Here is a 115,343-nt window from a genome sequence, read left to right as displayed (position 1 = left end):
TGAAGAAAGAAGCAGAATTTCAGAATGTGCTAAAAATGGGACGAACTCACCTTCAGGATGCTGTACCAATCCTGTTAGGTCAGGAATTCAGCGCTTATTCGGAAGTGGTTAGCAGGGATATTAATAGAATTACGCAGGCAGCAGAGGCAATGCTGACGGTCAATATTGGTGCAACAGCTGTTGGGACAGGACTTAATGCCAAACCCGAGTACATGGAAAAGGCGGTAACACAACTATCTAAACAGCTTGGTGTAAAGCTTCATTCAGCGAAAAATTTAGTGGATGGCACACAAAATACAGATGCTTATACGGCACTTTCAGCGGCATTGAAAGTGTTGGCAATGAATATGTCCAAAATTTGTAATGATTTGCGTTTGATGGTATCCGGACCAATGACAGGCTTTCAGGAAATCATTCTTCCTGCAAAGCAGCCGGGTTCTTCCATTATGCCTGGGAAAGTAAATCCGGTCATGATTGAAGTGGTCAACCAGGTTGCTTTTCAAGTTGCAGGCAATGACCAGTCGATTTGTATGGCATCTGAAGCCGGGCAATTTGAATTAAACGTGATGGGGCCTGTTATTATTTTTAATTTGCTGCAGTCTCTTAAAATAATGGACAATGGCTTAGATGTGTTTACAAGCTATGCAGTAAGCGGTATAGAAGCAAATGTAGAGAGATGCCGTGAGTATGTGGAAGAGAGTTATGGCATTATCACCGCATTGAATCCACATTTAGGATATGAAACAGCTGCCAAGGTAGTTAAGCAGGCAATTGAAACAGGGCTGACTATCAAAGAAATCTGCAAGGCGCACGACCTTTTATCAGAGAAGGAACTGGATACGATTCTGGATCCAAAAGAGATGACAACACCTGGAATTGCCGGGAATGAGTTTCTGATGAAAAAATGAATATCAAAAAGGTAACTGATTTCTTGCTTAAAGAACGCAGTTACCTTTTGATTATCACTTCCTTCCAAAAGAAGCGCTCCTCACTAAATAACTAGTTAGGATTATACCGGTGAGAGTAGTTCACTGTGAAGACCTATCCTTCTAATCGAAAAGCCAATTTCCCCAATTTCACACTATACTTTTTGTTTTTTAGGGAAAAGTGTATAGCTGAAACTTATTACAAAATCGATGATTACAATAAGAGACCAGAGCAGCATAATACGCATTAATGATTCAGTCTGAGCATAATTGTTAATATAGAGAGTGATGATTATTAATATCCCGCCGCCGATGAACAAGGAGAGCAAATGCCGGTACCATCCTTCACGTTCTTTTCTGGCATGCGCTTTCCCGTACTTTATTTTTACCGGCTTATCACCGTTTCCGAATCGATAATTAAAATGGCCGTCTGCCCATTGAATCATCCGGTGGCCAAAGGCTATACTTACACCAATATAAACCGCGGCTATTCCATGTATCGTAGTAGCAACAGCGCCATTTTTTAAATCAATGACCGTTACAATAAGCAATATGAGATCTACAACAGGCGTACAAATCAACAGGAAGGTACCTAGTTTCTTCTTTTTCCATACATATCTGGAACATAATCCAGCTAAAACAAACACCCAAAATCCAATTTCACAAGCTATAATCAGCCAACCAATCAAATGAAACACATCCTTTTTATTAATTTAGTACAACTGTATTAAATTAATAATAGCATGATTGTTTATTTAATACAAGTGTGCTAAAATAAAAATATGCCAAAAAAAGTAGATCATCAAAAACGTAAAATTCAAATTGCAGAAACGACATGGAAAGTTATTGTAGAAGAGGGGATTGAACATGCAACCGTCAGAAAAATAGCGCAAGCTTCAGGTTTATCAGTTGGTGCTGTCAGACATTATTTTGCAACGCAGTCGGAATTGCTGCACTTTTCCATGGAGCTTGTATCTGATCGGGTTATTCAAAGAGCGAAAGCAAGGAAATTTTCAAAAGACAGGGATCCGTTAGAGCTTGTGACAGAGGGTGTAAGTGAAGTACTGCCTGTCGATGAAGAACGAAAAATAGAAATGGAGGTATGGTTAGCTTTTTCAGCAAAAGTTCTGGTCGATAAAACACTTCGGGAGCTAAGTGATAAAGTCTATGGTGACATGCATGAAGGATTTAAAAATGTTGTTCACGCATTGCAATTATTAGATATAGCAAAAGATGGACTTGACCTAGAGATGGAGGTTAACAGGCTTCATGCTATCGTCGATGGGATGGCGATGCATCACTTATTAAATCCAGAGCAGTTTACACATGAAGAAATGATGGAGACTTTAAAGTATCATCTTCATTCTCTTTTAAAGTAGTCTAAAGGCATCTAGCAGAAAGAAAAGTTACTCAACTTTTCTTTCTGCTAGATTAGTTGTGTACTATTTTTATACTCTTAATTACTTTACAGATAAACGTATACGAAATATTCAGGTTTACATAATAATTAATATAATGTATTCTTGTGAATATAAAATAAAAAAATTCATAAAATCAATAAAATGATTTTTTATAACAAACATCCTGCTCTTTTGAGAAAGGAAGGAAGGCATGATCCATGTAAACCAGTTATATTTTACTTACCCGGCAAACAAGGATGAAACCATTAAAGGAATGTGTTTTAAAATAGAAGAAGGGGAAGTATTTGGTTTTCTAGGTCCCTCAGGTGCAGGGAAAAGTACGGCGCAAAAAATATTAATTGGAATTCTTAAGGGGTATTCAGGAAGTGTAAAGGTGATGGGAAAAGAAATTAGGAATGTTAGAAAGGATTACTACGAGAAAATTGGCGTGTCATTTGAATTACCGAATTTATACAATAAATTTACTGCAATAGAAAATTTGAAATTTTTTAGTTCTTTCTACACCGGAGCAAAAGAGGACCCGAAACGGCTGTTAGAAATGGTTGGGCTGGAACAGGATGCCCAAACAAGAGTCTCCAATTATTCAAAGGGCATGAAAATGAGGTTGAACTTCGTGCGTTCCCTATTGAATAAACCAGAACTGATCTTCCTCGATGAACCTACATCAGGACTTGATCCAGTCAATATGGAAAAGATAAAAGATATTATATTAAAGAAAAAAGCGGAAGGAAAAACTATTTTTTTAACTACCCATAATATGAATGTTGCTGAAGAAATTTGTGATCGGGTTGCTTTTGTCGTGGACGGTCAAATTAATATCATTGACTCTCCTCGTGATTTGAAATTGCGGTATGGTCAGAAAAAACTGCAGGTGGAATACAGAGAAAATAATCAAATGAAGTCATCTATTTTTTCGATGGAAGGACTGGGAGATAATACAGATTTCTTAAATATGATCAAGTTCAAAGATATTGAAAGAATGCACACACAAGAGGCCAAACTGCAGGATATATTCATCAAAGTGACAGGGAGGACAATTACATGAGACTTTTATCTGCTTTGAAGTTTGATATGCTTTCTCTCTATCGGTATCGTATCGTTCATGCTTATCTCCTACTCACCATTTTTTATATTTTCTTACTTCATATGATGCCAGAATCAGGATCTGCTACAGCAAGTATTTTAGTAATATTTACAGACCCTGTTGTCCTTGGATTCTATTTTATAGGAGGAATCATTCTCTTAGAAAAGTCCCAAAATACGTTTGATAGTCTATTTGTAACTCCCTTTCGTATGGAAGAGTATATCATAAGCAAAGTGGGTTCACTGACTTTGCTAACCGTGGTAGTCTGTCTTAGTATTATCATTTTAACGACTGGATTTAAAATAAATATAGGCACCATTTTATTGGGAGCATTTTTAAGCGCTATCTTTTTTACACTTTTCGGATTGACGTTGGCGGTTCGAGCGAAAACACTTAATATGTACTTTATGATTTCTTCTCTCTATTCCATTATATTTTTTCTGCCTATATTAGATTATCTAAACATTTTTCATACATGGCTGTTTTATTTCATCCCTTCCTATGCAACACTTATTTTGATAGAAGGTGGAATGTTAGATATATCGGTTTGGGAGATGATATATGCTGTAGGTATGCTTGTTATTTGGATTGGGATCGCGTATATTTTTGCGAAGCATTCTTTTTATAAATCAATCATCTTACATATTGGAAGTAAAATGAGAACGTTTATCGCTTTTTTTGTGGGAGATATAAAAAATATCACACGTGATTCCATGTTGTTTGGGGCTATGTTAGCACCTGTTGCTTTAGCGTTATTCGTTAAATATTCTATTTCTTCCTTTTCAGAAGACCTTCAGGCAATGTACGCGTTTTCTATAGAACAGCATTTCCCTTTTATCATGAGTTTTGTCATCTTATTACCGCCATTTATGCTTGGAGTCATGGCAGGTTTAATGATTTTAGAAGAAATAGACGATCATATTTTGTCTTATATCGCTGTCACACCGGTGTCAAAGTCTAGCTATTTGTTATATCGGTTATTAGTTCCTATGGTAACCAGTATCATTTTAACAATTTTTGTTATGATATATACAGGTCTTGTTAATTTCACGATGAGCCTATTGCCTGTAGTTCTCCAGGCAGCACTGCTTACGCCGATAATCGCATTGTTTCTGGCAAGCTTTGCAAATAATAAAGTGGAAGGACTGGCTATTGGAAAAGCAGTAGGAATCATTGTAGTTATTCCTGCTCTAACATACTTTGTGGAGTCAAATTGGCTGTTTTTGTTCGGTGTGTTTCCAACATTTTGGATTTCGGAAGCATTCATGAAAAATAATGAAATCGCATTGCTTCATAATATTTACGTATGGATTGGCTTTTGTGTGCAGGGAATATATTTATATGTGTTATTTAAAAAATTTAACCGCAAAGCTACTTAATCCTGCAGTAAAATTGAACTGGATTTTAAAAACAGTAGTGTAGAGAGAAGTGTAGTTATGGAAAAGCTATCCCATTCAAAACTGTTTGATAATATTATCCGATATTTATTGTAAAATAAATAATGCACGATAGATTTGTTTTGTGATATGGATATGCGGTATATTGATTTCTTTCCTGGGATTGGTAGTTTATATTAAAGAAAAAGGTAAGCATGATGTGTATAAAGGAGCGGGGAATCTTGGCGGGAAAATTTAACGAGCAAGAAAAAGAATATATTCGCAGCAAGTTGTTAGAACATGGAAGGCAGCTATTTGGAGATCTAGGCTTAAAAAAGACAAGTATTAGTGATTTAACGAGGCAGGTTAATATCGCACAAGGAAGCTTTTATCTTTTTTATGAATCGAAAGAAGAACTATATTTTGAAATCCTGGAACAGGAAGAAGAATATATTCGCGAGGAATTGCTTCATAAGATACTGCTGAAAGAAAAGGTAACAAGGGAAACCTTCCGTCATTTCTTACAGCAAGCTTTACAATTCTTAGACGAAAGTCCAATTATCAAACAACTGTTTGATAAATCAACGATGGAACAGCTGCTACGCAAACTGCCTTATAAAAAATTAGAAAGTAATCATCAAGGGGATATCGATTTTTTAGTTCCCTATATTGAAAAATGGCAAGCAGATGGGGTTATGAAACAATTAGAACCAGATATTATTGTTAGTATGATTCGTTCTTTGGTTATTTTATCTTTGCAAAAGGAAATGATTGGTGAGAGGAATTATAAAGCGACGATGAATCAATTTATTACAATGATTGCAGAGGACTTAGTTAATGATTAATATTAAATCTCCACTTCTATGAAGGTTATGAATAAATCCAAAACAAGCAATGAAAAGCCTGGAAGTTAATCCAGGTTTTTTAGTATTTTGGAAAATATAGTTACTGCTCAATTAAAAAAGAACAAAAATATAATCATAAGTTTCGAAATTAATTGACAAATAGAGATGTAGGCTATACAATCCATTTTAAAGAAGTATTTTATACGATTGTTTCTCCTGAGTAAGTGAAGCTGGAGCATTTAAAAAAGAGAATAGGAAGCCGAAAGAAAAACTTTGTTTCGATTTTTACGAAAGCAAAGTTAATTTTATACATCTATATGACTGTAAATGCGAAATTGGTCATATAGATATAAGTTGATGAATTATAGAAAGAAAGGGCGTATCAAGGATGGCTAGAGGTTTTTCACAAGAAGAAAAAGAAAAAATCAAAGCAAATTTGTATATGGAATGTGAAAAAAGCTGGGTGAGTAATGGATATAGAAAAACGAATATTGATCAGCTTTGCAGTAAAGTTGGTATTTCTAAAGGTGCATTTTATCTTTTCTTTGATAGTAAAGAAGATCTTTTTGCTGATGTCATGGACAAAGTACAGGATAGGATGATTACGCACATGAATAAAGCGATAGCAAAATTTCCTGATAAAAAAGGATTTATAGAAGGATTTAAACTGTTGTATCAGGAATACGATCAAGGAAATTGGATTAGAACATTATCCGGAGATGATTTTCAGTCATTATTAAATCGCTTGCCTGAGGATCGGCTGATGATTCACAACGCTCAATACACAATGGATAAATTAGGTGAAATCATAGAAAAAAATAATTTAATTTGTAAGGAGCCGTTACCTAAGATAATTGGCATATTATCCACTTTGTTAGCAATCTCTGCGCAAAAGGAGGCGATTGCTTATGATGAGGAGGAAGTGTTGGACTTTTTATTGGAGCATATCATCGACGGTTTATTTGAATAAATGTAAAGAGACACAGAATAAACAAGGAATTCGTTGATTTATGCATATAGAAGCTGAAACGAACTAAAAAGGATAAAGCTTATTTTCAATTAAGGGAGGAATTAGAAAAGATGAAGCGGACATTTGATTTATCCAAGGTGGACCAATTGTCAATATTTTTTGAGAGAGGACAGGGAACAATCGAGCATATTTCAGGCAATAGTATGAAGATTGAATATTATTTTACGAAGGAGGAGCATGCCAAGTCATTTGTTTTTACGGAGGATGTAAAGGAAGGACGGTGTATCCTTCAATTAAAAAGAGCAAATTCTTTGAAGCCTTTTCAATTCTTTAATGGCGTTTATTTTCATATCAGACTTCCGGAAGCTTATGCAGGAAAAGTAGAAATCAAAACAATAACCGGCTCCATCACGGCGCAGGATCTTGCTGTTCCAACGATTTCCTTTAAAACGGAAACGGGAAGTATAGCGATTCAATCTTTAGCTGGTCAGGATATATCGGTTAAAACAACTACTGGGCATATTTCATTGGATAATCTGGAGAGTGAAGGAGAAAACAGTCGCAGTCATATTTCAAGTACTACTGGAAAGGTTACTGTTAATCATAATCGACTATTTCATGTGGAAAATATTAAAACGACAACAGGTAATATTAAATTAGCAATCAACCCCGATCTAACGGATTATTATATCCGCTATAAAACGCGTAAGAAAATCAGCGGAGATAACACAGAAATTGCAGGCAATCCGAAAAATAAGATAACTGTCAAAACTATCACTGGAAATATTACGAGAGTTTAAAAGGGAGATAGATAGAGACAAGTATGTAACAGATTAGCACATTAAATAGAGGAAGTGATTATGGTGCGGAAACAGAGCGCTTTAGCAGAAATCTATCAAAACTGTGTATAGACACAGTCTGAAGCAGGTATCTGACAAAGATTTTTATAAGAGGCTGTAACTGTACTGGATTATTGCATAAACATGTTTGAAATCTAAAAAGGTATAACTGAGAATAATAGAGTAGGTGCTGCTGAATGTTAAAGAATTTTCAAATCAAAATAATGGACCAGAAAGAAGCAATGGAAGTTGCTGACTGTTGGAAATATGATGAGCCGTATGATTTTTATGATATGACTGCTGACCCGGAGGACTATGAAGAAATCATTGATGCCCATCAAAGAACCGATACATTCTATTCCGTGTTAGATAATAAACAGTTAATTGGTTACTTCTGTCTGTTTCCCAAAGATTCCGCTATGAATGAGATTGAACTTGGGCTTGGTATGAAACCGGGAATAACCGGAAAAGGATTTGGGGAACAATTTGTTAAGGAAATATTATCGTACATCGAAAAGCATTTCTCCTTCCAGGTTATATAGCTGTCAGTAGCTGACTTTAATCAAAGAGCAATCAAAGTATATGAACGAGCCGGTTTTAAATATGTTACTGAAAAAATACAAAAAACGAATGGGGGAGAATACCTTTTTATAGTAATGAATAATTTGAAATAAGAGTTATAAATATTGGAAGTGAAGTCATATTGTTCTTTTTTATTACACGGGTGCATGAAAAACATAGTATAGATGAACTGGATTTATATGTAATACAGAAAACGAAAGAAAAATAGAAGAGCATAGGAAGGGATGAAAGTAAATGCACATTAGACCGTATCATGAAAAAGATAAAGAAAGCATAATCAGTTTATCAACTCGCTTTAATGATATCCCATTTATGGACTATAGAAATCGAGAAATTATGGAACAAAAACAATTAGAGCTAGCGAAAAATTCTATCGAGTCCAGTGAATCAGATATTTTTGTGGTTGAACACGATGGAGATTTCTTAGGATACATAGAATTGATTGAAGACAAAGACTATTTTACAAATAATGCTGTAGCGTATATTTCTGCAATTGCAGTAACCAGCTTAGGGGAGGGAAAAGGAGTAGGGAAAATGCTCATGGAAAAAGCAGAAGAGTGGTGTTTAGATAAACAATGTACCCAGCTTATGTTAGATGTGTTCAGGGCAAATGACAATGCGATTAATTTTTATAAGCACTTAGGATATGAAGAAGAAATTGTGAAAATGGTTAAAACGCCCAAATGAAGTTATGAAGGTAAAGTTACCATTGTTATAAGTTAAAATACATGTATTCCTGACAACCTTTAAAAATCGGTAGTAAATTAGAGCAGTTAGAAACTTCCACTATCGGCATTACAGGGGCAGAAGATGATGTTGAGATCATTACGGAATAATCGAGGTTTTTTGAAAAACTGCCTCCTGTTATTTGGTGAATTCAAGTAACAGGAGGTAGTTTCGTTATAAGGGAGTGTAAACTAAACTGCGTAGTAAGAGCCGTACGCTCTCTTACTTACACAGTTTAGTTTACACTCCCTAGAAATCCACAAAAAATATCAAAATGTAGAACACCTTGCTATAATTGATCCATTACCGAAGTTAGACTTTGATTTTAAATATGCTGGTTTTTTTGTTTTTTGTTATAAATTCCTTCTTCCAGCTTATTCTGACGCACCAAGATATCGTAATAATTCCTATCATCAATGCGCGAATACATTAAGTAAAATTGCTGATGGCTTTATAAGCGGTTACGCAGGTAATGATGAAAGGCTTACTGAGCGAATAATGAATGAGTATATTTTATGGGTTTTATTAGAGGTTTATGAACATTTTGAAGTCTTGAATGAAGAAAATGTAAGTTATAAGACTTTACAACAAATGGGAAATAAAGAAATCATAAAGAATAGGCTATCCTTATGTTTAAAACAATTAGAATATTTATGTTTAGATTGACAGCAGGCTGACAGATAAATTTGAAGAGGTAATCAGCTTCTATGCAGGGGGGAAGCTTAACCAAGTATAGAAGCGTCCGAAGAGAAAAGAGGATTTAAAGGCGTTATTTTCAGGCTGTCTCATATAGACTACTACTTAGAATTTATCACACATTAAGATGGCAGCTCTTGCCCAGCACATACAAAAGATAATCTAATGTTTTTATATAGAAAGTAAGGATGAAATGATGCATGTTGGTCATAGACCGATAAAGAAAGAATATGTAAAAAGTAGAGCCGGAAAATGAATACTGGAAAGAAAAAGGCTGTCGCTGTAGAAGATCCAGATGGATGGAGAGTGGTTTTTATGAACCATTCTTATATTTAATAAGGACAGGATGGTAGTTAATGATGATTACTGAATTAAAAAAGTCTGAATTCCATAAATGTAAAAACTTGTTGCATGCACAAGGTCAATTAGAAGCCAAAGCCGTAGTAGAAGGAGTAAATCCAGGTCGTATTTTTGTTGATAATATAGATGCTCCAACATCTGGAGTGATCTGGCTAGGGAATAATGATGGTTTTTTCTTTATTGGAAATGAAAGAAATAAGAAATTCAATAATGAATTAAATCATTTTGTTGATACAGTAATTACACCAGAGGCAAAGAAGGTAGAGCTATCCTGGTTTGAGGGAATTGGAAATCATCATAAATGGGATGATACGATAAAAAGCGTGTTTGCAAATCGTCGTTTAGGCAGCTGGAAACAGAGGGTTTACACATTAGAAAAAAATGATTACAAAAGTAACTTTAACCTTATGATTGAAGAAGGATATGATATTGTCGAAATCAATGAAGAGCTTTTTAAAAATAGGAATAAATCCATTAATAATATTGATTTCTTACACTCCAAAATTGCAGATAACTGGTCTTCAGCAAGCAGCTTCTTTCGCAAAGGAATAGGTTACTGTGTTACATATAAAAATAAAATTGTTAGTATTTGTATTTCGAGTTTTGTCGTTGATAATGTGCACTGTATTGCTATTGAAACATTGGAAGAGCATCAAGGTAAAAAATTAGCACAAAAGATTGCCTTAGCTTATGTAGAAGATTGCATGAGAAATAATTTCATTCCGTATTGGGATTGTATGGAATCTAACAAGCCTTCCATTGCGGTTGCAGAAAGAAATGGATTTAGAATGAAGTTTCATTATTTAGGGTACGATTTTAAGTTGGAGTGATTGTTGCTTCAATCTTTGTAATTTCTTATTCATTATCTGATATAAATTTGCTGCCTGCTTTGTGATAAATAAGTGAAGATAGGTGTGATTCGTATGAGGAAATATTTAGGGATTCTAACTATACCAATATTGCTTATTTTACATATTGGATATATAAATCTTCCATCGAAGGAACAGAAACGGGAGCAATGCCACTGCTGCTAATTGCATTTATACTAATATTTGCTTGTTGGCTCTTCAATTATCGAGGTTTCTGGAGAACATTTTCTTTGATCATATTAATAGCCATTCCGGCTGTTTTTCTTCTTTTTTCGGTAGCTTTGGGGCTTGGTTATTTGTTTCACTAATTCCGGATGTGTATGTATAAATAATTTCCTAAAAAAGGTGATAGATACTCGTCTTGTATCAATATCACCTTTATCATTACCTGAAATCTAATCTTTTTAATTTTCGGATGGAAGCACGAAAATCTACACTTCTAAATGCTAAAATAAAGATGAATGCAAAAAGGATATAGGTCACGCCAACGAGAAAAGAACTTTGCAAGGGGGAAAGCCATTCTGTTAAAAAACCTGCCCCAATCATCGCGATACCCATGGAACTATTCTGAAACATGGATAACGAACCAAATAAAAATCCCCGTTTAGAAGCAGGAAGTATTTTCATCAACACCGTATCAAAGCAGATGTCACTTATTCCTCCTACAAATGTTATAAATATAGCAAGCATTAGAGCTTGCACAAAAAATCCCGATTGGCTGAGTAGTAAATGACCTGTGCCCTCCAGTAAAATCATGAAAACTCCTATTACAATATATTTTCCGCGAATCCACTTAACCATTGTCGAGCTCAAGACAAAGCCCATTCCTAAGGATGCATAAATGGAACCAACTCCCAGATCTCCTTTCTCAAATACTTCTAACGCAATCAGGTTAAATATGACATTGTCTACGCCGTTTGCAAGCGGCATGAGCAGCATAACCATTAAAAATACACGTAATAAAGCAACTTTTATAATTAGAAATCCACTTTCACGCAATGAAGATTCTGCAGCTTTTATTTTTGAACTTTTGGTAATGTTACTTTTTGTTAAACGCCTTATTAAAATCGCTGCTGCCATTAGACAGATTGCATGAAGGGAAAATAAAACGTTCACATTGGTTAAAAAAGCAATGATTCCTCCAAGCATTGATCCGAAAACAAGTGTTATCCCTACGACATTCTGCTCTAACCCATTAACGGAAACCAGGTTTTTCTTTTCGACAATATCCGGAATAAGCGAAAAACGAACGGGTCTATACACAGCCTGCCCGCTGGAGATAATAAATGTACTAAGATATAACAGCCACAGCTGCTCTGTTATTGCTCCCAGTATCGGAAGTAATGCGAACGGTGCTCTCAACAAATCTGTCCAAAATAATAATTTGGCCTGGTGAAAACGATCAGCCAGATAACCGCTGATAGGAGCAAATAGAATGGTGGGTAAGACCAGCAGAGCCATAAGTATTCCTAATGCAATTCCGGATTCTGTTAATAGATAAAGGAGCGCAAAGGAACCGACTTGAGCGAATCTTCCACCAATCCCATTTAAGACAGAGCTCCAGAATACAATTTGATAGTTGGGTTCTTTTTTTAAAACATGAAAAACAAGCAAACTATCTCCTCCAGTAAAATAGATGGATATCTAAATAGATAAATATCTAATTAGTTATTTAAAAAAATAGCCTGATTAAACAGGCCACATATCAACCGGATTAAGTTCATAAATATTATTTTGGCGATACATAAAATGTGCCATCACAAATTCACGCCGAATCGTTGCATAATCTGGATGATATTGTTGAATATGTTCATTGATTTCTTTTTCTGGATACGTTTTTCCGTGCTCTAAACCACGCAGCATATATTCTAAGAGAATCAGCTTTTTCTTTCTTTGAGCAGGCAATGACTTTAATCTTCCTTGATGATCAATGAAATTCTGAATAACCATTGCTTTTTCTTCTTTTGTGATATCAAACTTTCCAAACATTTCATCACTCCCGATTCGAATAATCTCCTGCGCCATTCGTTCCAGTTTATCTTTATTTAAGTAAAAATAAATCGTATTTTTATCACGTCGTTGATAAACCACATCAATTTCTTTTAATTTTGTTAAATGGTGCGAAATGGTTGGCGGTTTCAACCCTAATTTGCCTGCAATTGCTTGACCATGGAGCGGCCCTGATTTCAATAAGCTAATAATGCGTATCCGGGTTTTATCTCCAATGGTTTTGTGAAAATGAACGATTCGATCTAGTTGCATCATTTTGCCTCCTCATCTAATTAGATTATAATCTAATTAGATGGATATGAAAACCCTTTTATCTAAATTAATATTTAGAGGCAGGGCAGTTTTTACCCAAAAAGCATTCGTACTCCCAAAGTATATTGTAATATATATGTAAAAATAAGTTAAATACATCGAATTGGAATTCATTTTATCACATAAATGGATTATACTTGTTAAATAAAGGTAAAAAAGGAATAATATGCCGTGAATAACCGAAGGAGTTAATGAAGTTGGAGAAAAGAAAGAATGGTATTTTTATTTTTTTAGGAATTTGTATTTTAATCGCGGGAGGATTTATTGGCGGCAGTCTCAGTGGTGGGGCAGACAGCATCAATCAGCAGGATGAAGAAACAGATGATTCGTACAGGTTAATTGTGCAAGAGGGGACGCTTTATATGTATGATACGGTCACAGGGCAGGTTTGGAGAAAAACAGATACTCCTGATTCGAAGTGGGAAGAGGATGAATCCTTAATTGACGATTATTGAATCCAATCAAATGAAGGAAGAAGGTAATTCACTATCGACAGACAAAGTAACATAGATAAGAAAAGCAATATATATTTAAACATTTAGTCACCTCAGCTATTCTAAGAAGCAGACCTTCCTTCGAAGCAGCTGTTCTGCTTGAACAGGATATATATATACTTATTCGAAAGGCTACTATACTTGGCAGCATGTATATCGTAATTTTCAAATGTATAATCTAGTATTTCTTCCGCTACAATTTCATCTTCCTCTCTTTCTTCCAAAGAAAAGTTGTTAGAAAATATAGTAATGATTACGATAAAAAGAAGAATTCCTGAAAATATAATTATTTTTTTCTTCATATAAATAATAGCAGAGGGGAAATAGAGTGTCTAAGTCATATTTTCTGATAATATAGTATTAATAGTCTGAGAGGGAGGTAATGTTATGTTAAATGATCCATGGTTTACCGTTCGAAAAATAGATGAAAAAACATATGCCATTAGTGAGCTTGGTCATTGGGAAAAAGTGCATTCATTTTTGCTTATCGGAGACAAAAAAGCAGCTTTAATTGATACTGGCTTAGGTATTGATAATATCAAGCGAATCACAGATCAGCTGACGCCTCTGCCCATTGATGTTATCACGACGCATGTACATTCCGATCATATTGGAAGTCATGGAGAATATGACCGGATATTTGTTCATGAAGCGGAAAGAGATTGGCTTGTTCATGGCATTGTAGGGTTGTCATTAGAACAAATAAGACAAAATACAGCAAGGGATATTACGATTCCTGTGCCAGAAAGCTTTGACCCGAATACATATAAACCCTTCCAGGGTGAGCCAACTGGAATTTTAAAAGACGGTGATAGGGTGGAGCTGGGGAACAGAACATTAATTATCTACCATACTCCCGGCCATTCTCCAGGTCATATTGTGATTTTTGATGAAGAGACCGGATATTTATTTACAGGGGACTTGCTATATGATGAAACTCCAATCTATGCTTTTTATCCGACAACCAATCCGGCAGACTTAGTAAATTCGTTAGAGAGGCTCACGCAAATAAATCATGTCTCCATGATTTATGGAGCGCATAATACATTGGGACTTCTTCCTGAAATTTTAGATGAAGTTAAAAATGCAGTGGAGTATTTACGGAAGCATGATTTTGTGCGATTTGGCACGGGAGTTCATACTTTTCATAGGTTTCGTGTGCAGTTTTAACTTCGAATATCATTAAGAGGGAAGGGAAATTCAATAGCTGAATCAAGGAGTGTAAAAAATGAATGTAACTGAATTTCAACAATGGGTAAATAGTTATTACCAACATAGAGGCTGGTCGGAATTAGATATTTTCATCCGGATCGGTTTTTTAGCAGAGGAAACAGGAGAAGTAGCAAGAGCCATAAGAGCACTGGAGATTGGCAGGGACAGACCGGATGAGATAACGGAATCAATTGCCGAAAATAGAGATGCTTTAGTAGAGGAATTAGGAGATGTACTGGGGAATGTTATCGTTATCGCCAATAAATATAATATCTCTTTGGAGGAAGTATTTCAGTCTCATAAAGAGAAGCTCTTAGAGCGTTATTCTGCGGACGGATAATATCGTATTTTATAAATAAGGAGCTGTCAACATGCAATCAGCGTATACGGAAAACAAGGAACACAATAAAACAATCTTAAAGGAATATGTAGAAATCAATGGTGCAAAGCAAGGGATCATTGTAGAATCTTTAAATCAAAATAAACCATTACTTTTATTCTTGCACGGCGGGCCCGGGTTTCCAGCTTATCCCGTCAATAAAGCACATGGGGTAAACCTGGAGCAATATTTTGATGTGTGTTATTGGGACCAGAGAGGAACTGGAATGTCGTATGATGCGGAGACAGCTAAAAAAGGGGTTATGGTGGAGCAGTTAATTGAAGATACAATTGAGGTAACAAATCATCTAAGAAATAAATACGCACGGGATAAAGTGTTTCTTCTTGGTCACTCCTGGGGCAGCTACCTGGGCAGTCTGGCGGCGCAAAAACGTCCGGATCTTTTTTATGCGTATATTGGAGTGGGGCAGATAGGTTCTCAGCTGGAATCAGAAAAAGAAGCCTATCAATATATTTTAAAAACGGCAAAGGACAGGAAGGATAAACGTGCTGTTAAGCAAATTGAAAATGTGACTTTTGATGAAAAATTTTATGAAAATCGAACTTATGGCGCTATCAGGACTAAATTTACCGAGAAGTATGGCGGGGGCTTTAAAAGAGAGGGTTACTCCAATCTGGAAAGGTTGAAGCACGTTTTTTCGTGTGCGAATTATACATTCAATGAACGAATCAATAGTTTTAAAGGGGCTGTTTTAGGCTGGCAGTCACTGGGGCATGTAATGGCCGCCGCAGATTTAGCAGAGCTTGTTCCCAAGCTTCCGTTGCCTGTCTTTATTCTTCAAGGCCAGCATGATTATCAAACAACCTACACACAAGCGAAACGTTTCTATGATTCCATCGAAGCTCCGTTCAAGAAAATGTATACCTTTGAAAATTCCGCACACACGCCTTTTATTGAAGAACAAGTGCTATTTTATCAAATTATTGAAAATGATATTTTGCCTGTGGTTGAGGAAGAGATCTATTCTATTTAAATCGTGTATTCAAATAAAAATATTAAAAAGCAGGTGGCAGTATGAAATTTAATAATTTTTCAGCAGTGCAAGTAAGGATAGCCAGACCGACAGATAAATTTGATGAAATAATCAGCTTTTACGAAACGGGTGTAGGTTTAACAAAAATAGAAGTATTTGAAGGAGACAGAGGGATTAAGGGAGTTATCTTCGGATTGCCTCATACAGACTATCATTTAGAATTTACATCTCATCAAGACGGAAGCCCATGCCCTGCACCTACGAAAGATAATCTGCTGGTTTTTTATATAGAAAATAAAGATGAAATCATGCATGTCGTAAATCGTTTAGCCCAAATGGGATATAACGAAGTAGAGCCAGAGAATCCCTATTGGAAAGACAAAGGAGTTACCATCGAAGATCCAGATGGCTGGAGAGTCGTTTTTATGAACCGCGCCTATGATTAAAATGAGATGTGTTATTTTTTAGAAAATTAGTAAGCTATCCTACCTTTCATGCTGATGTTAAAATGTAGTAAAAGAGGAGGTAATTATCATGACAGAAAAGAACGGGAAGGAAATTCTTTTAGCAAAGAGCGAACAGAATTTTAAAGCGTTATTTGAAATCATTGAATCTATACCGCCTAGAAAAAGAAGTATGACAATAGAGACAGAAGAAAGAGATAAAAATTTTCGGGATGTATTGATGCATTTATATGAATGGCATGCCATGCTTGAAAGATGGTACAGAGAAGGGATGGATGGAGATACGCCGTTTATGCCGGCACCAGGTTATATGTGGAGAACAATCAAGCCGCTTAATATGCAAATTCGGGAAAACTATCAGGATGTAACGATGAATCAAGCCATAAAAAAATTGAAGTTAAGTCATCATCGGGTAATGAAGTTGATCCAATCTCATACAAATGAAGAAATTATGACGAAGAAATATTATAAATGGACAAAGACCAGTAATTTATATGGATATTTTGCTGCGAATACTTTCAAACATTACATATGGGCAATCTCCAAATGTGAAGCTATTGCAAAGTCGATTAAAGAAGGGGAAAATAGCTTGAATAAAAGAAGAATAATTAGGTAAAGATTTGAGAAGGCATACTGGATATACTTCAGAGGACATGGCTTATACAATAATCAAGAAGAGCGAAATGATTTTCTTAAATAATTAATGTGCACAGCGTACATCACAGCGCTTTATAATGCTGATAACTGGGAGAAATAAAACATCATTTGAAGTAAGCCGAATTTGCGACAGCTCAAATGATGTTTTTTCCCATAAGGCTATAGGATAAATCAACCCAACTTACTCGTATCCATACCAAAGGATTTCTCTAATCCTTTTATTCCTGTATCAGTAACTTTTACAGCACGGCCAGGTAATCTCTCAATCCAGCCTAAATCAAACAATTGAAGTAAAATGGCATTTCCGAGAGATCCTGCCAGGTGATAACGTCTTTCACTCCAGTCCAGACATTTTCGGGCAAAGTGTCTTCGTTTTTGTCGTAAAGCATCCAGATCGATTTTAAAGCTGTTAAAGAATTCTTCTCCAGCCTTCGTTACTATAAAAACGTCTTGATCTTCCGCCACATATTCTTTTTCTACCAAGGCTTCTGTTATTAATACACCAAGCTTACCTGCTAAATGGTCATAACATGTTCTGGCAATTTGAATTTTTTCAGAGCGTGAAAAATCCTTCAACGAATTCACCTGGGCAGACGGAGCAAGAACAGTCAACATTTCGATTGCCTGAGCAACCTCGGCGTTCGCAATTCGAAAATAACGATGCCGGCCATGCTTTTCCACGCGAAGTAAATTTCCTTCTACCAGTTTTGATAAATGACCACTTGCCGTTTGCAAAGATACATTTGCCCTTTTTGCTAATTCGCTTGCAGGAAGTCCATCAAGATCAAGAAGAGCTTCTAACATCGCAGCTCTTGATGAATCAGCCATTAGTTTTGCAACATATGAAAAATCAGGTCTGCTGCCCATTATTATTCCTCCCAAAACATTTATACTTCGATTATAGCCGAAGTATCTGCGTGCTACAATAGGTTATACAATATGACAGGAGGATTATGAAATGAATACAAATGAATTGATTACTCTTAATTTTGAAGAAGTCCGGCGCAGAAGCGAAAAAGTTTGGAGAGCAATCCCAGAAGAATTGCTGCAATGGAGACCTGATGAAAATGCAATCAGCTGCTCTGAAATGATTAGGCATGTATTAGAAGGGGAGTTTCTCTATCATCAAATTATCCTTGGCAGAGGGAGTAGGGCGTTAACCAATATATCTAATCCTTTTGAGGATAGAGTATTTACAACAGTGGATGATGAATTGGAATTTGCTAAGAAGTACCGCAATGAATTTATTAAATATATTAAGACAATACATATAAATGATTTAGAAAATATTGAAATTGACCGTTCAGATGTTGGTTATAAAAGAAAACTGGGCGATATGTTATTGCGGATTGCATATCATGAATCTGTGCATACAGGACAACTGTTAAGTTATATGAGAACAATGGGGGTAGAACGCCCTAATATATGGGATTAATTTTTTTCTTTATTATGATAGATTATAAAAAGCTGTTTTAAGTTAAAATAAATTACCAATCATTTTAAAACCATTCATGTATCTCATCAATAGAGCACGCAATGGTTTTTTTATGAAATTAAACAGTGTACATCGGAAAAGCTTTTCATCAGCTTATCCATATTAACCAAAGCAAAATCCTTTGATGTAAAGAGGGCTTAACTGAATAAAAATGTTACAAAATAAGCGGAATGATTTGTTGTTCTCTTTCAAATATGATATTATGTTCTATTGTTGATTAAAAAGTAAATATTTTGTAAGGAAGTTGGTATAAAATGGAAAGCGAAAATACATTTGAAATTAAAAAATATATTCCGCTTTTCGCGGTATTATTATCCGGTGCTTTTGTCACCATATTGAACCAGACGCTGCTAGGGACTGCACTTCCACCCATCATGAAAGATTTGAATTTAAGTGAGAGTACAGCGCAATGGCTACAGTCGGTTTTTATGCTCGTAAATGGGATAATGATTCCAGTTACGGCTTTTTTAATTGATAAATTCACAACACGTAAATTATTTATGACTGCAATGGGATTGTTCACTATCGGCACGTTTATTGCAGCAATTTCACCAAACTTTTCATTGTTATTGGTTGGGCGGATTTTGCAGGCTTCAGGGGCCGGCATTATGATGCCGCTGATGCAGACGATATTATTCCTGACCTTTCCTGTTCATAGAAGAGGTACAGCAATGGGACTGTTTGGACTAGTTATTGCATTCGCGCCGGCGATTGGCCCGAGTCTCTCAGGCTGGCTCGTGGATCAGTTCCCATGGCGCAGTGTATTCTATGTTGTACTGCCGATTGCTATTTTAGATATGATAGCGGCTTACTTCTTATTGAAAAACGTAACAGAGCTGAAGAAACCGAAATTGGATATTTTATCGGTCATCCTTTCTACAGTCGGCTTCGGTGCAATTCTATACGGTTTCAGTGTCGCCGGCGACGCAGGGTGGCTCAGTCTTCAGGTCATTCTTACGATTGTTATCGGCAGCATTTCTCTCTATTGGTTTATTACCAGACAGTTGAACTTGAAAGAACCGCTTCTTGAATTCCGGGTATTCAAACACAGCACATTCACGTTAGCAACGGCGCTTGGAATGCTGGTCTTCGCTGCGATGATTGGGACAAATGTTATTTTGCCGTTATATATGCAGAATATGGTTGGCTTCTCGGCGCTTGAATCTGGGCTTGTCTTGTTGCCCGGTGCGATTATAATGGGATTCTCCAACCCGATTACCGGTTATCTTTTTGATAGATTCGGAGGAAAATGGCTTGCTCGAGGCGGCTTGTTACTGCTAGCCTTGACAACTTTTGCATTCACGAATTTATCTGCGGATACAAGCTTCAACTATCTGGCAACCATGAATGCCATTCGCATGATTTCGATTGCCATGGTAATGATGCCTATGACAACCATGGCATTGAACCAGCTGCCTAACGAATTGATTCCGCACGGGACAGCAATGAATAATACATTCCGCCAAGTAGCTGGCTCGGTTGGTACAGCAGTGCTTGTAACAATCATGTCCACTGCAGCTATACCAGGTGAGGATATCAATGGTATTATTCATGGTGTGAATGTTTCCTTTATCGTAGCAGCAATTATTGCTATCGTTGGATTTATTCTTTCTTTTAAATTAAAAGAAGAGATAAAACCGGGAAATCGTGTCAGCTAAGGCTCTAATATCAAGCTAAATAAAGTACCAGGCATTGTAACAATTTATCATTGTTAGATGTCTGGTACTTTTTTGATGTAGAACGGGGGAACGAAATTGTGTATTTCATCCCTTAAAGAAGTCTTAGTAAAAGATATGTGTAAATATAGTGGTAAAATAAAGATATATATTAAAAAACTTCAAAGAATGATAACAATGAAATTATCATATAGCAATATAAGACAGTTATTAAGATTTATAAGTGCTTTTTGAAAGTTAATACGATTTGGCGTTAAAAACGTGTTATAGCATATGGAGGGCTCTAACCATTGTGAATAAGAAACAAATAGATTGCGACCTTTATTGCCAATCTGCTTATTGCTGGTCTGCTAATAGCTAGTATTACGGCTATTGTCGTCAATCCAATGTTGATAACACATGGATTATCTAATATTTTAGCAGGCTGGAAACTTATCGAAATACAATTTTTTGATACTGTTTTTATGAATTTTCTTTACTTCGGCGGGTTTCTGTTTCTGTCTTATGTGTTGGGGATGCTGTTTGATTTGTTATACATGTTAATCCTTGAAGCAGCGAAAATAAAGCAGACAAAGGAAGTAATGCTTTTGAGTTATGTGGCTCAATGGTTCCTTAGTGTTTGTTTTTATAAATTTTTTATTGAGTCCTTATTTACGAGGAATAGTGTATCGTGGGAAGGAGCAGCTATTTTATTTTTCTGCTTGTATTTGGCTGCTTTTGTGATTAGTGAAGATTATAAAATTTTTTCCGATAAAAAAAGTTAACGTAATCTTGATTTAAAATCAATTGCAGCAAGGTTCCTATATTTTGGGATTCTCCTTGACGAATTCATTGCTTCCATGTAAAGTAAACTGTGATTATTCGTATAATTCCATATATTCTTATCGAGAAAGGTGGAGGGACTGGCCCGCTGAAGCCTTAGCAGCAGACGTTGATTTGTACTGTGCTAATTCCAGAAGCATTTTTGCTTGAAGATAAAAAGAGATTTTATCATATCGAACCTCTTCTATTTTCGGAAGGGGTTTTTTTAATGGAATATAGAATGAATATAGCAGATAAAGAGGAAGGGGTATTCGATGGCAATATCAGCAGAGACAAAAAATACACGGGCTCCATTCAGAGCAGATCATGTAGGGAGTTTTCTTCGTCCTCAGCGTTTAAAAGAGGCGCGTGCACAAAAGGCAAAAGGGGAAATCAGCTCAGAACAATTGCGTCAAATGGAAGATGAGGAAATTATCAAACTGGTAGAACAGCAGAAAGAAGCAGGACTTCAATCCGTGACGGATGGGGAGTTTCGCCGTGCCTGGTGGCATTTTGATTTTCTGGAAGGCTTAGATGGCGTGGAAGGCTATAGCGCGGAACAAGGCTTGCAATTCACTGGTGTGGAAACGAAAAAAAGAGGCATTAAGGTAACCGGTAAAATTGGTTTTAGTAATCATTATATGATTGAGCATTATAAATTCCTGCATGGTATTGCTGGAGATGCGGTTGCAAAATTTGCGATTCCGAGCCCGAACATGCTCTTTTTCCGGGCGGAGTTTGAAGAAGGAATTTATGAAAATGATGAAGCCATTATTGATGACCTGGTTGCTGCTTATCAAGGGGTGATTCAGGCATTATACGATGAAGGCTGCCGCTACTTACAGCTGGATGATACGTCCTGGGCAACCTTTTTCTCAGAGAAGGGCAGAAATTCGTTGATTGAAAAAGGAAGAAATCCAGAGAAAACAGCTGAATTATGTGCGAGAGCAATCAATGAATCGATTGCGAACAGACCAGATGATATGCTGGTAACAATGCATATTTGCCGGGGAAATTTCCAATCTACCTATATGTCAAGCGGCGGTTACGAGGCGGTGTCAGAAACGATTTTTGGCGGCCTACAGGTGGATGGTCTTTTCCTGGAGTTTGATGATGACCGCTCGGGCGGATTTGAACCCTTGCGTCATGTGAACCGTGATGATTTATTTATTGTGCTGGGTCTTATCACGTCTAAGTTCAGCGAGCTGGAAGATCCGGAAGCTGTTAAAGAAAGAATTACAGAAGCGGCGGGCTATGTACCGTTGAATCAGCTTTGCCTGAGTCCTCAATGCGGGTTTGCTTCTACAGAGGAAGGAAATTTATTGAGTGAGGAACAGCAATGGGAAAAAATCCGGCATGTTGTGCGAATTGCTGAAGATGTGTGGAAATAAGGGATATGAGAAAAAGGAGATTTGGAGAGGTGGGCTTTCCAAATCTCCTTTTTGTCGAACTTTTTTGAATACGTACTATGAATCATTTAGAGAAGATTGTTTTGAATGAAAATACTTTTGAGCTAATAAACCAGTATTGAAAACGGAAGCTAAGGTGATGAACAAAAATAAATTTGCCATTATGTCACTGATTTGATAAGTAAAATTAAAAAGTAAGTAAGTGTTTATGATGAATAATATTGAAACAACTGACGAAAGGATGAATTGATTTTTAAACGATTTGAACAAAAAAACGCTCCTCTCTTTGTCAACCTAATTTAAATCAAGGTTAACATACGGGCGTGAAAAATTATTCAAACAAAGAAAGAAATCATTATAATTTTTTGATATATTAGTAATAACAATAAGAATATTCAGCTGTTTTATCATGGTAAATAAAAGAATTTATACGAATGATAGTACATCGTTTCAAATAAAAGGGAGAATGTAGAATGGAAATTCGCAGTTTACAAAGTTCGGATTATGATGTCCTGATTCCGCAGATAAACGACTGGTGGGGCGGGCGTGATATGGCAGGAATGCTGCCTAAATTATTTTTTCAACATTTTAAGAATACCAGCTTTATCGCAGAAGAAGATGACGAGATAATAGGTTTTTTAATTGGATTTTTATCTCAAGATCAGTCAGATGAAGCATATATTCATTTTGTCGGTGTACACCCGGATTACAGGAAGAAAGACATTGGAAAAACACTTTATGAGAAATTTTTCACCAAAGTTAAAATGGCTGATCGGAAAATCATCCGCTCCATCACTTCTCCCGTAAATAAAACATCGATTGCGTTTCATCAAAAAATGGGCTTTGTGATCGAGCGAGGAGACAAAACAGTAGATGGTGCAGCAGTAAAAGCAAATTATGATGGGTTTGGCAATGATCGCGTTCTGTTTAAGAAAGAGCTGACATAAAAAAGGAGGAAATAAGATGAAAGCGGTTGTGATGAATGAATTTGGCGGATCAGACGTGCTGCAATTCAAAGAAATACCAAAGCCAGAACCTCAACCCGATGAAATTTTAATTAAAGTAATTTATACCAGCGTGAATTATGCTGATATTAAGAACAGAAATGGCAGTAAAGCGAAGGCGAATTTCCCGATGATTTTAGGTTTAGATGCCGCTGGAGCAGTCGAGAAGGTTGGAGCATCTGTAGAAAGTGTCAAGCCTGGTGACCGCGTTATATGCTTTCCAAAAGGGGGCGCCTATGCGGAATATGTCCTGGCCTCGGAGTTACTTACTTTTAAAATTCCAGATGAATTAGATTTTAAAATGGCTGCAGCATGCCCGACTGTCGGATTTTTATCTTATAAGTTAACACATGATTTAGCGCAAATAACTCCAGATGATACGGTTTTAGTCCATTCGTCGGCCGGTGGTGTCGGTTCAACGATTATTCAGATGGTCAAATTGCTCGGGGCCAAACGAATTATTGGTACGGTCAGCAGCCTTGAAAAAAGCAGCGTGCCGCTTGAATTAGGAGCGGATGATGTTTATACATATACGGATTTTGATGAAAAAATAAAAGAAACAACAGATGGTAAAGGTGTAGATATTATTTTTGATTCGCAGGCTGGAGAGATAACAGAAAGAAGTATGAAGGTTTTATCTCATTTTGGCAGGCTGGTTCATTTTGGGAATTCATCAGGCGGCATTGGAAATTTTAATACAAAGGACGTGCATGCGAGCTGCCGGTCTGTACTGGGATTCAGCTTAGGTACCACTAGAAAAGAAAGGCCGGAGACATTGGAAGCCGTATCTCAAAATGTCCTTGAATTGATAAGGAGCGGAAAATTAGAAATAAAAGTCGGTGCAGTGTTTCTTCTTGAAAAAATAGCGGAAGCACATGATTTTATCAGCAGCAGGAAGAGTACCGGGAAAATATTGATTCATGTTTCTGATTGATGGGAATGCGATGAGGAGTAAGAGAAGGAATGAATGTCTTACCTGAAAGAATGTAAAATTAGAAGCTACTATTGACGTCTATTGGAGGAAGCAGGATGATACGAAAACTGACAAAAGAGGATCATGTAAAAGTAATGGAGTTAGTTGAGCCTAAGGCTGCAGAAAATTTGTTTATTATTGGAGACATTGAAGCGTTTGGCTATGACTCAGATATTCAAGATGTCTGGGGAGAATGGAAACAGGAAGATTTAATCGCTGTTCTCCTGCGCTATCGTGAGAATTTCATTATTTACAGTGAAGGGGAGTATGATGTAAAAGGGTTTGCGGAGAGGATTAACGACTATAAACAGCGGTGCAATGTGAGTGGTCTGAAACTGGCTGTCACCCCTTTGCTTAAACACATGGATAAAGTCATTCATGTACATAGAGAAATGTATTATGCAGCTTGTGAAGAATTAAGCTACACAACGACTTTAGAACAAGCTGAGCAGGTAGAATATTTGCAGCCTGTTGATTATGAAGAGAACATCAAAATGCTGGAGTCTATTCCGGAATTTGCAGCAAGTAATATAACTGTTGAATCGAGGGAGCATGCAGAGAAAAATAAGACAGGACGCACCTATTTTATTCGTGATGAGGAAGGGACGATGGTTGCATCTGCATCGACGACCGCTGAAAATTCCCATTCTGCCATGATCGTTGCTGTTTGTACGCGCCCAGGGTATGAGCGTCAAGGCTATGCAACGAAGTGTATGGAGAAATTATGCACTGCATTATTAGCAGAGGGGAAGTCGCTTTGTCTTTTTTATGATAACCCTGCGGCTGGAAGCATTTATAAACGAATGGGCTTTAAAGATATTGGGATGTGGACGATGATTCGTTATGAAGCGGAATAGGTTTTGCGATTTAATCAGAATAGGGGGCTGGTTCATTTGAAGATTATTTCGTTTGAGCAAGAATCCGGTGTATCGATGGATTCAGAGACAACGAAATTTACTGCGCATCGTCTTTTATTTGATGCCGATGATATAAGAATGAGTTATATGTATTTAAGAATAGAGGATAACATTCCTTTCCACGAAGCACAGGCGGATCAGCTTTTCATGATTGTATCTGGAGAAGGCTGGGTCTGCGGCGAGGAGGAGAACAAAATCCCTCTGACTGCCGGTAAAGCAGCATTTTGGGAAAAAGGAGCGCTTCATGCTGCAGGAACAGATTCTCAGATGACTGTTTTATGTGTGGAGGGGAAGCATTTAAACACAGAAAACATGCCTATATTAAAGAATGCTGTAACAGGTTATTAATTGATTATTTTTTCTATATAAAGGAGTATGCATTTTAAATTTCCTATGCACTCCTTTATTTGTTTTGGTGAAGATTTAGACAGGTGCACTTTTCAAACGACAAAAGAGTGATTATTATAATAAAGTAATAGCAATCATACAAAAGTGAGTGGTAAACGTGAATGAAGAGAAACGAATTTTAATTATTGAAGATGATCAGGAAATCAGCAAACTGCTGCAGGTAATTTTAACAAAAATGGGGATGGCGCCAGTTTCTGCTTATTCAGGGACAGAAGGTCTGCTGCAGCTGAAAAGCAATCCATTCGATTTGATTTTATTAGATTTGATGCTGCCGGGGATAAGCGGCGAAGAATTTATTACCCAGGTCAGAGAGGAAAGCGCAATCCCCATTATTGTGATTTCCGCAAAGGTTGGAATAGAGGATAAAGTCCAAGTCTTGAAAATGGGAGCCGATGATTATATAACCAAGCCATTTCACCAGAAAGAAGTAGAAGCCCGTGTAGAGGTTCAGCTGCGAAAATCGATTGGCCAGCCCTCACAAAAAGACGAAAAGGTATGGCGTGGTCTGACTATCTTTCCTGAAAAGCTGTCTGTCACACTAGAGAACAAATCATTGCAGGTAACCAATGCGGAGTTTGATATTTTGTTCTTATTTATGAGTCATCCGGAGCATGCTTTTTCTAAAAGAGAGATTTACGAAAAAATTTGGAAAGGCACGTATGTCGGGGATGATAATACCATTAGTGTCCATATCTCCAATCTGCGCAGAAAAATGGCTGAAGTCACACCTGAAGAGTATATCAGAACCATTTGGGGTGTCGGGTTCATGCTGGTTTGATTCTGTTCTGTCTTTCTTTATGAATTCTTTATGATTTGCTTAAAGGATTTTAATGGCTCTTGCGCTAAACTGGAAACAAGAAAATAGAGTGAAGGAGCCGAGAAAATGAGTGCTGTTATTCAGACGTATACATTAACTAAGAAATTTAAGCAGGAAGAAGTCATTAAACCGCTTGATTTTTCTGTAGGAAAAGGAGAGATTTGTGCCTTAATTGGTAAAAATGGTGCTGGTAAATCGACTATTTTTAAAATGCTTGCAGGGCAGTTAACGCCGACAACGGGAGAAATTTACTTGTTTGGTAAGTCCGGCAAAGAAATGATGCAGGCGAAAAAAAGAATGGGATTTATGATAGAGACGCCGGTCTTTTTCCCGGATTTTACAGCAATTCAAAACCTGGAGTACTTCCGGATTCAAAGGGGAGTTGCGGAAAAGAAGCGGATATATGACGTATTGGAAATTGTCGGGCTGGCCAATCAAAAGAAGAAAAAATTTAGAGAATACTCTATGGGGATGAAGCAGCGGCTGGGAATCGCGCTTTCTCTTTTAAGCAGCCCGGATTGTTTAGTGCTTGATGAACCAATTAATGGTTTAGATGCGGAAGGTATTACGGAAATTCGCAGGTTATTGATCCGGTTAAATCAAGAAAAGCAAATAACCATCTTGATTTCCAGCCATATTTTAACGGAATTGCAGCTGTTGGCAACGCGGTTTGTATTTATCAAAAACGGGGTGATTGTCGAGGATGTAAGCAAGCAGCTTCTGGATGAAAAAAGCAGGAAACAAATCCATTTAAAGGTGGATGACACAGCCAAGACAGCACAGCTATTAGAACGCACTTATGAGGATATCCAATATAAATCCCTTCCTGACCAGGTTATCACGATACAAAACCACATTGAGAAGGCTGGAGAAATAAACCGCCTTTTAATCAAAAATGATGTATTGGTGATGGAATTCCGGCTAGAAGCACTGAATTTAGAGGAATATTTCTTAGGTTTAGTGGAGGGGGGTGGCGAAAAATGATTAACTATTTGAAAAGTGAAAACTACCGTATATTGCATAGGAAAAGCTTATATCTCACTACTGCTATCTTTTTTCTCCTAATTACAGGTGCTGCATTTTGTTTATATTTTTTTAGCAGTGTAGATGCAGATTTCCGTTACGGCACAAGCAGCTTTTTCTATTCGAATGTCATTGGTATGGGGATACAAATAATTATTATCTCTTATTTGTATAATAGCATATTGACTGGTAAGGATATTATGCTGACAAAACAGGCAATTTCTTTCGGTATCTCTCGAAGCGTCATCTTCTGGTCAAAATTGCTTGTGACGCTAGGTTATTTTTTGTTGGTTTGTGCAGCAGGTTTACTTCTGATGATAGGATTAGGGCAGAGTCTTTTTGCGGAGGACCAAGGAGTAGTCAGCAATTTCTTCATTGCAAGCTTTAATATGCTGCCGATTGTGCTCAGCGGTTTTATTTTGATACATGCATTAAAAATGCTGAAAATCGCTGATATATATAATATCATTATTGTCGCAGTTATCTATATTTTTTTCGATGATGTGTTGCGCCTTATTTTCCGTCAGGTGAATGGATTAAATGAGTTATATACATTTGCTCCAGGTGCGTTATTGACGGATAATTTAATGCACTTTATGAATCAATCTGTACAATTGGATTATCGTTATTGGGTGACCGGTGCTGTCATTAGCATCATTGCTTTGTGGATAGGAGCGGGCAGATTTACGAAACAGGATATGGATTAAGGAGGAGGGGTGACAGTGAGCAGCTGGTTGATTATTGTTATATTGAGTATATTATTAGTCGTTTGTATCAGCATGCTGCTGTTACTTTATTGGGATATCAGAAGGATAACCAGTCAGCTCAAAGGCATTAATGAGAACTTTGGCACAAACGAACTAATCCGTACAAATACACACAGCAGAGGTTTGCTCCGGTTTATTGAAAATATCAATCAGTTAATTCATCTATTTAAGCAGGATCAACAGCGTAAGCAAAGGAGAGAAGAAGCATTAAAGCAGGAAATCACCAATCTCTCACATGATTTAAGAACGCCGTTAACATCAATAAAAGGATTTTCTGAATTGATGGCAGATCCCTCTTTGTCGGATGCAGAAAAAAAAGATTTTTTGGCTATTATTCAAAAGAAAATTGATCATTTAACGATGATGGTGGATCAGTTTTATGAGCTTTCCCAAATAGAATCTTCGGACCAGAAATTCAGTATCCAGCAGGTATCTTTGAATCAGCTGGTAGTGGATACGATGCTGCTGTTTTACCATGATTTTGAGAAAAATAAGCTGCAGATAGAAATAGACGAGACGGCTGTACCCCCCATTTTAGCAGATGAAAAAGCAGTCCATCGGATTATCAGTAATATTGTTCAAAATGCGTTACGATATGCGGAAAGTTATTTTACCATCAGGCTGGCAGAAGAAGAGGAATGTGTCAGGCTGGAAGCAGAAAATGATATCACCGTATTGGATGACAAAACGGAACTCCATCGGATTTTTGACCGGTCGTATCGGATGGACAGCAGCAGAGCTGGCGGACAGCTAGGATTAGGCTTACATATTGTCAGGCAATTGGTTATGAAATTAGGTGGTCAGATAGACGCTAAGCTGGAGGATAATAAATTTCAGCTTGTTGTATTATTCAAGAAGTGGTCATAAATCGCATGGAATAAATAATCGCAGGGCGACTAGGGGCAATTCACAGATTTTCATAGAATGATTTCCCGGGTTTTCTTTAAAAAAGTATATAACATGGGTGCTGCCACAGTATTTTGTACTGTGGCATGTTAAATGGGCATTTATACCTTTTTTTCTCTTTCTCTCTAGTCAACCAGTTGTTCTCTCCGTATAATATATGTATAACGTTTACATTAAAAAAGAAGGGAGAGGGAGCTTTATTTTGAAAAATTATATCTTTGGAGCTGGATTCATTATTATTTTATTTTTAGCCGGGTGCTCCGAGCCTGAGGCTGCAGAGGTTTTGGAGGAAATGGAGCAGTTGGAGCAGGATATGACCTCGTTAGACGTGAAGTTTGAAGAAAATATCGAAGGCGAAACGTTATCGGGGAATGGCGTGTTTGACTTTGAAAAGGATATCGATTATTACAACCTGGGGAACTTTGCTCTGTATAGAGACAATAGTGACTTTTTGATGGAAACTGCTGAAGGGGAGGTCATGGAGAGCTTTGCAACAACAACCGCTGATCAGGAGGAACTCGAACATATCTTTAATAATCAATTAGGCAGGATGAAAATGCCATTTGCCTTTTTCGTATCCATAGACCCGGATATTCATAACAAATTTGATATGGAAGCAAGAGATGAAGATTATGTCCTTACATACAATGGGGATGAAACAGATATCGAAGAGTTAGGCAGAGGAATCGCGGAACAAACACTCCGAATTACCGAGGGCTCGGAAAGAGTGGATTTTGACCCCGCCGATTTTGACATTGATAAATTCACACTTGAAATGGTTATTGAAAAAGAGACCCATCATCTGCAGGAAATGGAACAGGAATTTACGTATACGTTTCATGATTTGACGAATGATCAGAATTATTTGTATACATACTCTAATCATAATGATGCTGAACCAATTGAAATTCCGGCAGTCACTGTGACAGCAGAGGATACAGAGCCCGCAGATGCGGAAACAACAGATATAAGCGAGGAAGAGAGGGAAACACTGGAAACAGGAGCATCGGATTATTTGGATGCACTTATTCAGGCGACGGTCTTCCAGGATGCGGAAGCCTCTATCGAGCGTTTGCCAGACACTTATTCGGAAGAAGAGAAAACAACAGAAGCTGAGACACAGCGGGATATGTTCAAGGATATATATATCCAAAACACGGAACGAAATATGCAAGGGACCAATGTGACAGAACAAGAAATTATCGAATTAGCGGATGCTGTGATGTATGCATTGTCTACTGCGGATTATGAGATTGTTGAAGCACAGGCGGAATCGGCAGATAGTATTATGGTTACGGTTTCCATAGAAGGAATCAGTGATACGTCCATTTATCAGGAAGTAGACCAGGAATTGCTTGAGCTTATTGAAAATGGTGACATTACACGTGAAGAAGTTGATTCGAAAACCATCGAGCTGTTGATTGAAAAATATAATGCCATCGATACGCTCCTGCCTCCTGTAGAGCTTACTGTTCATGTGATGCAAAATCCTGATGGCAGCTATGTCGTTATCGCGCAGGATCAATATTTAGCAGGATTTTTTCAATAAAGGATAACGAATGCCTTAGTTGGGGCTGGGACTGCGATTACTCGCCCCATCAAAACCGACTTGGTACCTAAAAATTTTTACTACATTGAAATTCTTCTTCGTTAAAATTTTATGCTTTCCTAACGTGTAAATAAAAGATAAGGCGGCTGGAATAGATACTTTCCAGCCGCCTTATCTTTAATCGATATTATATTCAATCAGGCTTTCTGCAAGAATCCCCAATCGTCTTAATCAATAATATACATTTTTTCAATAATAGCTATAACATCTTCCTCTTCACCAGGCTCAATGGTGACCGTCTCGGTATTTTCAATCATCTCTCGCATATCTTCCTTTACCTCTTCTAAATCAACATCATCCGGACGAGGCATTCCTCCGTACCAGCGATTTCCATATGGAATGTCATATACATTAATGGTACCGTCTCCATTTCCGCTATACGTAATCATGCCATCTGCGATACGGGAACCGGAGACCTGAATCACCTCTTCCGGGTAGCTGATATCATTTTCTTCATCGTTGGGATCAAGCGGGGTGCCGGCTGGAATATGTTCGACGTATAGTTCATCGATATCTTGATTTGGCCCAAGCTGCAGCCAGACGCGGGCATACTCAATTTCTTCGGAAGAATAGTCCGATAATGCCTGATCGTTCCCCGCTTCTTCGTCTTCCGAAGAACTATCGTTACTTTCTTCCTCTTCAACAGAGCTATCTTCCGAAGCATCTGTTTCTGCTTCATCACTTGACTGATCATCAGAGTCATTTTCGGAGGAATCTTCCGATGAGTTATCTGATTCTGAAGGGTCTTCTGATTCCTCTCCATCCGGTAAGTCTTCATCGTCTGCTGTACCCGGTTCTTCAGTAGTTTTATCTGTGGCAGAACCAGAGTTATCTTCATTATTTGTATTGTCTGAACAGGCAATAAGCAAAAAAATGAGAGGCAGCAGAAGACTGTAGCAGGAGAATTTTATATGTTTTTTCATTTTTAGACTTTCCTTCCTTTTGTGTAATTTCAATTCAATAAATAGGTAAGTATGTTAAATTAATCATAAAGTATTCTAGCCGGGTTGTAAAACTTCGATAGTCAAAGTAAATGGACATATAGAATTGTAAAAACTATTGGGAACGGGTTTGGCGACAGGAGCATAAAAAGAAATATTTGCACTAGAAAGAAATACGCAGGATTTTAACCAGGTACGGGCTTTGTTTTGAAGAAAAATACAGTGGCAGCAGAAGCGATAAAAAATGGAATCAGGCTGTGAAGGAATTTTTAAAGAAGATGTTTTCAGGCAGGGAAATGATGAAGATATAAAGCGGACAGGGCTTCTTTGACCCTCGTCTGTTTTTAGTATAATGGATAGCAACAAACATTTCCATATAAATATGAAAAAAGGGAAGCGGTTTTACAACTAGGCAACAAAAAAGCTGAGTCAACTGGTCACTCAGCCCTTTCGTAAAGATGCTACCTTTTTCGTTTGTTTTTCTTATTGTCTAAGTTCAGAAATTCACTATTTTCACTCGCAAACTCTGTATCATTGCCTGTCTTATTGTGTTTATTGCGATTATTTTGCTTTCCTTTATCCTTGTTGCGATTTTTATTTTGCTCAGACATGGGGGCACCTCCTGTAAGTAAATATGGTAATTACAATCACCAATGAAGCTAGTTTAACCATATAACGATAAATTATAAGCGAGCACGAATGATAAACTGCGGTTTTAGGTATCTATTAGAAAAAAAGTGAAATCTATGGCATAATAAGATATCGAACGAATGTTTCTAATATAAAAAAATGATAGCGAAAAACCAGCTGATATGGCTTTTAAGGAAAGGCGATGAATTCGAAATGGGAGTCCGATTAATCTTAGCAGAGAAACCATCTGTCGCAAAAAATATTGCAGATGCATTAAATATAAAATCGAAGAAAGACGGCTATTTTGAAGGGGAGCGCTATGTGATTACCTGGGCATTTGGCCATCTTGTCGAGCTGTATGATGCAAAGGACTATGATGGGAAAATGCGAAGCTGGAAAATGGATAATTTTCCTTTTATCCCTTCTGAATTTAAATATAAAGTGAAAAGCAATCCAAGAAATCGGGCGCAGACAGATGGCGGAGCTGCAAAACAGTTAAAAACGATTCATGCTTTAATGAAGCGGAATGATGTGGACGAAATTATTTCAGCATGTGATTATGACCGGGAAGGACAGCTGATTGCAGACAGTATCATCTATCGGGGCGGGGTGAAGCCAAAGGCAGCTGTATATCGCCTGCTTTTAAATGAATGGACGCAAAATGAAGTACTGCAAGGCCTGGAAAATCTCCAATCAAACGATAGGATGAAGCCGTTGCGCGATGCGGGAATCAGCAGACAATGGGCAGATTGGGTTATCGGTATTAACCTGACATCCGTGGCAACGTTAAAATATCAGCAGGGTAAAAGCAAAGCGTTAAATATAGGCCGGGTGCTACTCCCAACTCTAAAAATAATCTATGACCGCGATCAAGAGATTGAAAATTTTAAGCCAGAGGATTATTTTAAACTGACTGCAACCTTTCAAACGGCGGCTAACCACGAATACGAAGGGACTTATGTCGAAAACAAAGAGGATAAATTTAAGAAAAAAGAGTTATTGGAGCCAATTAACGAAGCGATTCAGAACAAACAAGCCATAATTACCGATAAGCAGGTGGAAAAGAAAAAGGAATTTCCGCCGTTTCTATTCAATTTATCCAATTTGCAAGGGTTTATAACGAATAAGTTCAAGGGATGGACATCTGATAAGGTATTAAAGGTGGCTCAGTCACTTTATGAGAAAAAACTGATTACCTATCCGCGAACTGCGAGTACTGCCTTAGAAGAAAGCCTGGTTGGAAAAACAGCCCATGTCTTAAAGGTGCATTCCGAAGAGCTTCCTTATAAGGATGAAATGAAGTTTATGAAAACAAAGCGTGTCTTTAATAACGCAAAAGTGGAAAGTCACAGCGCAATCATTCCCACTTATATGAAGCCTAAACGGCTCTCGGCAGATGAAGGAATTGTCTACACAGCCATCAAAAACCGCTTTATTATGCAATTTATGCCGATAGCAGAATATGAAGAGACAAAGCTGACTACCAAAATTCTGGATGTGGATTTATCTGGTGTTTTCCATTCAAAAGGGAAGGTACAGCTGGTAGAAGGATGGAAAAAGGTAGAGAATATCCAATCTAAGGATACCCTGCTGCCATCGGTGGAGAAGCAGGAGCGTGTCCAGGTGAGCGATTCTGAGGTCACTTCCCATGTTACCAAGCCGCCGAAGCATCATACTGAAAGAACCTTGCTGCGTGTCATGGAAACATGCGGGAAAAGCTACCAGGAGGATGAAAGCGAGGAGCTGATGGGCAGTATTTTGACCGGTTTTAGTATTGGCACTGCTGCAACAAGAGCTGAAACCATTAAAAAGTTGAAGGATATAGGCTATATTACAACGGAAAGTAAGCATTTGCTTTGTACAGAGCTTGGTAAACGGCTGGTTACCACTTTTCCTGTAAAAGATTTATTTGATTTAGAGTTCACCGGACGTCTTGAAAAAGCCTTATCGGATATTCAAAAAGGAAAAGCGGGCAAGCAGGAATTTCTCCGGCTCGTTTTTCATTTTACATCAGAATCCGTTGAAACAATCAAGCATGGAGAGGACGTTATTATCAATAAGGTAACGCAGACACGGGCAACCAATGAAGTAGTGGGAACCTGTCCGCAGTGCGGAGGCAAGGTAATAGATGGCTATAAAGCCTTTAACTGCAGCAACCGGAAGCAGGGCTGTACATTTGCCATTTGGAAAAATGATAAATATTTAGCTTCGATGCGGAAGAAGCCGACGAAAACCATGGTGAAAAAACTGTTGAAGGATAAGAAAGTCTTTGTGAAAGGTCTGACAAGTAAAAAAGGAAAGAAATTCAATGCTTATTTAAGCTATGAAAAGAATAAAGAAAATGACTACTACAGCTGGAATATGGAGTTTTCAAAGTAGGTTCTTCGAAGTTTTCAAGCTTTTAAAGTGAAAGTAGTGTATACTAAAGAGTAGAGGTAGCATTATTTAATAAACGGAGATTTTAAGAATGATATTTACCATGCTAAATTTTCCTCTAGACAGGATGACAAACATGAAAAAAGTTATCGTAAGTACAAAGGAAAATCTGGATTATGGTACTTTAATATGGATTTACGCAAACAACCGTAAAGTTTATCGCAGCAGTAAAAGCATTGATTCCGAAATGCCGTTCCATCATTACGATTCGCATTATATGGGAATGATGGAAGAACTGTACAGAGATCAGGAAAAACATCCCCTTTTATTTAAACAGATGATTGAGGAATCGAACCGGATTTTTGGCGTTTGCCTGAATAAACGCCGTAATGAGGATGGTTCCAGAGATATGAAGGTTCTTTTCTTTTCAGATTGGGACAGCGTCCAGGACTTTGCTGAAGATACTTATCCAAAGCTTGTAAAAGCAGAAGTAAAGCGAAGGAAAGAAGCCAAACAAAAATGGCTGGAAAGAGGGAAGCTCTTCTCCGAAAAGAAAAAAATGTCACAATAGATGTTACTGCAATGCAGTCTGGCTGCTCCATGAGGTATTTTACTTTATGGGGCAGCTTTTTTATGTGGAGATAGTTGTTAAGAAAGCATAGCACGTTTCATTTTTTTATAATAAAGAAGATTAATAGCGCGATATATAATTAAACAGTATACTGAAAAGTAGAAGTATTATTTAAATTCACTTGATCTTAATGGTTCATTGGATTGCTTAAACAAATAAGAGCAGGGGGGATTTATTTGGAAAGGAAATACAATGATTTAATTGGAGATATGATTAAAGAGAACGATTATAGCTATGAAAAGAATTTGCCGGGAAAGGGAAAACCGCTAACGAAGGATTATATGGAAAAGGATACGTTCCAGCATTTTCAAAAAATAGCGAAGGATGCAGGCTATTTACCGCCATGGTTGAAGCTGCAAAAGGAAATCAGTGTATTTGTGCAGGAAGCTCAAACTGAAAAGGATATTAAGAAAATAAATAAACAAATAAAAATGCATAATCGCATTTGTCCGCCTCCAATGCAAAAGAGCTTTATCAGTTTAACTGATTTGGAAAACGTAAAAAAAGTGTGGTGAATATAAACAACTGGACTTGCAAGATATATCTTACCTTTGCAAGTCCAGTTGTTTTCTGTAGAGTTATTCTACTTTCTTCCCTTTTTTATAAACAATTTTATCCGCTTGGACAGCTTTGATATCCTCCAATGGATTTTCTTCAATAATAATAAAATCAGCAAGCTTGCCTGTCTCAATAGAGCCTGCATAATCATTTATTTTCAACAGTTCTGCTGCATTGATAGAAGCTGATTGTAATGCCTGCAATGGTGTTAAACCAGCATCGACCATCTGTTCAAGCTCTTGAGAGGGCCCTTTCTCAAAGTCATTATAAGCAGTTCCGGAGTCTGTCCCCATTGCGATTTTAATTCCAGCCTTCGCTGCTTTGCCAATACTTTCAATATGTGCTTCTTGAACAGCAAGTGATTTTTTTACCATAAAATCAGGCAGTTTTTCCGGATGTTGATTGATTGCCCAAGGTGCCATTAAGGTTGGAACAAGATAAGTATCATTATCCAGCATCATCTGGATGGCTTCATCATCTAAATAAATCCCATGTTCAATCGAATCTACTCCAGCACGGATGGCGTTTTTGATTCCTTCTGTTCCTTGAGCATGTGCACAGGCAGTATAGCCTTTATGATGTGCCTCGTCCACCGCAGCACGCATTTCCTCGACGCTAAGCTGAACATCATTAGGTGTTTCCCCATCCATACTGACGCCGCCGGTTGCCATGACTTTAATATTTCGTGCTCCATTTTTAATATTGGTGCGGGCATGTTTACGAATCTCATCTACGCCGTCCGACTCCCATCCGAGTTCTACGCCATGCCCGCCTGTCATTACGATGGCAGGACCGGATCCGATAATTCCAGGGGCTGTTATTTTATTTTCTTTTTCTAATTTAGATAACTGTAAATCAATGTTGTCAGAAGAACCAACATCACGTATATACGTAACGCCGTGTTTTAAAAGTTTATTCAGGTTATCAATTGCAATATACGTGTTTACGACGGCTCCCGTCTGAGATGCATTGACCGAAGAAAGGCCGCCGATTTTGAAGAAAGGATCTAAGATAATATGCGTGTGGGCGTTGATTAAGCCGGGCATGACATATTTCCCTTTTAAGTCGATCGTTTCATCTGCGTTTGCTGTTTCTTTGTTGATAAATTGGCCTGCTTCTGTATCTACAGCAAAGTCAATCCCTTCAAAATCCGTATTTTTGCCGGTAAACACCTTGGCATTTTTAAATAAGATGGTTGTCATTCTTGTCTCTCCTCGTGATAGGTTTTTCTAAGGGTGTGTGAAATATTTTAGAATAAAGAACAATATATCATAAAAAGAGAAGAAATTGTGAGAAAAAGTTCTAGTTAAATTGAGGAGATGTTATAAACCTACTATGTGTATTTTGTTTGTAAGGGTTTTCTTTCATGTGACAAGAACAAAAGAGATAATCCATATTGTATATAGAAACAGGGCTACAACGAATCTAGTTCTCTTGCCCCAACACCAGATTTCCGATAAACTGATAATGCCATTACATAAAACGAAATAGTCTCATGGATCAATAGAAAAGGAGGTATAAATGTTTTCTTTGATTAAAAATATGACGATTCGAAAGCGGATTGTCTTTATATTTCTGACTTTATCTACTTTTCTTATTTTATTATTTATTTCTGTGTTTGCTTATTTTGAGATTGGCAATGCCCAGGATACATACAAGCAATTATCCAGACAGACGGCTAATGGACTGGCCTTTATGCCGGCTTTGGAGGAAGCTGTCAGCAGCAGTGACCATGACGAATTACAGGGAATTATTGACCGTGTGCGGCTGCAGGCAGAAAATCCGGTTGTGACCGTAGTTACACGAGACGGAGAATATATTATCCATCCAGATGAAAACCACATCGGTATAACGGAAGAAACAGAGCAATTTGACCAGACGCTGTTATATGGCTCTTATGTGACAGAGTCTGGGGAAGGGGCGCTTGGACCTGCTATTATGACCACTGCACCAATCTATGAAGAGGTGGATGCCAATGGCGGGGAAAGAATTATCGGTGCGGTTACAGTCGAGTATTTGGAAGAATCGATCAACGCTATCATAGTAAGTAAGCTCACAAGATTAGTTATCGTGGCATCCATTGGGATGATTCTTTGCGTTGGCGGAGCGTTGTTTTTAGCCAGAAGTATTCAGGAGGATACGCTGGGCATTGAGCCTGCAGTTATCGCAGAAATGTTCCGTGAGCGGGAGGCCATGTTAAACGCAGTAAAAGAAGGGATTATTGTGATTGATGATAAGCAAGCGATTTCCTTGATTAATCCCTCTGCGAAGGCATTACTAGATTCATCGATGGAGCTCCGGCAGTCGATTCAACTGCTTGGCCTGCCGGAGACGCTTTTCTCTGGAAAGCCGAGCTATGATGAGGAAAAAGTCTACCAAGGGAAAACATTTATTACGAATTGCATTCCTTTATATGAAAATAAACAGATTGTCGGTGCGATTTGCAGTTTTCGAGATAAAACAGATATGAAGCAGCTTCAAGAAACAGTGATGCAGATAGAGGGCTATGCAGATAGCCTGCGTGCCCAGACACATGAATTTAAAAATAAGATGTATGTGCTGTTGGGGTTAATCCAGCTTGAGCAATATGAGGAAGCGTTAAAAGTGATTCAAGAAGAAACCGCTGATAAGCGACAAGCATTCCCAATGTTAAAGAACATTAAAGACCCTGGAGCGCAGGCAATTTTATTAGGGAAACTAGCGAAGGCGGCTGAGAAAAAAATAGCACTTATCATAGAAGAAGCAAGTCATTTGGATAAAACGAAAATAGCTGCTGCAGATATGGCTATCATGCTTGGCAATTTATTAGATAACGCCATGGATGCTGTACTAGAATCGGAGGAACAGAGAATCACCGTGATGGTTACTGATGTTGGAAGTGATATTGTGATAGATATAGAAGATACAGGGCCGGGAATGACGAAAGAACAGACTGGGCAGATTTTTACCAGAGGATATTCCAGCAAAGGGGAAAATAGAGGCTATGGTCTGTTTCATGTCTATGAAGCGGTGAAAAAGTATTGTGGAGAGATGGAAGTGACTTCCCCAGCTGAAGGTGGAACTGTGTTTTCTATCTATTTACCAAAAGGAGAAGAGGTGAAAAAATGAATGTGGTTATTGCAGAAGATGATTATCGGGTAGCTTTATTGCATGAAAAGTATCTGCAGGCTTTTTCAGAGATCACAGTTGTTGGCAGAGCGCTGAATGGCAAAGAACTCAAGGAGCTGATAGAAAAAGAGAAAGTAGATCTGATCATCCTTGATATTTATTTTCCTGATATATTAGGGACAGAATTGCTTCATTACCTGCGAATGCATTCTCCGGATCTGGATATTATTATGGTCTCTGCATCTACAGACCGGCAGCATTTGCAGCTGGCAAAACGTTATGGCGTATACCAGTACTTAATTAAACCAGTGACGGTGGATGATTTTACAAATACGGTAAAACAATATGTAAAGGATCGGATATGGTTTGAAGAAACGGGAGAATTTAAAGCGAACGATACCGATTATTTTTTGACAGGGGGATACCAGCGAAGCATAGAAGAAAAAGGGACAAATATGCCTTTGCCGACAGGGATTGATTCCATTACATTAGAAAAAGTAAAAGCAGCGTTAAGGGAGCATCCAGAAGGGGTAACCATCGATAAGATGTGCCAGCTGGTCGGGATTTCAAGAACAACGGCCAGACGATATTTGGAGCATATCGTATCTGACGAAGAAGCTACTACCATTTTAAATTATGGGGTTATCGGCCGGCCGGAAAGAAGATATATTTTACAGTAAAACCTCAAAACATCCTGGTATCAGGGTGTTTTTTTATTCTCTTTTTTTCACTTAATGGATAAAAAGGACGAAAAGGCATTAAAGAATGTTAAGTGAATAAAATTCGAAATATTGTTTTTCCTCTTTGGGTTTGCAATAATTACCCTATCATTGAAAGCGTTTACTTAATTATTTATTTTGAGAGGTGTTGACATGAAGCGTTTATGCTTATTATTTATTGGCTGTATTCTTCTGGCAGGATGTTCAGAGAATACCAGTGAAGGGAAAGGGACCTTTCCTGAAAAAAACATAGAGATTATTGCTCCGGCAAGTCCGGGCGGCGGATGGGACAGGACAGCGCGTTCTGCACAGCGGGCGATGAATGCGGACGGGACCGTAGAAGAGGATATTACAGTAGTGAACAAGCCTGGAGGCGGCGGGGAAGTAGGCTGGCAATATTTGATGCAGCAGGATGCGCATTTTGCTGCATTAAATTCCAGTCTATTAATTACAGGTCCATTGCTTGGTCAGACAGAATTAACCCATGAAGAATTTACGCCATTAGCCATGTTATCTACGGAATGGCTTGCTGTGGCAGTCCGGGAAGATGCAGGGATTGACAGCGGTACAGAGTTATTGGAGCAGTTGAAGGAAGATCCAAAGTCGCTGGTGATTGGTGTCAGTCCATCTTTAGGAAGCGGGAATCATCTGGCCTTTGTCCAAGCTGTGATTGAATACGGCATTGATCCGACAGAATTACAGTTCCTTGTTTACAGCAGCGGCGGCGATATTATGAATGCATTACTTGGCGGACACATCGATGTCACCAGCAATTCGTTATCTGACCTGTCCGAACAATATTTAGCAGGAGAAGTGGATATATTAGCTGTTACATCGCCAGAAAGACTAGACGCATTTCCGGATATACCAACCTGGAAAGAGCAGGGTATTGATATGGAATTTCCGCATTGGCGCGGAATCATGGGCCCTCCGGGAATGAGTGAGGAGGAAATTGCTTCCTGGGACCTTTATTTGAGTGAAATGGTAGAAACAGAAGAATGGCAAACAGATTTAGAGAATAATAATTTGGAAGAATTCTATATGAACAGTGAAGAAACAAAGGAATTTTTACAAGATCAAAATGAATTTTTTGAAGGTATAGTAGAGGATTCTGGCTTAACGCCTTAGGAGGGAAAATAGGATGCAGGTAGCAATACGGTATGCCATGCCTGTCATGTTTATTATTGGCAGCGTTATCTATGGCACGATGATTATACAATTAGATCCGGCAACATTAGGCAACCCGGATGGACCAAAGTTTTTTCCTTTATTTGTTTGTGCTGGATTGCTGGTATTTTCTATCGCAGATTTAGTCAATGTACGTAAACAAATATATGCGAAGAATAAAGATTTAGAGCTGATTGCCCAGCTGAAATCATTTAAATTAATTGCAATCATTATTGGAATTTGCGTGATATATACGCTTATTTTTGAACATGTCGGTTATTTGATTGCAACGATATTATTTATGGGAGCACTTATGTTTTATTTAAACGGAATGAAGAAATGGCTCTTGAATGTAGTTGTAACACTGGTTGTTTCTGTTTCAACCTGGTATGGCTTCACAGAGCTGCTGCAAATAAGTCTGCCTTAGAGGAGGAGTGCGAGAATGGATGTAAATATTATTTTAGATGGATTATGGACAGCGCTCCAGCCTGCTAATTTGTTATGGCTTTTACTTGGAGCAGTTCTTGGTACAATTGTCGGTATTCTGCCGGGGCTTGGAGCGGCAACAGGAGTGGCAGTGCTTATTCCATTAACGTTTGGAATGGAGCCGGTCAGCGCATTGATTTTAATGGCAGCGATTTACTACGGAGCTTTATTTGGAGGCTCCCGCAGCTCTATTCTGATTAATACGCCGGGAGATGGTTCTTCGATTGCAGCTACGTTTGACGGATACCCGATGACGAAGAAGGGACTGGCAGGGCAGGCGATGTCTATTGCTGCGATGGCTTCGCTGATTGGCGGTGTGATGGCAATCTTCGGATTTATCTTTTTAGCAATACCGCTGGCAAATTTTGCATTAAATTTTGGGCCGGCTGAGTTTTTGCTGTTGTTCCTATTTGCCTTATCTGCTGTGGTGACCTTATCGCAAGGAAATATTATTAAAGGCTTTTTAACCATGTTTTTAGGATTGGGTATCAGTACAATCGGAGTGGATTTGCAATCCGGCGTACACCGCTTCACCTTTGGATTGCCGCATTTAACAGATGGTATTAATTTTATTGTGATTATCATCGGTATTTATGCCATAGGGGAAGTGCTTTATAATTTACTTAAACCGCAATACTCTGGAAAATCAAATGGGCAGGACATCGGGAGCAAGTGGTTTACGAAGGAGCAGTGGAAGCGATCGCTTGCCCCGATTATCCGAAGCGGCCCGATCGGATTCTTCCTCGGTGTACTTCCCGGTTCTGGCGGAACGATTGCTTCTTTGTTATCTTATAGTACAGAAAAACAAATATCCAAAAATAAAGATGAATTCGGCAAGGGTGCTGTAGAAGGACTGGTTGCACCAGAATCCGCAAACAGTGCATCGGCTGTCGGCTCGCTGATTCCGATGCTGACCATGGGGATACCTGGGTCCGGGACAACAGCAGTGATGCTGGGAGCACTTGTTATGATTGGAATCACACCGGGACCTTTGTTATTTGAAAATAGTCCGGATACGATTTGGACGCTGATCAACAGTATGTTTATTGGAAACATTATCTTAGTAATTATTAATATCTTAATGGTCGGTATGCTGGTGAAAATCTTAAAAACACCGCCGAATGTGCTTTATCCGATTGTTCTTATTCTTTCCTTCTTAGGGGCATATACGCTTGGATACAGTACAATTGATTTTTATATTTTAATTATTGCCGGTGTTATTGGGTTGTTGATGCGTATTCTGAATTACCCTGTTGTACCGTTAATTCTTGCTTTGATTGTTGGAGGAGATATGGAGCAAAATTTCCAGAGAGCAATGATTGTTTATGATTCTCCAATGGATATTTTATTTGCTTCTCCGATTGCGATTGTTCTTGCTTTGCTGACTGTTTTATCCCTTTGTTATCCATTGATTGCGAAGGTTTTTAAGAGAAGAAAGGCAGTGAAATAAAATATCATATACAAAAAAGCGAACATCTATTATTAACAAATAGGTGCCGCTTTTTTTGTTTGTAATTCTTTCGCACATTAAAAAGTAATTTCAATTCTATAGAAACAGGCGTTGATCGTTCCTTCGATAACACCCTTGACAAAGAATAAAAGGTGAAGTGTAAAGCACCGCTGTGGCGAACCATTTTGCTTTCCGACGTACAAATGTTTTCGATGGGACGAGTAATCGCAGTCCCAGGACGTACTAGTGCAGACGTTGCAACAACTCTTTTCGATGGGGTGAGTAATCGCAACCCCAGGACGTTGCGATGTTAGTCTGCCTAGGGGCACGCTCTTCAGCTAACTTTTGCCAAGAAGAGCACTTGGCAAAAGTGAATCTTCAGATGGTGCTGATTCCTCAGGAGTCAAAAGTCAAAACGATCCGCCTCTGCTAGCAGGATATTCTATCCGTGAAAAACAACTCACCAAATAGACATTTGATCAGATAGAACATATTTTATATGCTTTTGATAAAATATTTGGGAATATTTTAAAAGAGTAGTACGACCTAATGAAAAAGTATTTAACTCTGCGAACTATTTTGAATTACCATCGGTCTGCCCATATAGCGTGCATTATAGTAAAATACATAACAATAAACTTGTTGCGTTTAAATATATAGAGGGAGCAATAATATATGTCGGCAAGAAAGACATTGCAGAGCTTAGCTAACTTGGAGAAAGCAATCGGAAGACTGGAAGATGCTCTAAATGAAGGTGCAAAGAATAGCTTGTTTATCGATGGAACAATTCAACGTTTTAAGACTGCGTTTGAGCTTTATTGGAAAACGTTAAAACGAATGCTTGAAGAAGAAGGGATTGAAGCAAAATCCCCCAGAGAGACATTAAAACAAGCATATGCAGTAGATTGGATTCAAAATGAACAAGCTTGGCTGCAAATGCTCCGTGATAGAAATGAAACCTCCCATGTATATGATGAAAAGAAGGCAAGAGATATTTATGAAAATATTGCAGGTTATTTCCCTGAAATGAAGGAGACCTTTAAATTTCTAAAAGAAAAGTATAAAGAAGGAGGGAGTGGATTTTACGATGATTGAGCAAAAAATCATAAATCAGTTAACTCATGTTGGTCAACGTATCAATACCATTCATAAAATTATTCTTTTTGGATCAAGAGCTGTTGGGGATTATACACTAAAATCTGATATTGATTTAGCATTTGTTGCTCCAAATATGACGAAGGAAGAATGGGTGGAATTAACATTTGCTTTAGAAGAGGAGTTAGATACATTGCTATTTTTGGATTTGATTTAAGTATGAAGATGCTCCAGAAGAGTTAAAAGAGGAGATTTTGAAAAGCGGAAGGGTGATTTATTCGGAAGGAGCAGTTATTGATAAAAAGACTTCTTAGAAGCAAATACACTTAACTATAGCATAGTTGATTTTTATATTTTAATTATTTTATTGCCTGTGAGATAGATTTATTATTGAATGCAGGAGGAGAAAGGCAGTGAAATAAAGAAGATTTCAACATGTAAACACAGTATCTATGGTGATTTCTACATCGATAGATGCTGTGTTTTTTAACGTATACGAAACATTATTTGTACGGTTATCACAGGTGAAATTGAAATGAATTCTCTTATAAGACTATGGTATACTCAGTTGTAGAAGCATAATCAAGATAATATAATCAAAGCATTTAGCATTATATTTTTGGAGGAAGATAACATGCTGCAAATGAATTCACAAGAGCTATTAAATGAAGAAAATGGTCAAGCCGGCAATTGGATGAGAAGGAATCCGGAGATCATTTATTTAAATGAAACTGTAAAAGCTGCAGCAGCGCTTCTTCATAATTTGGCAGCCGATTTCCTTCCTGTTGTAGGGGAATCTATGAATCCGGTTGGAATCATTACGTCCAAAGCAATCCTGAAAGCGTACCTGGATGGGGAAAACGAAGCGTCGATTGCGAATTATATATCACAGGAGGATTTTTCGATTATTCGAGCCGATGAGTTCATCATCGATTTTTATAAAATGCCGTATACTTACTTTTTTGCAGTTAATGAGAAGCAGCAGCTGACAGGCGTATTAACAAGAAAAGAAATACAGCAATGTTTATCGTTTTATATGAACGAGCTGAGTCAAACCTCTCATACTGCCGAAATTTTGGATGTTATTCTTGAAAGCGCTTATGAAGGGGTTGCTGTTGTTAATCAGGAAGGAATCATTATTGAGTTTAATGAAGCCTACAGCCGTTTTACTGGAATTGATCAGAAGGATGCTGTCGGACGACCAGTACAGGAAATTATTGAGAATACCAATCTGCATCATACAGCCAGAAATGGAATGCCGGAGCGGGGAGTTATCCAATACATCCAAGGGCAGCCGATGGTGGTGCACCGGATACCGATATGGAGAGAAGAAAAGCTGGTGGGCGCAATCGGGATGCTTATTTTTGAAGGCGTAACAGAGCTATATCAAATCTATGATCGGTTTTTGGAAAAAACGATGCAGACAGCTGTAAATAAAGACAGAGTGAAGCAGCCTTTGCAGGAGAACAGAATAGAGCATGCATCGATTGAAAAAATTAAGGGATCCAGTGAACAGATAACGGATGTGAAGCGGATTACCCGAAAAGTTGCCAAAACAGATGCAACCGCTTTAATCACAGGGGAAAGCGGAACTGGGAAAGAAATGTTCGCTAAAAGCATCCATGAGCTGAGTTATTATCAACATGGTCCATTTATCAGTGTCAACTGCGGCGCCATACCGGAGCAGCTTTTTGAGTCTGAAGTATTTGGCTATGCAGATGGTGCCTTTACAGGTGCGAGAAAAGGCGGGAAACCGGGAAAGTTAGCATTAGCTAAAGGAGGGACACTGTTTTTAGATGAGATTGGTGAAATGCCTGAGATGATGCAGACAAAATTATTGCGTGTGCTGCAGGAAAAGGAATTTGAACGGGTAGGAGCAGTTCAAAAAGAAAAGCTGGAGGCAAGAATCGTTGTAGCGACAAATCAGAATTTGTTAGAAATGGTTCGGGAGGGAACCTTTAGAGAGGATTTATATTATCGGATCAACGTTATTGAAATCCCGATACCGCCGTTAAGAGAGCGTCCGAAAGACATCCCGGTACTGATTTCTCATTACTTATCGAGTTTGTGTAAGAAATATGATGTTCCGGATAAAGAAGTAACACCTGAAGCAATGGCTGTTTTTATGAATTATGCCTGGTATGGAAATATCCGAGAGCTGATAAATACAATGGAAAAGTTAGTTATTTTAGTTGAATCCGATACCATCGATGTAGACCATCTTCCAAACTATTTGAAGCGTTTTGACCTGCTGGAGACGCCTTACGTCTTCCAGCGGGAAGTGAAGAATAAAGAAAAAGAAGTTCTGATGAAAGCGCTGGAAGAGAACAGAGGCAACAAATCAAAGGCAGCGAAGGAACTCGGGATGCACCGTACGACATTATATAAAAAAATGAAAAAGCATGGTTTGGATAAATAGTGTAGCAGAATAACTACAACTTTTCAGTGAAGTGTAGCTGTTTAGCTACACTTTTTGTTTTAAAACGCTTACAGCAGCGCTCTAAAAATTTGGCATGATTTTTGCTATTTAAAAAGTGAAAGAAAGAGAGAAGGAGAGATACTTATGGGAGAGAGTAATGTGTTTCGTACACCACAGACTATTCATTATGGAAAAGATGCTTTTAAAAAGATAGGGAAGGAAGCATCGGAAAAAGGGCAGAAGGCGCTGATTATCAGTGACCGTATCATGGAGAAGCTTGGTTATGTCAGCGAGTGCAGAGATATCCTTTTGCAGGGACGGATTGAAAGCGCTGTCTATTTAGGGGTTGAATCAGAGCCGACAGATGTTTATGTTGCTGAGGCATTGGAATTATGTAAAAAAGAAAAATGTGATGTCGTTATTTCCGTAGGTGGAGGCAGCTGTATTGATACGGCCAAGGCAGTAGCTGTCGCTGCAGTAAATGGGATTTATATTGGAGAGTATATGGGTGGAAAGAAACAAATAGAGCAGCAGCCGCTTCCGCATATAGCAGTGCCGACTACAGCCGGAACAGGTTCAGAAGCAACAGATGTTACCGTAATCACTGATACAACGAATGATGTCAAGATGATGATTAAGCAGCCATTACTGATGCCGAATGTAGCGATTGTAGACCCTGTTCTAAGCATATCATCGCCTAAATCCGTTACAGCTGCTACCGGGATTGATGCTTTAAGTCATGCGGTGGAGGCTTATATTTCGAAAAAAGCACAGTCCATGACAGACACGCTGGCTTTATCGGCGATTGAACAAATCGTAAAGAATATAAGAACGGCCTATAACGAAGGAGAGAATGTGGCTGCCCGGGAAGCAATGTCTATTGGATCCATGCAGGCGGGGATGGCTTTTTCCAATGCCTCGGTGTGCTTAGTGCATGGCATGTCCAGACCGATTGGAGCGTTGTTCCATGTACCGCATGGGATTTCTAATGCAATGCTTCTTCCTGCTGTGCTTGATTTCAGCAGAGATGATTGTGTGAATCGATTAGCTGATTTAGCGAAATTTTTTGATGCGGACGCAGATAGGCTTTCTAAAGAGGAAGCTGCAGATCTGACGGTTTATGAAGTAAAAAAACTGTGCTATGAGTTAGATGTTCCTAATTTACAAGGCTGGGGAATCGATCAGAAGAATTTTGAAGCAGCTGTCAGTAAAATGGCGGAAGATGCAATGGCAAGCGGCAGCCCGCAAAATAATCCGAGAGTACCAACAAAAGAAGAGGTAGAGGAGCTTTATCATGTTTGTTTCTCGTATCAGTTTAGCATAGAAAAAACGTCGTAATAGAAGGGATGATATCAAGGGGGATAAATGGGATGGAAATAATCAGTTTTATCGGATTGATAGCTGCGCTTGCTTTGCTCGTCTATCTGACAATGAAGGGAATTCATATTATCGTTGCTGCGCTGATCAGCTCAGTAGTTATAGCTGTTACAGGGGGATTGAATTTAGAAACAGCATTACTGGATAATTATATGACGGGCTTTACAGGGTATTTTGCTTCATGGTTTTTAGTATTTTTATTGGGTGCTATTTTTGGAAAGTTTATGCATGAAACCAAATCAGCGGAAAGTATTGCCCAGTGGATTAAAAAGAAATTCGGCGTCAAACGGGCCGTGTTTGCCGTGGTAGCGGCAGCAGCAGTGATGACATATGGAGGGGTAAGTTTATTTGTAGTTGGCTTTGCGGTCTACCCAATTGCTGTTTCCCTGTTCCGTGCGGCCAATCTGCCGCATCGTTTTATTCCTGCTGCACTTATTTTTGGATCGATTTCGTTTACGATGACTGCACCGGGATCACCGGAAATACAAAATATTATTCCAACAGAATTCTTTGGAACTACACCGACAGCAGGCGGCTGGATTGGAGTTTTATGCTCCCTGCTGATTATGATTGCCGGCGGATTGTACCTTGGATCAATGGTGAAGAAAGCGGTTGCCGGCGGGGAAGAATTTTCTCCTCCAAAATCCGTTCTGGAAAAAGAAAAAGAGGAGGCAGCTGCCGCTGTGGAAGAAAATGAATCACAGGCGCTGCCGAATATTGTGGTTGCTATTTTACCTCTCTTTTTAGTTATTGTTTTACTAAATATATTAGGTCAGTTTATGAACCCGACAACGGCATTATTAATTGCATTAATTGTAGGGATTGCTGTTTCCTGCTTAACGATGTTGAAATTTCTTAAGGAATTTTGGAGTTCAATGGCAGCAGGAACACAAAATGCACTGGTTGCACTGGCAAATACCTGTGCGGTCGTTGGTTTTGGAAGTGTTGCCGCAGAGGTATCGGCATTTGATACCTTGATAACTGGACTTGTTAATCTGCCTGGACCGCCATTATTGGGACTGGCTATTGGGGTAACGGTTATTTGCGGAATTACTGGTTCGGCCTCTGGCGGGTTAGGGATTGCACTGCCTATTCTAGCGCCTATTTATTTGGCGCAAGGAGTAGACCCTGGTGCAATGCATCGTGTTTCTGCGTTAGCATCCGGCGGTCTGGATTCGCTTCCGCATAATGGAGTCGTTGTTACGACGGTAAGAGCTATTTGCGGCGAGACGCACAGCCGGGCATATAAACCCGTTTTCCTTGTTAGTATTATTGTTCCAAGTATCGTATTAGTATTGGCGATTGTGCTTTACAGTCTTATTTAATAAAGAATATTACAGGAGGTTTTTTCATTGACACAGACAACAGTAGAAACATTAAAAAATTATGTAGGCGGAAAATGGATCGAAGCGAAAACAGCAAAAACAGAAGAGGTAGTGAACCCGGCGACAGGAGAAGTGCTTGCTCACGTGCCGTTATCTACTTTAGAGGATATTAATTATGCAATAGAAACAGCTGCAGAGGCATTTGAAACCTGGAAAGAAATTCCGGTACCAAAACGTGCCCGGATTCTATTTAAATACCAGCAGCTTCTTGTTGATAATCATGAGGAACTGGCAAAGCTGATCACTCTTGAAAATGGTAAAAACTTTGCGGAAGCGTATGGAGAAGTACAAAGAGGAATCGAAAATGTAGAATTCGCAACAGGAGCGCCGTCATTGATGATGGGAGAGCAGCTTGCTTCGATTGCAACAGAGTTGGAATCCGGATTATACCGTTATCCAATCGGAGTTATTGGAGGAATCACACCGTTTAATTTTCCAATGATGGTGCCGTGCTGGATGTTTCCGATGGCGATTGCGACTGGAAATACGTTTGTAATGAAGCCTTCTGAACGGACACCGCTGCTTGCCAATCGTTTAGCGGAATTACTGGAAGAAGCTGGTCTCCCGGGCGGTGTGTTCAATATCGTTCACGGCGCACACGATGTCGTAAACGGATTATTAGATCATCCGCAAGTGGCAGGGATTTCATTTGTCGGTTCGCAGCCGGTGGCCGAGTATGTCTACAAACGCGGGACAGATAATTTAAAACGGGTACAGGCTTTGGCAGGCGCAAAGAATCATTCGATTGTTCTGCAGGATGCCAACCTGGATAATGCTACAACACAAATTATGAATGCGGCATTTGGTTCGGCTGGCGAGCGCTGTATGGCAGCTTCTGTAGTAGCAGTAGAGGACAGCGTTGCAGATGAATTTATCAAGCTTTTGACACAAAAAGCCAATGGAATTCAAATTGGTAATGGTTTAGATGAAGGAATTTTCCTTGGACCAGTGATACGTGACAAGCATAAAGAACGTACGTTAAGCTATATTGAAGCTGGACAAGAAGAAGGGGCTAATCTGGTTCGGGATGGCCGAAAAGATGAAGCTGTGAAGGAAAAAGGCTATTTTGTCGGTCCGACCATTTTTGATCAAGTTACTTCGGAAATGAAGATATGGCAGGATGAGATTTTTGCGCCTGTATTATCTATCGCTCGTGTGAAGGATTTAAGTGAAGCAATTGAACTGTCTAATCAATCACGCTTTGCGAATGGAGCATGTATTTTTACCAGAGATGGGGGAAGCGTCCGTCAATTTCGGGAAACCATTCATGCAGGAATGCTTGGTGTGAATATTGGTGTACCGGCGCCAATGGCATTTTTCCCCTTCTCCGGGTGGAAGGATTCGTTTTATGGGGATTTACATGCCAATGGGAAAGACGGGTTACATTTCTATACGAGAAAGAAAGTTATTACGACGAAATGGGTGTAAGGAGAAAGAGAGGTCGCTGTATTTTTGCAGCGGCTTCTTTTTTTTGTTTGTAAGCAAGCTTCTAGTCATCAAATAAGTAAAATAGATTTTATAATTTTTAAAATAGTATATTGCAAAGCTAACTTATCTGATGTATATTATATTCATCAGATAAGTTGAGAGGAGGTATCTTTTTGAGAGGGAATTTTAACACAGTATACGATAAATTAAAAGACGAAATTATGAGCGGAAGTCTTGAGGAAGGCACAAAGTTACTTTCTTTGGCTAAGTTATCTGATAAGTATGATGTTGGCGTGTCTACTGTCAGAGAGGTATTGAGAGCGCTGCAAAGCCAGTCTTTTGTTAAAATCGAGCAAGGAAGAGGCACATTTGTTACATACGATGCAAAAAGAAGCAATGACTCTATATCGAAATCAGAAGTAAGAGATTTAATGGATTTAACCAGTTTTAGAACAATGGTGGAACCTTCTTTTGCTGGAATTGCTGCAGTACAAGCATTTCAATTTGAGATTGATTTAATTGTTGAGTCAGCAAATAAGATGGCGGAGTTAGCTAAAAAAGGAGAAGACACCAAAGAAGAGGATTTAACTTTTCATCTATTAATAGCTAAAGCAACGCATAATGCTTATACGATAAAATTTTATGAGGATTTTCAAGAGCAGTTATCGATGGGAAGAAAACATACCAATGTTCCAGGAATGATTGAAAAGGCAGCACATTATCATTTGATGATAGCGGAAGCAATCAGAACTAGAAATAGCAGTCAGGCAAAGATGTACATGCAGGCGCATATGGAATCAAATGAAGAATTAGCTTTAAATTTGTTATTCTAAATTTCTTAATTTTTAACAACGAGGTGAACTATTTTGAAAAGGGTTACATCATATGGAGACAAAGGATTTAGTGAGTATATAAAAATGGCGTTTCAAAGAAATCTTGGATATGACGAGAATGATTATAATAAGCCTATTATTGGGATATGTAATACGTTTAGTGAAATCAACAGATGTCATGCACATTTAAAACCGATAATTAATTCTATAAAAAATGGAATTTTAATGGCAGGAGGGATTCCTCTTGAATTTCCAACGATTTCTGTTGGAGAAATGTTTACCAGTCCTACTACGATGCTGTATAGAAATCTAGTAGCGATGGACACGGAAGAAATGATAAGTGCACAGCCTATTGATGGTGTTGTTCTTATTGGAGGCTGTGACAAAATGGCCCCAGGACAATTGATGGGAGCTTTTAGTGCCAATAAACCTGCCATTCTATTTACTGGAGGTCCGATGGAAAATGGTGAATATAAAGGGAAGACTCTGGGAGCCTGCAGTGACTGTAGACATTATTGGCAAGAATACAAGGCAGGGACAATCTCGGAGAAAGAATTATCCGAGATAAATGCCCAATTAGCTCCAACAAATGGACATTGTATGGTCATGGGATCAGCGAGTACGATAGCTGCTTGTTCAGAGGCATTAGGCATCATGCTTCCAGGGAGCTCTACTCCTCCAGCTACAGTGAATGAACGATTAAGAATGGCAAAAGAAACAGGAAAAGCTATCGTTAATTTAGTGGAAAAAGATATAAAACCTGCCGATTTTATTACGAAAAATTCATTTGAAAACGCTATCACCACTTTAATGACAGTAGGCGGTTCAACCAATACGGTTATACATTTAATAGCAATAGCTAAAAGACTTGGGATTGATTTAACATTAGATGACTTTGAAAAAATATCGCAAAGAACTCCGATATTAGCTAATTTAAGACCGGCAGGAGAATTCCAAATGCAAGAATTTTATCATGCGGGAGGCGTTTCTGCATTATTAACAGAGTTAAAACAGCTGCTGCATTTAGAAGAATTAACGGTTTCGAATAAAACGCTTGGAGAAAATATTGAAGGTGCAGAAGTAATAGAAGAATATAGAAAGATAATTAAACCATTTCATAAGCCGCTTTATAAAAATGGAGGGATTAAATTATTAAAAGGGAATCTAGTACCTTCCGGGGCAATTATAAAGCCCAAAGCAATAGCAAACCCTAAATTAATGAAGCATACTGGAAAAGCTATCATATTTGATTCCATACAAGAGATGGAGGAGAAAATAAATGATGATAATTTGCAGGTAGATGAAAGCAACGTGTTGGTATTAAGAAATGCCGGACCCGTTGGTGCGCCTGGAATGCCAGAAGCGGGAGGGATCCCTATTCCCAAAAAACTTTTAAAAGAAGGAATCAGGGATATGGTTCGAATTTCAGACTGCCGGATGAGTGGAACGGCTTCCGGTACCGTGGTTCTTCATGCTGCACCTGAAGCCGCTGTTGGAGGGCCGTTAGGTCTTTTGAAAAATGGAGATAAGATACATTTGGATATAGAAAATGGAATTCTTGAAGTACTGGTTTCTGAGGATGAATTACAAAAGAGAAAAGAGTTTTGGAAGCCTCCTGTATTTAAAGAAGGACGAGGCTATCCCCAGTTATACAGAAATCATGTTCTTCAAGCCTCAGAGGGGTGTGATTTTGATTTTTTACTCCCTTAAGCAATAGTAATCTAGTGAATACCCTTGAATAGAGCAGTATATAAAAGAAGGAGGATTAATATTTTATGGAAAGTACTGCGTGGATTATTACGGTAGGAATACTAGCGATGGTAATATTACTTTTTCTGATTATCAGAACAAAGCTTCAAGCCTTTTTAGCCCTGATTATAGCCAGCTTATTTGTAGGGCTAGCTGTTGGCATGCCGCCGCAGGAATTATTGGCACATATCGAAGAGGCGATGGGTGGTACGCTTGGTTTTGTGGCATTAATTATTGGAATTGGAACAATATTCGGGGAAGTATTGAGAGCATCCGGGGCATCTGAAAAATTGGCTTTAACCTTGATGGACAAATTTGGAGAAAAGAATATTGTCTGGGCGCTAGGGGCAAGCGGATTTCTGATTTCTATAGCTGTTTTTATTGATGTTGCTATCGTCATATTGGTTCCGTTAACCTATGCCTTAGTAAGGAAATCAAAAAAATCATTACTTTATTATGGAATTCCTTTAACAGCTGGTCTTAGTGTTACGCATACGTTTATTCCTCCAACACCCGGACCTATTGCAACTGCAAGTATAATCGGTGCTGATTTGGGTTATGTCATTTTATTTGGAGTAATTGCAGGTATCCCAGCCATGATAATTGCCGGACCGCTTTTTGGAAAATTTATATCGAAAAAAATTCATGTAGATGTTCCTGAACATTTTAAAGAATCAGAGGTAAACTATGATCCAGATAAACTGCCGGGATTTGCCGGTGTTGTTATTATGTTGATTGCACCGCTGATTTTAATTTTAGGAAATACTACGGCAGATTTATTATTGGATGAAGGAAATATAGTTAGAGAAATTCTGATGTTTATTGGAAATCCTATCATTGCCTTATTAATTGTAAGTCTTTTAACCATATGGTTATATGGAACAAGGCGAGGTTTTACTAAAGGGGAACTGCAAAAAATAACTACAAGAGCTTTAGAACCGGCAGGGATAATCATTTTGATAACTGGTGCTGGAGGAGTATTTGGACAAACGTTGATAGCTACTGGAATTGGAGACATTCTTGCGGATGCAATGCAGCAAATTAATATGCCGATTATCTTATTCGGATTTATCACTGCAGCATTAATTCGAATAACACAGGGATCAGGAACAGTATCAATGATTACTGCTGCCAGTCTGGTTTCACCTTTAATCCAGCATTTTGATGTCAGTGAACCAATGCTAGGATTGGTGACAATCGCAATTGCTTGTGGAGGGACTGCTTTTTCTCATGTGAATGATTCCGGTTTTTGGATGGCGAATAGATATTTTGGAATGAGTGTAGCCGACACGTTAAAGTCTTGGACAGTTATGAAAACGTTAGTTGGATTAACTGGATTAGCAGTTGTTTTAATATTAAGTTTATTTATAAAGTAAATATAGAGTGCTCCATCGATCTTATGCCTTTTAGAAATATATAAGATGGATGGAGTTTTTATTTATTGCTTTAAATAATAGGAATTCTTTTTTGCCTCTACTTTTCAAAATTTATCAAGAAGAACCGTCCGTAAACCTCCCGCCTCAAAATAAAGCATGAAAATAAATTTATCTTGTTGAATAGTTATCTAAAAACGGAATGAGCTAGAATCTATGCATTTTAAAAAACACTATGAGATACTGTACACAGAAAATTAGAACTATAGTTAGAAGAGGAGAGATAATCATGAAAATACTATTAGTCGGAGCAACTGGCTCCATCGGAGAAGTAGCGTATGAAGAATTAAAGGACGATGCAGAAATCATCCAAGCCAGCCGGAACACTTCAGAATATCCAGTAGATATTACCTCTGAAGCAAGCATTAGAGCGCTTTTTAAAAAGGTGGGCGAGGTAGACGCCATCATTTGCGCAGCAGGCTCGGCTCATTTTGCAACCGTGGATGAACTGACACCTGAACAGAATATGATTGCGGTAAACAGTAAGCAGCTGGGACAGGTGAACTTAGTATTAATTGGTTTACATTATCTGAGAGACAACGGAAGCATTACGCTGACAACGGGTGTTTTGATGGATGATCCATTGAAAACAGCATCCTCATCGGCGATGGCCAATGGCGGTGTATCCGCGTTTGTTAAATCAGCAGCCATTGAAATGCCGCGTGGAATCCGGATTAATCATGTCAGTCCATCGATGCTGGAAAAATCAAAAGAAAAATATGGTAAACTATTCCAAGGATTTGAACCTGTATCTTCCAAACGGATTGGCTTAGCTTATCGAAAGAGCGTTTTTGGTGCGCAGACTGGCCAGGCTTATAAGGTTTATTAAGCAATTTAAAAATTATTGTTTAACTAGACAAATAGAAAGCAGATCAATTTAGCTGTAATTGGTCTGCTTTCGTATGAGCAATAAAAATATGAAAATAAGGACGTCTTTATAATTGAAAAGGTTCTTCATAAAGTTCTTTGGTAATAGAGACAAAAAGCTGCGTAGCATGGGACGGGCTAGTTGGCGTACATAGTCCTATAATTCGATAAGCATCCTCTTTTAATTTGATAATCCGAATACTTTTAGATGTTTTTTCTCTTTGCAGTACTAGCTCCGGTCTAATATTTATTCCGAAATTTGCTTCAACCAGCGCAATAATCGGCAAATCTTCAGATACTTCATATTTAATATTGGGAGATAGATTATATTTTGAAAATAGTCCATTGATTTCATCATCCCAGCTCTTTTTGGGTTTGATAAACGGATAGGAAGACAACTCCTTTACGCTGATTTCGTTTCTGGAATGTAAAGGATGCTGATTGGAAACAATACAAAATAATTCATCTTTTTTTAGCGGTGAAAAGGTTAGACCGCTGTTTTCAATCGGAGTATTAAAACAACAATCCAATTCCCCGGTCAGCACCCTTTTTTCAAGGGATTCATAATCACCTTCATGAATATTCACTTCAATTCCTGGATACTCCTCCTGCATTTTCATAACAATGTCAGGAATCCAATTGCCTGTCACACTGGAAAAAGAACCTACATTCACCGTTCCGGTCTTCAACCCATTCAAATGGCTTGCTTCCTGCATTAACGCCTCATTCATTTTTTCTATCTGCAACGTATACTGATAAATTTTTTCTCCTTCTTTGGTTAAGGTAATTCCATTTCTGTTTCGATTCAATAATTTTAAATTTAAATCAGATTCCAAACTTTTAATCGCGTTACTGAGTCCGGGCTGCGTAAGGTGAAGTTCCTCTGCTGCTTTGCTGATATTTTTCAGCTGAATTACTTTATTAAATATTTCATATCGCTGCAATGTCATGGGCGTGCTCCTTACTATCATTTTTTTGAATGGTAGACATAATGAATATTTATTTTACTTATGCTAATTATCTAAATAAAATGAGAATATGTCAAACAAATTCCAATTAAAGGGGGCATACGATGTCGACGATAAGAACGGTTGAACAGATAAGTAATTTTATAAATGGGGAATGGGTAGAACCCACTTCAGGAAATTATACAGAAGTTTTTAATCCAGCAACGGGAGAAGAAATTGGCAAGGTTCCGATTTCAGGATTTGAAGAAATTGATAGCGCTGTCAAATCAGCGGAGCTTGCTTTTAAAGAATGGAGAAGAGTTGCTGTTCCAAAAAGAGCGCGAATGCTATTTAAATATCAGCAATTATTAATTGAAAACAGGGAAGAGCTGGCTGAAATCATCACATTAGAAAATGGAAAGACATTTGATGATGCAACGGGCGAGGTACAAAGAGGAATTGAATGCGTAGAATTTGCTGCTGGTGCTCCAACCTTGATGATGGGAGAGCATCTGCCGGATATCGCTACAGGAATCGAATCGGGAATGTATCGCTACCCGATTGGAGTCGTCGGCGGGATTGCACCATTTAATTTTCCGATGATGGTTCCATGCTGGATGTTTCCGTTAGCTATTGCCTGCGGGAATACATTTATTTTAAAGCCATCTGAAAAAACGCCATTGCTTGCTAACCGATTGGCTGAAATTTTTAAAGAGGCCGGTTTGCCTGACGGTGTATTGAATATTGTTCATGGTTCCAACGATGTTGTGAATGGAATTTTAGAACACGAAAAAATTAAAGCGGTATCATTTGTCGGGTCTCAGCCTGTTGCAAAATATATTTATCAGACAGCTGCAGCAAATGGAAAGCGTGTCCAGGCGCTAGCCGGTGCTAAAAATCACAGCATTGTGTTAGAGGATGCAGATTTAGATAATGCAGTATCAAATATTACTGCTGCAGCATTTGGCTCAGCTGGGCAAAGATGTATGGCAGCCTCTTTAGTAGTTGCTGTTGGAGATGTTGCAGATAAACTGACGGAACGCTTGAAGCAGGCAGCGGATAATGTGGTTATCGGAGATGGGGCGGATAAAGCATCTTTTCTTGGACCAGTTATCCGGAAAGAACAAAAGCAAAGAACGTTAGATTATATTGAAACTGGTTTAGAAGAAGGGGCGACCTTACTGAGAGACGGAAGAGAAGATAAGAAAGACAGTGACGGATATTTTGTCGGGGCAACGATATTTGATCATGTTCGCACCGATATGAAAATTTGGGAAGATGAAATGTTTGCGCCAGTGCTTTCGGTTGTACGTGTGAATACGATTGATGAAGCAATCGAGGTAGCGAATGCATCGGAATTTGCGAATGGAGCCTGCTTATACACGGATAGTGCAAAGGCTATAAGAACATTCAGAGAGGAAATAGATTCCGGGATGCTAGGGATTAACTTAGGCGTTCCTGCTCCAATGGCATTCTTCCCGTTTTCAGGATATAAGAATTCATTTTATGGAGATTTACATGCAAATGGCAAGGACGGTGTTCAATTTTATACGCGAAAGAAAATGGTGACGGCGCGTTATTAAGTGTATAAGGAGGTTGGCCAATGCTTCAATCGATGAATCAAGCAAATGATATTAAGCAAAAAGATGCTAAACAGCTCTGGCACGCAATGAGAGGGTCTAAACCCGATCCGAATCTTCTGGTTGCGGAAACTGCTGAAGGAGCGTGGGTGACAGATATTGACGGAAATAAATACTTAGATGGAATGTCTGGATTATGGTGCGTTAATGCCGGTTATGGACGGACGGAAATTGCACAGGCAGCATATGAACAATTGGAAAAGCTGGCATATTTTCCGCTGGCACACAGTCATCAGCCGGCGATTCAATTGGCTGAGAAGTTAAACAGCTTTCTAGATGATGATTACGTGTTCTTTTTCTCTAATAGCGGTTCGGAAGCAAATGAAACAGCCTTTAAGATAGCGAGGCAATACCATCAGCATAAAGGAGAAGGACAGCGGACAAAATTTATTTCCAGATATCGTGCTTACCATGGAAATACCATGGGAGCGCTCGCTGCAACCGGCCAGGCTGAAAGAAAATATAAGTATGAGCCGTTAGCACAAGGTTTTTTGCATGTAGCACCGCCTGATCTTTATCGCAACCCGGACGATGAAAAGACTTTATCCTCTGCGGAAGCAATTAATGAATTAATGACATGGGAGCTTAGCTCAACCATCGCCGGTGTGATTATGGAGCCGATTATTACCGGAGGAGGCATTCTGATGCCGCCTGAGAATTATCTGAAGCGGGTCAAAGAAATCTGTGAGGCGCATGGAGCATTGCTGATTGTCGATGAAGTTATTTGCGGCTTTGGCAGGACGGGCAAACCGTTCGGATTTATGAATTATGATGTAAAACCGGACATTATTACGATGGCAAAAGGAATTACAAGTGGTTATATGCCTTTATCAGCTACTGCAGTCAGAAGAGAAATTTTTGAGCAATTTGACGGTGAAGATATATACGATCGTTTCCGTCATGTGAATACGTACGGCGGGTCCCCAGCAGCCTGTGCTGTAGCTTTAAAGAATATTGAAATTATGGAAGAGGAAAATCTCTTCCAGCAGTCGGAACAGCTGGGAGCACGATTACTAGAAGATTTTCAAGATTTATTAACGCATCCCAATGTCGGGGATGTCCGCGGGAAAGGCTTGTTGCTGGGAATAGAGCTGGTAGAGGAGAAACAGACAAAGGAACCAATTCATGTCGATAAAATCAATCAGATTGTAGCTAAATGTAAGCAAAGCGGATTGCTGGTTGGTAAAAATGGGGATACGGTTGCCGGCTTTAATAATATTCTTCAGCTGGCTCCACCGCTCAGTATTACAGAAGAGGATTATCAATTCATCGTCAAAACAGTGACGGAGAGCATTTCAGAGTTGAATTGATTGGATTCTTCAAAGGATAGATACAAAGGAGGAAGGTATCATGAGTGACGCAGCAGCATTTGAAGCAGTTTTAAAAGATACGGAAGAAGTTCAGAATATGTATATCGCTGGGGAGTGGACCAGCGGGAGTACCGGAAAATCCAGAAAGGTTTATAACCCTGCAAACAACCAAGTCATTGCAACCGTTGCTGACGGCGGCGCTGAGGATGCAGACAAAGCAATCGAAGCTGCCAGAAAAGCCTTTTATGAAGATGGCTGGCGTGAAGCCTATGCGAGAACAAGGGCTGACCTGCTATTGAATGTAGCAGAGAAGCTGGAGGCGCGGAAAGAGGAAATAGCAAAATTAGAAACATTAAATAACGGAAAAATCTATGAGGATTCTATTGTTGATGTGGAGGATGCCATACATCAATTTAAATATTATGCGGGACTGGCGATGCAGCCGCATGGTCAAACCTATGAAGTGCCCGATGAAATTCAGGCCATGGTGATTCGGGAGCCGGTTGGCGTGGTCAGCATTATTGTTCCGTGGAATTTCCCGCTGGTAATGGCTGCGCAAAAGCTGTCAGCTGCGCTTGCTGCAGGGTGTACCGTGGTGGTAAAACCAGCTTCTCAAACGCCGTTAACCGTGTTGAGATTATTTGAAATTATTGATGAGGTCGGCTTTCCAGACGGGGCAGCGAATCTGGTGTTGGGTCCAGGCTCTGTGATCGGCAATCAATTAGTACAACATAAGGATGTCGATAAAATATCGTTTACCGGCGGAACAGATACCGGGAAGCAAATTATGAAGGATGCAGCGGATACCATTAAAAAAGTCGGCTTAGAGCTGGGAGGAAAATCTCCAAATATCGTATTTGCCGACGCGGATTTTGAAACGGCAGTCGATTATGCCATGCTGGGCATCTTCGCCGGACAGGGGCAGGTTTGCTCGGCGGGCTCCCGATTAATTTTAGAGAAAAGTATCTATGAGAAATTTGTTGATGAATTAGTAAAACGCACGAACAAAATCAAGATTGGACCGGGATGGGACCCGCAAACTGAAATGGGACCGCTTATTTCTCCGGATCATGCCGATTCTGTTCTGGAATATGTCAAAGTCGGCTTGGATGAAGGCGCGGAATTATTATGCGGCGGAGAACGTTTAACAGACGGTTCTCTTGCAGAAGGGAATTATGTAGCTCCGACGATTTTTGCAAATACAACACCAGATATGCGGATTGTACAGGAAGAAATTTTTGGGCCAGTACTGGTTATTCAAGTATTTGAAACAGAGAAAGAGGCACTGGAGCTGGCAAATGGAACAGATTTTGGATTGGCGGCAGCGGTATTTACGAATGACGGTGCGAAAGCGCAGCGGGTGATTCGCGGATTACATGCAGGAATTACCTGGGTGAACAGCTATCATCCAACATTCAATGAAGCTCCTTGGAGCGGCTATAAGCAGAGTGGAATTGGCGGAGATTTAGGCACATATGGCTTTGAAGAGTATCTGTATAAAAAGCAGGTCAACATTGCTTTAGAAGTGAAGCCTTCAGGCGCTTACTCCAATGCAGACAGTTAATCTATCAATCTATTTTTAAAAAGGAGGTGGCAGATTGAATAGTTTTGATGTGGTTGTTATCGGCGGAGGCATTATTGGTTCAAGTGTAGCTTATTACCTCTCTAAAGAAGGGTACCAAGTTGCTTTGGTGGAGAAGGGAGATATAGCGGCTGGTACGTCGAGCAGATGTGATGCTGTTGCCCTCATTTGTGATAAGAAACCGGGAATTGATACAGAAATCGGCTTTCGAAGTATTCAGCTGTATAAAGAATTAGCAAAAGAATTCTCTTTTGATTTCGAGTTTTTCTCCCGGGGAAGCCTGTATGTTTGTGAAACAGAACAGGAATTGGAAATTGCAAATGGGTATGTCAAGCAGCAGGTCGCTGCCGGCTACGATATGAAGATGGTAAGTAAAGAGGAGCTTCCCGATATCGAAAAGCATTTGGCTAACGATTTGGCAGGCGGTGTCTGGACAGAGGTTGACTCTACGATGAATCCATATCTCGTTTGCTACGCCTTTATTGAAGAAGCAAAAAAATACGGATTGCAGCTTTTTACGAATCAGGAAGTAAAAGAAATCACACAGGGTCCGGATGACTCTGTAGAGTCTGTAAAAACCAGCACCACAACGTTATATACGAAAAATGTGGTCAATTGCGCCGGTGTCTGGGCAAGTCATATTGGGGAAATGGTCGGGATAGACATTCCGATTCGGCCAAGAAAAGGAATGGTCCTTGTGACAGAGCGGACAGACAGGATCGTTCATCAAAAAGTACATGAATTTGGCTATATGCTCTCTAAATTTGAAGATATCAACTACAAAAGAAATGTCAGTAAACTTGTAGAAGATTATAATATTGCCTTTACCATTGAACCGACAGAAGCAAGTAATTATTTAGTAGGCGGACATCGCGCATTTAAAGGCTATGATACCAGTGCGGAACATGATGTGATGCGGGGAATTGCCGAACGGGCAACGCGGTTCCTGCCGATGTTAAAGGATGTCAATTGTATACGTGCCTATGCCGGCATCCGCCCATGGGTAGTGGATCATTTGCCGATTGTATCCGAGGTAGATGAGGTGCCGGGCTTCTATATTGCCAGCGGCCATGAGGGTGACGGAATCAGTATGGCACCGATTACCGGGAAAATGATGACAGAGCTTATTTCAGGAAAAGAAACCGAATTTAATATTGATCGCTTGAAATTTTCAAGATATAAAGCGCAAGAAGAAATCTTACAAACTATTTAATTATTGGAGGAATGAATGATGTATAAACCAACTGGAATGATACCTGCAATGCCAACACCATTTAATGAGGACGGATCGATTAACTTTTCTGCCTATCAAGGCTTGATTAATCACCTGGTTGACGGCGGAGTACACTGCCTGCTTGCTGGAGGAAGCACAGGAGAATATTCGCTGATGTCGTTAGAAGAAAGAAAGAGTCTATTAAAAGCAGCGGTAGAATATGCCGGCGGACGTGTGCCTGTCATGGCAGGTACGAGTGCACACCGGGAGGAAGAAACGCTGGAGCTGACAAAATATGCAGCAGAAGTTGGCGCGGATTGTGCGCTTGTCGTAACACCATATTATATGACAACAAGTGAAGAAGGAATGAAAGCATATTATAAAAAATTAGCTGCCGAAGCAGGAATTGGAATTGTTATCTATCATTATCCTGCAGCAACCAATGTAGAGCTTTCCCCTGAATTTATTGCGGAATTAAGTGAAGAGGAAGGAATTGTAGCGGTCAAAAATACAACAGACCAGGAGCATACTTGTAAAGTGATTGCTTTAACCAAGGATAACGAGGACTTTACTGTATTAACCGGATTTGAACACCTGATTCTGCCGACGTTATCTGTAGGTGGGCACGGGGCGACAGGAATTATTCACAATCTGGTTCCAAAAGAAATCGTAGAAATGTACGAGTTATTTACAAAGGAAAAAGATATCGACGGCGCATTAGCTATCAATCAGCGTTTACTTCCGCTATATGATTATGTGGAAGCAGAGCCGGTGCCGGGACCTGTGAAAGCCGGTTTAGATATTATTGGCCTGGAAGGAGGAACCGTACGGAAACCATTAGTGCCAGCTTCCGAGGAGCTAAAAGAGAAGATGAGCAAAACATTAAAAGAATTAGGCTATGAAGTAAAGCCGGTTTAGGTTTTTAGCAGGTGAAGGCACAGAGAAAAACAGCATAAAAATATATTTTGTTTGATTTCTCTGTGCCGCTGCTTTGAATTGAGATGATGGAGGAAAAAAATATGGCGAGCAGCAGAAATCAAGAATATGGCTTTGTGAAATCGGATCACGGTCAGCTGATTGAAATGAAAAAAGGGCAATATGTAGCGGGTTTCTCCGTAGGAATTCTATTCCTGGATGATTGCTGGTACCCGGTATTACCTGGCAACGTAGCTAATTTATCCACCTATGATTTTCCTGTTGTACCACGGGTTGTGTCGAATTGTACCCAGGACAGAATTCACGTCGGCGACCCGACGCTGGTGGGCGATGTGATTCAAACAGCACAGCAGCTGGAAAGAGAGGGAGCGAGGGTCATTTGCGGAGCATGCGGCTTCTTTGGGAATTATCAAAAGCAGGTTGCCGATGCAGTAGACATCCCCGTCTTTATGTCGAGTGTTGTTCAGATTCCATGGATTAAAACAGGATTAAAAAGCCATCAGCGTATCGGCATGCTGACGGCAGACAGTGATGGCATAACGGAAAGTCTGTTTGACAGCTGTGGAGTGACCAATGTAGATGATGTCGTGGTAAAAGATTTGGGGAAATTACCGGAATTCTCTGCCATCGTGGAGAGCAGAGGAAGCTTTGACAACGGAGTAGTTAGAGAAGAGGTTATTCAAGCGGCAAATGAGCTGGTGGAGGATCATCCGGATATTGGAGCTATCCTGCTGGAATGCAGTGATTTACCTCCGTATGCCGCAGCAATTCAACAAGCGGTCGGATTGCCAGTCTTTGATTTTATTACAATGATTCGATGGGCGCATATGGCAACTGCTCAGAAACCGTATTATGGTTTTATTTAAAACAAAGGAGGAGTACGGATGGCGGATGAAGATATCATCATTTGCAGATGTGAAGAGATAACATTAAAAGAAATTAATCAGACGATAGATCATTACCATTGTTCCTCTCGTGAAGTGAAGCTGAGAACAAGAGCAGGGATGGGATATTGCGGAGGAAGAACGTGCCGGAGTATGATTGATCAAATTGTTCAGTCCCATGACTCTGCTCCAAGGACAGATGGTATTTCTCTCAGCTATCGTCCGCCGGTCAGACCAGTATCATTTGGCACTCTGGGAGGGATGGATCATGTCAGTGAGGATTGAGGAGCACCCGATTTTAGGGTCTTTATCGAATAAAAATAAATTAACCTTTACATTTAATAATCAAACGATAGAAGCGCTTGAAGGAGATACCATTGCTTCAGCATTATTAGCAGAAGGATATCGAGAATTACGAAAGCATGATGTAAGCGGAAAAGGCAGAGGAATCTATTGTAATATCGGTCATTGCTTTGAATGCAGAGTTCAGCTGGAGGACAGGCAAGTTGTCCGCGCTTGTGTAACTGCTGTCAAGGATGGGATGACTGTTTATTCTTTAAGGAAGTGATGGTTTATGTGGAATTTGGTGATTATCGGTGCTGGTCCAGCGGGTTTAACAGCAGGAATAGCAGCCGCAGAAAATGGAGTAGCCGTTAAGGTGATTGATGAATTTCCCCGCCCGGGAGGCAGGTTATTAGGCCAATTGCATGAGGAGCCGAACGGGGAGTGGTGGAATGGCATCCAAGAATCTGAAAATCTGGTAGATAGAGCTGAATCTCTAGGTGTGGAAATAGAATGTGAAACATCCGTTTATAATTTGGAAAAAATAGAAGCTGGCTGGAGAATTTATACTTCCAGCGGCGCTATCGATACGGTGCATCTGCTGTTGGCAACAGGCGCAAGTGAAACACATATTCCGCTGCCGGGGTGGACGCTTCCAGGGGTAATGTCAATTGGAGCGGCACAGGTAATGGGGAATGTCCACAGGGTAAAGCCGGGGAATTCTTGTATTATCATCGGAGCAAATGTATTATCGATGGCCATTGCCAATGAGTTAAAGCTGTGCGGCGTAGATGTGAAGGCCATTATTTTACCAGTAACCGAACAAATAGGAAAAGAAGCTGGTCAGCCGCAGGAAGTATTAGCATCATTAATGCGTTTGACCCATCTGGCTCCTTCTCCTTTACTAAAACAGCTGGGCAAGCTGGGAAAACATATGCCCGTGAGTTTTGCGACAAAATTTTATCCAAGTAATGGATTGAAAATGAACGGGATTCCAATCAAATTAAAAACGGCTGTAACAGAGATTATCGGGGAAGATGTTGTTGAAGGAGTGAAAACCGTAAAAATAAACACAGCAGGCGAACCCATTCCAGGAACAGAAAAGACGGAAACAGCTGATGTGGTTTGTATTTCAGGGGGACTGACGCCAATGGCAGAGCTTGCTTCTGTTGCCGGTTGTTCCTTTAAATACGTGGAAGCATTAGGGGGACATATTCCGGTTCATAATGAAAAAATGGAGACAACACTCCCTGATTTATATGTATCTGGCAATATCACAGGAGTAGAAAGCTCAAAGGTTGCCATGGCACAAGGGGAAGTCGCCGGATTAAATATAGCATCGAAAGTAATTGGAGAAAATCCCGCATTAACAGAGCGTATGAATCGCGCAATTCAAAATGTAAAAAAGGTAAGAGCAGCCGCTTTAATTCAATTTCATCCGGAAATTAAAAAGGAAAGAGAAACATTGTATCAAGATTATCAACAAAATGCTTGAAATGAAGAAGGTAAGGAGACATGTCATATGAAAATACTATTAATCGGAGCAACCGGATCCATCGGAGAAGTAGCGTATGAAGAATTAAAGGACGATGCAGAAATCATCCAAGCCAGCCGGAATTCTTCAGAATATCCAGTAGATATTACTTCAGAAGAGAGCATCAGAGCGCTTTTTGAAAAGGTAGGACAGGTGGATGGCATCATTTGCGCTGCAGGTTCGGCCCATTTTGCCACAGTGGATGAACTGACACCGGAACAGAATATGATTGCGGTAAACAGCAAGCAGCTGGGACAGGTAAATGTAGTATTAATCGGTTTACATTATCTGAGAGATAACGGAAGCATTACGCTTACAACGGGTGTTTTGATGGATGATCCATTGAAAACTGCATCCTCATCGGCGATGGCCAATGGCGGTGTATCCGCGTTTGTTAAATCAGCAGCCATTGAAATGCCGCGTGGAATCCGGATTAATCATGTCAGTCCATCGATGCTGGAGAAATCAAAAGAAAAATATGGTAAACTATTCCAAGGGTTCGAACCTGTTTCTTCCAAACGGATTGGCTTAGCTTATCGAAAAAGTGTCTTTGGAGCGCAAACGGGTCAGGCATATAAAGTATATTAACCGATTTTCTGGTGCGGGGCCTAAAATGGATTCTAGTTTTTAGGCCCGTGAACAAGGGGGATAACATGGGTGAATTTATAGGGCGATTAAACGATATTGTATGGAGTCCAGCGTTGGTTATTTTTATTCTGGCACTGGGATTGTTTTTCTCCATAGCAACGCGTTTCATTCATTTTCGATATATTAAGGACATGTTTAAACTGACATTTACTGGCGGAAAGTCGGAGGCAGGTATTTCTTCGTTTCAAGCATTATCGATGTCGATTGGAAGCAGAATTGGTATTGGTAATATAGCCGGTGTAGCGACTGCAATCACATTAGGGGGTCCGGGAGCTGTATTCTGGATGTGGATTTTGGCTTTTTTCTCTGCCAGTATTGCTTTTATGGAAACCACGCTTGCACAGATTTATAAAGTGAAGCAGGATGGGGAATACCGCGGAGGCGTCCCGTATTATATTGGTAAAGGGTTAAAGAAAGAATGGTTTGCTGTCATTTTTGCAGCCGTGACCATGGTTTCTATGACGATTCTTGTCCCGGGGATTCAAGTAAATACTATAGCGCTTTCTCTTGATGACGCATTTGGTATAGCTCCGGCAATAACAGGTATATTACTCGTGATTTTACTGGCTGTTGTTATTTTTGGAGGGGTAAAAAGAATTGCAAAAACGGCGGAGACGATTGTTCCAGTTATGGCAATTGGTTATATCGGCGTATGTGTTGTTATTTTAGCTGTTAATTTCACATCCATACCAGATGTACTTTCATTAATTGTTTCCAGCGCAATCAATCCAAGTGCAACATTTGGCGGAATCATAGGTTCAGCAATCGCCTGGGGCGTACAAAGAGGAGCCTTTTCGAATGCCGCCGGCTTTGGAAGTGAAACCTTTGAAACAGGAGCAGCAGAAGTTTCCCATCCTGTTAAACAAGGATTAGTGCAGGCATTATCCGTGTATATCACCACCCTGGTTATTTGTTCTGCTACAGCATTTATGGTCTTGATTACTGGTATGTATAATGTTCAGCTGGATGATGGCACGATGGTTGAGAACAATATTGGTGCTGTGGAAGCAGGTTCCAACAACGTTCAATTAAGCGTTGAAACGATTTTACCGGGATTAGGGGGACCTTTCGTTGCTGTTGCGATCTTCTTCTTTGCATTTACCAGTTTGATTACGTACTCCTATAAAGCGGAAACCAGTCTGGCCTATCTTAACAGTAACCGTAAAAAAAAGCTGCAGTGGCCATTAACTGTCTTGAAATGCGGCCTGTTAGTCACCGTTTTTTATAATAGTACAAATTCAGCTGCCCTGGCATGGAGTTTTGGCGACTTAGGGTTTGGGGTCATGGCTTGGTTAAACATGATAGCATTGCTATTTCTGACAAAACCAGTCTTAAAGGCCGTAAAGGATTATGATGTGCAGAAAAAACAAGGAAAAGATCCAGTATTTGATTCGTTGAAAGCTGGAATTAAAAATGCAGATTTTTGGGAACCGGAACAAGAGGAAAGTGTGCAGCCGGCTAAAAAAGAACGAAAAGTTATTTAGTGTATTGTAAGCGTTTGCTGGTTGGCCCAGTTTAGTTTAATGGTGTCTTTAGATTCTTTTGGGGCAGGTTAAGAAAGCATACGGGTTCATTCGGTTTTTAGGAGTGGTCGATTTTATGAAAACAGTGGTTATTACAGGTGCTGGAAGCGGTCTGGGTTCAGAATTAGCGTATGCTTTTTCTGAACTTGATTATAAGGTATGTCTGTTAGGCAGGACGCGTTATAAATTAGAGGAGGTGTCCCAAAATTTAAAAGGAAAATCTTCCATCTTTGAAGTGGATATTACAGATCCCTTAAGTGTGACAGAAGTATTCAAGAAAATAGATGAATCACATGATTCCATAGACTGTCTCGTAAATAATGCAGGGGTCGGTATTTTTAAATCATTAGCTGAAATGGATAATAAAGAAGTCGATTTGTTGATTGATACAAATGTAAAAGGAGCGATTTATTGCACCAAAGAAGTTTTACCAGATATGCAACGCAGGAATAAGGGAGATATTTTAAATATTATTTCCAATTCTGGAAAAGCTGCCAAAGCAGATGAAATCATATATAGTACCAGTAAATTTGGAATGCGGGGGTTTTCAGAAGCATTAACGGATTTAACAAAAGACACAGATATTAGAGTGCTTGCGGCATACATGGGGAATATGAACACCAGCCTCTGGCGGGAGGATAAGCCGGCAGAACGGAAAAGCTACGCAAGTCCAAAAGATATGACGAAAATAATTATGGATCATTTCCAGGATAGAGAAAATGTAGTTAGTTCGGACATAGTTATAGAAAACCAATAGAATCGAATGACTTTAGATAACTGCTAACAGAGGAAATCGCAGTAAGATTAAAAAATCTGAAATAGATAAGGGAGAGTTATATGAGCGCATTTATAGATTGGTTAAGCGGAGCTGTCTGGAATCAGTATTTTATTTTCAGTTTTTTAGTGATTGGTTTATTCTTTTCTATTATGACCAGATTTGTGCAAGTGACACATTTAAAAGATATGATCAAGCTAATGTTTGTGAGAAGATCTTCTGAATCCGGCGTGTCTTCCTTCCAGGCAATTTCAATGTCACTGGGGAGCAGAATCGGAACTGGTAATGTTGCAGGAGTTGCAACAGCAATCACACTTGGGGGACCGGGAGCAGTATTTTGGATGTGGGTAATGTCTTTCTTTGGAGCAGCTACAAGTTTTATTGAAATTACATTATCGCAGGTTTATAAAAGTAAAGTGAATGGAGAATTGCGTGGCGGGACGCCATATTTTATTGAAAAAGGTCTTGGATTTAGAAAACTGGGTATTATTTTTGCAATATTAACAACTTTGGCAACAGGATTTTTTCTGATGAATATTCAATCTAATACGATTGCGGCTTCAATGGAGGGAGCTTTTGGGATTCCGCCATATGTTATTGGGATTATCCTTGTTCTTTTAATGGGGTTATGTGTCTTTGGCGGTGTAAAAAGAATTGCTAAAACTGCGGAGTATTTAGTACCTTTTATGGCAATTGGTTACATTATAGTCTGTATTATTATTTTAGGGCTTAATTTTCGGGCTATTCCAGATTTGTTTTCATTGATTATATCGAGTGCATTTGGTGCAGAAGCAACGTTTGGTGGCATGATAGGAGCGGCTATATCATGGGGGGTTCAAAGAGGATTTTTCTCGAATGCTGCAGGAGCAGGTTCAGAAACTTACGAAGGAGCTGCTGCTGAAGTATCTCATCCGGCAAAGCAGGGGCTGGTTCAGGCGCTGGCTGTGTATGTAGATACTTGGATTATATGCTCGGCAACTGCCTTTATGATTCTTATTACAGGGATGTACAATGTAGAAGGGGCAGCATCTGTCGTGAATGTTCCTGGTGTAGAAGCTGGCTCAGTAAATGTGCAGCTGGCAGTAGATACCGTTTTGCCGGGTATTGGATCTGCTTTTATGGCTATTGCCTTATTTTTCTTTTGTTTTACCACAATGATAACTTACTATTATAAAACAGAATCTAGTGCTACGTATATTATTGGCCATTCCAATAAAAAGGAAAAATTATTTTTATTTCCGTTACGTATAGGCATACTTATTTTTGCCTTTGTCGGCGCTATTGTTTCCGCATCTACAGCATGGGCAATGGGAGACATCGGATTAGGAAGCATGGCGTATTTGAACTTAATCAGCACGTTGCTGTTATCTGGGGTAGCACTCAAGGTTTTAAAGGATTATAAAGAACAGAAAAAAGCAGGTAAAGATCCTGTGTTTGATCCAGTAAAGCTAGGAATTAAGAATGCGGATTATTGGGAAACACAACAAGAAGAAAGTTCCCGATCATCTAAAAGCGGAACAAAGGTTATTTGAAGTATTGTAAGCGTTTGCTTAAGTGTTGAAATAATTTAACATGATAAAGTGCGAATTCTTCGTTTAATGGAGAATTCGCACTTTATCATGTAAAGTAAGACACGCTTTCAAATTATTGAAGGAGGAGTTTCATGGCCGGTGCTACATGAACAATCCCAGTTCCGCTTGTATCTGTCACAAAATCTGCACCAATCACGACATATCCGTTAGAAACAGTGATAAAATCGAATGGAGGATGGTAGGAGAGACCAATTAAATCCTGTCCTTTGATAATTTCTAAAACGTTATAGTCTTCCTTCATCACATTTTGGACTAATGATTTTGCTGCGATATATATTTCATTTCCCTGCTGCACACGCATATACTCCATTTCCGGATTCACTGCGAGAGCCACATTGGCTGGAAGTGTCCAAGGTGTTGTTGTCCAGCCTAATAGATATTCATTGTCTTTTCCTTTAATCTGAAACTTGGCAGTAGCAGATAAATCAGTGACGTCTTTATATCCTTGAGCCACTTCATGAGAACTTAGTGACGTCTCACAATGGGGACAATAAGGAACAACACGATGACCTTGATATAAATAATCCTTCTTGTGAATGTCAGAAAGGATATGCCACACCGATTCGATATACGCATTGTTCAGTGTGACATAAGGGTTCTCCATATCTATCTAATATCCAAGCGCATCGGTGAATTGCTTCCACTCATTTTCGTAGGTGAAAACACTTTCTTTACATTTCGCGATAAAGTTCTCCACACCATATTCTTCAATTTGTTCCTTGCCGCGGATATTCAATTGTTTTTCTACTTCCAATTCAACAGGTAATCCATGGGTGTCCCAGCCAGCTTTTCGTAAAACCTGATAGCCTGACATGATTTTATATCTTGCTACAAAGTCCTTGATGGTTCTGCCTAGAGCGTGGCCGGCATGCGGCAGTCCGTTAGCTGTCGGCGGTCCTTCGTAAAAAACAAAGGTTTCTTTACCTTCTCTGTTGGAAATAGAGTGCTGGAAAGTATGATCTCTTTCCCATTGGTTTCGAATTCTTAATTCACGAGCTGCACTTGATTCCTTCAATTTTTTCACCTCATTATCAAAATTAAAAAATCCCGATTCTGCGCAGAGAGAATCGGGAGGCTTACATTCTTCATAAAAATAAAAAAACCAACATAAGCAGTGGTTTTCGGAATGGATTTTCACTACGTACTATCATACGCATTCTGGATATCGGTAGAATGCCGTCAAAGTTTAATGTACTGTCTAGTTCCAAGCGCCAAACTTTAGAGATTTCACGTCACGCCCTACGATAAGTCAACATCGGTTCGTCACCTCACCGTGTTTCCTTTATCTCAGTTGTGCCGCTCCAATCTCTACGTTTTTAAACGGGCACTTTCCACTTTTCTCTTCAACTTTGCTTCTCAGGGAGGATTTTCATTAGCTTTCTTAACGTTGACTTTCAGCACAGGGTCAACTCTCTGTAGATAAGAAGGAGATAATTACTCTTTCCCGTCATCGAATTAGATTTTAAATTAACAACAATAGTAAACGATTAAAATTGAAAAGTCAACCTGCTGGATTTCTTGATTAACAATACTTCTGTGATTCATCATTTTTCATGATTCTTTTTGTTATCAAGTGAAATCTTTAATATCACGACCAGCAGAAAGAAAATAGTTAAATCAAAGAATCCGCGTAAGTTCCCAACAGTAAACAGGTTGGCTATAAAAGGGAAAAAGGTTATGACGGCAATGGAAGCTATCATGCAAAATAATACGGTTAAAAAAACATCTTTCATGATTTGTAAACTCCTATATACTGGAATATGAAATGTTCAGTATATCAATATTTACATATATTGACTAGTCCTATTTAACGGAATATTTTGGATAGAGTATTTCCAAATAAATAACAGAATTATAAAAGTATTATGATGGATATTTTTCAAAAAATAAAATAATCCTCTATAATAAAGAGAGAAGGGAGAAGGTTAATATGAACATTCAAAAAATAATTATTGCCAGTCCGTTAATAAAGGAATTAGAAAAACACATAGCACATTATAAGCTGGATAAAGAAATTCGTTACATAACAGAGGACGCTATAACAGAGGGAGACCTGGAATGGGCGGATGCTCTTTGCGGGTTTCAGCTGCGGAAGGATACGGACTACGGCAAAGTGAAATGGGTACATTCTCTAGGCGCCGGTGTCGATGGATTTTTGTATGATCAGAATTGGAATGAAAATGTATTATTAACACGTACTGTCTGCTCGTTTGGACAGCGCATCGGGGAATATTGCTTAAGCTATATGTTAAGGGATACCCAAGCGCATCAGACGTTTGCAGCCCAGCAAGGAGAGAAGGTCTGGAAGGAATTTTCTCCTGTATTATTGAGTGAGAAAACAGCAGTGATTTATGGAACCGGTGAAATCGGCAGAAGACTGGCAGAGATTCTATCCGGATTTGGAATGAAGGTGTACGGCATTTCTTTAAGCGGGACACAGAAAGCACCTTTTAGCCAAGTTGCAGCTATTGACTCTCAATTTTCATTTATAAAAGAAGCGGATTATGTAATCAATACATTGCCGTTAACAGAGAAAACAGCAGATTTATTTGATAAACGCTTATTTGATCAAACGGACAATATTGGATTTATCAATGCAGGCAGAGGAAAGTCTGTTGCTGAAGCAGATTTGCTGGCTGCCTTGGAAAAGGAGCAAGTACGGTTTGCTGTACTGGATGTTTTCCATGAAGAACCGTTGCCTGCATCGCATTCATTCTGGGAGCATCCAGCTATTACAATAACACCTCATATATCTGCTGTGACAACGGCAAAAGAAGCGGCGGATTGCTTTGTTGACACCCTGAAAAGAGTGGAAGCAGGGCAGGACTTGGAAAATAAGGTGGATATTCAAAAAGGATATTAAAGCTAATTTTATGCTGGTTCAAATAAGAGGGGAGGCTAAGCTGATTTATAATCCGAATTTGACAATGATTCCAAGGAGCTGGTCAGCTTTCCTTCATCTCTACTATAAAAAATAGCAGCACAGACCATGGCTTTGGTCTGTGCTGCTATTTTTTATAGTATGTTTTTCTATTTTAATACTGCTTGCGCTACAGCTAAACGAGCGGCTGGAATACGGTATGGTGAACAAGAAACATAATCAATGCCGATTTGTTGGAAGAAAGCAATCGATTCTGGATTGCCGCCAACTTCGCCGCAAATACCGATCATCATGTTTTCTTTCGTTTGTCTTGCTTTGTCGACAGCGAGCTTAATCAATTCGCCGACACCGCTTTGATCCAGAACCTGGAACGGGTCTTGCTGCATAATCTGTTTTTCTTTATAGGTATTGATAAACTTACCGATATCATCGCGAGAAAATCCAAATGTCATTTGAGTTAAATCATTGGTACCGAAGCTGAAGAAATCGGCATTTTCTGCTAATTGGTCAGCAATGATACATGCGCGCGGTAATTCGATCATGGTCCCGATTTCGTAAGGGAAGGGCTCCATTTGATGCTCCTTGAATGTAGCTTCGATGGTTTCGGTTAAAAAGCTTTTAACGTAGTCCAGCTCGGCTTTTTCTGAAATTAAAGGAACCATGATTTCTGGACAAATCGTCAAGCCTTCTTTTGCTAATTGAATGGCACTATTGAAAATTGCTTTGACTTGCATTTGATAAATGAGCGGTTCAGTAATACCTAAGCGGCAGCCCCGATGGCCCAGCATTGGGTTGGTTTCTTGTAATTTTTCGATTTGTTTCTCCACAGCAGACGGGTATCTGTTTAGTTGATCAGCCAATGACTTGATTTCATTGGCATCATGCGGCAAAAATTCATGCATTGGCGGATCAAGCAAACGAATCACCATTGGTTTATCTTGAACTGTTTTTAACATTTGATAGAAATCTTCTTGCTGGAAGCTTAGTAATTTATTTAAAGCGGCCTGGACTTCCTCTTCATCTTTAGCGAGAATCAAGCGGCGCATTTCCAGTACACGCTCTTCCCCAAAAAACATATGCTCTGTTCGGGCTAAACCAATTCCTGTTGCACCAAAATCAATCGCTGTTTGTAAGTCTTGTAATGTTTCAGCATTCGCACGAACCTTCAACTCAGCGCATTCGTCTGCCCAAGTAAGTAATTGCTGCAAGCTCTGATCGTTTTCAGGAACAATTGTCGGGATTTCCCCTAGATATAAACTTCCAGTACTGCCGTCAACAGAAATCATATCGCCTTCCGTCAGGGTATGGTTACCACATAATACAGTTTTGGCACTTTCATTGACTGTTAATGCTTCACAGCCGGTGACACAGCAAGTTCCCATTCCTCTGGCAACAACTGCTGCGTGCGATGTCATTCCGCCGCGGCTCGTAACAATTGCTTCGCTGACCACCATGCCTTCAATATCTTCTGGCGAGGTTTCTTGACGAACCAGAATCACTTTTTTTCCTAAAGCAGTGTATTCTTTTGCTTTATCAGCTGTAAAGACGATTGATCCGGTTGCTGCGCCTGGACTGGCAGGTAAACCTGTTGCGAAAGCATCCACTGCTGTCAGTTTTTCGGTATCAAAGACCGGATGAATCAATTGATCGATCACCTCAGGAGAGACGCGCATAATCGCTTCTTCCTTTGAGATTAAACCTTCAGCTGCTAAATCTAAAGCTATTTTCAAGGTAGCTTTGGCGGTGCGTTTTCCATTTCTGGTCTGCAGAATATACAGCTTACCATTTTCGATTGTAAATTCGATATCCTGCATATCCTTATAGTGCTGCTCCAGTTTATGAGAATGTTTAATAAAATCATTATAAGCTTCTGGCAAAATGGTTTGCAAAGATTCAATCGGCTCCGGTGTACGAATCCCTGCAACGACATCCTCTCCCTGCGCATTGATTAGAAATTCACCAAATAATTTATTATCACCGACAGAAGGATTGCGAGTGAAGACCACTCCTGTTCCGCTTTCCTCACCGCTGTTGCCAAAGACCATTGACTGGACATTAACCGCTGTTCCTAAATGATGAGGAATATTGTGCAGGTCGCGATATACCTTCGCCCGCTGGTTATTCCAGGATTTGAAAACAGCCTTCGTTGCTTCGAATAATTGCTCCATTGGATCCTGTGGAAAGGCTACTTTATTCTTAGAGAACAAATTCTTATACGATTCAATCAATTCTACATGCTCTGCTTCGTTAAAATCAGTTACTTTTTTATTCAAACTCTTCTCCATTTGATGCAGCAATACATTGAATTGTTCTTTATGGATTCCGTAAACGACATCACCGAACATTTGCAAGAGACGGCGGTAGCAGTCATAGGCAAAGTTCACATTGGTCAATTTGGCAAAATCTTGAACTCTATAATCATTTAAGCCAAGATTTAAAATGGTATCCATCATGCCGGGCATGGAAAAGACAGCGCCGCTTCGAACAGAAACTAATAGAATATTTTCAGTAGATGTAAAAGATTTCCCTGTTTCTGACTCTAAATTTTGAATCGCTTTCAAAACTTCTGCTTTTAATTGCTTTTCAAAAAAGGAAGCATCTGCTAAATAATTCATACAACATTCTGTAGTAATCGTAAAGCCCTCAGGTACAGGTAATCCCAAATGAGTCATTTCTGCAAGATTGGCTCCTTTGCCGCCCAGCAATTCTTTGTTCCCGCTTCGTCCTTCATCAAATGTATAAATTAATTTTTCCATAAGAAACCTCCAATGATTTAATTGTGTGTCACATTTATTTAATAATCATCATATATGACAAAAATATGTGTGTCAATACATAAATATGTGATTATTAGTTTAAAAGATTCATTAATATGTGTATAATGAAAACATAATAATAACATTGTTTGATAGCTTTATTTGGAGGTCCAAGTATGAAATTAAGTGAAAGACAAGAACAAATCATCCAATTAGTAAAAGATTATCAGCCGGTCAGCGGGGAAAAAATATCTGAGCTGTTAGATGTTTCTAGAGCTACGTTACGTTCAGATTTATCGTTTTTGACATTAGCAGGTGTTTTACAAGCTACACCTAAAATCGGCTATACGTATTCAGGTTCGGATTTAGAAGCCTTTTTCTTTTTTAAGACCTTTGATACGAAAATCGATGAAATTATGATTCCACCCTTAGTGATTAACCAAAATACATCGATTCGAGATGCCATCACTAATTTGTTTATTTATGATGTTGGTTCCCTGTACGTGGTGGATGAAGAAAAACTTCTCGTGGGTGTTTTATCCAGGAAGGATTTATTAAGGGCATCATTAAATTCAGATATTGATAATACGCCAGTTGTAGTGTGTATGACACGAATGCCGCATATTAAAGTCTGTCAAAAAAATATCAATATACTGGAAGCAGCCACTATCTTACAAGATTTTGAAGTTGATTCACTGCCAGTCGTTGAAGAAGAAAATCACAAAAAAGTGATTGGTAAAATTACGAAGTCTCGAATACTTAATTACATTACGCAGCAAGCCAGAAATGCAGAATTAAATAAATAAATAAAAGGGGATATCCATCTATTATGAAAAATGAAATCATCATCTACTCTATTTCTGATTCACTCGGAGAAACATCACAAAAGTTACTAACAGCCGTCAGTGCACAATATCCGGATTTGAATTTTAATAAAAGCTATCGCTTTCCATTAGTAAATCGAGAAGAGGAGTTATTGGGAATTTTGCGGGATGCCTTAAAGGATAAAGCGATTGTTGTTAGCACCTTAGTTAATCATCGTCTAGCTGAAACTGCCCGGAATTTCAGTCAGCAGACAGGTCTCATGTATTTAGATTTGATGCACCCATTTTTTGAAATGATTCAAGCAAGAACCGGTTCGAGACCCATTGAAGAACCTGGAACAGTTCATAAATTAGATACGGAATACTTTAACCGCATCGCAGCTATTGAATTTGCGGTGAAATATGATGATGGCAAGAACCCGCAAGGCTTTATAGATTCCGATTTAGTCTTGTTAGGTGTATCACGAACCTCAAAGACACCATTAAGTATGTATTTAGCGAATAAAGGGTATAAAGTTTCCAATTTACCTCTGATTCCGGAGGTTCCCTTACCACAGATACTGGAAGATGTAGATCCGCATAAGCTGGTGGGTTTAGTTTGCCATCCAGATAATTTATCTAGAATTAGAAGTAATCGTTTAGATTCATTAGGTTTAAATCATTCCACCAGTTATACCGATTTAGAAAAAATATATAACGAACTCGACTATTCACAACAGGTTTTCAAACGATTTGGTATTTTTACGATTGATGTGACAGATAAATCGATTGAAGAAACAGCGTATGTGATTGAAGAACATTTTAAAGAAATGGAATAAAATAATCTTTTTATGGTATGTATTAATATGAGTGACAACTGTCTTTTATAAAATAGGGAATAGGTATTTTTCATGACTTTATATTCATTCTGCAGGGTTTAATGTAGTATTATTTGCTATAATACTAGAAAAAGAGAGAATCATGTTAATATACCATGCTTTTTATGATAGATTTTATTCTAAAAAATATAAAAGAATTGGCCAAGTCGTGAAGTGAGATGTTCTGGAATGGAGCAATCTTGCTGTCGTTCAGCACCCCTCAATGGGTGCTGATTCTTATAAAAAAGGCTGTTCTTTAACAAATAACGGCAGGGCGGTCGCTGCGATGAAAAATAAGAATACCTATACATACTTCAAGGTTTTTGCCATTTTATTATTATTTTTTACGTGCCTGATCAGTTTTCGATTCATGTGGATTAATTACCATAACAAAGGAGAGCAGCCTGTCATCACAGAGGGCGTGCTTGATTTAACAGATTGGGATTTTTCTGACAAAGAGACGATTTCTTTAAATGGGGAGTGGGTTTTTTACCCCAATCAATTCATAGATACACCAGCTAATTCTTCTGCGGCGGACCAAACGTTGATTCAGGTTCCTGGTGATTGGCAAAATGAGCTGAGGATGGTTAATGCAAATCAGGAAAACAGCTTGGGATATGGCAGTTATTATTTGAAGGTGTTGCTACCGGATGCGAGTCCTCCTTTTCTGGGACTCCGTCTGAATAACATACATACGGCAGTTAATATCAGGGTAAATGGTCAGCTTGTAGAATCGGTGAATTACCCAACTGCCGAGAAAACGGAACAGTCACATATCCGCGGGCCGATTACCAGTCTGTTTTATGCGGATCCGGATAAGCGTGAACTGGAAATTATCTTGCAAATTTCGAATCATGAGCTTCCGTTTGCAGGTGGAGTCGATCAGACGGTTTCCTATGGAACGGCAGAAGCTGTCAATCAGGAAACCAATCTGTCCCGCTTCCTTCAGTTAACCGTTATTATCATTCTATTCTTGCATGCCCTGTATGCTTTTGCCATTTTCCTTATGAATAAAGGGAAGCGGCAAACCGAATTAATTTATTTTGGATTCATGTCATTCTTGATTGCTGTGGGGAATTTATTAGACGATGAAGTATTTGTTCAATTGCCATTTAGTGCAGATGTCTCCTTCCGGCTGCTGGTTGCCATCTATATTTTGGTGTTATTTGTCTTGATTAAATTTATTCAGCATTTGTATCAAATGCATCAGAAGTTTATCAAGGTGTTGGCCGTTATTGCTATCGTGATGGCGGTATTGACCTTGACCTTCTTTTCACTGGAGCATTTTACCGTTTTATCGATGCTGTTGTTTGTATATGATGCTGTTGCTATTGCTTATCTGTTTATCATTACGCTCAGGCAGATTGTCCGTGGTGATAAGAACGGGATTCTGATTTTACTCTTGATATGCAGCTATACCTCTAATGTAGCGTGGGGAGCGGCAATACAAACAGGTCAAATAGACTTTCCTTTTTATCCCTTTGATTTTTTTGTGCCCATTGTTATCATCGCTATTCTATTAATAAAACGCCATATTCAACTGACACAGCTGAGTGAAGAGCAGGCAGTGAGATTAATTGAAGAGGATAAGAAAAAGGACCAATTCTTAGCGAATACGTCTCATGAGATTCGCAATCCTTTACATGGAATGGTGAATATTGCTCAATCAATTATTAATAAACATAGAGACAGCTTAACCCCAGAAGCAGTCAATAATTTACAGCTTTTAGCTCAAATTGGCCATCGATTAACATTCACACTAAACGATATTTTGGATATTACAAGACTAAAAGAGCGGAAGATTCCGTTACAAAAAGAGAACCTTTCATTGCATTCTATTACAGAAGGTGTTATCGAGATGGTGCAATTTACATCCCCAAAAAAGTCCATTACCGTACATAACGAAATTGGATTGGATTTTCCGCCTCTATATGCAGATGAAAATCGGCTGATTCGAATTTTGTTCAACCTAATCCATAATGCAGTGAAATATACAGAACGCGGCAAGGTTATTATTTCTGCTGTAAAACAGGAAGATATGGCCCTTATTACGATTCAGGATACGGGAACAGGGATCGCTCCGGATGCTTTGGAACGAATCTTTCTTCCTTATGAGAAGCTCAGCAAGTCTGATGTGGATAGCGGGGGAATCGGGTTAGGGTTAAATATCTGCAGACAATTAGTTGAGCTGCATGGCGGTGAAATTAGTGTAGATTCTGTGCTGGGGAAGGGAACGTCCTTTTCTTTTAGTATGCCTTTAGGCTCAATGGCAGGTATAAATTTGGTACAGTCAGAGAGTGGGAAACAAGGCAGCATTTATGATGACTATGCCATTCATACCATGGTATGGCATGATAAAAATGCCGCAACAGGCAAGCCTTTTCTGCTGGTTGTGGATGATGATCCTGTTAATTTAAAAGTAATGCAGAATCTTTTAGAACCGGATTATCAGCTGCATTGTACAACGGATCCGGAGACTGTTATAGAGTGGCTGGAGAGACAATCTTATGATTTGGTCATCTCGGATGTGATGATGTCGCCGTTTTCCGGCTATGAATTAACGAAACGTATTAGAGAACGCTTTAGTCTTTCCGAATTACCTGTTCTATTATTAACGGCTCGTAACCAAACGGAGGATATTTATACTGGTTTTATATCCGGGGCAAATGATTATATCGCCAAGCCAGTTGAAGCATTAGAATTACAAGCCCGGGTCAGGGCATTAACAGACTTAAGTCATTCTGTCGATGAACAATTGCGGATGGAAGCGGCTTGGTTACAAGCTCAAATCAAACCGCATTTTATGTTTAATACTTTGAATGCCATTGCTGCCTTAAGCAATATAGATATCGACCGGATGATGAATCTGCTGAATGAATTTGGCAGATACCTTTCCAGAAGCTTCCACAGCAATAATACGAAGCCGTTAGTATCGCTGGAGGAAGAGCTGGAGTTAGTAGATTCCTATATGTATATCATGCAGCAGCGATTTATGGAGAAGCTGACCGTGCATAAGGATTTTGATGACGTTCAGGATATCTTTGTACCGCCGCTGTCCATCCAGACAATCGTGGAAAATGCAATCAATCATGGGATTATCTCCCAAAATAAACCAGGTACACTGTGGCTGCAAGGGAAACAATTAGCAGATGGTTACCACATTAAAATTATCGATGATGGGGCAGGGATGGAAGCAGAGGTATTGGCCGGATTATTAAATAAAGAGGAAGAAAAAGAAGGCGTGGGTTTACTGAATACGAATCAGAGATGGAAAAAGCTTTTTGGACACGGAATGAATATTAAAAGTACAGCAGGAGAGGGGACAGAGGTGACGCTGTGGATTCCTAAAAATAAATAATACAAAATAGGATAAGTCCCCACTAGCGCACTGTGCAACTAGAGGGGACTTATCCTATTTTGGAGCTGTGACAGTGTTTGTGTTATTCTCTTATAACATTTGGTTATTTTCTTTTATAGTAAGCTTTCTAATGAACATAAAAATTCCTTTTCCTACTTTAAGCAGGATATACCCGGGAATCCATCCAAATAGAAGAATAATAATCTCCGTCGCAAAAATAAAGATACCTAACGGCGGAATGTCGGTGAATACCGAGATAATCCATACAGGAATACTATGACCTGCAAAGAGGACAGCGAAATAAATGAACGGAAGAAACCATTTCGTATAAGCCCTCCAAAAAACAGTAATAATCGGCAGCAGGATGTTGACACCATATACGCCAATAACAAATAATATTCCCATTTCCCAAAAGGTATTATCATCAGCGACAGGCTGCCAGGGAAGTACAGTTAAACCAAGAATGAATGCATAAGCTAACAGAAGTATTCCTATTCGAATTTCCCATTTTCTTGTCTTTTTTCTCAATGAAACTTCAGGTTTTTTCTCATCAGGCTCCCATGGATGAAAAGGATTCTTATATATTTTTCTTCCTATTTTTTGTGGGAATTCCTCCCCGTTCCATGGCTCTCCTTTGAGCTGGTTAAAGTCCGTATGATATTTTTGACGTTCTAAAAGGGCAGGACGGAGATCATCATCTGTTTGAAACAATGGCAATCCTTTATCCTGAAAACGGGCTGTCCAATCGTAAAATTCTTCTTCATTAAAAAATTCTCTCATATAATATTGATCGTCTTTGTATTTAAAAACCATAAGTTTTCCTGCATAATACAATTTTTTATTAGAGGAAGATTCTTTGATACTATTTCCTATAATGACTTCCCAGACAGAATCAAATAAGATGGATGTTTCTTCCCTTTGTCCGGCCTTATGATCAATAGCAGTTTGGAAATACCCTTTTTCATTTAATTCATAGAAAATTTCATATCTTTCTAAGTATTTTTTCTGCTGCATAAAAAAAGCAAAAATCAGGCCGGATATAAAGCTGATAACAGCAAAAATGCTTACAAGTATCCAGTTAATAGGTTGTAAGAATAAAAAATAGATTCCGCTTCCCATGAAAATAAGACAAATAATAAAAGCAATGGTTGTTATGCGACGGAGCGCATCATTTGTTTCGGAAGGAGGCTGATTTGTATCTTTGATTGGTTTATGTAGGTTGTTTTCGATGTGGATTCCCTCCTTTGGTTCTTCTTCTAATCAGTTTATTTTATTACAGCCTATGTTTGATAATATGGTACCACATCCAGATTTTGTTACAAATAAAAAAGAGATGTACAACAATGAATTTTTGAAATATATTTGAAAAATTTTTGTCTGTTTAAATATACAAAGGAGGGGAAAAAATACAAAGGAAGCAAATTTTATGATTTGTTTATTGAGTTCAAGGAGGGGTTAAGATGAGAGTGCAGGACAAAGTTACGTTGATTACTGGAGCTGGGACAGGGATTGGAAAAGAAACAGCTCATTTATTTGCAAAAGAAGGCGCAAAGCTTATTTTGACAGATGTGAATGTCGATGGTGTCAAAGAAACAGAAAAGGAAGTCAACGAGCTTGGAGCAGAAGCTATTTCGATAAAGCATGATGTCAGTAAAGAAGCGGATTGGCAAGAGGTTGTTAAAAAGGGCGTTGACCAATTTGGAACCATTGATGTTTTGTTCAACAACGCAGGGATATATATTATTAAGCCAATCACGGAAATCGAATTAGAGACATGGAATAAATTAATGAATATCAATGTGACAGGCACATTCTTAGGGATGAAGCATGTATTGCCTGTGATGCAGAAGCAAAAAAGTGGTTCAATCATTAATGCTTCCTCTGTTGCAGGACTGGGCGGAGCGCCTGGACATGCATTATACGGTGCAAGTAAAGGTGCAGTCCGTATTATGAGTAAGGACGTTGCGATGGAAGTTGCCAAGGATCAGATTCGTGTGAATTCGATTCATCCAGGTTATATTGACACACAAATGGCGGATTATGGAGCAGAGCAGCAAGGGAAGACCGCAGATGAAGTTGGGAATACTTATCCGCTTGGACGTTTAGGAAAACGGGCTGAAGTGGCAAAAACAGTGTTGTTCTTAGCATCAGATGATTCTTCGTATACGACAGGCGCCGAGTTTCCGATTGATGGCGGGTCTACCAGCTCGCTTTAGCAGCATGACTTAAGAGGAAAACCTTGAATCATAGCTCACTAAAAATAACTTAAAAGGGTTCCAATTATCCTAATTAGATAATCGGAACCCTTTTATTTTGGTTTATTATCATTAGCTGATTAGCGTACAGAGCATTGTATTTTCACTTATCTTATAAACTGAAAACAATTGGCATCCAGAAGTATACGGCAGCAGTGATGACCACAACGGATATGAGGTTCAGCCATACACCGGCTTTTGCCATGTCGGAAACTTCTAAATATCCAGCGCTGAACACTGCTGTGTTCGGCGGAGTAGCAACAGGAAGCATATAACAAGATCCTGCAGATAATGCTGCGGCTGCCATAAACGGAAGCGGATCAATTCCAATAGCAATCCCGAGGCCGACAGTCAGCGGCAGGATTAAGTTAGAGACAGCGGTATTTGAAAGAATTTCGGTAATGCTGAGTACAAACACAACAAGTAACAGTATTACAAAGATATATTGCATGCCTTGAAGCATCTGCAGGACTTCCCCGATAGAATCATTCAATCCTGATTCACTAAATGCTGTTGCGATTGACATACCGCCCCCAAAAAGAATAAGAATCCCCCAAGGCAATTCCGTCGTGTCTTTCCATTCGAGGATACGTTCAGCTTTATTTGAGCTTGGCAGGAAGAATAAGAGTGCTGCCCCAAAGATAGAAATGGTCGCATCATCCAAATTGTCAAAAAACGCACTAATACTTTCAGGCATGAATCCAATGCTGGAAACAAATGGAGAAATAATCCATAACATGACAGTAATCAGGAAGACAATTCCAACCTTTATTTCGTCCGACCTGAGCTTGCCAAGCTTATGAAGTTCATCTTTTACGAAGCTTAATGCACCATCGGCTTCTTCTGAGGATTTCACTTTAAATTTAACCTTTGTAAGATAAAAATATAAGATAACTAACAGGATAATTGCAATTGGTCCTGTGAAGAACAGCCACTCTGCAAAGGTAACTGTCCGGTCAAGCTGTGAAGATGCAATACCTGCCAAGAGCGCGTTTGGAACGGCAGATACCAGTGTGGCAAGACCGCCAATTGTAGCTGCATAGGCTACAGCGAGTAAGATGCCTTTTGAAAAAAAATCAAAGTTTTGCCCCTTAAGTATTTCTTTATCCTTTACTTCATCAATGAGTGCGATAGCCACCGGCAGCATCATCAAAGCTGTGGCAGCATTGGAAACGAACATGGAGATTCCTGCTGTGGCAATCAGAATTCCCAGGATCATCCGATTGCTTTTTGTTCCAATCATTTTAATAATATTGAGCGCAATACGCCGATGCAGATTCCACTTTTGTATGGCCAGGGCAATGACAAAACCGCCTCCATACATAAAGATGACGGAGCTGCCGTAAGCAGGTGCTACGGTATCGATATCCACACCATGAAAAGCAGGAAACAGGACAAGCGGCAATACGGAAGTTGCAGCCATTGGGACAGGTTCTGTCACCCAGAAAGTCGCGACTAGCAATGTTACTCCCAGTACTACCTTCTGTTCATGCGGTAAAACGTTTTCAGGAATAAGGAAATAAACGAGTGCAAATAATACTGGTCCCAGGATGAGTCCGACCCAGTTGCGTATTGTATAATGGGGTTTATTTTCTTGATTTTCACTATTTTCTTTGGATTCCATTGTGTGGCCCCCTATGCTTTAGTAAAGCTTGATTGTCTCTTTTTTGTGAACCTTCAATTAGTAATATTTATCCTTATAACTGGATAGAAGGCTTGCTAAATATGTAAACTCACTTCAAATATTTCAACAATACAATAGCAAATGGGTTACTGGTTTTTCTTGTAATACTATTCCCAGCAGATTTCTTGATAAAACTTGATAAAAGACAGGTTTATTATGAAATACAGTATAATAATGCTATGTTTGTAATAGAATTTGATAAAATGACATGAATAGCTTACATATGGAAAGGCGGATAATCATGGAGATTATAAAAAGATACGGGATTCTTATTCTATCCACTATCCTGACGATAGCGGGCTATTTCAAGCTGAAAACCAGCGTTAGCGGTGGGGTAGAAGGAGCAAATAATTATTTAGCCACTACTGGAGGCACGATGGATTCGGTACAATTCAATATGATTCAACAAGGGTATATTGCAACTAATATTGTTATAGGCGGAGCATTGCTTGTTATAGGGCTGGGATTTCTATGTTTCTCTGTTTATCATATTTTAAAAGGGATCTAGCTGACTTTTTAAAGTCAGCTTCTGTTTTATATCAAAGAATCAAAAATTATACTCTAAATATGAGGATATCTTACGCCTCTTTTTCAAGATAGTCTTTTATGGATTAACTCTTTTATTTCTTTAATTACTAACTGAGGCTGATCGAAATAAATATCGTGGCCAGCATCTAAAGCAAAAAGCAGTTTAGCATTTTTATAAATAGCTTGTTGCTCGATAATTAATTGATGCCAGGTTTCTTCCAATAATTCTGCCTCATCTTTTGGGATGCCGCTCTTCACATGATTTGATATACATTTTTTCTTATCCCGACCAATAATCGTTACTGGAAATGAACCGGTGAAAGGTAAGGATTTAATTGTTTCAGCATCTTTTTCCCAACTTGTAATTTCTTGAACCATGGTTTTATATAATAAAGGGTTTATATAAAATGCAATTAATTTTTCCTGAATATTTTGCGGAAGCTTTTTTTGATTTTCTGTCAAAATAGGCGCTAACTGTTTCGAAAGTTCTAAGGGAGATAATGAAGCGTATTCTATACATTTTTCAATCCATGCCGCGTCTGAATCGTTTTCGTTTAGATAGGGTAAATCTAGTTGGTCTAGTTTATACAAATCTACAGAGGTAGAATCTAATAGTAATAATCCTCTTATTTTATTTGGATATATTTTTGATAAATGCTGTGCACATAAACCGCCATAGGAATGTCCTATAAGAACGACAGGCTCGGTTATATTTAATTTCTCTAGTATCTGTATAATTTCTTTTGTAACATTTTCAGTAGACTTTTTTGTATTAGTGAACTCACTTTCACCTAGCCCTGGACGATGAAACATGATAATTTGACTGTTTTCCTCGAGAGCAGAGATAATTTCTTCCCATTCATAAAAAGGAGACCCCATTCCAGTCAAAATAAGTATTGCTGGTTTACCATTCCTTTTAGATAGAATTTCTATCTTCTTACCGTTCATGTCAATAAACTTCAAAAAATCACGTCCCTTCATAATAAAAAAATTTATTATCATTGATAATGATTCTGAAAACTTCACTAATTGACATTTCGTTTTATCTTGATACTTAAAGCAAGTTTATCATATTGGCGAAGTTTCATTTTATTTCAAAATGAATTTTTTTGATTATAAGAAGGAAGCTTTACAATTAAAATGATTTGTTAAAGAAATGTGCTTATAGAGATGTATAAGGATATAGAAGATTTCCCAAAGAATAATGTGAAGAGCAGGATATAAAAACAAGCAATTATTGATTTGAAGGATTGTAATAAGCTTTTAGATTATTCGGTAGATGAGACAAATCTGTTAGAGATGGAAAGAGCTATCAAACAATCAATCCACTTTGCAACCAAGCTGCGAATAAAGTTATCAAATCATCCCATTATTCATGACAAACCAGTAACTTATCCGATATAGTATAGATAGATATGTCTAACGTGATAAGAGGCGAGTTAAAATGGAAAACAATGAACCAAAATTAACGAAAAAACAAATCGCAATATTAGAAGCTGCAACGGATTTATTTGCAGAAAAAGGGTATGCAGGCACATCAACGAGTGAAATTGCCACGAAAGCAGAGGTGGCAGAAGGAACGATTTTTAAGCATTTTAAATCGAAAAAAGGACTGCTGATGGCGGTTGTTTCGCCAATGATGGTGAAATGGCTTGCTCCCATGATAAAAAAAGATCTGAATAAGGTGCTTGATCAGGAATTTGAATATATTCAAGATTTTATTCGGGCGATGATTGAGAATCGAAAAGAATTCATCCAAAAGAATTTGCCGATGTTAAAGATTTTAGTGCAAGAAATTCCATTTCATCCCGATTTAAAAGAAAAGTTTATTGAATATGTAGGGAATGATATTTTTGATAAACTGAGGGAAATCGTCACGTATTATCAAGACAAAGGACAGCTGGCTGACATGAAGACAGACACAATTATACGCACGGTTGCTACATCGATCTTATCGTATATTGTGGCGCGTTATGTGTTTCTTCCGGAAATAAATTGGGATGAAGAAGAGATAGAGACAGAAAGAATTATTCAAATATTGGAAAGCGGGATTATACAGAAAAACAGCGGGCAATAGGTATGCGTTTCTTTATCAAAAGATTCCTCAGACCTTCCCATTAACGGAAAGGTCAGGGGAAACTTTTTGCGTTTATTAAAATAGACAATTCGGCTATTATTTTCTGCGCTTTTCCTTTATCGGATATAAAATATAGTAAAAGATTGCCCCCGTGAAAAAGGAGAGAAAACATCCTAATAAAGATATTTGAGAGTAAAATCCGCCTTGACTCGTCTCCATTTCAAATAAACCGGAGCCAAAGATAGAAGCATGCTGAGGCAGACCTAACAGATGAAGCAATGTTAGAATGAGTGGTGCGCAAAGTATAATAAGGACATAAATCATTACAAAGCAGAAACCAGATAAGATACTTTGGAATATTTTCATGATATATCACCCTCCTTCAATACATCATTCATCGTTATTTACGGTTACCTTACTATGTTATACCCTAAAAATTATTATTTACATCATTTGTGTAGGATATGAAGGATCTGTTAGGATAAACAAAATGCCCGCATGGAAGGAAAAAGGAATACGAATATCTATTTTTTAACAGGTATCATGGCCATCATGAAACTTGCCGCTTTTCCAGAAATATATCCGTGATTTTTCCCATTCTATTTTTTGATGATAAGTATCATTTGTTTTGTCAGAAATAAAACGAAAGCTGAACAGGTTTTTTCTTATGTTTCCTTATTATTAGCAATAGGAAGCAAGGTTCTTTTTTTACTTCTTTTAAAAAGCAAAAATAGTGCTTCATGAAAGGAACAGGCGTGATTCCTCTGTCATTCTATGATGGAGGAATCACGCCTGTTTTGAGATGTAAGCAGAAGCTTTCAACTCTAAATAAATGCGGATGCACTATCTCTTTAACGTATACCATCTGCTAAAATCTTGGCACCATCCAATGGGAAGGTTGTTGATCCTTGTATACATAACAGGTCTTGCGCGATTGCTTACTACGATAGAAGCTAATCCCAGCTTTTGCTGTACGATATGACGTGTCAGCTGCAATTCCGCTATTTTAGTTCTCTTAGATAAGAAAAATTTTGTATTAAAACCGCCAGTCTTAATCTGTACAATGGAGTCGTTCACTGTATAGCGCGTCTGATAGAAATAAAGCAGTCTTGACATGATTACCAGAATGAAAATAAAGACAGAAAATATCCACCAGGGTATTTCCAAGCCTAAAAAGTCAGGTTTAACATAATAAAGCAAGCCTGTTGCAATCATCCAAACCCAGCTGGGCTTTAGCATCTGAAGCAGCCAAGCTTGTTTAGGCAAACGATTCATTTCTGAAGTTACCTGATAAGACGGTAATATTTCTTCAATCATTGTGTATGCACGCTGTACAGGAAGAAAAGGATACAGTCTGTTCACTTCTGCATCTTCACTGCCTGTATTTCCTGCACAAATCAATTTTATTTCCGCAATTCCAAGAGCTCGTTTGATCCATGATTGATGTACGCTGACAGCTTGCACATTTGCTTTGGAAATACGAAAGGTAGTTCTCTCTGAAAATCCCTGTGTAACGTAAATCTTTTCGATATCAGAAGCAATTTCATATTTGCCAAATCGAAATATGGTTAACACGGTGCCGGCAGCTATCGCAATCAGTATGATCAAGATGATGGAAACGAGAATAATCCACCAGGGCCAAGCGTCCAGAATATCGGTGAACACATCTTCCGCTTGTGCGCCGAAAGAAAAGAATTGTATGAAGTTTGATAGAAGCGACCATACAATGGGAAACACAGCTATAAAACTAAAGGATGCTAAGGAAGCTTTGAAAATATCATAGGCTGTCGGCGAGAAATGAACGATAGGATCTGCATTATACGTATCTGTTTGAATGTTTTCAGATACCGGGCCCGGGAATTCTTTCTCATAGGTATTTTCTGAACGGTTCAAGCTTCTTGTTGCACGAATGTGTTTTTCCATTTCCTGTGCTTCTTTCTGTGTTAGAACATGAAAGGTTACCGTGCTATTATCTCCAGCTGTGCTCGTTTCCAACGTAAGTGAGGTCATGTTGACCATGCGATGGAATAGGGAAGCTTTCCGCCTGGTATGCTGAATTGTTGCATAGGGTATCGTTCGGCTGCTTGTTATCACGAGACGCCGGTTTAGCTGCAGATTTTCATTTCCAACTTTATATTTGCTGGTAAACCATCGAATGGGAATGGCCAAAAGAATAAGCATAAATATCAAAACGATTGCCAAACGTCCATAGGTAAACAGCCAAAAATCAGAATTTGCTCGAATAATAAATAAAAACAAGAATAAGAAGAACATGTTTTTAATCAAGCGCCAAATATCGTAGATCATAAGCAGGGGATGATACCGTTTTTCTTGATTCATGCGTCCCGCTCCTTTACATTCGCATAGGTTGCGATTTGCTGTCGCAGTTCCATGGCCTCTGTTTCATCTAAGGCGGGAATGGTATGCTTTGTTGTTATCGTGTTGACCTTCAGCTGATAAAGCTGATATTTTCTCATGAATGGTCCTTGATGAATGGATACGGATTGGATCTTCGTCATGGGTATCATCTGATGTTTTTGAAAAAGCGCTCCTGACCTTAATTGTAAAAATTCCTCACTGACCCCAAAACGCCCATGCTGATACCGTCTTTGGAGCTTGAAAGGGGTGAAGCTCATATCAATAATCGTGAACAAAATCAGCCCCATGATGATCCAAACTATCCATTCTCTCCATGAAAAATAATAGCTAAGATAGAGGAATAGACCAAGTATACCTAAACCAATTACATTCGAAAGGACTTCATTCATAAGCCAAACCTTGATACTATATTTGGATAGTTTGCGTTGTGGTGCTGGAATGTCTTTTATCAAATTAAATCACCTTTCATTTTTCCTGCTTTGTTATACAGACTTCATTTACTCTAGATTAAGAAAAATTTCCTCAAGGGACGGTTCTTCTACTTCTAACCGAAATACATCGATGTCCTGTCTTACAAATTGTTTATTTACATGCGGAATATACTCTTTTGAAGCCACAATGATTTCGGAAGATGTTTCTTCGATTTGAATTTTTTCGACAAGCTCTGTGAAGGAAGTCTGTAAGTGTACTTGCTCCTTTTCAGAGAGGGAGCGATGATGAATATGAATCACGATGTCCTGCTGATACTGTTCCCGCAGCTGTTTCATCGTTCCCTGTGTTTGAATGCTTCCCTTGTTCATAATCGCAATCTCATCACATAATTTCTCTACTTCATTTAAATTGTGAGAGGTTAATAGAATCGTAGTTCCTTGTGCAGCAATTTCCTTGATTAATGCATGAATGTTCAAAACGGCGTTGGCATCCACGCCGGATGTTGGTTCGTCTAAAAAGAGCAGCTTAGGCTGATGAATAATGCTTTGAGCGATGCCCAGTTTCTTTTTCATTCCAAACGAATACTTTTTCACTTTGACATGGACAGCGTCCTCTAAACCGACTTGGGTGAGAACATGGATAATATCCTGTTTGGAAAGCGATTGTTTGACTAATTTTTGAAAGTAGTTTAAATGATGGTATGCTGTTAAATCATCATAAAAGGTAGAGTAATCCGGCAGTACACCAATTTCTTTTTGAATCGATTCCAGCCTTTTTTCAGGCTGACCTAAAACTTCAAAGGAACCGGAGCTGGGCTTGATAAGCCCGGTTACCATATTAATAAACGTGGATTTACCTGCTCCATTTTTCCCGAGAAAGCCAAAAATCGTACCCTCGGGAATGTGTAAATCAACGGAATCGACAACTATTTTCTTTCCGTATGTTTTAGTTAACTGATGTGTTTGCAAAGCTTCCATTTATAAATCCCTCTTTCTAAAGATGAATAAGCTTAATACAATAAATAAAACGGGGAAAAGCACTACGAAATAAGCATAGTAACTGTGCGTTTCTTCCTGTATGTAATAAAAATAAGGTGTAATATAGCCAATGGCCTTCACAAAAAGATTGTCTGTCCCTGTACTCCATAAACCAAGCACCGGCAGAGCAACCGAAATAATGATTCCTAAAAACATACTTAAAGATGGCTTTGGAATAACGGTTGATAGAAATAGTGTCAGGCCGATAAAGTAAGACACAAAAATAATCGCTTGAATCAGATTTAAAATAGAAAACGATTTTGAAAATGGAATGATAAGTAACAAAGCGACAGTAAGGCATACAGCCCAAAATAAAAAACTCCCGATAAATTTGCCAAGAATAATATGATTCCGACTTGTCTTTGTTGCTAAAAAACGGATGGTTCGTGTATCCATTTCTTTATTGACGATGTTGTGGGATAAGCTGGTTACAAACAAAGGCGCGGCTAAAATCAATAAGAGCATTAATCCCATCACGTAAGCATCCTGTCCAAGTCCTAAATCCTGAAGGGGAGCTTCAAATTGGCGGACTAATCTGGCAGCACCGACTGTGACACCAAATAAGACGGCAATTATTAAACCTGAGCGAATGCTCGTAAATAAACTTTTAAACTCTCTAAAAGCGACTGTAAACATAAATTCATCTCCTCGTTTCCTAGGTATGCTTGCTGGCAGAAGCGCTGCGGGTTATCACCATGATTCCGGCAATCAAATAGATCATACCGCCAAAAATCCCTAAACCGATTGTTGAAAGCGTGCCAAGTATGGCTATTCCAATTAATAGAACCCCAGCCGATTTTCCTCTGGTTTCTTTTTTCAATAAGTAAATAGCTGCGGACCCTAAGATTATCCAGGTGAAGGAAATGACAGCTAAATAGATAAATAAATAACCTATATAAGTGATGATTTGTTGTTCGCTGAATTCAACTATATTTTCATCCTCCATAAAAGACTGGACTAACTCCAGCGTCTTGGGGCTTCCTTCGACATTGCCATACAACAGGATGCTTCCTGCGAATAGTACGCCAAATAATAAAATGCCAATGGCTGTTAAAACCGTTTCTGCTTGGTGCTTCATATCCACTACTCCTTCTTATGTTTCTTTACGTTCACTCTAGCAAACGCAGCTGTCTGCTAGTTGAACAGAACATACCAATAAATTAAAAAAGCTTCGATTTGTTCAACTGTTCGTAAACTTGCTATGGTACGATACCAATGGAGGTGTCATTCATGGAGGATCAAACAGATATTTTGATTGTGGATGATGAGAAAGCAATTGTAACTATGTTAGAAATGATGCTGAAGAAAGAAGGATTTCAGCGTGTACATAAAGCTTATACCGGGCAGGAAGCCATTCAGATATTAAAGCAACATAAAATAGAAGTGATTATTTTGGACGTCATGCTTCCGGATGGGAGCGGCTTTGATTTTTGCCCGAAAATCAGAGAGCTGACAAATGCGTATATTCTCTTTTTAACGGCAAAAGTTTCTGATTTAGATGTGTTAACAGGATTTGCAACAGGGGGTGATGATTATGTCACCAAACCATTTAATCCGTTAGAGGTGGCGGCAAGGATTAAAGCGTATTTAAGAAGATCTGCTAAAACAGAAGCCGCTATACCAGAGAAATCCAGCAAATATAACTTCGGTCGTTTTGTGCTAGATGAAAGCGCAGGTATGTTAACGGTTAATGGAGAGGATGTTCCATGCCCGACACAGGTCTATTTGCTGCTTCTTTATTTATGTAAGCATCCAAATAGAATTTTTTCCAAAGCAGATTTATTGGAGGCGGTTTGGGGCTTTGAACATTTTGCAGATGAGAATACGGTTTCGGTACATATTAGAAGAATCAGAGAAAGAATTGAGGTCAATCCGAGTAAACCAGAATTTTTACTCACTGTTCGGGGATTGGGGTATAAATTGGTGAAAGGAAATGTCTCATGAAGAAATTACGGAGCCGGTTGTTTTTTCATTTTTCAATTCAGTTTGGGTTTATTTCTTTGTTGATGATTGTTGTTGTAGTCGCTGCTTTTTTTATCGGTTTGTATTCCCTTTCTAATGTGGAAAGAGATGAGGATTATTATCAAACGCAGCTAGAAGAACTTGCAATTGAGATTGGCGATCCGTACGAATATAAAGAATTTGGGAACGAAATCAGCGATGCATTACCTGAGAAAACGTGGCTGCAAATTATTGATGAAGAGGGAAAAGTGGTTGAATCTGCAAATGTACCGGAAGATATAAAAGAGAATTACAGCAGTTTTGACATTGTACAAATGAAGGAGAGAGAGCAGCTAGGGGAATATGCTATCAAATATACATTAGAAGAGCTTTTATTTGCGAGTGACGATGCATATTTATTTGTGCTAGGTTACCAAGAACCAGGAAAAATTCTTATTAATGAATTATCAGAAAATACGAATGCAAACGGCAGGATTTCCGAAACAGACCAGCCTGAGGTGGAAGAGAAATTAAACCAGCTTGAAGGAACACTTTCTATTTATGATGAAACAGGAGCTATTATTCAACAGTTTGGTAATCAGGAGCAAATAGAAGGGCAGCCATTAGAAATAATTGAAAAAGACACTTCTCCCGATCTTTTCACTGAAAAACAGTATACTTACCTAGATAGAGGTTCAGGTAATTCGTGGATTTTATATACTTCAAATGAACAAAGTCAGGATATGCCATTAACATTGTATAGAGATATTACGCTAGTATTCGTTGGTTTAACTGGGGTTATATTGCTAGTAACATTCTTAATCTCTTTTTGGACGAGTTTTCGTTATGGAAGCCCTTTGTTTATTTTTTCAAATTGGCTCAACCGGATGGGGGATGGAAACTATAAGGAAGTTTTAACAGCACAGGAGAAGAAAAAAGTATATCGAAAAAATGGCAAATTAAAAAGAAGATATAAGTTGTATAAAGAGGTTTTTCAGGCATTTGATGAGATGGCAGAAAAGCTGGATGCTTCCCGAAAAGAAAGAGAACAGCTGGAAAAAAGCAGAGAGGAATGGGTGGCAGGGATCTCCCATGACCTCCGCACACCTCTGACCACCATGGAGGGCTATGGGCGCTTGCTGGGAAATAAGGAATACGATTGGTCGAAGCAGGAGCTTCAAGAGATTGGAGATACCATCACTGAAAAAAGTGATTATATGGTAGATTTAATTGAAGACTTTACGCTCAGCTTTCGATTGAAAAATGATGCCAGCAGCTTAACGTTTAACGCGGTGAGTATCAATGAATATATGGAGCAAATCTTAGAGAAGTTTCAAAAGGATGTCACCTTTAAGGATTATCCAGTTGTATATGAACCGATTCATCCAGATAGAAAAATAGAAGTGAATGAACGGTTGTTTGAAAGAATGATTGATAATCTGATGTATAATGCCTGGAAACATAATCCGCAAGCAACTGCTGTAAAGGTAGAAGTTGCTCAATCTGAAGAAGAAAAAGCACTGGAAATCAGAATTACCGATAATGGAACGGGAATGGATGAGGAAACGCAAAAGCATTTGTTCACCCGCTATTATCGCGGCACCAATACAGAGGAAAGAAATGAAGGGACAGGGCTTGGCATGAGCATTGCCCTGCAAATCGCCAAGCTGCATCAGGGGGCTATTTCGGTACAATCAGAAAAAGGTCGTGGCACCACCGTAACGGTATTTTTGCCTTATGACAGAGATTAATCAAAGAACGCGTTACAGCAAGGGAAAACTGTAACGCGTTCTTACATAGAAATTATTAACTAAAAATAAAGAATTCAAAGACAGCGTCATGCATGATTTATACTCAAAGTAGTCAGAGAGAGGGGTTCCAATGGAAGAGAGAACAAACATTTTAATTGTAGAAGATGATTATGAAATTGCCCGGATTATGAAGGATCATCTGGACAGGGAAGGGTTTCAAACGACATGGGCATCTACTGGTGTAGAAGGCTGGGAGGATTTTAAAGCAGGTGACTTTTCCATCATACTTGTTGATTTGATGATGCCGGAGATGGATGGCTATGATCTGTGTGAAAAAATCCGTTTGGAAAGCGATGTACCCTTATTAATCGTCAGTGCAAAAGGAGAGGATGACAGTAAAATACGCGGATTGAATTTAGGTGCAGATGATTATTTAACCAAGCCGTTCAGTCTTAAGGAATTAACGGCGCGGGTTCAATCCCATTTAAGAAGATATCAGCGTTATACAAGTAAAAGCTATGATGCGCAAATGTCACAGTATGCACATGGATTAGCGATTGATTTCTTAAATGACGCAGTATTTTTGGAGGGTGAGCTTCTTGTTCTGACGGCGAAGGAAAAGGAAATTTTATTCTTACTTGCCCGGAATCCGTTTATTACGTTTGAGAAAGCACACATTTATGAGCATATTTGGCAGCTGAAAAATGTGAACGGTAATAATACGGTGACCGTGCATATTAAGAGTCTTCGCACGAAATTAAAGGATACTGGAAAACAGGCGAAATTTATTCAAACAGTTTGGGGAGCAGGCTATCGTTTTGTAGGAGAGCCGTTATCATGAAGATTAAAAATTGGCTGATGGTGAGCCATCTTGTGGTGATGCTGCTGCCGGTTGTGGCGGTGTATCTGCTTTATGTCAGTTTACAGAGTTATAATCAAGAAGAAAATTTAAAAGAATATGTTGATTTTCAAATACTAGTTTCCAATCTAAATGAGACTTTGAATGATGTTTCTTTATATCAATCTTTGGATAATAACCGTTTTCAAGAATTAACAGAGATTGGTGATGATAATCTGAGCATCGATTTATATCGTTATGATGGCCTTCATGTATTCTCAACGATGGAGGGGAATACTGGATATTATCCATTACAAAATCAGGATAGAATACTTAAAAATCTAAATGAGATGCAGAGACGACCAAAAACGTATGTGTATAAGAGGCCTGTATTTGATGAGAATGAACAGCTGACTGGTGTTTACGAAATTACACAAGGAAGAACGGATTGGGTTGAGACCTCCAATCAGCAGCTATTACTTACAATCATTCTTTCAGGGATTTTTTTCATTCTGCTCTATGTTATTGTCATACGAGCGATAAACCGTAAACTGAATCGCCCGCTGCATCAGTTACAAGCGCATATGCAAGCTTTTGCTGTTGGGAAAAATACAGATAAAAAACTAAATCAATCAAAAGATGAAATTGGAGAATTAAATAACCAATTTGAGGAAATGAAAAAACAAATTACGGAAACAAGAGAGGAACTTGTCAAACAGCAGGAAGAAAAAGAATATATGGTAGCTGCTTTATCACATGATTTAAAAACACCTCTGACGGTAATCCGCACATATACGGAGGCTATGGAAAATCATGATTTATCAAAGGAAGAAAGGACAGAATACCAATTGATTCTCAATGATAAATTAAATCATATGAAGCAATTGATTGATGATTTATCTATTTTCACAGCACTGCAATCCTCTAAGAATATTCTCCAACCGGTGCAAGTAAATGGAGAAGAGTTTTTTGACATGTTATTTTCAGGCTATGAAGAACCCTGTGCGAAGAAAAATATTCAGTTAACTACTGAATGGCATGTTAGAAACGCTTATGAATTGGATCCAAAACAAATGATTCGGCTGGTAGATAATCTCATGGATAATAGTATTCGTCATACACCAGAGCATGGTGAAATTTGGATAGGGGCAATAGCATCAACAAAATCACTGCCAGATTGGGTTTTCCCTGAATTAAAAGAAGAAGTAAATCTGTGGAGAACAGATGGAACGGTACTTCTGATTCAAAATGAAGGAAAAGGAATGGAAGAAAGCCAGATGAAAAAAGTATTTGAACCATTTTATCAAGATGATATTTCCAGAGGGAAAGGAACAAGCTCAGGCCTTGGCTTAAGTATTGCAAAATTTATTATGGAAAACCATGAAGGAAAAATAAATATCTGGTCAACAGCAGGAAAAGGAACGTTGTTTGCCTGCTGGATTAAAGAGAGGAGATAAATTATGTCTAAATTTAGATGGAAAGCAAGCTTGATAGCAGCTAGTATTTTGTTTCTGGTATTAGGTGGATGTTCACAAAATGTGGAGGTATCTGCAGAGGAGATTATTCATAATGTGGTGGAAACAGAGGTAGAGGAAATAGATGAATTTTATGGAAAATCTGAAATGACAGTATATGAGGGAGAAGACATCATAGAGGAATCGGTAATGGAAGAATACGCTTCAGGAAATAATCGGAAAATAATCATGCGTGGAGATACAGAAGCAGGGGAAGAAGAAATAGAGACGCTTAATAATGGTGAAAAAATGGTGATGTATAATAAAAGTGACGGAACAGCGCAGGAAATGGATACATCCGTTTTCGAAGGTATTCAAATCAGTCCAAAAGAGATTTTTCAAAATATGCTGGCTGGAATGGAAGACTCTCATGACTATGAAGTAATTGGAGACGAACAATTATTGGATCGAGATACCTTTCATATGAAGCTGGAGGCGAAAGAAGCGAATAGTTTAATGGGAGATATGGAGATTTGGGTAGATAAGGAAACGTGGATAATTCTAAAAACCATTTCAGAAACAGGTGATTCTAAAATGGAATCAGTTTATACAGAGCTGGACTTTTCGCCTGATTTTACAGAAGATACATTCACACTTGATATTCCGGAAGAGATAGAAATTACAGATATGGAGGATAATTTTTCTTCTGAATTTATTTCCGTAGAAGAAGCAGAAGAAGAGCTTGGGCAAGCTTTCTATATGTTTTCTGAAGAAGATTATCATTTGGGCGAAATTGAACTATATGGTTCAGACGGGGAATTGCAGAGAAAAGAATTAAATTTAACCTATATATCAGATGATGAAATACCTATGTTTAATTTATCTATATTTGAGTCTCCAGCGGACATGGAAATAGAAGAATCAGATGTTGAAATTAGAGGGAATGTTGCAGCGTATGAAGAATCCATCAACAATTATTACTGGGATGAAGATGGTTTGCGTTATTCTTTACTGATTAATGATCCGGATATGGAAGAAGAAGTTTTGGAGTTGACGGAAGAGATGATATTAAGTTCAGAACAATAGAAAAGATCAGTTTTTCAAATGCATTTTCCACATCAAAAAGGCTGCATACCGTCCAATGTATATAAAAAGAACATAGGCCCGTATGCAGCCTTTTACCAAATCAGGAGGCGAAAAGATATGAACGTATCTGCTGAAGAAATCATGCGCAAGGCGGTTGAAGCAGGAGAAGGAATGGATCATTATTATACGTTATCCGAATCAAAAGTATATCAAGGAAATGCACTAATAGAGCACAGTATCTTAAAAGAATACGTCGCAAATGGCAAAAGAAAAACCATTACGCATGACCAGCTGGCAGGGAAAGATAAAAGAACGGAAGCTTTGAATGATGGTACAAAAACAATTATTTATGATAAATATAATCATCGTGCGTTCGAGATGGAAATAACAGCAGAGGAAGATGCAGAATCACATGATTCTAAAGGGAAAATGAATGGAATGCTGGGCATCACGAAGTATTCTCATGCGCTTGAATTAATGGGGGAAGAAAAAATACTAGATTTTGATACATTCCATATAGAAGCAAAAGCAAAAGTTTCTGATCATGTATTTGGAGATACAGCATTGTGGGTGGACCAGAAAACTGGATTTATTATTAAAATGATTTCCGAAGCGGGCGGCATCCGAACAGAACTGGAATATAAAGAAATCGATTTATCACCAGTATTTGCAGCAGATACCTTCGCTTTGAATATTCCAGATGATGTTGAAATAAAGGATTTAGAATCATTTGCTCCAGATACAGTAACATTAGCAGAGGCAGAAGAAATTCTCCAACAAGCATTTTATCTGTTTCCCGAGAATGAATTTGATTTAAAGGATATCGAAATGCATCACATCGACGGAATAATAACCCGTAATGAGTTAAATTTAACGTATTATTCCAAAGCGGATATGCCCATGTTCTACTTATCTATTTTTCATTCTCCTGAAGAGATGGAAATTGAAAAAGCTGATGTGGAAATCCGGGGAAAGAAGGCGGACTATGAAAGGGTTGTCAATAGTATTACTTGGGATGAAGAGGGGTTAAGATATTCCATCATTATGATTGGTTCCGAAGTTGAGAAAAATGAAATGATAGAGAGGGCGGAAAGTATGGTGTTGAGCTCGGACTTAAATAAACATCCTTGAAACAGGAGGTGACTCCCCGTGAAAAAAGTAAAGATACATCCGCTTATTATTGTCGCTTTATTCATCAATACATTAGGAAACGGAAATGATCTTCTATCAATGTTTGAATGAAGGAATTTTTTATGGAAAATACAACGATCTTCGCTTTATTTATCTTCGTATTTACTTCAATGATTTAGGATTATATATATTTGTATTTTGATAGATACAGCAGAGAATCATCCCCATCTAAAAAGGCAAGTGAAATTTTTAATCGTAGCAATGGAGATTATATTTATAAGTGTACAGCGTGCAGAATAAATAGTGAAAATAAACTTATGAATTTCATTATTTTGTAAAAATACCGATAATAAAGACAACAATATTATATGGAGGGAACTTTTTGGAAAACACAGCAATGAAACTAATTGATTTAAAGAAAACAATTGGAAAAACCGAAATTATTAAAGGGCTAAACTTTGAGATTAAGTCAGGAGAAGTCTTTGGCTTCATCGGCCCAAACGGTGCGGGTAAAACAACAACCATTCGAATGATGGTAGGTCTGATAAAAATGTCCGGTGGAGACGTACAGATACTGGGCAAAAGCATTAAAAACGATTATAAGGAGGCTATTAAAGAGGTTGGAGCCATTGTTGAGAATCCAGAAATGTATCCGTTTATGACAGGGATGCAAAATCTGGTACATTTTGCGCGTATGCTTCCGGATGTCAGCAAGGAGCGGATACAGGAGGTTATTTGCTTAGTAGGCCTGGAAAAGGCGATCAAAGAAAAAGTCGGCAAATACTCGCTAGGAATGCGGCAAAGGTTAGGGATTGCTCAAGCCTTATTACATAATCCGTCTGTTTTAATCTTAGATGAGCCGACAAACGGGCTTGATCCTGCAGGTATCCGAGAGATACGACACTATATTCGACGATTGGCTGAAGAGCAAAATGTTGCAGTTATTATTTCCAGTCATCTCTTATCAGAAATCGAATTAATGTGTGACCGGATTGGAATTATTAAAAATGGAGAGCTTATTACGATTCAAAATGTTCATGATGCAGCAGATACAGAGCAGAATTCCCATCAGATTCAGATGGAAGTAACACCTGCAGAGAAAGCAATAGAACTGTTAAGCACAGAGCATATTATAGAGGCCGTTCTCACCAATGGTTTCATATCCTTTCAAAGTCAAAGAGAAGAAATTCCTAATATCATTCAAACATTCGTGCGAAATGATATTTTGATTTATCAAGTAGAAGTATCCAGAGCGACATTAGAAGAAAAATTCTTTAATTTGATTGGAGAGAATGTCATTGAGTAACCTGGTGAATTTAATCCGAAACGAAATAAATAAAATATATATACAAAAATCAACCTGGATCATGTACATACTTTTAGCAGTTATTATTGCGGGATATGGCATGTTAACAAGCTTTTTTGGTGACGTAAGAGAGGATTACAGTCAGGATTCATGGCGTGCGGAGCTGCAGGAAGAGAATGAAGAGCTGACGAAGGAGATGGAAGAGGAAGAGCTCCTGGAAGACTTTAATATGGGTTTGATTGAGCAAAACAATTACTATTTAGAAAATGATATTCAGCCGGCGGGGTATGATGCGTGGCAATTTGTGATGGAGATGAACATCATGCTGTCCATCGTAAGTTTATTAACAATCATTATCGCAGCAGGGATTGTTGCGAATGAATTTAGATGGGGTACGATAAAACTTTTACTTATCCGTCCTATCTCCAGATCAAAAATACTATTATCCAAATATTTGGCAGTCCTGCTATTCGCTTTGATTACACTGTTATTTGTGGTTGTCTTTTCATGGGTGATTGGTGCCGTGTTCTTTGGTGTGGAAGGATTAAATCCGCAAATCGTCATGGATAAGGTCGGCGGTTTGGAATACGTATCGGTTATTCATGAGATAATTACAAACTATGGCTATAAACTCGTTAATTTAGTAATGATGGCAACCTTTGCCTTTATGATTTCAAGCATTTTCCGCAATAGTGCACTTGCCATTGGAACAGCGGTATTTCTAATGATGGCTGGGAATTCCATTGTCAGTTTTTTCTCGGAGTATGCATGGGCTAAATATATCTTATTTGCGAACACAGATTTAAGCCAATATGCGAATGACGCACCTTGGGTGGACGGGATGACGTTGCCGTTTTCCATCATGGTTTTACTTGTTTATTTTGTAGTGTTTTTAGCAGCTTCTTGGGGAATATTTACGAAGAGAGATATTGCAGGTCAATAAGAGATTTAGGGAGGTATAAAGATAATGAAAAGAACGGTTGAAATTGTATTAGGTGTCATTGGAATGGTCGGATATGGACTGGTTGCAGCTTTAGGCGGGTTTATGTTATTTCTGCAAAATAATGAAGACCTCCTTCAAGAAGTAGTAGAGCAAAATCCAGAAATGGGTCTTAATGATCTGAATACGGTCATGGAAGGAATGGGCGCAGGAGGGTGGGCGCTTCTCATTACTTCTATCCTCGCGATTATTTTAAGCCTTGCAGCGATTTTCTTGATTAAAGGGAATAAACAGCCGAAAATTGCAGGTTCGATTTTCATTGTGATTTCTATCTTAGGATCGATTGTTACCGTAGGGTTTGGTATTATTCCTGGCATCTTCCTGCTTATTAGCGGTATTATGTGTCTGGTTCGGAAGCAAGGGACTCTATAAGAGTATTTTAAAGAGAAGAAGCTGTCATCAAAGGAAGGATATATTTGATGACAGCTTTAGAGTTTTATTATTTAACTGCGAAATGAAAGGAATTGATGAAGCAAAGAGGAAGCGGAGGTGTTAAAAGTGAATAATAAGATTACATATGTCATATTTGCAGTAAGTATGCTGCTAATCCCATATTTTATCTTTCAAATTATTCATCATACGGGTAATCTAGGCTGGCAAATTTATTCAGGTTTGATGATTAATTGTTCAATTATCGCTGCACTGCTTATTGTCAGTCATTGGAGAGACGTGAAAAATCAATAAGTTATGGCATGATGAAATCTATTTAAAAAGCTAGTATCGTACTTTAAACTATTTTACACGCAGGGCAGGATTTGTAATAATTAGGGTGCTGAGTAATTAATAATGCACAAATATTAGCGGAATCTATTTGAAAGGAATTAATTGAAAGTTAATAATATTTATTGTATAAAAAAACAAATAACAAATGTATTGATTTGATTGTTGAAGAAATAGCAGAAAATTAAAGTTACTCTTTTACCGAATAAATGAATGGGATATACAAGGAGGCAAAAAATGAGTGAACGATCCATCAAAATTTTAGAGCTTGAAAAGAAATATGGAAATCAAGCTGCTGTCAAACAGATTAATTTCGAAGTGAGAAAAGGGGAGCTGTTTGGATTTTTAGGGCCAAATGGGGCAGGAAAAACAACGACGATTAAAATGATGACTGGATTGCTTGAGCCAACAAATGGAACGATTGAAATAAATGGTTATGATATTTGGAAAAATCCGCTTGAAGCGAAAAAGCAGATTGCTTATGTTCCAGACCAGCCAAATTTATATCCGAAATTAACAGGCTGGGAGTATTTGGAGTTTGTGGCGTCTGTATTTCAAATACCATCGGATCATTTTAAAGAACGGGCGGAGCAGTTACTGTCCATATTTGGACTGACGGACCGGGCTAATGAATTAATAGAAGGATATTCTCATGGGATGAAGCAGAAAATTGCAATCTGTGGAGCACTCGTCCATGATCCGGAAATTTTATTTTTAGATGAACCAACCGTGGGGCTTGATCCTAAAAGTGCACGGAATCTTAAAAATTTGCTCAGAGAAGAATGCGATAAAGGCATGACGGTGTTTTTAACAACACATATTCTTGAAATCGCGGAACAGATGTGTGACCGGATCGGTATTATTTCAGATGGTGCTATCATCGCACTTGGAACAATGGATGAATTAAGGGAAAAAGACGGACGTACAGAGGGAAGTCTTGAAGAAATTTTCTTAGAATTAACAGGCAGTGATGACCAAGAAGCGATTATTGAGGAGATGGCGAAAGAAAATCAACCAGGTGGTCCATCATGATAAAGGTTTTGCTCAAGAATCAGCGCAGAATATTTGTAAATACACTCAAATCACAAAATCTTAAAAATTATTTTGCCTATCTTTTTGTTTTTGCAGTCTTGGCTGTTCTGTTGTTTTTTGTCTCTCAGGCGATATGGAACATTGCCGGTTCGGTGACTGAGCCCATTTTAGATGGGATCTTTTCTTTCAGCTTGTTAATGATTATTGGAATGATTATTTTAATCGGGATGCCAGAAGTGTTTAAACACTTGTACTCGGCAACCGATTTAGAGTTTCTGTTCACCATGCCGATTAAAACGAGACAAATTTTTATAATGAAGTACATGCAAAGTTTTATCGGCGCACCTTTGACTGTTTTTTTATTTCTTTTAGTACCACTTACAGCTTATGGGGTGGCCAGCGGCGCAAATATTATCTATTATTTCGTACTTGTATGTATGTTGTTTACAGCGGCTACCATTGGGCTTTCCATTGCCTACCTGCTTAATTTGGTTGTCATACAGCTTATTCCTGCAAGACGAGCAAATGAATTGATGACAGCGATGACCTTTCTGTCAGGATTGTTTGTCTATTTGATATTTATGTTACCGCAAATATCAAATAACCGTTCATTATCAGAGTCTCTTATGGCAGGGCTTCCAGTTTTACCGGATTGGGTACCGGTAAGCTGGGGAAGTGATGCATTAATTCAGGCAGCAAATGGTTCAATGAGCTTTTTCCTGCCAATGATTTTATTGATACTTTTTGCCGGAGTGTTGATTTTACTTACGACGACATTAGTTGAAAAAGGATTCCGCACGGGTTGGGTTAGACTAAGTGAAGGAAGCGGGAAAAAGAAAAAGCGTAAACCTAAAAAAGAGCGTGCGCAGGGTGTATCACATCCAGTTATTGCGATCGGGAAGAAAGAATGGTTTTCCATTAAGCGTGATATGAGAGAATGGATGACATTTTTACCGCTTGCCTTTTTCATCGTTTTTCCGGTTATTGGTTTCTTCAGTGGTGGCATCCGCTTAAGTGATCTTCGCGGATTTAATGATATTTCATGGCCCATTGCTCAAGGCTTCTTTTTATTTATTTATGCATTGTTTAACGGACAGCTTGCTGCTGCGGCTATTGCACGGGAAGGATTGTCTGCGTGGATTTTACGCACGCTCCCATTATCAGGCCGCGATATTGCCTTAGGAAAGCTATGGATCAGCTGGCTGCTGCCATTTATTATTTTAACGATCTTGGAATGTATTGTAGGAGTATTTCTTGGCTGGGCATGGTGGCAGTTCATCTTTGGAATTGTGGTGAAAGCTGGAATTACCATCGGAATCAGCTCCATCGGCATTTGGATCGGAACAATTGGTGCACGGTTTAATCCGGGCAATCCCCAGCAGCGGTTAACCTTTGGAACGTCTATGTTTCTATTATTGTTGGCATATGTGTATTTGGCTGTTTTAAGCATCCCTTACGCATTAATGCTCGTACCTGGTGAGGCAGCTCCATTTGTTGTTGATCTGGGCGCGGAAAGTTCTGGATTTTTCGGTTTCGTATTTAGTTTATTTGGCGTTTTACTTACATGGAAAGCAAGTAATCCAGTGATCGTAATCAGTCTGGGCTTGCTGCTGATGTTCGTATTGTCTATTGGTCTTGCGTGGTTGTTCTTGTATGAGAGTGCGAAGCGGATTAATCGTGGTGTTACTATTGATATAGTGAGTGAGACGAGTGGAAAGACTTTGTTTAAACAGAAATCTGGAAAAAGTTTGTATTAAGCTTTATTTTTTTAGTGAGAAAGCCAATTTTGCTGAAAGATAGAGCAGTAGTTAATGTAAATATAACTATTTTATGTTCGGTAAACATGAATTAGATAAGGCGAAACATCCTTCAGCAGGGGATGAAAGAACCCCGCTGAAGGAAGTTTCACTTTATAATGTTTACGAACATTTAAGAGTTTATCGATTAATATTTTAGTGCAGTATTTGCCCAAGAGGTTAGTCTTCTCTTAGCCTCTTTGAGTATTTTCATTAATCATATTCTTCGATCCAGTATACTCAGAAAGAGGACGGAATATCCGATTGTTTTCTGCTTGCTCCAGAACATGAGCACTCCATCCGGCTGTCCTGCTTGCAGTAAATGTTGGTGTATACAGCATTTCCGGCAGATCTATAGCTTTGAAAACAGCTGCTGCATAAAACTCAACATTGGTATAAAGTCTTCGTCCAGGTTTATATTCTTTAAGCAAGCGAATTGCGGTATTTTCCACATACCTTGCAAGGGCAAACCAATCATCATTAGCCGATAAACTTTCAATGACATCGCTTAATGCCTCAGCCCGGGGATCATTTGTTTTATAAACACGATGTCCGAATCCCATCAGTTTTTCATTGTTATTTAGTTTTTTTCTCAACCAATCTTCGGTATTTTCCATTGTACCTATCTCGTTTAACATTGACATGACACCGGTTGGTGCACCTCCATGTAATGGCCCTTTCATAGCACCAATTGCTCCACAAACGGCAGAAAACAAATCAGATTCAGTAGATGCAATTACCCTGGACGTGAACGTTGCGGCATTCATACCATGTTCTGCCGTAAGAATAAAATAAGCATTTAAAACTTTGATATGTGCGTCTTTCGGTATTTTACCAGTAAGCATATACAAGTAATTGGACACATGATCTAATTGATGATTAGGCGCAATAAATTCTAAATGGTGTAAAGATCGATAAAGATAAGCAAGTATAGTTGGTATGATAGCTGTGATACGGGTTGCTTCTTCTAATGTTGGCGGCCATTCTGGATTCGCTTTCAAAGAAGATATACTTGTTCTTAAAACAGCCATCATTTCCATATCTTCTGGTAATTCATCAATAATACGAATGATGTACTCCGGTAAATTTCTTGCTTCATGAAGCTGCTTTTTCAATTTTTTTAATTCATTTTGTGCCGGCAGTTCCCCATACCAGAGTAAATAGATAACTTCTTCAAACGTATACTTACGAGCTAATTCATCTGCATGGTATCCACGAAAAATCAAGCGGCCATTTTCACCATCTACAGAACTCAAATTGGTTTGTACTGCTGTAATACCTTCAAGACCAGGTCGAAAATTCATTATAATTCCTCCATTTTTACTATTTGTGTCTATTATAAATGAGATATATAATAATGAATATTAGTTATTTATTAACTAAATGATTAAAAATCATAATCAATCAGGGGGAAGAGATGAATATAAATTGGTTACGGACCTTTATTATGGCTGCAGAAAGTGAAAATTTTAGAAAAACGGCAGAAAAGCTATATATGGCACAGCCAACGGTAACGGCACATATTAAACAGCTTGAAAGAGATATTGGCACACAATTTTTTAGCCGGTCTGGACGTAATATCATTCTTACGGAAGCTGGACGCCGATTTTTGCCGCATGCCCGGTTAATATTATCCAGCTATGACCGTGGAACTCATGATTTACTGGCTTGGGAACAAGGGTATAAAAGAAAGTTAACCATCGCTATTTCTCCATTATTAGCTGCCTCCATTCTTCCATATATTATTAGACAATTTATGGAGCGGCACATGGATGTAGAAGTGATTGTGCAGATAAAAGAATCAATGGAAATAAGCGAAATGATTGAAAAAGGAGAAGCAGATCTCGGATTATTGCAGATGAAACCCGTACAAGGATCATTGCAAGTGGAGAAAATAAAAGAAGATGATGTGATTTGCGTATGCTCCCATGATGGCGGTGATTTAGAAAGCAGCCCGCCAATTGATATTCATGATCTATTTGAAAATCAGACATTATTCACCTATAATCATCCAGAATACTGGGATGATCTATTAAATGCGATCCATGTAAAGTATCACAAGGTACGTACTATGGTTGTTACACAGGTCCACATTACGAAAAAATTTATCGAGGAAGGGCTAGGTTTCTCTTTTCTTCCTAAAATCGCTTTGAATCGGGAACTAATAGAAGGGAGATTACTGGAAGTAAGAACACCGGAGTTAAAGCTTCCAAAGGCATCTACTTATATCGTTACTCGTGCGGATACAGAAGAAAACAGGTTGTTCCAAGATTTTCTTGGAGGATATTTCTCGTATTAATATATTTAGATTGGTAAGGGATAAATATTTGAAAGAATGCTTTCTATATTTAACTGCAAGCCCCTTTTAAACAGCTTGCGATTGGCAATATTTTTATACATTTAAGTAAATCTTAGTACTATAATTGTTTCAATATTTTTGCGCCTGGTAATTAAGGGGTTTATTGAGTGAAATTTCAGAGTAATTAATTACATATATATCTTTTACATTGGGTTTTAGAGAAAATGAAATGATATTTTATTTTCCATAACAAAATTAAGCTTACTCTCTATCGAAATCAGAATAAAAGTTTAACTAATCCGAATAAAGGTCTTAAAAATCTTTAAAGAGTAATCATAAATAGTTGACGCAAACATGATATCTTGACAAAAGAAAAAACATATTCTTATAATGGTACTATATTACGAACGCGAGTTTATATACTGAACTAATTCATTGGTCAAAGAGTTATATTTTAAACAAATCATATATAGTCCTTTGTAAACAGATAACGTAATTGGGGGGAGCTAATTGGAAAAATATCACGTACCAGCTTTGGAAAGAACAATTAAAATACTAAAACTTATTAGTGAGTCGAAAGATACATATACGGGAACAGAAATTTGTAAAATGCTTGATTTACCAAAAGCTACGGTTTTTGCAATTATGAAGACGCTTGAGTACCATAATATGGTTCAAAAAGATCTCAATGGTCGTTTTCAAATTGGTCCCAAAATGTTTCAAATTGGAATGACGTATGTATCTGATAGTAATATGATAGAATTGGCAAAACCATATATGAAACGTTTGATGGGAGAATCGGGTTTTACTGTACATTTAGGCATCCTTCATGAAAATCAAATCATGTATATAGCAAAAGAAGAACCGGATAGTTTCATAAAATTCTCCACGTATCCCGGCCTGAAGACGGAAATTCATTTAACGGGATTAGGAAAAGCAATAGCAGCTTACTTGAGTGAATCGGAGCTTGACCAAATAGTGACATTTGAAAATTTGGATAAGGCAACACCGAATACAATTACTGATATGACGACTTTCAAGGAATCTCTTCGTGCTGTCCGCCAGAACGGTTATGCTATTGAAGATGAGGAAGGCGAGATTGGTGTTAGATGCATTGCTGCTCCGATAATTAATGCTCGCCATACTACTCCAACTGCAATTAGTGTAACAGGCCATACCTCTCAATTACCTAAAGATCGATTTTCAAAAATTGGAGAACTAGTTCGTGAAACAGCACAAGACATCGCAAAAAGTATATAATAGGTGATTTCGTATACCTGTTTCTTTATGATTTATATGACATTAAAAGAAAATGGTATGTGATATAAAGGAGAGTCCGAACCGATTGAAATTCTAACATTCATTTGAATTTCAATCGGTTCGGACTTTTTCATGTATTTTTCAACGGTTAACAGATAAAACAGAAAATTAACTATTGACAAAACTAATATTAGCACATTATACTTGTTCAACAAGGAGAACTAAGTTCAGTATTATGTATTTCGTTTGCTTTATTCGTTAGGAAATGTCTCATGTGTATTTATTTTGTAGACTATTTTAAATTGTAAAGGGGAGGATCATTTTAAAAACAATTAGAAAGCGCTTTCGTTTGGTGATGTCGTTTCGCTCTACATTTTGCATGATTAAAAATAGGGAGGTTTTTTAGAAATGTTAAATACGAAAAGTAAAGAATTATATGAAGAGGCAATAAAATATACCCCTGGTGGCGTACACACTTCTATAAGGAATGTGGATCCCCATTTAATTTTTACTAAATCAGAAGGCGCTTACATTTATGATGCGGATGGAAACAAATATGTTGATTATCAATCCGCATTCGGACCATATATATTAGGTCATAATTATAAAGCAGTAAATGATCAAGTAATTGAAGCTCTTTCAACAACAGACTTATATGGAGTAGGTACCACTGATTTAGAGATTAAATGTGCAGATAAAATAACAAAGAACGTTCCTTCGGCGGATCAGGTATTGTTTTGCAATTCGGGTTCAGAAGCTACGTATCATGCGATAAGACTTTCAAGGGCTATAACAAATAGAACTAAATTAATTAAATTTCAGGGGTGTTATCATGGATGGCATGATTATGTAGCGAGAAATATGTTAAGTGCTCCTGATATGATAGGCAAGCGTGACCCAGGTTCTGCTGGAATGATGGATGAAGCAATTGATAATACACTGATTTGTACATTCAATGATTTAGACGATGTTGCAGCTACTTTTCATAAAAACAAGAATGAAGTTGCGGCAATCATTGTAGAACCAATTCCACATAATATAGGCTGTGTGATGCCAGAAGATGGATTTTTGCAGGGGTTGCGTGATTTGTGTGATGAAAATAATGCGGTATTGATTTTTGATGAGGTGATTACAGGATTTCGCCATGGCTTAGGCGGTTTTCAAAAGGTTGCTGATGTAACGCCTGATTTGACAACAATGGGGAAAGCAATGGCGAATGGTTTCCCGATGGCCGCAGTCGCCGGCAAGAAAGAATATATGGAGCGGTACAATACCAATCCTGGTGGAGACGTTTGGTTTGCTGGTACATACAATGGGCATGCTGTTGGTACTTCAGCAACGATTGCTACCATGGAAATTATGGAAACAGAACCGGTTCATCAACATATTTTTGAACTTGGGGATAGAATGAGAAATGGCATTCGCGAAATACATGAAAGACTCGGCATGAAAGCATATGTAGCTGGATTTGGATCTGTTTGGACAACATATTTTATGGATTTTGAACCGAAAAATTATACAGATTTAATGAAGAACGATGCGGAAATGTATGTCAGTTATCGAAAGAAACTGATTGAGCGAGGCTTTTTCAAAATGCCGATGAATATTAAACGGAATCATATTAGTTATAGCCACACGAAAGAAGATATTGATAACACATTACAAGCAATAGAGGATGTTTTAAAAGAGCTCATTTAGTATCTTTTTCATTCATTCAAAAGTTTTAAAGTGGCTTCGTAGAGTGGGATCATTTAATATATGAATAATAACCATCCTCAAATGCTAAAAAATGGGTTTGAGGATGGTAGCCAAATATCATGAATAAAAAAGTTAAACAAAAGATGTTACATTAGCTCGTTTAATTTGTAAATTTCATAAATTTATTTAGGAGAGATCTTATATGAATAAACTGAAGATTGGAATAGTTGGTACAACACGAGGAGCTGATTTTTATGAAGATTTTAACTTATTTAATGATGTAGAAGTGAAAGCCATTATGGATACGAATGAAGAAGCTCTGATGAAGTTTTCAGAAAAGTATGGTGTGAAAAGAACCTTTTCTAACTATGAGGAATTCCTTAACGATGGTATTGATGTCGTTGTGTTAACATCTCCTATTCATATGCACGCGCGTCAAGCAATTTCAGCTTTGAATAAGGATATCCATGTACTGTCAGAAGTAACCGCGGCAACAACTTTGGAAGAATGTAAATTATTATTGGATGCAGTCAAACGAAGTAAGGCGAAATACATGATGGCGGAAAATTATTGTTATATACGAGAAAATGTTGCTATACAAAATATGGTTAAGAAAGGTTTATTTGGCGAGATTTATTATTCGGAGGGAGCGTATATACATAATGTGAAACATTTACAATACGATGAAAATGGTGATCCAACGTGGCGGAAAACAGACACCATGGGAAAACGCGGTTGTAATTATGGGACACATAGTCTTGGGCCTATATTAAATTGGTTTAACGAAAGCGTTCAATATGTAAATTGTTTAGGTTCCGGATCACATACATCTCCAGATAATGAAATTGATGACACAACGATTATGTTATGCAGAACAGAAAGTGATGCGCTGATAAAAATACGATTAGATTTAACTTCTAATCGACCACATATTATGCGGTATTATTCCTTACAAGGAACCAAGGGTTGTTATGAAGCACCAAGCGTTCCTGGAGAGAAGCATCGCGTATGGTTAAAAGATTATAATCCATCTAGTGAAGAATGGATGGATCTTGAAGCATTTTATCCTGAATTTTTACCAGAAGATTATTTGAAAATGCCGGTTGAACCAAAAAACGCTAACCATTGGGGAGCAGACTATTATATGATTAAAGATTTCCTAGATTGCATTATGCATGACAAGCCTCTGAATATTGATATCTATAAGGCTTTACAACTGACATTGCCTGGAATTTTATCTGAGGAGTCAATCACTTCAGATGGAAAACAAGTCACAATGCCAGATATAAGTAAATGGTAAATGTTTCAATCTTGAAAAGAGAGAGGGTGTTCATGTGCAAAAAAGAGTGTTAGTTACTGGAGGAGCTAAGGGCATAGGAAAGGGGATTGTTCAAAAGTATCTAAAAAACAATTGTCGTGTTGCCATATTGGATAACGATGAAGAGCACTTATCCATTTTAGCTGCGGAGTGTCGTACCTATCATAATCGAATTCTGCCCATTGTCTGTGACTTGCAAAATGTTGAAGATATAGAAGAAAAAGCGGAGAAGGCTTATGCCTATTGGGAAGGGATAGATATTTTAGTTAATAATGCTGGTTTAGCTGTTAGGGAACCTGTTATTGAAATTCCAATAGAAAATTGGGATCAGATCATGCAAGTGAATCTTAGGGCAAATTTTATTCTCAGCCAATGGATAGCAAAGCGAATGATACAAGATCAAATTCCTGGCTGCATTGTAAATATCTCATCTAAAAATGGCTTGGCTGGCAGTTCGTACTTAGCCCATTACAATGCTTCAAAAGGGGGAATTAATTTATTGACACAATCGTTAGCTGTAGAGTTGGCACCGTACAATATTAGAGTAAATGCAGTAGCACCCGGCTTTATTGATACACCATTGGATAAAAAATTAAAAAAAGGAGATGAGACATTGAATTTAACGGAGAAAACACCTATGAAAAGATTAGGAACAGTGGAAGAAGTAGCGGATGGGGTCTACTTTTTATCTTCTGACCAAGCAACTTATATTACGGGTACTGTTTTAGTCATTGACGGTGGTCATTTAGCCAATGCGAGCGAATTGTAAGACGAGTGTTTTTAAATTAGTAGTGTGGTGAGGTGGGATAGTTGGATAAAACTTGGGAACTAGTCCAAGATGAAAAGGCGCATTTAGGAGAAAGTCCTTCCTGGGATAGCGAAGGCCAGGTACTCTATTGGATCGACAGTGCTCGAGGGAATTTATATATATATGATCCTAAAAATGAACGAAATCGAAAAATGGAAATAGGCGAGCATATTGGAAGTGTTGCTCCTAAGAATGAACAGGAAGTGATTATGGCCACAGAAAGCGGCATTTATTTATTCCATCTTGAAACGGAAAAAAAGACATTTATCACGAATCCCAATAAGCATTCTGAAAATATATTTAATGATGGCAAATGTGATCCATTCGGACGTTTTTGGGTAGGAACTGTTAATGGAGTAGATGCTGAAAAGTTTACTGGGGAATTATTTTGTCTCCAACTAGATTATTCGATAGCAACGAAGATTCAATCTGTTGGATGTTCCAATGGCATAACCTGGTCTCCGGATTATCAAACCATGTATTATATTGATACGTTAGCATATAAGATAGTAGCTTTCGATTATGACTTGAATACAGGTGATATTAACAATAAGAGAACTGTTGTGATTATACCAGAGAAATTTAAATTGCCTGATGGCATGTCAGGTGACATGGAAGGGAATCTATGGGTGGCACATTGGGATGCAGGGGTCATTTGTTGCTGGGATCCTAATAATAGAAATTTATTAGAAACAATCAAACTGCCAGTGCCTCGTGTTACTTCTTGTGTCTTTGGTGGAGAGAAACGGAATGAATTATACGTTACGAGTGCTCGTACAGGATTAACAGAAAAGGAGTTAGCATCTCATCCTTATTCTGGGGGATTATTCCGTATCAACATGGATGTACAAGGATTACCAACATTTTCATTTAACAATCGATAGGAGGTACTGTCTTTGAGTAACGAAACGAGAAAAAGTGAGACATATTTTGCTGATCAAACCCTGTGGGGATTTGTACATCGTTCTTTTACAAAATCAATGGGTTATACGGAAGATGATATAAAGAAGCCAATCATTGGTATATGCAATACGTTTAGTGAATTAAACAAGTGTCATTCGCATTTTAACGAACTCGTTGAACATGTAAAGAGAGGAGTCTGGCAAGCGGGTGGAACACCAATGGAATTTCCGACGATCTCTCTTGGGGAGCCATATATTAAACCAACATCTATGCTGTTACGAAATTTAATGGCCATGGATACAGAGGAAATGATGAAAGCCCATCCTATTGATGGAGTTGTTTTATTGGGAGGCTGTGATAAAACGGTCCCCGCTCAATTAATGGCCGCTGCCAGTGCGAATATACCATCCATCATCCTAACGGGAGGGCCGATGTTGAATGGCAGGCTGGGCGGGGAAAGCCTCGGTGCTTGTACAGATTGTTATCGTTTTACCTTAGAACATAAAGCAGGAAATTTGGATGGTGCTCAACTTGCAGAAGCAGAAAATGCTATTTGCCGGAGTGACGGACATTGTATGGTAATGGGGACAGCTAGTACGATGGCATCGATTGCAGAAGGATTAGGAATGGCTCTACCTGGGTGTGCAGCAATACCTGCTGTCGATTCAAGAAGGCGTCATATGTCACAGATGACAGGGAATCGAATTGTTCAATTAGTAAAAGAAAATTTAAAGCCTAAAGATATTATGACAAGAGAAGCTATCGAAAATGCGATCACCGTAACGATGGCGAGTGGTGGCTCAACAAATAGTATTATTCATATGGTTGCTATTGCCCAACGTCTCGGTATGAAACTTCCGTTAGAGACGTTCGATGAGATAAGCAAAAGAACGCCATTTTTATTGAATTTGCGGCCATCTGGACAATACCAAATGGAAGAGTACTTTGAAGCTGGTGGTGTACCTTCTCTAATGAAAGAGTTGGAACCTCTTTTACATAGAGAATGTATGACGGTAACAGGTAGAACAGTGGAAGAGAATTTGATGGATGTCCATGTCTTGGATAGAAAAGTTATCTTTCCGTTGACTGAGCCAATTGAATCAGACGGGGGCATTGCTGTTTTAAAAGGAAACCTTTCCCCTGGTGGTTCACTTATTAAGAAAACAGCTGTATCCAAGAAATTCTTTCAACATAAAGGAAAAGCAGTAGTATTTGATTCTTTGGAAGATATGAAGAAGCGGATTGATGACCCAAATCTCGATGTCGAGGAGAATAGTGTATTAGTTTTGAAAAATCTCGGGCCAAAAGGTGCTCCAGGTATGCCGGAAGAAGGGCAAATACCTATTCCACAGAAACTATTAGAAAAAGGTGTGCGTGATATGGTGCGTATATCTG

106 protein-coding genes, 1 pseudogene and 1 riboswitch (2 of these 108 only partly in view) are annotated in these 115,343 nt (G+C 38.6%); of the genes and pseudogenes, 86 read left to right on the top strand and 21 right to left on the bottom strand.

Annotated features, from left to right (window positions below; translation table 11 throughout):
• Nucleotides 1-908, top strand: the 3' portion of a protein-coding gene (locus tag ACW0TQ_RS18455; RefSeq protein WP_374705755.1) for an aspartate ammonia-lyase. 517 nt of this gene lie to the left of the window's left edge; 908 of the gene's 1,425 nt are visible here — the last part of the coding sequence; its start codon lies beyond the left edge, outside the window; the stop codon is at nucleotides 906-908.
• Nucleotides 909-1,081: 173 nt separating this feature from the next.
• Here ACW0TQ_RS18455 and ACW0TQ_RS18450 read toward each other — a convergent pair whose 3' ends face one another.
• Nucleotides 1,082-1,615, bottom strand: a complete 534-nt coding sequence (locus ACW0TQ_RS18450; protein ID WP_042533524.1) for a 2TM domain-containing protein — start codon at nucleotides 1,613-1,615, stop codon at nucleotides 1,082-1,084.
• Nucleotides 1,616-1,708: 93 nt separating this feature from the next.
• On the opposite strand from ACW0TQ_RS18450, the gene ACW0TQ_RS18445 reads away from it, so the two are divergent.
• The 10 genes from ACW0TQ_RS18445 to ACW0TQ_RS18400 all read left to right on the top strand — a co-directional run bounded on the left by ACW0TQ_RS18445 (nucleotide 1,709) and on the right by ACW0TQ_RS18400 (nucleotide 10,655).
• Nucleotides 1,709-2,305: a TetR/AcrR family transcriptional regulator gene (locus ACW0TQ_RS18445; protein WP_256706059.1), complete on the top strand. Its 597-nt coding sequence runs from the start codon at nucleotides 1,709-1,711 to the stop codon at nucleotides 2,303-2,305.
• A 232-nt stretch (nucleotides 2,306-2,537) separates the two neighbouring features.
• On the top strand, nucleotides 2,538-3,392 hold the full coding sequence (locus ACW0TQ_RS18440; protein WP_455725894.1) for an ABC transporter ATP-binding protein: 855 nt from the start codon (nucleotides 2,538-2,540) through the stop codon (nucleotides 3,390-3,392).
• Nucleotides 3,389-4,810, top strand: a complete 1,422-nt coding sequence (locus ACW0TQ_RS18435; RefSeq protein WP_455725893.1) for a fluoroquinolone export ABC transporter permease subunit — start codon at nucleotides 3,389-3,391, stop codon at nucleotides 4,808-4,810. The genes ACW0TQ_RS18440 and ACW0TQ_RS18435 overlap by 4 nt, the downstream gene beginning before the upstream one ends.
• 239 nt (nucleotides 4,811-5,049) lie before the next feature.
• Nucleotides 5,050-5,652, top strand: coding sequence for a TetR/AcrR family transcriptional regulator (locus ACW0TQ_RS18430; protein ID WP_256706063.1), 603 nt, complete (start codon nucleotides 5,050-5,052; stop codon nucleotides 5,650-5,652).
• A gap of 388 nt (nucleotides 5,653-6,040) precedes the next feature.
• Nucleotides 6,041-6,622 (top strand): TetR/AcrR family transcriptional regulator, encoded by a 582-nt coding sequence (locus ACW0TQ_RS18425; RefSeq protein WP_256706064.1) that lies wholly within the window; start codon nucleotides 6,041-6,043, stop codon nucleotides 6,620-6,622.
• A gap of 110 nt (nucleotides 6,623-6,732) precedes the next feature.
• A complete protein-coding gene (locus tag ACW0TQ_RS18420) occupies nucleotides 6,733-7,422 on the top strand; it encodes a DUF4097 family beta strand repeat-containing protein (RefSeq protein WP_455725892.1) in 690 nt (229 codons plus the stop codon).
• A gap of 236 nt (nucleotides 7,423-7,658) precedes the next feature.
• Nucleotides 7,659-8,003 (top strand): GNAT family N-acetyltransferase, encoded by a 345-nt coding sequence (locus ACW0TQ_RS18415; protein WP_455725891.1) that lies wholly within the window; start codon nucleotides 7,659-7,661, stop codon nucleotides 8,001-8,003.
• A 274-nt stretch (nucleotides 8,004-8,277) separates the two neighbouring features.
• Nucleotides 8,278-8,730, top strand: a complete 453-nt coding sequence (locus ACW0TQ_RS18410; protein WP_455725890.1) for a GNAT family N-acetyltransferase — start codon at nucleotides 8,278-8,280, stop codon at nucleotides 8,728-8,730.
• Nucleotides 8,731-9,717: 987 nt separating this feature from the next.
• Nucleotides 9,718-9,801, top strand: a complete 84-nt coding sequence (locus ACW0TQ_RS18405; RefSeq protein ID WP_425313064.1) for a hypothetical protein — start codon at nucleotides 9,718-9,720, stop codon at nucleotides 9,799-9,801.
• Nucleotides 9,802-9,824: 23 nt separating this feature from the next.
• A complete protein-coding gene (locus tag ACW0TQ_RS18400; RefSeq protein WP_455725907.1) occupies nucleotides 9,825-10,655 on the top strand; it encodes a GNAT family N-acetyltransferase in 831 nt (276 codons plus the stop codon).
• Between the two features lie 423 nt (nucleotides 10,656-11,078).
• Here ACW0TQ_RS18400 and ACW0TQ_RS18395 read toward each other — a convergent pair whose 3' ends face one another.
• Nucleotides 11,079-12,308 (bottom strand): MFS transporter, encoded by a 1,230-nt coding sequence (locus tag ACW0TQ_RS18395; protein WP_368901778.1) that lies wholly within the window; start codon nucleotides 12,306-12,308, stop codon nucleotides 11,079-11,081.
• A 75-nt stretch (nucleotides 12,309-12,383) separates the two neighbouring features.
• Nucleotides 12,384-12,956, bottom strand: coding sequence for a metalloregulator ArsR/SmtB family transcription factor (locus ACW0TQ_RS18390; protein ID WP_368901777.1), 573 nt, complete (start codon nucleotides 12,954-12,956; stop codon nucleotides 12,384-12,386).
• Nucleotides 12,957-13,213: 257 nt separating this feature from the next.
• Here ACW0TQ_RS18390 and ACW0TQ_RS18385 point away from each other — a divergent pair, with 257 nt between their 5' ends.
• The 6 genes from ACW0TQ_RS18385 (at nucleotide 13,214) to ACW0TQ_RS18360 (ending at nucleotide 17,175) form a co-directional block, all read left to right on the top strand.
• Nucleotides 13,214-13,471, top strand: a complete 258-nt coding sequence (locus ACW0TQ_RS18385; RefSeq protein ID WP_455725889.1) for a hypothetical protein — start codon at nucleotides 13,214-13,216, stop codon at nucleotides 13,469-13,471.
• 426 nt (nucleotides 13,472-13,897) lie between these two features.
• Entirely contained in the window at nucleotides 13,898-14,680 is a 783-nt protein-coding gene (locus ACW0TQ_RS18380; RefSeq protein ID WP_289585206.1) for an MBL fold metallo-hydrolase, read from the top strand.
• A gap of 58 nt (nucleotides 14,681-14,738) precedes the next feature.
• Nucleotides 14,739-15,062, top strand: coding sequence for a MazG-like family protein (locus ACW0TQ_RS18375; protein ID WP_256706074.1), 324 nt, complete (start codon nucleotides 14,739-14,741; stop codon nucleotides 15,060-15,062).
• A 31-nt stretch (nucleotides 15,063-15,093) separates the two neighbouring features.
• Entirely contained in the window at nucleotides 15,094-16,095 is a 1,002-nt protein-coding gene (locus tag ACW0TQ_RS18370; protein WP_256706075.1) for an alpha/beta fold hydrolase, read from the top strand.
• Between the two features lie 41 nt (nucleotides 16,096-16,136).
• The gene (locus tag ACW0TQ_RS18365) at nucleotides 16,137-16,541 is read left to right on the top strand and encodes a VOC family protein (RefSeq protein WP_256706076.1); all 405 of its coding nucleotides are present in this window, start codon (nucleotides 16,137-16,139) and stop codon (nucleotides 16,539-16,541) included.
• Nucleotides 16,542-16,629: 88 nt separating this feature from the next.
• Nucleotides 16,630-17,175 (top strand): ClbS/DfsB family four-helix bundle protein, encoded by a 546-nt coding sequence (locus ACW0TQ_RS18360; protein WP_455725888.1) that lies wholly within the window; start codon nucleotides 16,630-16,632, stop codon nucleotides 17,173-17,175.
• Nucleotides 17,176-17,387: 212 nt separating this feature from the next.
• Here ACW0TQ_RS18360 and ACW0TQ_RS18355 read toward each other — a convergent pair whose 3' ends face one another.
• Complete coding sequence (locus ACW0TQ_RS18355; protein ID WP_042533530.1) at nucleotides 17,388-18,083, bottom strand: ArsR/SmtB family transcription factor; 696 nt, start codon at nucleotides 18,081-18,083, stop codon at nucleotides 17,388-17,390.
• A gap of 91 nt (nucleotides 18,084-18,174) precedes the next feature.
• On the opposite strand from ACW0TQ_RS18355, the gene ACW0TQ_RS18350 reads away from it, so the two are divergent.
• The 12 genes from ACW0TQ_RS18350 to ACW0TQ_RS18295 all read left to right on the top strand — a co-directional run bounded on the left by ACW0TQ_RS18350 (nucleotide 18,175) and on the right by ACW0TQ_RS18295 (nucleotide 30,961).
• The gene (locus ACW0TQ_RS18350) at nucleotides 18,175-18,651 is read left to right on the top strand and encodes a DinB family protein (protein ID WP_256706079.1); all 477 of its coding nucleotides are present in this window, start codon (nucleotides 18,175-18,177) and stop codon (nucleotides 18,649-18,651) included.
• Nucleotides 18,652-18,965: 314 nt separating this feature from the next.
• Nucleotides 18,966-20,369, top strand: coding sequence for an MDR family MFS transporter (locus ACW0TQ_RS18345; protein WP_289585203.1), 1,404 nt, complete (start codon nucleotides 18,966-18,968; stop codon nucleotides 20,367-20,369).
• An 896-nt stretch (nucleotides 20,370-21,265) separates the two neighbouring features.
• A riboswitch (SAM riboswitch) is annotated at nucleotides 21,266-21,368 on the top strand.
• Between the two features lie 95 nt (nucleotides 21,369-21,463).
• A complete protein-coding gene (locus ACW0TQ_RS18340; RefSeq protein ID WP_042533534.1) occupies nucleotides 21,464-22,579 on the top strand; it encodes a 5-methyltetrahydropteroyltriglutamate--homocysteine S-methyltransferase in 1,116 nt (371 codons plus the stop codon).
• A gap of 491 nt (nucleotides 22,580-23,070) precedes the next feature.
• Nucleotides 23,071-23,544, top strand: a complete 474-nt coding sequence (locus ACW0TQ_RS18335) for a GNAT family N-acetyltransferase (protein WP_042533535.1) — start codon at nucleotides 23,071-23,073, stop codon at nucleotides 23,542-23,544.
• Between the two features lie 16 nt (nucleotides 23,545-23,560).
• Nucleotides 23,561-24,535: a zinc-binding dehydrogenase gene (locus ACW0TQ_RS18330; protein WP_368901775.1), complete on the top strand. Its 975-nt coding sequence runs from the start codon at nucleotides 23,561-23,563 to the stop codon at nucleotides 24,533-24,535.
• A 95-nt stretch (nucleotides 24,536-24,630) separates the two neighbouring features.
• Nucleotides 24,631-25,431 (top strand): GNAT family N-acetyltransferase, encoded by an 801-nt coding sequence (locus tag ACW0TQ_RS18325; protein ID WP_368901774.1) that lies wholly within the window; start codon nucleotides 24,631-24,633, stop codon nucleotides 25,429-25,431.
• A 36-nt stretch (nucleotides 25,432-25,467) separates the two neighbouring features.
• Nucleotides 25,468-25,839: a cupin domain-containing protein gene (locus tag ACW0TQ_RS18320; protein ID WP_042533537.1), complete on the top strand. Its 372-nt coding sequence runs from the start codon at nucleotides 25,468-25,470 to the stop codon at nucleotides 25,837-25,839.
• 157 nt (nucleotides 25,840-25,996) lie between these two features.
• Nucleotides 25,997-26,677, top strand: a complete 681-nt coding sequence (locus ACW0TQ_RS18315) for a response regulator transcription factor (RefSeq protein WP_042533538.1) — start codon at nucleotides 25,997-25,999, stop codon at nucleotides 26,675-26,677.
• Between the two features lie 105 nt (nucleotides 26,678-26,782).
• Nucleotides 26,783-27,700 carry an ATP-binding cassette domain-containing protein gene (locus ACW0TQ_RS18310; RefSeq protein ID WP_212929374.1) on the top strand — a complete coding sequence of 306 codons (918 nt, stop codon included), beginning with the start codon at nucleotides 26,783-26,785 and terminating at the stop codon, nucleotides 27,698-27,700.
• Nucleotides 27,697-28,446, top strand: coding sequence for an ABC transporter permease (locus ACW0TQ_RS18305; RefSeq protein WP_212929375.1), 750 nt, complete (start codon nucleotides 27,697-27,699; stop codon nucleotides 28,444-28,446). The genes ACW0TQ_RS18310 and ACW0TQ_RS18305 overlap by 4 nt, the downstream gene beginning before the upstream one ends.
• A gap of 15 nt (nucleotides 28,447-28,461) precedes the next feature.
• Complete coding sequence (locus ACW0TQ_RS18300) at nucleotides 28,462-29,373, top strand: sensor histidine kinase (protein ID WP_042533541.1); 912 nt, start codon at nucleotides 28,462-28,464, stop codon at nucleotides 29,371-29,373.
• 241 nt (nucleotides 29,374-29,614) lie between these two features.
• Entirely contained in the window at nucleotides 29,615-30,961 is a 1,347-nt protein-coding gene (locus tag ACW0TQ_RS18295; RefSeq protein WP_368901773.1) for a DUF6612 family protein, read from the top strand.
• A 227-nt stretch (nucleotides 30,962-31,188) separates the two neighbouring features.
• On the opposite strand, the gene ACW0TQ_RS18290 is transcribed toward ACW0TQ_RS18295, so the two are convergent.
• Both ACW0TQ_RS18290 and ACW0TQ_RS18285 read right to left on the bottom strand, forming a co-directional pair.
• On the bottom strand, nucleotides 31,189-31,944 hold the full coding sequence (locus ACW0TQ_RS18290; RefSeq protein ID WP_042533543.1) for a hypothetical protein: 756 nt from the start codon (nucleotides 31,942-31,944) through the stop codon (nucleotides 31,189-31,191).
• A 479-nt stretch (nucleotides 31,945-32,423) separates the two neighbouring features.
• Nucleotides 32,424-32,573 carry a hypothetical protein gene (locus tag ACW0TQ_RS18285; RefSeq protein ID WP_175297047.1) on the bottom strand — a complete coding sequence of 50 codons (150 nt, stop codon included), beginning with the start codon at nucleotides 32,571-32,573 and terminating at the stop codon, nucleotides 32,424-32,426.
• A gap of 232 nt (nucleotides 32,574-32,805) precedes the next feature.
• Here ACW0TQ_RS18285 and ACW0TQ_RS18280 point away from each other — a divergent pair, with 232 nt between their 5' ends.
• The 3 genes from ACW0TQ_RS18280 to ACW0TQ_RS18270 all read left to right on the top strand — a co-directional run bounded on the left by ACW0TQ_RS18280 (nucleotide 32,806) and on the right by ACW0TQ_RS18270 (nucleotide 36,114).
• Nucleotides 32,806-34,971 carry a DNA topoisomerase gene (locus ACW0TQ_RS18280; RefSeq protein WP_368901772.1) on the top strand — a complete coding sequence of 722 codons (2,166 nt, stop codon included), beginning with the start codon at nucleotides 32,806-32,808 and terminating at the stop codon, nucleotides 34,969-34,971.
• 133 nt (nucleotides 34,972-35,104) lie between these two features.
• Nucleotides 35,105-35,539 (top strand): hypothetical protein, encoded by a 435-nt coding sequence (locus ACW0TQ_RS18275; RefSeq protein ID WP_042533545.1) that lies wholly within the window; start codon nucleotides 35,105-35,107, stop codon nucleotides 35,537-35,539.
• A 236-nt stretch (nucleotides 35,540-35,775) separates the two neighbouring features.
• The gene (locus ACW0TQ_RS18270) at nucleotides 35,776-36,114 is read left to right on the top strand and encodes a DnaJ family domain-containing protein (RefSeq protein ID WP_455725887.1); all 339 of its coding nucleotides are present in this window, start codon (nucleotides 35,776-35,778) and stop codon (nucleotides 36,112-36,114) included.
• 63 nt (nucleotides 36,115-36,177) lie between these two features.
• Here the strand turns inward: ACW0TQ_RS18270 and ACW0TQ_RS18265 are convergent, their stop codons facing one another.
• On the bottom strand, nucleotides 36,178-37,359 hold the full coding sequence (locus ACW0TQ_RS18265; RefSeq protein WP_042533546.1) for a metal-dependent hydrolase family protein: 1,182 nt from the start codon (nucleotides 37,357-37,359) through the stop codon (nucleotides 36,178-36,180).
• A gap of 319 nt (nucleotides 37,360-37,678) precedes the next feature.
• On the opposite strand from ACW0TQ_RS18265, the gene ACW0TQ_RS18260 reads away from it, so the two are divergent.
• The 15 genes from ACW0TQ_RS18260 (at nucleotide 37,679) to ACW0TQ_RS18190 (ending at nucleotide 55,635) form a co-directional block, all read left to right on the top strand.
• Nucleotides 37,679-39,265: an ATP-binding protein gene (locus ACW0TQ_RS18260; protein WP_052485038.1), complete on the top strand. Its 1,587-nt coding sequence runs from the start codon at nucleotides 37,679-37,681 to the stop codon at nucleotides 39,263-39,265.
• Nucleotides 39,262-39,945, top strand: a complete 684-nt coding sequence (locus ACW0TQ_RS18255) for a response regulator transcription factor (protein ID WP_042533547.1) — start codon at nucleotides 39,262-39,264, stop codon at nucleotides 39,943-39,945. The genes ACW0TQ_RS18260 and ACW0TQ_RS18255 overlap by 4 nt, the downstream gene beginning before the upstream one ends.
• 192 nt (nucleotides 39,946-40,137) lie before the next feature.
• Nucleotides 40,138-41,112 carry a tripartite tricarboxylate transporter substrate binding protein gene (locus tag ACW0TQ_RS18250; RefSeq protein ID WP_042533548.1) on the top strand — a complete coding sequence of 325 codons (975 nt, stop codon included), beginning with the start codon at nucleotides 40,138-40,140 and terminating at the stop codon, nucleotides 41,110-41,112.
• Nucleotides 41,113-41,125: 13 nt separating this feature from the next.
• Nucleotides 41,126-41,578, top strand: coding sequence for a tripartite tricarboxylate transporter TctB family protein (locus tag ACW0TQ_RS18245; RefSeq protein ID WP_042533549.1), 453 nt, complete (start codon nucleotides 41,126-41,128; stop codon nucleotides 41,576-41,578).
• 15 nt (nucleotides 41,579-41,593) lie between these two features.
• The gene (locus ACW0TQ_RS18240; RefSeq protein WP_042533550.1) at nucleotides 41,594-43,087 is read left to right on the top strand and encodes a tripartite tricarboxylate transporter permease; all 1,494 of its coding nucleotides are present in this window, start codon (nucleotides 41,594-41,596) and stop codon (nucleotides 43,085-43,087) included.
• 675 nt (nucleotides 43,088-43,762) lie between these two features.
• The gene (locus tag ACW0TQ_RS18235) at nucleotides 43,763-44,182 is read left to right on the top strand and encodes a nucleotidyltransferase substrate binding protein (protein ID WP_042533551.1); all 420 of its coding nucleotides are present in this window, start codon (nucleotides 43,763-43,765) and stop codon (nucleotides 44,180-44,182) included.
• Nucleotides 44,163-44,399, top strand: a complete 237-nt coding sequence (locus ACW0TQ_RS18230; protein WP_341172876.1) for a nucleotidyltransferase domain-containing protein — start codon at nucleotides 44,163-44,165, stop codon at nucleotides 44,397-44,399. The genes ACW0TQ_RS18235 and ACW0TQ_RS18230 overlap by 20 nt, the downstream gene beginning before the upstream one ends.
• A 417-nt stretch (nucleotides 44,400-44,816) precedes the next feature.
• On the top strand, nucleotides 44,817-46,601 hold the full coding sequence (locus ACW0TQ_RS18225) for a sigma-54-dependent Fis family transcriptional regulator (protein WP_042533552.1): 1,785 nt from the start codon (nucleotides 44,817-44,819) through the stop codon (nucleotides 46,599-46,601).
• Between the two features lie 144 nt (nucleotides 46,602-46,745).
• On the top strand, nucleotides 46,746-47,939 hold the full coding sequence (locus tag ACW0TQ_RS18220) for an iron-containing alcohol dehydrogenase (RefSeq protein ID WP_193064154.1): 1,194 nt from the start codon (nucleotides 46,746-46,748) through the stop codon (nucleotides 47,937-47,939).
• Nucleotides 47,940-47,971: 32 nt separating this feature from the next.
• Nucleotides 47,972-49,303: a GntP family permease gene (locus ACW0TQ_RS18215; protein ID WP_193064153.1), complete on the top strand. Its 1,332-nt coding sequence runs from the start codon at nucleotides 47,972-47,974 to the stop codon at nucleotides 49,301-49,303.
• A 27-nt stretch (nucleotides 49,304-49,330) separates the two neighbouring features.
• A complete protein-coding gene (locus tag ACW0TQ_RS18210; RefSeq protein WP_042533554.1) occupies nucleotides 49,331-50,791 on the top strand; it encodes a CoA-acylating methylmalonate-semialdehyde dehydrogenase in 1,461 nt (486 codons plus the stop codon).
• A 173-nt stretch (nucleotides 50,792-50,964) separates the two neighbouring features.
• Entirely contained in the window at nucleotides 50,965-51,624 is a 660-nt protein-coding gene (locus tag ACW0TQ_RS18205; RefSeq protein ID WP_042533555.1) for a FadR/GntR family transcriptional regulator, read from the top strand.
• Between the two features lie 33 nt (nucleotides 51,625-51,657).
• Entirely contained in the window at nucleotides 51,658-53,334 is a 1,677-nt protein-coding gene (locus tag ACW0TQ_RS18200; RefSeq protein ID WP_042533556.1) for a dihydroxy-acid dehydratase, read from the top strand.
• Nucleotides 53,335-53,399: 65 nt separating this feature from the next.
• Nucleotides 53,400-54,749 carry a GntP family permease gene (locus ACW0TQ_RS18195; protein ID WP_256706093.1) on the top strand — a complete coding sequence of 450 codons (1,350 nt, stop codon included), beginning with the start codon at nucleotides 53,400-53,402 and terminating at the stop codon, nucleotides 54,747-54,749.
• Between the two features lie 286 nt (nucleotides 54,750-55,035).
• Entirely contained in the window at nucleotides 55,036-55,635 is a 600-nt protein-coding gene (locus ACW0TQ_RS18190; RefSeq protein WP_256706094.1) for a short chain dehydrogenase, read from the top strand.
• Between the two features lie 106 nt (nucleotides 55,636-55,741).
• Here the strand turns inward: ACW0TQ_RS18190 and ACW0TQ_RS18185 are convergent, their stop codons facing one another.
• Complete coding sequence (locus ACW0TQ_RS18185; RefSeq protein WP_455725886.1) at nucleotides 55,742-56,623, bottom strand: LysR family transcriptional regulator; 882 nt, start codon at nucleotides 56,621-56,623, stop codon at nucleotides 55,742-55,744.
• A gap of 122 nt (nucleotides 56,624-56,745) precedes the next feature.
• Between ACW0TQ_RS18185 and ACW0TQ_RS18180 the strand changes: the two genes are divergently transcribed.
• From ACW0TQ_RS18180 to ACW0TQ_RS18120, 13 genes are all read left to right on the top strand, one after another.
• Nucleotides 56,746-58,203, top strand: a complete 1,458-nt coding sequence (locus ACW0TQ_RS18180) for a CoA-acylating methylmalonate-semialdehyde dehydrogenase (RefSeq protein ID WP_276540063.1) — start codon at nucleotides 56,746-56,748, stop codon at nucleotides 58,201-58,203.
• Between the two features lie 20 nt (nucleotides 58,204-58,223).
• On the top strand, nucleotides 58,224-59,570 hold the full coding sequence (locus ACW0TQ_RS18175) for an aspartate aminotransferase family protein (protein WP_256706097.1): 1,347 nt from the start codon (nucleotides 58,224-58,226) through the stop codon (nucleotides 59,568-59,570).
• Nucleotides 59,571-59,610: 40 nt separating this feature from the next.
• Entirely contained in the window at nucleotides 59,611-61,134 is a 1,524-nt protein-coding gene (locus ACW0TQ_RS18170; RefSeq protein WP_256706098.1) for an aldehyde dehydrogenase family protein, read from the top strand.
• A gap of 34 nt (nucleotides 61,135-61,168) precedes the next feature.
• Nucleotides 61,169-62,365 (top strand): NAD(P)/FAD-dependent oxidoreductase, encoded by a 1,197-nt coding sequence (locus ACW0TQ_RS18165; RefSeq protein WP_256706099.1) that lies wholly within the window; start codon nucleotides 61,169-61,171, stop codon nucleotides 62,363-62,365.
• Nucleotides 62,366-62,380: 15 nt separating this feature from the next.
• Nucleotides 62,381-63,283, top strand: coding sequence for a 4-hydroxy-tetrahydrodipicolinate synthase (dapA, locus tag ACW0TQ_RS18160; RefSeq protein ID WP_338112853.1), 903 nt, complete (start codon nucleotides 62,381-62,383; stop codon nucleotides 63,281-63,283).
• Nucleotides 63,284-63,384: 101 nt separating this feature from the next.
• A complete protein-coding gene (locus ACW0TQ_RS18155; RefSeq protein WP_289584646.1) occupies nucleotides 63,385-64,167 on the top strand; it encodes an aspartate/glutamate racemase family protein in 783 nt (260 codons plus the stop codon).
• A gap of 18 nt (nucleotides 64,168-64,185) precedes the next feature.
• Nucleotides 64,186-64,470: a (2Fe-2S)-binding protein gene (locus ACW0TQ_RS18150; RefSeq protein WP_256706101.1), complete on the top strand. Its 285-nt coding sequence runs from the start codon at nucleotides 64,186-64,188 to the stop codon at nucleotides 64,468-64,470.
• Nucleotides 64,454-64,753: a (2Fe-2S)-binding protein gene (locus ACW0TQ_RS18145; protein ID WP_256706102.1), complete on the top strand. Its 300-nt coding sequence runs from the start codon at nucleotides 64,454-64,456 to the stop codon at nucleotides 64,751-64,753. The genes ACW0TQ_RS18150 and ACW0TQ_RS18145 overlap by 17 nt, the downstream gene beginning before the upstream one ends.
• A gap of 6 nt (nucleotides 64,754-64,759) precedes the next feature.
• Entirely contained in the window at nucleotides 64,760-65,962 is a 1,203-nt protein-coding gene (locus ACW0TQ_RS18140; RefSeq protein ID WP_256706103.1) for an NAD(P)/FAD-dependent oxidoreductase, read from the top strand.
• A 27-nt stretch (nucleotides 65,963-65,989) separates the two neighbouring features.
• Complete coding sequence (locus tag ACW0TQ_RS18135; RefSeq protein WP_341172878.1) at nucleotides 65,990-66,589, top strand: short chain dehydrogenase; 600 nt, start codon at nucleotides 65,990-65,992, stop codon at nucleotides 66,587-66,589.
• Between the two features lie 65 nt (nucleotides 66,590-66,654).
• Complete coding sequence (locus ACW0TQ_RS18130; protein ID WP_042533560.1) at nucleotides 66,655-68,133, top strand: alanine/glycine:cation symporter family protein; 1,479 nt, start codon at nucleotides 66,655-66,657, stop codon at nucleotides 68,131-68,133.
• A gap of 115 nt (nucleotides 68,134-68,248) precedes the next feature.
• Nucleotides 68,249-68,929, top strand: coding sequence for an SDR family oxidoreductase (locus tag ACW0TQ_RS18125; protein WP_212929299.1), 681 nt, complete (start codon nucleotides 68,249-68,251; stop codon nucleotides 68,927-68,929).
• Nucleotides 68,930-69,009: 80 nt separating this feature from the next.
• Nucleotides 69,010-70,479: an alanine/glycine:cation symporter family protein gene (locus ACW0TQ_RS18120; RefSeq protein ID WP_455725885.1), complete on the top strand. Its 1,470-nt coding sequence runs from the start codon at nucleotides 69,010-69,012 to the stop codon at nucleotides 70,477-70,479.
• A 133-nt stretch (nucleotides 70,480-70,612) separates the two neighbouring features.
• Here ACW0TQ_RS18120 and ACW0TQ_RS18115 read toward each other — a convergent pair.
• Nucleotides 70,613-71,563: pseudogene (locus ACW0TQ_RS18115) on the bottom strand (class I tRNA ligase family protein); the annotation flags it as partial.
• A 520-nt stretch (nucleotides 71,564-72,083) separates the two neighbouring features.
• Nucleotides 72,084-72,272, bottom strand: coding sequence for a hypothetical protein (locus tag ACW0TQ_RS18110; RefSeq protein ID WP_042533564.1), 189 nt, complete (start codon nucleotides 72,270-72,272; stop codon nucleotides 72,084-72,086).
• 197 nt (nucleotides 72,273-72,469) lie between these two features.
• Here ACW0TQ_RS18110 and ACW0TQ_RS18105 point away from each other — a divergent pair, with 197 nt between their 5' ends.
• On the top strand, nucleotides 72,470-73,402 hold the full coding sequence (locus tag ACW0TQ_RS18105; protein WP_455725884.1) for a D-2-hydroxyacid dehydrogenase: 933 nt from the start codon (nucleotides 72,470-72,472) through the stop codon (nucleotides 73,400-73,402).
• 167 nt (nucleotides 73,403-73,569) lie between these two features.
• Here the strand turns inward: ACW0TQ_RS18105 and ppdK are convergent, their stop codons facing one another.
• A complete protein-coding gene (ppdK, locus tag ACW0TQ_RS18100) occupies nucleotides 73,570-76,176 on the bottom strand; it encodes a pyruvate, phosphate dikinase (RefSeq protein ID WP_455725883.1) in 2,607 nt (868 codons plus the stop codon).
• Between the two features lie 176 nt (nucleotides 76,177-76,352).
• Here ppdK and ACW0TQ_RS18095 point away from each other — a divergent pair, with 176 nt between their 5' ends.
• From ACW0TQ_RS18095 to ACW0TQ_RS18085, 3 genes are all read left to right on the top strand, one after another.
• Nucleotides 76,353-76,982 (top strand): CBS domain-containing protein, encoded by a 630-nt coding sequence (locus ACW0TQ_RS18095; RefSeq protein ID WP_256706110.1) that lies wholly within the window; start codon nucleotides 76,353-76,355, stop codon nucleotides 76,980-76,982.
• A gap of 23 nt (nucleotides 76,983-77,005) precedes the next feature.
• Entirely contained in the window at nucleotides 77,006-77,818 is an 813-nt protein-coding gene (locus tag ACW0TQ_RS18090) for a pyruvate, water dikinase regulatory protein (RefSeq protein WP_256706111.1), read from the top strand.
• Nucleotides 77,819-78,143: 325 nt separating this feature from the next.
• A complete protein-coding gene (locus ACW0TQ_RS18085; RefSeq protein WP_368901595.1) occupies nucleotides 78,144-81,215 on the top strand; it encodes a hybrid sensor histidine kinase/response regulator in 3,072 nt (1,023 codons plus the stop codon).
• Between the two features lie 90 nt (nucleotides 81,216-81,305).
• Here ACW0TQ_RS18085 and ACW0TQ_RS18080 read toward each other — a convergent pair whose 3' ends face one another.
• Entirely contained in the window at nucleotides 81,306-82,334 is a 1,029-nt protein-coding gene (locus ACW0TQ_RS18080; RefSeq protein WP_368901594.1) for a hypothetical protein, read from the bottom strand.
• A gap of 341 nt (nucleotides 82,335-82,675) precedes the next feature.
• Between ACW0TQ_RS18080 and ACW0TQ_RS18075 the strand changes: the two genes are divergently transcribed.
• Nucleotides 82,676-83,431 (top strand): SDR family NAD(P)-dependent oxidoreductase, encoded by a 756-nt coding sequence (locus tag ACW0TQ_RS18075; RefSeq protein WP_289584632.1) that lies wholly within the window; start codon nucleotides 82,676-82,678, stop codon nucleotides 83,429-83,431.
• Nucleotides 83,432-83,582: 151 nt separating this feature from the next.
• Here ACW0TQ_RS18075 and ACW0TQ_RS18070 read toward each other — a convergent pair whose 3' ends face one another.
• A complete protein-coding gene (locus tag ACW0TQ_RS18070) occupies nucleotides 83,583-85,094 on the bottom strand; it encodes an SLC13 family permease (RefSeq protein WP_193064112.1) in 1,512 nt (503 codons plus the stop codon).
• A gap of 301 nt (nucleotides 85,095-85,395) precedes the next feature.
• On the opposite strand from ACW0TQ_RS18070, the gene ACW0TQ_RS18065 reads away from it, so the two are divergent.
• A complete protein-coding gene (locus tag ACW0TQ_RS18065; protein ID WP_193064111.1) occupies nucleotides 85,396-85,662 on the top strand; it encodes a hypothetical protein in 267 nt (88 codons plus the stop codon).
• An 83-nt stretch (nucleotides 85,663-85,745) separates the two neighbouring features.
• Here ACW0TQ_RS18065 and ACW0TQ_RS18060 read toward each other — a convergent pair whose 3' ends face one another.
• The gene (locus ACW0TQ_RS18060) at nucleotides 85,746-86,645 is read right to left on the bottom strand and encodes an alpha/beta fold hydrolase (RefSeq protein ID WP_193064110.1); all 900 of its coding nucleotides are present in this window, start codon (nucleotides 86,643-86,645) and stop codon (nucleotides 85,746-85,748) included.
• 481 nt (nucleotides 86,646-87,126) lie between these two features.
• Here ACW0TQ_RS18060 and ACW0TQ_RS18055 point away from each other — a divergent pair, with 481 nt between their 5' ends.
• Nucleotides 87,127-87,759 (top strand): TetR/AcrR family transcriptional regulator, encoded by a 633-nt coding sequence (locus ACW0TQ_RS18055; protein ID WP_042533571.1) that lies wholly within the window; start codon nucleotides 87,127-87,129, stop codon nucleotides 87,757-87,759.
• A gap of 96 nt (nucleotides 87,760-87,855) precedes the next feature.
• On the opposite strand, the gene ACW0TQ_RS18050 is transcribed toward ACW0TQ_RS18055, so the two are convergent.
• The 6 genes from ACW0TQ_RS18050 to ACW0TQ_RS18025 all read right to left on the bottom strand — a co-directional run bounded on the left by ACW0TQ_RS18050 (nucleotide 87,856) and on the right by ACW0TQ_RS18025 (nucleotide 92,685).
• Entirely contained in the window at nucleotides 87,856-88,125 is a 270-nt protein-coding gene (locus ACW0TQ_RS18050; RefSeq protein WP_042533572.1) for a hypothetical protein, read from the bottom strand.
• A gap of 477 nt (nucleotides 88,126-88,602) precedes the next feature.
• A complete protein-coding gene (locus tag ACW0TQ_RS18045) occupies nucleotides 88,603-90,099 on the bottom strand; it encodes a PH domain-containing protein (protein WP_042533573.1) in 1,497 nt (498 codons plus the stop codon).
• A complete protein-coding gene (locus ACW0TQ_RS18040) occupies nucleotides 90,096-90,590 on the bottom strand; it encodes a PH domain-containing protein (protein WP_368901593.1) in 495 nt (164 codons plus the stop codon). The genes ACW0TQ_RS18045 and ACW0TQ_RS18040 overlap by 4 nt, the downstream gene beginning before the upstream one ends.
• A 45-nt stretch (nucleotides 90,591-90,635) precedes the next feature.
• Nucleotides 90,636-91,547, bottom strand: a complete 912-nt coding sequence (locus tag ACW0TQ_RS18035; protein WP_042533575.1) for an ABC transporter ATP-binding protein — start codon at nucleotides 91,545-91,547, stop codon at nucleotides 90,636-90,638.
• Nucleotides 91,548-92,243: an ABC transporter permease gene (locus tag ACW0TQ_RS18030; RefSeq protein WP_042533576.1), complete on the bottom strand. Its 696-nt coding sequence runs from the start codon at nucleotides 92,241-92,243 to the stop codon at nucleotides 91,548-91,550.
• A gap of 19 nt (nucleotides 92,244-92,262) precedes the next feature.
• Nucleotides 92,263-92,685, bottom strand: coding sequence for a DUF4064 domain-containing protein (locus ACW0TQ_RS18025; RefSeq protein WP_052485040.1), 423 nt, complete (start codon nucleotides 92,683-92,685; stop codon nucleotides 92,263-92,265).
• A gap of 152 nt (nucleotides 92,686-92,837) precedes the next feature.
• Here ACW0TQ_RS18025 and ACW0TQ_RS18020 point away from each other — a divergent pair, with 152 nt between their 5' ends.
• The 12 genes from ACW0TQ_RS18020 to ACW0TQ_RS17965 all read left to right on the top strand — a co-directional run bounded on the left by ACW0TQ_RS18020 (nucleotide 92,838) and on the right by ACW0TQ_RS17965 (nucleotide 105,623).
• Complete coding sequence (locus ACW0TQ_RS18020) at nucleotides 92,838-93,551, top strand: response regulator transcription factor (protein ID WP_042533577.1); 714 nt, start codon at nucleotides 92,838-92,840, stop codon at nucleotides 93,549-93,551.
• Nucleotides 93,548-95,299, top strand: a complete 1,752-nt coding sequence (locus ACW0TQ_RS18015) for a sensor histidine kinase (RefSeq protein ID WP_193064107.1) — start codon at nucleotides 93,548-93,550, stop codon at nucleotides 95,297-95,299. Before ACW0TQ_RS18020 ends, ACW0TQ_RS18015 begins: the two co-directional genes overlap by 4 nt.
• Before the next feature lie 130 nt (nucleotides 95,300-95,429).
• Nucleotides 95,430-96,140, top strand: coding sequence for a response regulator transcription factor (locus ACW0TQ_RS18010; RefSeq protein WP_042533579.1), 711 nt, complete (start codon nucleotides 95,430-95,432; stop codon nucleotides 96,138-96,140).
• Entirely contained in the window at nucleotides 96,137-97,594 is a 1,458-nt protein-coding gene (locus tag ACW0TQ_RS18005) for a HAMP domain-containing sensor histidine kinase (RefSeq protein WP_042533580.1), read from the top strand. Before ACW0TQ_RS18010 ends, ACW0TQ_RS18005 begins: the two co-directional genes overlap by 4 nt.
• Nucleotides 97,595-97,597: 3 nt before the next feature.
• Nucleotides 97,598-98,677, top strand: a complete 1,080-nt coding sequence (locus ACW0TQ_RS18000) for a LolA family protein (RefSeq protein ID WP_193064106.1) — start codon at nucleotides 97,598-97,600, stop codon at nucleotides 98,675-98,677.
• A gap of 117 nt (nucleotides 98,678-98,794) precedes the next feature.
• The gene (locus ACW0TQ_RS17995; protein ID WP_042533582.1) at nucleotides 98,795-99,808 is read left to right on the top strand and encodes a LolA family protein; all 1,014 of its coding nucleotides are present in this window, start codon (nucleotides 98,795-98,797) and stop codon (nucleotides 99,806-99,808) included.
• 382 nt (nucleotides 99,809-100,190) lie between these two features.
• Nucleotides 100,191-101,114, top strand: coding sequence for an ATP-binding cassette domain-containing protein (locus ACW0TQ_RS17990; RefSeq protein WP_368901591.1), 924 nt, complete (start codon nucleotides 100,191-100,193; stop codon nucleotides 101,112-101,114).
• Nucleotides 101,107-102,057, top strand: a complete 951-nt coding sequence (locus ACW0TQ_RS17985; protein WP_256706128.1) for an ABC transporter permease — start codon at nucleotides 101,107-101,109, stop codon at nucleotides 102,055-102,057. The genes ACW0TQ_RS17990 and ACW0TQ_RS17985 overlap by 8 nt, the downstream gene beginning before the upstream one ends.
• 24 nt (nucleotides 102,058-102,081) lie before the next feature.
• Nucleotides 102,082-102,486 carry a DUF4064 domain-containing protein gene (locus tag ACW0TQ_RS17980; protein WP_256706129.1) on the top strand — a complete coding sequence of 135 codons (405 nt, stop codon included), beginning with the start codon at nucleotides 102,082-102,084 and terminating at the stop codon, nucleotides 102,484-102,486.
• 126 nt (nucleotides 102,487-102,612) lie between these two features.
• A complete protein-coding gene (locus ACW0TQ_RS17975) occupies nucleotides 102,613-102,798 on the top strand; it encodes a hypothetical protein (RefSeq protein ID WP_212929491.1) in 186 nt (61 codons plus the stop codon).
• Between the two features lie 273 nt (nucleotides 102,799-103,071).
• On the top strand, nucleotides 103,072-103,866 hold the full coding sequence (locus ACW0TQ_RS17970) for an ABC transporter ATP-binding protein (protein WP_341172891.1): 795 nt from the start codon (nucleotides 103,072-103,074) through the stop codon (nucleotides 103,864-103,866).
• Complete coding sequence (locus ACW0TQ_RS17965) at nucleotides 103,863-105,623, top strand: putative ABC transporter permease subunit (RefSeq protein WP_042533588.1); 1,761 nt, start codon at nucleotides 103,863-103,865, stop codon at nucleotides 105,621-105,623. The genes ACW0TQ_RS17970 and ACW0TQ_RS17965 overlap by 4 nt, the downstream gene beginning before the upstream one ends.
• A gap of 230 nt (nucleotides 105,624-105,853) precedes the next feature.
• Here ACW0TQ_RS17965 and ACW0TQ_RS17960 read toward each other — a convergent pair whose 3' ends face one another.
• Nucleotides 105,854-106,966, bottom strand: a complete 1,113-nt coding sequence (locus tag ACW0TQ_RS17960; protein ID WP_368901590.1) for a citrate synthase — start codon at nucleotides 106,964-106,966, stop codon at nucleotides 105,854-105,856.
• Nucleotides 106,967-107,079: 113 nt separating this feature from the next.
• Between ACW0TQ_RS17960 and ACW0TQ_RS17955 the strand changes: the two genes are divergently transcribed.
• The 7 genes from ACW0TQ_RS17955 to ACW0TQ_RS17925 all read left to right on the top strand — a co-directional run.
• Complete coding sequence (locus tag ACW0TQ_RS17955; protein ID WP_193064100.1) at nucleotides 107,080-107,961, top strand: LysR family transcriptional regulator; 882 nt, start codon at nucleotides 107,080-107,082, stop codon at nucleotides 107,959-107,961.
• 510 nt (nucleotides 107,962-108,471) lie between these two features.
• Entirely contained in the window at nucleotides 108,472-109,221 is a 750-nt protein-coding gene (locus ACW0TQ_RS17950) for an IclR family transcriptional regulator (protein ID WP_042533591.1), read from the top strand.
• A gap of 408 nt (nucleotides 109,222-109,629) precedes the next feature.
• A complete protein-coding gene (locus tag ACW0TQ_RS17945; protein WP_193064099.1) occupies nucleotides 109,630-110,919 on the top strand; it encodes an aspartate aminotransferase family protein in 1,290 nt (429 codons plus the stop codon).
• 202 nt (nucleotides 110,920-111,121) lie between these two features.
• The gene (locus tag ACW0TQ_RS17940) at nucleotides 111,122-112,219 is read left to right on the top strand and encodes a Gfo/Idh/MocA family protein (RefSeq protein ID WP_193064098.1); all 1,098 of its coding nucleotides are present in this window, start codon (nucleotides 111,122-111,124) and stop codon (nucleotides 112,217-112,219) included.
• Between the two features lie 34 nt (nucleotides 112,220-112,253).
• Nucleotides 112,254-113,006, top strand: a complete 753-nt coding sequence (locus ACW0TQ_RS17935; RefSeq protein WP_193064097.1) for an SDR family NAD(P)-dependent oxidoreductase — start codon at nucleotides 112,254-112,256, stop codon at nucleotides 113,004-113,006.
• 41 nt (nucleotides 113,007-113,047) lie between these two features.
• Nucleotides 113,048-113,929, top strand: coding sequence for an SMP-30/gluconolactonase/LRE family protein (locus tag ACW0TQ_RS17930; RefSeq protein WP_332093638.1), 882 nt, complete (start codon nucleotides 113,048-113,050; stop codon nucleotides 113,927-113,929).
• Between the two features lie 12 nt (nucleotides 113,930-113,941).
• On the top strand, nucleotides 113,942-115,343 hold the 5' portion of the coding sequence (locus tag ACW0TQ_RS17925; RefSeq protein WP_042533596.1) for an IlvD/Edd family dehydratase. The gene runs 314 nt beyond the window's last position; 1,402 of the gene's 1,716 nt are visible here — the first part of the coding sequence; it begins with the start codon at nucleotides 113,942-113,944; the stop codon falls past the right edge of the window.

This window comes from Oceanobacillus sp. M60 (assembly GCF_053839645.1).
Note: the sequence above shows the minus strand (reverse complement) of the source record. Positions and strands in the feature narration are given on the sequence as shown.

Bases quoted from the DNA above. Each gene is read 5' to 3' on its own strand.
- ACW0TQ_RS18065 (WP_193064111.1), top strand. From the start codon at position 85,396: ATGGAGATTATAAAAAGATACGGGATTCTTATTCTATCCACTATCCTG.
- ACW0TQ_RS18250 (WP_042533548.1), top strand. From the start codon at position 40,138: ATGAAGCGTTTATGCTTATTATTTATTGGCTGTATTCTTCTGGCAGGA.
- ACW0TQ_RS18245 (WP_042533549.1), top strand. From the start codon at position 41,126: ATGCAGGTAGCAATACGGTATGCCATGCCTGTCATGTTTATTATTGGC.
- ACW0TQ_RS18085 (WP_368901595.1), top strand. From the start codon at position 78,144: ATGAAAAATAAGAATACCTATACATACTTCAAGGTTTTTGCCATTTTA.
- ACW0TQ_RS18220 (WP_193064154.1), top strand. From the start codon at position 46,746: ATGGGAGAGAGTAATGTGTTTCGTACACCACAGACTATTCATTATGGA.
- ACW0TQ_RS18365 (WP_256706076.1), top strand. From the start codon at position 16,137: ATGAAATTTAATAATTTTTCAGCAGTGCAAGTAAGGATAGCCAGACCG.
- ACW0TQ_RS18410 (WP_455725890.1), top strand. From the start codon at position 8,278: ATGCACATTAGACCGTATCATGAAAAAGATAAAGAAAGCATAATCAGT.
- ACW0TQ_RS18370 (WP_256706075.1), top strand. From the start codon at position 15,094: ATGCAATCAGCGTATACGGAAAACAAGGAACACAATAAAACAATCTTA.
- ACW0TQ_RS18275 (WP_042533545.1), top strand. From the start codon at position 35,105: ATGAAAAAAGTTATCGTAAGTACAAAGGAAAATCTGGATTATGGTACT.
- ACW0TQ_RS18415 (WP_455725891.1), top strand. From the start codon at position 7,659: ATGTTAAAGAATTTTCAAATCAAAATAATGGACCAGAAAGAAGCAATG.
- ACW0TQ_RS18400 (WP_455725907.1), top strand. From the start codon at position 9,825: ATGATTACTGAATTAAAAAAGTCTGAATTCCATAAATGTAAAAACTTG.
- ACW0TQ_RS18090 (WP_256706111.1), top strand. From the start codon at position 77,006: ATGAAAAATGAAATCATCATCTACTCTATTTCTGATTCACTCGGAGAA.
- ACW0TQ_RS18175 (WP_256706097.1), top strand. From the start codon at position 58,224: ATGCTTCAATCGATGAATCAAGCAAATGATATTAAGCAAAAAGATGCT.
- ACW0TQ_RS17980 (WP_256706129.1), top strand. From the start codon at position 102,082: ATGAAAAGAACGGTTGAAATTGTATTAGGTGTCATTGGAATGGTCGGA.
- ACW0TQ_RS17970 (WP_341172891.1), top strand. From the start codon at position 103,072: ATGAGTGAACGATCCATCAAAATTTTAGAGCTTGAAAAGAAATATGGA.
- ACW0TQ_RS18380 (WP_289585206.1), top strand. From the start codon at position 13,898: ATGTTAAATGATCCATGGTTTACCGTTCGAAAAATAGATGAAAAAACA.
- ACW0TQ_RS18125 (WP_212929299.1), top strand. From the start codon at position 68,249: ATGAAAACAGTGGTTATTACAGGTGCTGGAAGCGGTCTGGGTTCAGAA.
- ACW0TQ_RS18195 (WP_256706093.1), top strand. From the start codon at position 53,400: ATGGAAAGTACTGCGTGGATTATTACGGTAGGAATACTAGCGATGGTA.
- ACW0TQ_RS18150 (WP_256706101.1), top strand. From the start codon at position 64,186: ATGGCGGATGAAGATATCATCATTTGCAGATGTGAAGAGATAACATTA.
- ACW0TQ_RS18035 (WP_042533575.1), bottom strand. From the start codon at position 91,547: ATGGAAGCTTTGCAAACACATCAGTTAACTAAAACATACGGAAAGAAA.
- ACW0TQ_RS18015 (WP_193064107.1), top strand. From the start codon at position 93,548: ATGAAGAAATTACGGAGCCGGTTGTTTTTTCATTTTTCAATTCAGTTT.
- ACW0TQ_RS18305 (WP_212929375.1), top strand. From the start codon at position 27,697: ATGATTAACTATTTGAAAAGTGAAAACTACCGTATATTGCATAGGAAA.
- ACW0TQ_RS18080 (WP_368901594.1), bottom strand. From the start codon at position 82,334: ATGGGAAGCGGAATCTATTTTTTATTCTTACAACCTATTAACTGGATA.
- ACW0TQ_RS18045 (WP_042533573.1), bottom strand. From the start codon at position 90,099: ATGAATCAAGAAAAACGGTATCATCCCCTGCTTATGATCTACGATATT.
- ACW0TQ_RS17945 (WP_193064099.1), top strand. From the start codon at position 109,630: ATGTTAAATACGAAAAGTAAAGAATTATATGAAGAGGCAATAAAATAT.
- ACW0TQ_RS17955 (WP_193064100.1), top strand. From the start codon at position 107,080: ATGAATATAAATTGGTTACGGACCTTTATTATGGCTGCAGAAAGTGAA.
- ACW0TQ_RS18335 (WP_042533535.1), top strand. From the start codon at position 23,071: ATGGAAATTCGCAGTTTACAAAGTTCGGATTATGATGTCCTGATTCCG.
- ACW0TQ_RS18260 (WP_052485038.1), top strand. From the start codon at position 37,679: ATGTTTTCTTTGATTAAAAATATGACGATTCGAAAGCGGATTGTCTTT.
- ACW0TQ_RS18110 (WP_042533564.1), bottom strand. From the start codon at position 72,272: ATGAAAGATGTTTTTTTAACCGTATTATTTTGCATGATAGCTTCCATT.
- ACW0TQ_RS18180 (WP_276540063.1), top strand. From the start codon at position 56,746: ATGTCGACGATAAGAACGGTTGAACAGATAAGTAATTTTATAAATGGG.
- ACW0TQ_RS18345 (WP_289585203.1), top strand. From the start codon at position 18,966: ATGGAAAGCGAAAATACATTTGAAATTAAAAAATATATTCCGCTTTTC.
- ACW0TQ_RS18240 (WP_042533550.1), top strand. From the start codon at position 41,594: ATGGATGTAAATATTATTTTAGATGGATTATGGACAGCGCTCCAGCCT.
- ACW0TQ_RS18145 (WP_256706102.1), top strand. From the start codon at position 64,454: ATGTCAGTGAGGATTGAGGAGCACCCGATTTTAGGGTCTTTATCGAAT.
- dapA (WP_338112853.1), top strand. From the start codon at position 62,381: ATGATGTATAAACCAACTGGAATGATACCTGCAATGCCAACACCATTT.
- ACW0TQ_RS18235 (WP_042533551.1), top strand. From the start codon at position 43,763: ATGTCGGCAAGAAAGACATTGCAGAGCTTAGCTAACTTGGAGAAAGCA.
- ACW0TQ_RS18170 (WP_256706098.1), top strand. From the start codon at position 59,611: ATGAGTGACGCAGCAGCATTTGAAGCAGTTTTAAAAGATACGGAAGAA.
- ACW0TQ_RS18325 (WP_368901774.1), top strand. From the start codon at position 24,631: ATGATACGAAAACTGACAAAAGAGGATCATGTAAAAGTAATGGAGTTA.
- ACW0TQ_RS18355 (WP_042533530.1), bottom strand. From the start codon at position 18,083: ATGGGCAGCAGACCTGATTTTTCATATGTTGCAAAACTAATGGCTGAT.
- ACW0TQ_RS18425 (WP_256706064.1), top strand. From the start codon at position 6,041: ATGGCTAGAGGTTTTTCACAAGAAGAAAAAGAAAAAATCAAAGCAAAT.
- ACW0TQ_RS18255 (WP_042533547.1), top strand. From the start codon at position 39,262: ATGAATGTGGTTATTGCAGAAGATGATTATCGGGTAGCTTTATTGCAT.
- ACW0TQ_RS17995 (WP_042533582.1), top strand. From the start codon at position 98,795: ATGAACGTATCTGCTGAAGAAATCATGCGCAAGGCGGTTGAAGCAGGA.
- ACW0TQ_RS18050 (WP_042533572.1), bottom strand. From the start codon at position 88,125: ATGAAAATATTCCAAAGTATCTTATCTGGTTTCTGCTTTGTAATGATT.
- ACW0TQ_RS18135 (WP_341172878.1), top strand. From the start codon at position 65,990: ATGAAAATACTATTAATCGGAGCAACCGGATCCATCGGAGAAGTAGCG.
- ACW0TQ_RS18435 (WP_455725893.1), top strand. From the start codon at position 3,389: ATGAGACTTTTATCTGCTTTGAAGTTTGATATGCTTTCTCTCTATCGG.
- ACW0TQ_RS18105 (WP_455725884.1), top strand. From the start codon at position 72,470: ATGAACATTCAAAAAATAATTATTGCCAGTCCGTTAATAAAGGAATTA.
- ACW0TQ_RS17940 (WP_193064098.1), top strand. From the start codon at position 111,122: ATGAATAAACTGAAGATTGGAATAGTTGGTACAACACGAGGAGCTGAT.
- ACW0TQ_RS18185 (WP_455725886.1), bottom strand. From the start codon at position 56,623: ATGACATTGCAGCGATATGAAATATTTAATAAAGTAATTCAGCTGAAA.
- ACW0TQ_RS18120 (WP_455725885.1), top strand. From the start codon at position 69,010: ATGAGCGCATTTATAGATTGGTTAAGCGGAGCTGTCTGGAATCAGTAT.
- ACW0TQ_RS18215 (WP_193064153.1), top strand. From the start codon at position 47,972: ATGGAAATAATCAGTTTTATCGGATTGATAGCTGCGCTTGCTTTGCTC.
- ACW0TQ_RS18440 (WP_455725894.1), top strand. From the start codon at position 2,538: ATGATCCATGTAAACCAGTTATATTTTACTTACCCGGCAAACAAGGAT.
- ACW0TQ_RS17960 (WP_368901590.1), bottom strand. From the start codon at position 106,966: ATGAATTTTCGACCTGGTCTTGAAGGTATTACAGCAGTACAAACCAAT.
- ACW0TQ_RS18420 (WP_455725892.1), top strand. From the start codon at position 6,733: ATGAAGCGGACATTTGATTTATCCAAGGTGGACCAATTGTCAATATTT.
- ACW0TQ_RS18140 (WP_256706103.1), top strand. From the start codon at position 64,760: ATGTGGAATTTGGTGATTATCGGTGCTGGTCCAGCGGGTTTAACAGCA.
- ACW0TQ_RS18330 (WP_368901775.1), top strand. From the start codon at position 23,561: ATGAAAGCGGTTGTGATGAATGAATTTGGCGGATCAGACGTGCTGCAA.
- ACW0TQ_RS18095 (WP_256706110.1), top strand. From the start codon at position 76,353: ATGAAATTAAGTGAAAGACAAGAACAAATCATCCAATTAGTAAAAGAT.
- ppdK (WP_455725883.1), bottom strand. From the start codon at position 76,176: ATGGAAAAATTAATTTATACATTTGATGAAGGACGAAGCGGGAACAAA.
- ACW0TQ_RS18225 (WP_042533552.1), top strand. From the start codon at position 44,817: ATGCTGCAAATGAATTCACAAGAGCTATTAAATGAAGAAAATGGTCAA.
- ACW0TQ_RS18075 (WP_289584632.1), top strand. From the start codon at position 82,676: ATGAGAGTGCAGGACAAAGTTACGTTGATTACTGGAGCTGGGACAGGG.
- ACW0TQ_RS18020 (WP_042533577.1), top strand. From the start codon at position 92,838: ATGGAGGATCAAACAGATATTTTGATTGTGGATGATGAGAAAGCAATT.
- ACW0TQ_RS18340 (WP_042533534.1), top strand. From the start codon at position 21,464: ATGGCAATATCAGCAGAGACAAAAAATACACGGGCTCCATTCAGAGCA.
- ACW0TQ_RS18155 (WP_289584646.1), top strand. From the start codon at position 63,385: ATGGCGAGCAGCAGAAATCAAGAATATGGCTTTGTGAAATCGGATCAC.
- ACW0TQ_RS18360 (WP_455725888.1), top strand. From the start codon at position 16,630: ATGACAGAAAAGAACGGGAAGGAAATTCTTTTAGCAAAGAGCGAACAG.
- ACW0TQ_RS18265 (WP_042533546.1), bottom strand. From the start codon at position 37,359: ATGACAACCATCTTATTTAAAAATGCCAAGGTGTTTACCGGCAAAAAT.
- ACW0TQ_RS18290 (WP_042533543.1), bottom strand. From the start codon at position 31,944: ATGAAAAAACATATAAAATTCTCCTGCTACAGTCTTCTGCTGCCTCTC.
- ACW0TQ_RS18445 (WP_256706059.1), top strand. From the start codon at position 1,709: ATGCCAAAAAAAGTAGATCATCAAAAACGTAAAATTCAAATTGCAGAA.
- ACW0TQ_RS18310 (WP_212929374.1), top strand. From the start codon at position 26,783: ATGAGTGCTGTTATTCAGACGTATACATTAACTAAGAAATTTAAGCAG.
- ACW0TQ_RS18000 (WP_193064106.1), top strand. From the start codon at position 97,598: ATGTCTAAATTTAGATGGAAAGCAAGCTTGATAGCAGCTAGTATTTTG.
- ACW0TQ_RS18280 (WP_368901772.1), top strand. From the start codon at position 32,806: ATGGGAGTCCGATTAATCTTAGCAGAGAAACCATCTGTCGCAAAAAAT.
- ACW0TQ_RS18390 (WP_368901777.1), bottom strand. From the start codon at position 12,956: ATGCAACTAGATCGAATCGTTCATTTTCACAAAACCATTGGAGATAAA.
- ACW0TQ_RS18190 (WP_256706094.1), top strand. From the start codon at position 55,036: ATGAAAATACTATTAGTCGGAGCAACTGGCTCCATCGGAGAAGTAGCG.
- ACW0TQ_RS18055 (WP_042533571.1), top strand. From the start codon at position 87,127: ATGGAAAACAATGAACCAAAATTAACGAAAAAACAAATCGCAATATTA.
- ACW0TQ_RS18010 (WP_042533579.1), top strand. From the start codon at position 95,430: ATGGAAGAGAGAACAAACATTTTAATTGTAGAAGATGATTATGAAATT.
- ACW0TQ_RS18405 (WP_425313064.1), top strand. From the start codon at position 9,718: ATGAATACTGGAAAGAAAAAGGCTGTCGCTGTAGAAGATCCAGATGGA.
- ACW0TQ_RS18350 (WP_256706079.1), top strand. From the start codon at position 18,175: ATGAATACAAATGAATTGATTACTCTTAATTTTGAAGAAGTCCGGCGC.
- ACW0TQ_RS18285 (WP_175297047.1), bottom strand. From the start codon at position 32,573: ATGTCTGAGCAAAATAAAAATCGCAACAAGGATAAAGGAAAGCAAAAT.
- ACW0TQ_RS18070 (WP_193064112.1), bottom strand. From the start codon at position 85,094: ATGGAATCCAAAGAAAATAGTGAAAATCAAGAAAATAAACCCCATTAT.
- ACW0TQ_RS18025 (WP_052485040.1), bottom strand. From the start codon at position 92,685: ATGAAGCACCAAGCAGAAACGGTTTTAACAGCCATTGGCATTTTATTA.
- ACW0TQ_RS18375 (WP_256706074.1), top strand. From the start codon at position 14,739: ATGAATGTAACTGAATTTCAACAATGGGTAAATAGTTATTACCAACAT.
- ACW0TQ_RS18030 (WP_042533576.1), bottom strand. From the start codon at position 92,243: ATGTTTACAGTCGCTTTTAGAGAGTTTAAAAGTTTATTTACGAGCATT.
- ACW0TQ_RS18130 (WP_042533560.1), top strand. From the start codon at position 66,655: ATGGGTGAATTTATAGGGCGATTAAACGATATTGTATGGAGTCCAGCG.
- ACW0TQ_RS18005 (WP_042533580.1), top strand. From the start codon at position 96,137: ATGAAGATTAAAAATTGGCTGATGGTGAGCCATCTTGTGGTGATGCTG.
- ACW0TQ_RS17965 (WP_042533588.1), top strand. From the start codon at position 103,863: ATGATAAAGGTTTTGCTCAAGAATCAGCGCAGAATATTTGTAAATACA.